This window comes from Acinetobacter bohemicus ANC 3994 (genome assembly GCF_000367925.1).
GTDB lineage: Bacteria > Pseudomonadota > Gammaproteobacteria > Pseudomonadales > Moraxellaceae > Acinetobacter > Acinetobacter bohemicus.
On record NZ_KB849170.1, the window covers coordinates 1 to 115343 of the forward strand.

108 protein-coding genes, 1 tRNA gene and 1 pseudogene (1 of these 110 running past the window's edge) are annotated in these 115343 nt (G+C 40.7%); 39 read left to right on the forward strand and 71 right to left on the reverse strand.

The genetic code is table 11. The annotated features are described in order from the left end of the window. The 5 genes and pseudogenes from F994_RS09630 to baeS all read right to left on the reverse strand — a co-directional run. A pseudogene (locus F994_RS09630) lies at positions 1-515 on the reverse strand (hypothetical protein); the annotation flags it as partial. Positions 516-569: 54 nt separating this feature from the next. Continuing rightward, positions 570-1964: a hypothetical protein gene (locus tag F994_RS09635; protein WP_004649524.1), complete on the reverse strand. Its 1395-nt coding sequence runs from the start codon at positions 1962-1964 to the stop codon at positions 570-572. A gap of 538 nt (positions 1965-2502) precedes the next feature. Next, positions 2503-3849, reverse strand: coding sequence for an amino acid permease (locus F994_RS09640; protein ID WP_004649525.1), 1347 nt, complete (start codon positions 3847-3849; stop codon positions 2503-2505). A gap of 249 nt (positions 3850-4098) precedes the next feature. After that, positions 4099-4785: a response regulator gene (locus F994_RS09645; RefSeq protein ID WP_004649526.1), complete on the reverse strand. Its 687-nt coding sequence runs from the start codon at positions 4783-4785 to the stop codon at positions 4099-4101. A gap of 12 nt (positions 4786-4797) precedes the next feature. After that, the gene (gene baeS / locus F994_RS09650; protein ID WP_004650170.1) at positions 4798-6459 is read right to left on the reverse strand and encodes a sensor histidine kinase efflux regulator BaeS; all 1662 of its coding nucleotides are present in this window, start codon (positions 6457-6459) and stop codon (positions 4798-4800) included. 137 nt (positions 6460-6596) lie between these two features. On the opposite strand from baeS, the gene F994_RS09655 reads away from it, so the two are divergent. The 3 genes from F994_RS09655 to F994_RS09665 all read left to right on the forward strand — a co-directional run bounded on the left by F994_RS09655 (position 6597) and on the right by F994_RS09665 (position 11302). Continuing rightward, the gene (locus tag F994_RS09655) at positions 6597-7241 is read left to right on the forward strand and encodes a hypothetical protein (protein ID WP_004650171.1); all 645 of its coding nucleotides are present in this window, start codon (positions 6597-6599) and stop codon (positions 7239-7241) included. A 295-nt stretch (positions 7242-7536) separates the two neighbouring features. Continuing rightward, positions 7537-9339: an acyl-CoA dehydrogenase C-terminal domain-containing protein gene (locus F994_RS09660; protein ID WP_004650172.1), complete on the forward strand. Its 1803-nt coding sequence runs from the start codon at positions 7537-7539 to the stop codon at positions 9337-9339. A 181-nt stretch (positions 9340-9520) separates the two neighbouring features. Further along, complete coding sequence (locus F994_RS09665; protein WP_004650174.1) at positions 9521-11302, forward strand: acyl-CoA dehydrogenase C-terminal domain-containing protein; 1782 nt, start codon at positions 9521-9523, stop codon at positions 11300-11302. 64 nt (positions 11303-11366) lie between these two features. On the opposite strand, the gene F994_RS09670 is transcribed toward F994_RS09665, so the two are convergent. After that, the gene (locus tag F994_RS09670) at positions 11367-11993 is read right to left on the reverse strand and encodes an FMN-binding negative transcriptional regulator (protein WP_004650175.1); all 627 of its coding nucleotides are present in this window, start codon (positions 11991-11993) and stop codon (positions 11367-11369) included. 246 nt (positions 11994-12239) lie between these two features. Between F994_RS09670 and F994_RS09675 the strand changes: the two genes are divergently transcribed. Next, positions 12240-12737, forward strand: coding sequence for a phosphate-starvation-inducible protein PsiE (locus F994_RS09675; protein WP_004650176.1), 498 nt, complete (start codon positions 12240-12242; stop codon positions 12735-12737). A gap of 139 nt (positions 12738-12876) precedes the next feature. On the opposite strand, the gene F994_RS09680 is transcribed toward F994_RS09675, so the two are convergent. After that, positions 12877-13422 carry an RcnB family protein gene (locus F994_RS09680; protein ID WP_004650177.1) on the reverse strand — a complete coding sequence of 182 codons (546 nt, stop codon included), beginning with the start codon at positions 13420-13422 and terminating at the stop codon, positions 12877-12879. A gap of 184 nt (positions 13423-13606) precedes the next feature. Here F994_RS09680 and F994_RS09685 point away from each other — a divergent pair, with 184 nt between their 5' ends. Continuing rightward, positions 13607-14056 (forward strand): hypothetical protein, encoded by a 450-nt coding sequence (locus F994_RS09685; RefSeq protein ID WP_034697027.1) that lies wholly within the window; start codon positions 13607-13609, stop codon positions 14054-14056. Positions 14057-14245: 189 nt separating this feature from the next. On the opposite strand, the gene F994_RS09690 is transcribed toward F994_RS09685, so the two are convergent. Both F994_RS09690 and znuD read right to left on the reverse strand, forming a co-directional pair. Then, positions 14246-15709, reverse strand: a complete 1464-nt coding sequence (locus F994_RS09690; RefSeq protein WP_004650179.1) for a phospholipase D family protein — start codon at positions 15707-15709, stop codon at positions 14246-14248. A gap of 106 nt (positions 15710-15815) precedes the next feature. After that, positions 15816-17861, reverse strand: coding sequence for a zinc piracy TonB-dependent receptor ZnuD (gene znuD, locus F994_RS09695; RefSeq protein WP_004650181.1), 2046 nt, complete (start codon positions 17859-17861; stop codon positions 15816-15818). 143 nt (positions 17862-18004) lie between these two features. On the opposite strand from znuD, the gene F994_RS09700 reads away from it, so the two are divergent. The 4 genes from F994_RS09700 (at position 18005) to F994_RS09715 (ending at position 22124) form a co-directional block, all read left to right on the forward strand. Beyond that, complete coding sequence (locus F994_RS09700) at positions 18005-18769, forward strand: DUF4184 family protein (RefSeq protein WP_004650182.1); 765 nt, start codon at positions 18005-18007, stop codon at positions 18767-18769. Between the two features lie 162 nt (positions 18770-18931). Further along, positions 18932-20722 (forward strand): aspartate--tRNA ligase, encoded by a 1791-nt coding sequence (gene aspS, locus F994_RS09705; protein WP_004650183.1) that lies wholly within the window; start codon positions 18932-18934, stop codon positions 20720-20722. A gap of 119 nt (positions 20723-20841) precedes the next feature. After that, a complete protein-coding gene (locus tag F994_RS09710; RefSeq protein ID WP_004650184.1) occupies positions 20842-21063 on the forward strand; it encodes a hypothetical protein in 222 nt (73 codons plus the stop codon). A gap of 194 nt (positions 21064-21257) precedes the next feature. After that, positions 21258-22124, forward strand: coding sequence for a lysophospholipid acyltransferase family protein (locus tag F994_RS09715; protein WP_004650186.1), 867 nt, complete (start codon positions 21258-21260; stop codon positions 22122-22124). A 65-nt stretch (positions 22125-22189) separates the two neighbouring features. Here F994_RS09715 and F994_RS09720 read toward each other — a convergent pair whose 3' ends face one another. The 6 genes from F994_RS09720 to rfbB are packed head-to-tail and all read right to left on the reverse strand — an operon-like array spanning position 22190 to position 27992. Continuing rightward, positions 22190-23029: a glycosyltransferase family 2 protein gene (locus tag F994_RS09720; protein WP_004650187.1), complete on the reverse strand. Its 840-nt coding sequence runs from the start codon at positions 23027-23029 to the stop codon at positions 22190-22192. Next, positions 23029-24156: a DegT/DnrJ/EryC1/StrS family aminotransferase gene (locus F994_RS09725; RefSeq protein ID WP_004650188.1), complete on the reverse strand. Its 1128-nt coding sequence runs from the start codon at positions 24154-24156 to the stop codon at positions 23029-23031. The genes F994_RS09720 and F994_RS09725 overlap by 1 nt, the downstream gene beginning before the upstream one ends. After that, positions 24153-25202, reverse strand: coding sequence for an acyltransferase family protein (locus tag F994_RS09730; protein ID WP_004650189.1), 1050 nt, complete (start codon positions 25200-25202; stop codon positions 24153-24155). Before F994_RS09730 ends, F994_RS09725 begins: the two co-directional genes overlap by 4 nt. Continuing rightward, positions 25202-26059 (reverse strand): WxcM-like domain-containing protein, encoded by an 858-nt coding sequence (locus F994_RS17200; protein ID WP_004650190.1) that lies wholly within the window; start codon positions 26057-26059, stop codon positions 25202-25204. Before F994_RS17200 ends, F994_RS09730 begins: the two co-directional genes overlap by 1 nt. A 2-nt stretch (positions 26060-26061) precedes the next feature. After that, positions 26062-26934: a glucose-1-phosphate thymidylyltransferase RfbA gene (gene rfbA / locus F994_RS09745; protein WP_004650191.1), complete on the reverse strand. Its 873-nt coding sequence runs from the start codon at positions 26932-26934 to the stop codon at positions 26062-26064. Further along, positions 26931-27992, reverse strand: a complete 1062-nt coding sequence (gene rfbB, locus F994_RS09750) for a dTDP-glucose 4,6-dehydratase (RefSeq protein ID WP_004650192.1) — start codon at positions 27990-27992, stop codon at positions 26931-26933. The genes rfbA and rfbB overlap by 4 nt, the downstream gene beginning before the upstream one ends. Before the next feature lie 273 nt (positions 27993-28265). Here rfbB and F994_RS09755 point away from each other — a divergent pair, with 273 nt between their 5' ends. From F994_RS09755 to F994_RS09765, 3 genes are read left to right on the forward strand one after another with little or no spacing between them, the layout of a single operon-like run. Further along, positions 28266-29111, forward strand: a complete 846-nt coding sequence (locus tag F994_RS09755) for a glycosyltransferase family 25 protein (RefSeq protein ID WP_004650194.1) — start codon at positions 28266-28268, stop codon at positions 29109-29111. Between the two features lie 2 nt (positions 29112-29113). Next, entirely contained in the window at positions 29114-30220 is a 1107-nt protein-coding gene (locus F994_RS09760; RefSeq protein WP_004650195.1) for a glycosyltransferase, read from the forward strand. A gap of 36 nt (positions 30221-30256) precedes the next feature. Beyond that, on the forward strand, positions 30257-31147 hold the full coding sequence (locus F994_RS09765; protein ID WP_004650196.1) for a glucosamine inositolphosphorylceramide transferase family protein: 891 nt from the start codon (positions 30257-30259) through the stop codon (positions 31145-31147). Here F994_RS09765 and F994_RS09770 read toward each other — a convergent pair whose 3' ends face one another. From F994_RS09770 to F994_RS09810, 9 genes are all read right to left on the reverse strand, one after another. Next, a complete protein-coding gene (locus F994_RS09770; protein ID WP_004650197.1) occupies positions 31148-32182 on the reverse strand; it encodes a glycosyltransferase in 1035 nt (344 codons plus the stop codon). Then, on the reverse strand, positions 32179-32958 hold the full coding sequence (locus tag F994_RS09775; protein WP_099049322.1) for a glycosyltransferase family 2 protein: 780 nt from the start codon (positions 32956-32958) through the stop codon (positions 32179-32181). The genes F994_RS09770 and F994_RS09775 overlap by 4 nt, the downstream gene beginning before the upstream one ends. Further along, a complete protein-coding gene (locus tag F994_RS09780) occupies positions 32952-33707 on the reverse strand; it encodes a polysaccharide deacetylase family protein (RefSeq protein ID WP_004650200.1) in 756 nt (251 codons plus the stop codon). The genes F994_RS09775 and F994_RS09780 overlap by 7 nt, the downstream gene beginning before the upstream one ends. Then, a complete protein-coding gene (locus F994_RS09785; protein ID WP_004650201.1) occupies positions 33704-34732 on the reverse strand; it encodes a glycosyltransferase family protein in 1029 nt (342 codons plus the stop codon). Before F994_RS09785 ends, F994_RS09780 begins: the two co-directional genes overlap by 4 nt. 5 nt (positions 34733-34737) lie before the next feature. After that, complete coding sequence (locus F994_RS09790; protein WP_004650202.1) at positions 34738-35628, reverse strand: ELM1/GtrOC1 family putative glycosyltransferase; 891 nt, start codon at positions 35626-35628, stop codon at positions 34738-34740. 100 nt (positions 35629-35728) lie between these two features. Then, complete coding sequence (locus F994_RS09795; protein WP_004650203.1) at positions 35729-36655, reverse strand: branched-chain amino acid transaminase; 927 nt, start codon at positions 36653-36655, stop codon at positions 35729-35731. 25 nt (positions 36656-36680) lie between these two features. Continuing rightward, positions 36681-39431: a bifunctional [glutamate--ammonia ligase]-adenylyl-L-tyrosine phosphorylase/[glutamate--ammonia-ligase] adenylyltransferase gene (gene glnE / locus F994_RS09800; RefSeq protein ID WP_004650204.1), complete on the reverse strand. Its 2751-nt coding sequence runs from the start codon at positions 39429-39431 to the stop codon at positions 36681-36683. An 83-nt stretch (positions 39432-39514) separates the two neighbouring features. Next, positions 39515-40786, reverse strand: coding sequence for a sensor histidine kinase (locus F994_RS09805; RefSeq protein WP_004650205.1), 1272 nt, complete (start codon positions 40784-40786; stop codon positions 39515-39517). A gap of 241 nt (positions 40787-41027) precedes the next feature. Beyond that, positions 41028-41114: transfer RNA gene (locus F994_RS09810), tRNA-Leu, on the reverse strand. 195 nt (positions 41115-41309) lie between these two features. On the opposite strand from F994_RS09810, the gene queA reads away from it, so the two are divergent. The 7 genes from queA to secF all read left to right on the forward strand — a co-directional run bounded on the left by queA (position 41310) and on the right by secF (position 49162). Beyond that, positions 41310-42347, forward strand: a complete 1038-nt coding sequence (gene queA, locus F994_RS09815) for a tRNA preQ1(34) S-adenosylmethionine ribosyltransferase-isomerase QueA (protein ID WP_004650206.1) — start codon at positions 41310-41312, stop codon at positions 42345-42347. A 25-nt stretch (positions 42348-42372) separates the two neighbouring features. After that, positions 42373-43401 carry a hypothetical protein gene (locus F994_RS09820; protein ID WP_004650207.1) on the forward strand — a complete coding sequence of 343 codons (1029 nt, stop codon included), beginning with the start codon at positions 42373-42375 and terminating at the stop codon, positions 43399-43401. 28 nt (positions 43402-43429) lie between these two features. Next, on the forward strand, positions 43430-43996 hold the full coding sequence (locus F994_RS09825; RefSeq protein WP_004650208.1) for a LemA family protein: 567 nt from the start codon (positions 43430-43432) through the stop codon (positions 43994-43996). Between the two features lie 670 nt (positions 43997-44666). Further along, positions 44667-45797, forward strand: a complete 1131-nt coding sequence (gene tgt, locus F994_RS09830) for a tRNA guanosine(34) transglycosylase Tgt (protein ID WP_004650210.1) — start codon at positions 44667-44669, stop codon at positions 45795-45797. A 102-nt stretch (positions 45798-45899) separates the two neighbouring features. Beyond that, positions 45900-46229: a preprotein translocase subunit YajC gene (gene yajC, locus F994_RS09835; RefSeq protein ID WP_004650211.1), complete on the forward strand. Its 330-nt coding sequence runs from the start codon at positions 45900-45902 to the stop codon at positions 46227-46229. A gap of 51 nt (positions 46230-46280) precedes the next feature. Then, positions 46281-48182, forward strand: coding sequence for a protein translocase subunit SecD (secD, locus tag F994_RS09840; RefSeq protein WP_004650212.1), 1902 nt, complete (start codon positions 46281-46283; stop codon positions 48180-48182). 8 nt (positions 48183-48190) lie between these two features. Next, positions 48191-49162 carry a protein translocase subunit SecF gene (gene secF, locus F994_RS09845; RefSeq protein WP_099049323.1) on the forward strand — a complete coding sequence of 324 codons (972 nt, stop codon included), beginning with the start codon at positions 48191-48193 and terminating at the stop codon, positions 49160-49162. A gap of 416 nt (positions 49163-49578) precedes the next feature. On the opposite strand, the gene F994_RS09850 is transcribed toward secF, so the two are convergent. The 23 genes from F994_RS09850 to cysM all read right to left on the reverse strand — a co-directional run bounded on the left by F994_RS09850 (position 49579) and on the right by cysM (position 72034). Then, entirely contained in the window at positions 49579-50013 is a 435-nt protein-coding gene (locus tag F994_RS09850) for a hypothetical protein (RefSeq protein ID WP_004650215.1), read from the reverse strand. A 21-nt stretch (positions 50014-50034) separates the two neighbouring features. After that, positions 50035-51255 (reverse strand): beta-ketoacyl-ACP synthase, encoded by a 1221-nt coding sequence (locus F994_RS09855; protein WP_004650216.1) that lies wholly within the window; start codon positions 51253-51255, stop codon positions 50035-50037. Further along, positions 51255-51980, reverse strand: coding sequence for a 3-ketoacyl-ACP reductase FabG2 (locus tag F994_RS09860; RefSeq protein ID WP_004650217.1), 726 nt, complete (start codon positions 51978-51980; stop codon positions 51255-51257). Before F994_RS09860 ends, F994_RS09855 begins: the two co-directional genes overlap by 1 nt. Next, positions 51977-52414, reverse strand: a complete 438-nt coding sequence (locus F994_RS09865) for a hotdog family protein (RefSeq protein ID WP_004650218.1) — start codon at positions 52412-52414, stop codon at positions 51977-51979. Before F994_RS09865 ends, F994_RS09860 begins: the two co-directional genes overlap by 4 nt. Beyond that, positions 52411-53610, reverse strand: a complete 1200-nt coding sequence (locus tag F994_RS09870; protein ID WP_004650219.1) for a beta-ketoacyl-[acyl-carrier-protein] synthase family protein — start codon at positions 53608-53610, stop codon at positions 52411-52413. The genes F994_RS09865 and F994_RS09870 overlap by 4 nt, the downstream gene beginning before the upstream one ends. 12 nt (positions 53611-53622) lie before the next feature. Further along, complete coding sequence (locus tag F994_RS09875) at positions 53623-54180, reverse strand: DUF3261 domain-containing protein (RefSeq protein ID WP_154649954.1); 558 nt, start codon at positions 54178-54180, stop codon at positions 53623-53625. Position 54181: 1 nt separating this feature from the next. Continuing rightward, positions 54182-55480 carry an NAD(P)/FAD-dependent oxidoreductase gene (locus F994_RS09880; protein ID WP_004650222.1) on the reverse strand — a complete coding sequence of 433 codons (1299 nt, stop codon included), beginning with the start codon at positions 55478-55480 and terminating at the stop codon, positions 54182-54184. An 11-nt stretch (positions 55481-55491) separates the two neighbouring features. Next, positions 55492-57825, reverse strand: a complete 2334-nt coding sequence (locus tag F994_RS09885; protein ID WP_004650223.1) for an MMPL family transporter — start codon at positions 57823-57825, stop codon at positions 55492-55494. Then, positions 57800-58447 (reverse strand): outer membrane lipoprotein carrier protein LolA, encoded by a 648-nt coding sequence (locus F994_RS09890; RefSeq protein ID WP_004650224.1) that lies wholly within the window; start codon positions 58445-58447, stop codon positions 57800-57802. Before F994_RS09890 ends, F994_RS09885 begins: the two co-directional genes overlap by 26 nt. Positions 58448-58452: 5 nt before the next feature. Beyond that, positions 58453-58872: an acyl-CoA thioesterase gene (locus F994_RS09895; protein ID WP_004650225.1), complete on the reverse strand. Its 420-nt coding sequence runs from the start codon at positions 58870-58872 to the stop codon at positions 58453-58455. Between the two features lie 10 nt (positions 58873-58882). Beyond that, on the reverse strand, positions 58883-60424 hold the full coding sequence (locus F994_RS09900) for an HAL/PAL/TAL family ammonia-lyase (RefSeq protein ID WP_004650227.1): 1542 nt from the start codon (positions 60422-60424) through the stop codon (positions 58883-58885). Continuing rightward, positions 60424-61320 (reverse strand): LpxL/LpxP family acyltransferase, encoded by an 897-nt coding sequence (locus F994_RS09905; protein ID WP_034697045.1) that lies wholly within the window; start codon positions 61318-61320, stop codon positions 60424-60426. Before F994_RS09905 ends, F994_RS09900 begins: the two co-directional genes overlap by 1 nt. A 40-nt stretch (positions 61321-61360) precedes the next feature. After that, the gene (locus F994_RS09910; protein ID WP_004650229.1) at positions 61361-62095 is read right to left on the reverse strand and encodes a glycosyltransferase family 2 protein; all 735 of its coding nucleotides are present in this window, start codon (positions 62093-62095) and stop codon (positions 61361-61363) included. A 12-nt stretch (positions 62096-62107) separates the two neighbouring features. Then, a complete protein-coding gene (locus F994_RS09915; protein ID WP_004650230.1) occupies positions 62108-63778 on the reverse strand; it encodes an ApeI family dehydratase in 1671 nt (556 codons plus the stop codon). An 11-nt stretch (positions 63779-63789) separates the two neighbouring features. After that, positions 63790-64344, reverse strand: a complete 555-nt coding sequence (locus tag F994_RS09920; RefSeq protein WP_004650231.1) for a COG4648 family protein — start codon at positions 64342-64344, stop codon at positions 63790-63792. Next, on the reverse strand, positions 64341-64589 hold the full coding sequence (locus tag F994_RS09925; protein WP_004650232.1) for an acyl carrier protein: 249 nt from the start codon (positions 64587-64589) through the stop codon (positions 64341-64343). The genes F994_RS09920 and F994_RS09925 overlap by 4 nt, the downstream gene beginning before the upstream one ends. A gap of 9 nt (positions 64590-64598) precedes the next feature. Next, complete coding sequence (locus tag F994_RS09930; protein ID WP_004650233.1) at positions 64599-64859, reverse strand: phosphopantetheine-binding protein; 261 nt, start codon at positions 64857-64859, stop codon at positions 64599-64601. Beyond that, positions 64843-65655 carry a lysophospholipid acyltransferase family protein gene (locus F994_RS09935; protein WP_004650235.1) on the reverse strand — a complete coding sequence of 271 codons (813 nt, stop codon included), beginning with the start codon at positions 65653-65655 and terminating at the stop codon, positions 64843-64845. The genes F994_RS09930 and F994_RS09935 overlap by 17 nt, the downstream gene beginning before the upstream one ends. Further along, complete coding sequence (locus F994_RS09940; protein ID WP_004650236.1) at positions 65649-66287, reverse strand: beta-ketoacyl synthase chain length factor; 639 nt, start codon at positions 66285-66287, stop codon at positions 65649-65651. Before F994_RS09940 ends, F994_RS09935 begins: the two co-directional genes overlap by 7 nt. A 238-nt stretch (positions 66288-66525) precedes the next feature. Continuing rightward, the gene (locus F994_RS09945) at positions 66526-68832 is read right to left on the reverse strand and encodes a RelA/SpoT family protein (RefSeq protein ID WP_004650237.1); all 2307 of its coding nucleotides are present in this window, start codon (positions 68830-68832) and stop codon (positions 66526-66528) included. Positions 68833-68849: 17 nt separating this feature from the next. After that, positions 68850-70253 (reverse strand): 23S rRNA (uracil(1939)-C(5))-methyltransferase RlmD, encoded by a 1404-nt coding sequence (gene rlmD / locus F994_RS09950; RefSeq protein ID WP_004650238.1) that lies wholly within the window; start codon positions 70251-70253, stop codon positions 68850-68852. A 6-nt stretch (positions 70254-70259) separates the two neighbouring features. Then, entirely contained in the window at positions 70260-71081 is an 822-nt protein-coding gene (locus F994_RS09955; RefSeq protein ID WP_004650239.1) for a 3'-5' exonuclease, read from the reverse strand. A gap of 23 nt (positions 71082-71104) precedes the next feature. After that, positions 71105-72034, reverse strand: a complete 930-nt coding sequence (cysM, locus tag F994_RS09960) for a cysteine synthase CysM (protein WP_004650240.1) — start codon at positions 72032-72034, stop codon at positions 71105-71107. A gap of 153 nt (positions 72035-72187) precedes the next feature. Here cysM and F994_RS09965 point away from each other — a divergent pair, with 153 nt between their 5' ends. From F994_RS09965 to rsfS, 5 genes are all read left to right on the forward strand, one after another. Further along, a complete protein-coding gene (locus tag F994_RS09965) occupies positions 72188-74998 on the forward strand; it encodes a GacS-like sensor histidine kinase (RefSeq protein ID WP_004650242.1) in 2811 nt (936 codons plus the stop codon). Positions 74999-75123: 125 nt separating this feature from the next. Then, entirely contained in the window at positions 75124-75912 is a 789-nt protein-coding gene (locus tag F994_RS09970) for a crotonase/enoyl-CoA hydratase family protein (protein ID WP_004650243.1), read from the forward strand. Between the two features lie 35 nt (positions 75913-75947). Then, complete coding sequence (locus F994_RS09975) at positions 75948-76814, forward strand: NAD(P)-dependent oxidoreductase (RefSeq protein ID WP_004650244.1); 867 nt, start codon at positions 75948-75950, stop codon at positions 76812-76814. Between the two features lie 33 nt (positions 76815-76847). Next, positions 76848-77642: a hydroxypyruvate isomerase family protein gene (locus F994_RS09980; protein WP_004650245.1), complete on the forward strand. Its 795-nt coding sequence runs from the start codon at positions 76848-76850 to the stop codon at positions 77640-77642. A 77-nt stretch (positions 77643-77719) separates the two neighbouring features. Next, positions 77720-78121: a ribosome silencing factor gene (rsfS, locus tag F994_RS09985; protein ID WP_034697033.1), complete on the forward strand. Its 402-nt coding sequence runs from the start codon at positions 77720-77722 to the stop codon at positions 78119-78121. Positions 78122-78223: 102 nt separating this feature from the next. Here rsfS and F994_RS09990 read toward each other — a convergent pair whose 3' ends face one another. The 5 genes from F994_RS09990 to F994_RS10010 all read right to left on the reverse strand — a co-directional run bounded on the left by F994_RS09990 (position 78224) and on the right by F994_RS10010 (position 83409). Continuing rightward, positions 78224-78832, reverse strand: coding sequence for a hypothetical protein (locus F994_RS09990; RefSeq protein ID WP_004650247.1), 609 nt, complete (start codon positions 78830-78832; stop codon positions 78224-78226). A gap of 11 nt (positions 78833-78843) precedes the next feature. Next, positions 78844-80178, reverse strand: coding sequence for an ammonium transporter (locus tag F994_RS09995; RefSeq protein ID WP_004650248.1), 1335 nt, complete (start codon positions 80176-80178; stop codon positions 78844-78846). Between the two features lie 310 nt (positions 80179-80488). After that, positions 80489-81943 (reverse strand): NAD(P)(+) transhydrogenase (Re/Si-specific) subunit beta, encoded by a 1455-nt coding sequence (locus F994_RS10000; protein ID WP_004650249.1) that lies wholly within the window; start codon positions 81941-81943, stop codon positions 80489-80491. Then, on the reverse strand, positions 81944-82270 hold the full coding sequence (locus F994_RS10005; protein ID WP_004650250.1) for a proton-translocating transhydrogenase family protein: 327 nt from the start codon (positions 82268-82270) through the stop codon (positions 81944-81946). An 11-nt stretch (positions 82271-82281) separates the two neighbouring features. Next, positions 82282-83409: a Re/Si-specific NAD(P)(+) transhydrogenase subunit alpha gene (locus F994_RS10010; protein ID WP_004650251.1), complete on the reverse strand. Its 1128-nt coding sequence runs from the start codon at positions 83407-83409 to the stop codon at positions 82282-82284. A gap of 975 nt (positions 83410-84384) precedes the next feature. On the opposite strand from F994_RS10010, the gene F994_RS10015 reads away from it, so the two are divergent. Beyond that, positions 84385-85311, forward strand: coding sequence for a DMT family transporter (locus F994_RS10015; RefSeq protein ID WP_004650252.1), 927 nt, complete (start codon positions 84385-84387; stop codon positions 85309-85311). Here F994_RS10015 and soxR read toward each other — a convergent pair. Further along, positions 85308-85820, reverse strand: a complete 513-nt coding sequence (gene soxR, locus F994_RS10020) for a redox-sensitive transcriptional activator SoxR (protein WP_004650253.1) — start codon at positions 85818-85820, stop codon at positions 85308-85310. The genes F994_RS10015 and soxR overlap by 4 nt on opposite strands. A gap of 71 nt (positions 85821-85891) precedes the next feature. Here soxR and F994_RS10025 point away from each other — a divergent pair, with 71 nt between their 5' ends. Both F994_RS10025 and F994_RS10030 read left to right on the forward strand, forming a co-directional pair. Beyond that, on the forward strand, positions 85892-86320 hold the full coding sequence (locus tag F994_RS10025) for a RidA family protein (RefSeq protein WP_004650254.1): 429 nt from the start codon (positions 85892-85894) through the stop codon (positions 86318-86320). A gap of 20 nt (positions 86321-86340) precedes the next feature. Continuing rightward, positions 86341-87531, forward strand: coding sequence for an MFS transporter (locus F994_RS10030; RefSeq protein ID WP_004650256.1), 1191 nt, complete (start codon positions 86341-86343; stop codon positions 87529-87531). 75 nt (positions 87532-87606) lie between these two features. On the opposite strand, the gene F994_RS10035 is transcribed toward F994_RS10030, so the two are convergent. The 14 genes from F994_RS10035 to F994_RS10100 form a co-directional block, all read right to left on the reverse strand. After that, positions 87607-88251, reverse strand: a complete 645-nt coding sequence (locus F994_RS10035; protein WP_004650257.1) for a hypothetical protein — start codon at positions 88249-88251, stop codon at positions 87607-87609. 714 nt (positions 88252-88965) lie between these two features. Next, positions 88966-89712: a M48 family metallopeptidase gene (locus tag F994_RS10040; RefSeq protein ID WP_004650258.1), complete on the reverse strand. Its 747-nt coding sequence runs from the start codon at positions 89710-89712 to the stop codon at positions 88966-88968. Beyond that, the gene (locus F994_RS10045) at positions 89712-92960 is read right to left on the reverse strand and encodes a type I restriction endonuclease subunit R (RefSeq protein WP_004650259.1); all 3249 of its coding nucleotides are present in this window, start codon (positions 92958-92960) and stop codon (positions 89712-89714) included. The genes F994_RS10040 and F994_RS10045 overlap by 1 nt, the downstream gene beginning before the upstream one ends. Beyond that, entirely contained in the window at positions 92957-94183 is a 1227-nt protein-coding gene (locus F994_RS10050; protein WP_004650260.1) for a restriction endonuclease subunit S, read from the reverse strand. The genes F994_RS10045 and F994_RS10050 overlap by 4 nt, the downstream gene beginning before the upstream one ends. Then, a complete protein-coding gene (dinD, locus tag F994_RS10055; protein ID WP_004650261.1) occupies positions 94176-95024 on the reverse strand; it encodes a DNA damage-inducible protein D in 849 nt (282 codons plus the stop codon). Before dinD ends, F994_RS10050 begins: the two co-directional genes overlap by 8 nt. Then, the gene (locus tag F994_RS10060; protein WP_004650262.1) at positions 95021-96631 is read right to left on the reverse strand and encodes a type I restriction-modification system subunit M; all 1611 of its coding nucleotides are present in this window, start codon (positions 96629-96631) and stop codon (positions 95021-95023) included. The genes dinD and F994_RS10060 overlap by 4 nt, the downstream gene beginning before the upstream one ends. A gap of 71 nt (positions 96632-96702) precedes the next feature. Continuing rightward, the gene (locus tag F994_RS10065) at positions 96703-96933 is read right to left on the reverse strand and encodes a hypothetical protein (protein ID WP_004650263.1); all 231 of its coding nucleotides are present in this window, start codon (positions 96931-96933) and stop codon (positions 96703-96705) included. Positions 96934-96942: 9 nt separating this feature from the next. Then, complete coding sequence (locus F994_RS10070) at positions 96943-97188, reverse strand: DUF2188 domain-containing protein (protein ID WP_004650264.1); 246 nt, start codon at positions 97186-97188, stop codon at positions 96943-96945. Positions 97189-97268: 80 nt separating this feature from the next. Further along, the gene (locus F994_RS10075; protein ID WP_228128048.1) at positions 97269-97850 is read right to left on the reverse strand and encodes a restriction endonuclease subunit S; all 582 of its coding nucleotides are present in this window, start codon (positions 97848-97850) and stop codon (positions 97269-97271) included. 387 nt (positions 97851-98237) lie between these two features. Further along, on the reverse strand, positions 98238-99284 hold the full coding sequence (locus tag F994_RS10080) for a DUF932 domain-containing protein (RefSeq protein WP_004650266.1): 1047 nt from the start codon (positions 99282-99284) through the stop codon (positions 98238-98240). A gap of 111 nt (positions 99285-99395) precedes the next feature. Then, positions 99396-99695, reverse strand: coding sequence for a hypothetical protein (locus F994_RS10085; protein WP_004650267.1), 300 nt, complete (start codon positions 99693-99695; stop codon positions 99396-99398). Positions 99696-99814: 119 nt separating this feature from the next. Then, positions 99815-100195, reverse strand: a complete 381-nt coding sequence (locus F994_RS10090) for a hypothetical protein (protein ID WP_004650268.1) — start codon at positions 100193-100195, stop codon at positions 99815-99817. Between the two features lie 11 nt (positions 100196-100206). Beyond that, the gene (locus tag F994_RS10095) at positions 100207-100788 is read right to left on the reverse strand and encodes a hypothetical protein (protein WP_004650269.1); all 582 of its coding nucleotides are present in this window, start codon (positions 100786-100788) and stop codon (positions 100207-100209) included. An 18-nt stretch (positions 100789-100806) separates the two neighbouring features. After that, on the reverse strand, positions 100807-101067 hold the full coding sequence (locus F994_RS10100) for a hypothetical protein (protein ID WP_004650270.1): 261 nt from the start codon (positions 101065-101067) through the stop codon (positions 100807-100809). Positions 101068-101755: 688 nt separating this feature from the next. On the opposite strand from F994_RS10100, the gene F994_RS17620 reads away from it, so the two are divergent. From F994_RS17620 to F994_RS10120, 5 genes are all read left to right on the forward strand, one after another. Continuing rightward, positions 101756-101902 carry a hypothetical protein gene (locus F994_RS17620; RefSeq protein WP_004650272.1) on the forward strand — a complete coding sequence of 49 codons (147 nt, stop codon included), beginning with the start codon at positions 101756-101758 and terminating at the stop codon, positions 101900-101902. Positions 101903-102057: 155 nt separating this feature from the next. Beyond that, positions 102058-103203, forward strand: coding sequence for a hypothetical protein (locus F994_RS10105; protein WP_004650273.1), 1146 nt, complete (start codon positions 102058-102060; stop codon positions 103201-103203). A 665-nt stretch (positions 103204-103868) separates the two neighbouring features. Beyond that, positions 103869-104786 carry a YagK/YfjJ domain-containing protein gene (locus F994_RS10110; protein WP_004650276.1) on the forward strand — a complete coding sequence of 306 codons (918 nt, stop codon included), beginning with the start codon at positions 103869-103871 and terminating at the stop codon, positions 104784-104786. Continuing rightward, positions 104786-105736 carry a hypothetical protein gene (locus F994_RS10115; RefSeq protein ID WP_004650277.1) on the forward strand — a complete coding sequence of 317 codons (951 nt, stop codon included), beginning with the start codon at positions 104786-104788 and terminating at the stop codon, positions 105734-105736. The genes F994_RS10110 and F994_RS10115 overlap by 1 nt, the downstream gene beginning before the upstream one ends. 19 nt (positions 105737-105755) lie before the next feature. Further along, positions 105756-106028 (forward strand): pyocin activator PrtN family protein, encoded by a 273-nt coding sequence (locus F994_RS10120; protein ID WP_004650278.1) that lies wholly within the window; start codon positions 105756-105758, stop codon positions 106026-106028. On the opposite strand, the gene F994_RS10125 is transcribed toward F994_RS10120, so the two are convergent. After that, on the reverse strand, positions 106012-107160 hold the full coding sequence (locus F994_RS10125) for a site-specific integrase (RefSeq protein WP_004650279.1): 1149 nt from the start codon (positions 107158-107160) through the stop codon (positions 106012-106014). The genes F994_RS10120 and F994_RS10125 overlap by 17 nt on opposite strands. Before the next feature lie 133 nt (positions 107161-107293). Between F994_RS10125 and dusA the strand changes: the two genes are divergently transcribed. Continuing rightward, on the forward strand, positions 107294-108322 hold the full coding sequence (gene dusA, locus F994_RS10130) for a tRNA dihydrouridine(20/20a) synthase DusA (RefSeq protein ID WP_004650280.1): 1029 nt from the start codon (positions 107294-107296) through the stop codon (positions 108320-108322). A gap of 203 nt (positions 108323-108525) precedes the next feature. Here the strand turns inward: dusA and F994_RS10135 are convergent, their stop codons facing one another. Then, positions 108526-108903 (reverse strand): cytochrome b562, encoded by a 378-nt coding sequence (locus F994_RS10135; RefSeq protein ID WP_004650282.1) that lies wholly within the window; start codon positions 108901-108903, stop codon positions 108526-108528. 151 nt (positions 108904-109054) lie between these two features. Beyond that, the gene (gene coaBC, locus F994_RS10140) at positions 109055-110320 is read right to left on the reverse strand and encodes a bifunctional phosphopantothenoylcysteine decarboxylase/phosphopantothenate--cysteine ligase CoaBC (RefSeq protein ID WP_034697047.1); all 1266 of its coding nucleotides are present in this window, start codon (positions 110318-110320) and stop codon (positions 109055-109057) included. 113 nt (positions 110321-110433) lie between these two features. On the opposite strand from coaBC, the gene radC reads away from it, so the two are divergent. Further along, positions 110434-111126, forward strand: a complete 693-nt coding sequence (gene radC, locus F994_RS10145; RefSeq protein ID WP_004650284.1) for a RadC family protein — start codon at positions 110434-110436, stop codon at positions 111124-111126. A 70-nt stretch (positions 111127-111196) separates the two neighbouring features. Further along, positions 111197-112108 carry a bestrophin family protein gene (locus tag F994_RS10150; RefSeq protein ID WP_004650285.1) on the forward strand — a complete coding sequence of 304 codons (912 nt, stop codon included), beginning with the start codon at positions 111197-111199 and terminating at the stop codon, positions 112106-112108. A gap of 346 nt (positions 112109-112454) precedes the next feature. Here the strand turns inward: F994_RS10150 and F994_RS10155 are convergent, their stop codons facing one another. Then, a complete protein-coding gene (locus F994_RS10155; RefSeq protein WP_004650286.1) occupies positions 112455-113306 on the reverse strand; it encodes a PHP domain-containing protein in 852 nt (283 codons plus the stop codon). A gap of 45 nt (positions 113307-113351) precedes the next feature. Here F994_RS10155 and F994_RS10160 point away from each other — a divergent pair, with 45 nt between their 5' ends. The 4 genes in view from F994_RS10160 to mnmC are tightly spaced (at most 41 nt apart) and all read left to right on the forward strand, a layout consistent with a single transcriptional unit that may run on beyond the window. Then, positions 113352-113966, forward strand: a complete 615-nt coding sequence (locus tag F994_RS10160; protein WP_004650287.1) for an inner membrane-spanning protein YciB — start codon at positions 113352-113354, stop codon at positions 113964-113966. Positions 113967-113993: 27 nt separating this feature from the next. Beyond that, positions 113994-114296, forward strand: coding sequence for a YciI family protein (locus F994_RS10165; RefSeq protein WP_004650288.1), 303 nt, complete (start codon positions 113994-113996; stop codon positions 114294-114296). Between the two features lie 4 nt (positions 114297-114300). Continuing rightward, complete coding sequence (locus tag F994_RS10170; protein WP_004650289.1) at positions 114301-114810, forward strand: SH3 domain-containing protein; 510 nt, start codon at positions 114301-114303, stop codon at positions 114808-114810. Positions 114811-114851: 41 nt separating this feature from the next. Then, on the forward strand, positions 114852-115343 hold the 5' portion of the coding sequence (gene mnmC, locus F994_RS10175; RefSeq protein ID WP_004650290.1) for an FAD-dependent 5-carboxymethylaminomethyl-2-thiouridine(34) oxidoreductase MnmC1. Its footprint extends 1422 nt past the window's final position; only the first 492 of its 1914 coding nucleotides appear in the window; its start codon is at positions 114852-114854; the stop codon falls past the right edge of the window.

Genomic DNA, 115343 nt, shown 5'->3' on the forward strand with positions numbered 1-115343 from the left:
TTTAACCAAGCAACCCGATCCATCAATTCAGTCATATTGGTTGTTTGACCTGTGGCTTGGAATTTACCATCCACATAATGACGTCCGATAAGCGCGGTTGCCCCTGTCACAATGGTCCAATCAGGATGAACCTTCCAATCATAGGCAAAACGAGTTCCCACTGTGTCGACATGTTGAGCTTCTAATTCTAATTGATTGTATTTGTTTGCATCAATTAACTGATCATTTTCAATTTGATAATAGAGCTTTGCCATATCATCACTAAAATGAATCTGATAGTCATAAGTCCAAATCCAACCAACAGTCCAATTATCCTGTTTGGTTTCTAATTTCATTTTCCCATGTGCAAAGGCATTATTCCCTTTTTTTAAATTGGGTGTTTCCCAACCATTTAAAAAGGCATGTACGCCAACAGGTTCACTATAAATATCTGCATTTACACTGTATTGAATCGTTTTTTCCGCATAAGCAGAGCATGGCAAACTTAGGGCCAATATGAATAAATTTTTTTTCATTAGATATAAAAGAAGACAGCAAATGCTGCCTTCTTCTCAAAGTTAAGTTTTAGATTAAGGAGCAATATAAGTTATTGTGTCATCAGTAAATTTCACGACATATTGCCCAGATGAATTTTTAGTGAGTGTGCCGTAACTTTTTCCTGAAACCATAATATTCGCTGAAGTAAAGTTATCTACATCTGCAATACTGATTGATGCTCCATTTTTATGCTTAATCACACCCGCAATAATTTGATGGTCTTGATCTAAGTCTTTTGCAGTTAAATCAATATCCAATGCATTTTTATCAACAACTACGGCAACAGTCGCTGTACCTTTGGTAAATTCAGCACGTTTTGCAGCAATATCAATGCTAAATGGTGTAGGTGCTGCATTGGCACCTTTTAAATTGCCACTTAATTTGACATTTAAATTCGCATTGATGAAATTAGTCGATGTTTCCTGTCCCGCACTCACATCAATGACTTTAGATAAATCATTATTCAAATTGAATTTGGCTTCTAAATTCAACGATTCCTGCTGATAACCGACAAGACCTTTCAGTACCAACTCGGATGGAATCAATTGTTCAAGGGGATCAACACCATTATTAAATTGAACTTTTTTTGCTGAGAAAGATAATTCGCTTAAGGTAACTTTCACATCCGCACTTTCAAAGACTAAACCTTGTAATTTCAAAGTCGCTTGATCTGGAATACCTTCACGGTTTTCCATTGTCTCTGCCGTGGCATAAACCATCGATGCAGTACTATCGGCGGTGAAACTAAAACTAGCAGTTTGATTTTTAAGATTCTTGGTCGAAATTTTTCCATTATTCTGAATCTTATAATTATAAGCTGTACGGGCTGTATCAATAAACGGTGCTTCTAAGACCAAATTCGATACCGTAACTTCAGTATCATCACCATAAATTGAGTATGCAGGATCGCTATACCAATGATTTACATTATTCCAAGCGTTGTCTGCTGCAACTTTATCCCAATTAAACGCTTGCCAATACTGGACACTAGCATTACCTGAAATGGTAATAGAAGTACCCGTAACTTGAACCGTTAAATTATTGCTCTTAAATTTAAAATTATGTGCATAATCCTGATTAATTAAATCCTGTATTTGTTGCGCCGTATAAGTCTTGGTCTGACCCTGTGCATCCTGAGTAACAACCTCTACAATCACTAATAATAAATTTGTTGCACGGCTCAAATCTGGAGATGTGTCATTTATGACTTGTGTAGGAACTTTATATTGATCAGCAATATTTTGAAAACCATCATAATAAGAAACAATAGCATTGGTTGTTTTGACAAGTTGTTTTGCTTTATCTAAATCTGAAGCCGGTGTCGTTACCTGTCCACCATCTGCACTACCAGATGACCCACCTCCACCGCCGCCACAAGCGACTAAAGACAAACTACACATCATCGCAATTAATGTTTTTTGCAACATTATAAATCCCTCGAATTAAATTTTATATTTAGAATGAATTAAGTCGACAAAAATATCGTTTTTTGAATAAAAATTCAACTTATTAATCTGTAATTTATTATTTTTTAAGAAAAATTATGCTTTAGTATTATAATTATTCAAATATGTTATTTCACTTATTTGCGTACATTTCAGCAAGCAGTTCCCTCATATTCTGTATGGATAAATTTAAATTTATCCACATCAAGGTCTTTATTCTAACTTTTAATAATGCTCTTACTCTTCAGGATATTCAAAACGATAACCCATGCCATACACTGCCTAAATCCATGCATGACGGTTGCCTGTTTCAGCCGCATCCAAAATTTTAAGACACAAGTTTATGGCTACCGATTACATATTCTTTGCACCGATTACTATTCTTTGCATTGGGTAAAACTTTCATACGCTTCTAGCCATCATGGAACATGGTGAATGACCAAAAATCAATTCACCACTCCAGCTTTTGCCATTCTCACAGATAAGGCTAACTTGAACCCCTTTCCATATATTCAGCAAATCATTCAGTCTTTTTCGCTTGTAACATCTTAAATACACCAAACAACACCACAATCCACACAGGTAGCATCAAGACTGAAAGCATAAAGCCCTGATTCCACATGATATACAAAATCATCAGCATAAAGGCTAAAACAAAATAATTGCTAAATGGTGCAAATAACGCTGGAAACTTGGTTTGAATGCCCTGCTTTTTCATACTCTGTCTAAATTTAAGATGGATCAAACTGATCAACATCCAATTCAACACCGCAGCACTGACCACAATATAAATCAGATAACTGAGTGCTTTTTCAGGCAAGAAATAATTTAACAACACGCAGCCAAAAATAAGCAATGCTGAAAATAAAACAGCAGCTATTGGCGTACCGTGCTGGTTCACTTGCTGAAAGACTTGTGGTGCATTGCCCTGTTCTGCCAAACCTAACAACATGCGGCTATTGGCATACATCCCACTATTACAAACAGAAACCGAGGCAGTCAGAATAATAAAATTCAGTAGATGTGCAGCCCAATCAATGCCCATTTGCTTAAAAATAAGCACAAATGGACTTTTATCTAGCCCACCCAAATCCAATTGATTCCAAGGCACCAAAGATAAAAGAATCGCCAACGAGCAAATATAGAACAGGAAAACCCGAATCACGGTTTGATTGACGGCTTTCGGAATATTCTTTTCTGGATCTTCTGTTTCCGCAGCCGCCATACTGATCAGCTCAATACCACCAAAAGCAAACATCATAAAGGCCAGCATATAAAATAAGCCTTCAAAGCCATGTGGGAAAAACCCGCCGTGTGCCCATAAGTTCGTGATGGATGCGGTTGAACCTACATCAGCCGTCAACAGCAAATAAATGCCGAAGATGATCATCGCGATAATCGCCACAACTTTAATCATCGACAGCCAAAACTCAGACTCTGCATACAGTTTGACATTAGCGAGATTAGCCAGTGTGATCACCACAAAAAATACCAGCACCGAGACCCACGCAGGAATATGCGGCCACCAGTAATTGACATATTTACCAATCGCGGTCAGCTCAGTCATCACCACCAAGATGTACAATACCCAGTAGTTCCAGCCCGTTAAAAAGCCTGAAAACCGCCCCCAATATTTGAAGGCAAAGTAGCTGAATGAACCTGTCACTGGCTCATGCACAATCATTTCACCGAGCTGACGCATAATTAAAAATGCAATCAAACCACCTATCATATAACCCAAAATAATAGATGGGCCAGCAGACTCAATAATATGTGCTGAACCTAAGAACAACCCTGTACCAATTGCACCGCCCATGGCGATCAATTGGATGTGGCGGTTCTTTAAACGGCGCTGAAGTTTAGGCATCTCGCTGCTCAAAACCCATACTCATCTGATAAAAAAATGAATTGTACCGCTTGCACAGGTGATCAACCAGTCTTGTGCTTTAAAATCGCCGATTGCTCAGCCGCATTTCACTGGTTGAATGTTTAACCTTGCGGCTTATATTTGAGCTAGACTGAAAAAATATATATTTTCTCCACAAAATAAACTCATAAAAAAAGCAGATAAACTTTTGCTCATCCGCTTTTTTAAAATCAGAAAACTAAAACCAAGTTAATCTTCAGGATATTCAAAACGATAACCCACACCATACACGGCCTGAATCCATTCATGACGGTTGCCTGTTTCAGCCGCATCCGAAATTTTACGGCGTAGGTTTTTAATATGACTATCAATCACCCGATCCGCCACATCAAAACTGTCAGGGTTAATATGATCTAATAATTGTGCACGTGAATAGACTTGCCCGACATGCTCTAAGAACAACTCCAGCAAACGAAATTCAGTCGGGGTTAAATTCAAGGTTCTTTGTTGATACCAAATACGTTGTTGCGCTTTATCCATACGGAATAAGCTATTTTGCTCAGGTTCAGCTTGACGGTCTAAGCGACGCAACACGGCTTGTACACGAGCCACCAGTTCTTTCGGGCTAAATGGTTTACAAATGTAATCATCTGCGCCCATATTAAGCCCCAATACACGGTCAATTTCTTCAGTGCGGGCAGTAACCATAATAATCGGTAAATCTGACTGTTCACGCACCTTACGGCAAATGGTTAAACCATCCATACGTGGCACCATTAAGTCCAAAATCATTAAGCTGGGTTTACGCTGCGTAAAGCTATCGTAGGCTTCCTGACCATCATGAAACATACTGACTTCAAAGCCTGCTGCTTCTAAATAGTCTCGCACCAATTGTGCAAGTTCAACTTCATCTTCAACCAGCATGACATGTTTCATGAATCTTATTCCTTATGAGTTTAACTGTTTTGGAAAAGTCAGTTTGCAACGCAAACCACCTAATGGAGAATGTTCAAAACTCAATTTCCCACCCAATGCCTGCGCAATTTTACCAGATAATGCCAACCCTAAACCTGTACCACCTGTACTGCGGGTACGTGAATCATCGACTCGATAGAAACGTTCACCTAAACGCGCCAATTGTTCATCCGTTAAGCCAAATGGACTATCATCGACAATCACGCTCCAATGCGTTGCCGACTGCTCAGTATGCACACGAACCTCGCCGCCTGCTTCGGTATAACGAATACTGTTGCCGAGTAAGTTGACCATAATTTGTTTAAAACGATCTATATCCAATTGTAAATTTGCACCTTCGCCTTGCACCGAAATCGATAAATTGGCTTGAGCAAATTTAGGCTTAAAGTTTTCAACTTCTTGTCGCACCACATTCCAAGGATTCACTTCCGCCAAATAACAGGTCAATTGCTGAGCTTCGGCTTGAGCTAAGTCAGCCAAATCTTGCGTCAGTTTTTTCAAACTGGTGACTTGACGTAACATCGCTTCAAAATGTTCCGGAGTGGGTTTACGAATACCATCCTGCATCGCTTCAATTTGAGCTTGCAATACTGCCAATGGTGTTTTTAACTCATGTGAAGTATCGGCCACCCACTGACGACGTGAGCGTTCATGCTGATCTAAAATGACCGCCAATTGGTTAATTTCAGTGGATAAATCACCCAATTCATCATTACGATTAATTTTTACCTGATGCTGATAATGCCCTTTGGTCAATTCACGTGTTGCATTTAACAGTCGTTGAATGGGCTTTTTAAAATAAGTCGCCAATAATAAAGCAGCAATCAGACTGGTTAAAAAGGTCAAACCATAAACCAGCAATAAATAGCGCTTCTGGTTACTAAAGAAATTAATACTTAAAGCATCATCTTGATCCAACACAGGCTTTAAACCTAAATAACCAACCACCTTATTGTTGACCATAATTGGACGATAAGACACCGGAATATCCGAAGGTTCACCCACCACAAACTGTCGATTTGCATCATATAAGGACAAACGAGAACTGAGACCCAAACGGTCAGGCATTGAAATAAATTGCTTTTTTTTGCTTTGGCTAGGTGTTGAATCTGTTTGCGTCCCTTCATTTTTTTTATCAGGACGAAACATATTTTGATTGGAACTTAATGGAAATTGCAGCCCTTCAAAAGGTTGATATTCCGAAGGCAAATTCAACTCAATCATCTTGAGTTCTGCTTCATCGAGTATCGGTTTATGTTGTCCCGCCTTATCTAAATTAGGCGAAACATTCATTAAAGAATTGTCCTGAAAATAACGTTGCTGCAAAGCAATATCGTACTGACGACGTAACCACCAACGCGATAAACGATCATAATCATCTGGCGCTGCCTTGCCTTCAATTTGCAGAATTTGTGCTTGAATGGCATTGCCCCAGTCATGATAGACCGTATACACCCCTGCCAAATTACTGATGACATGATCCAGCTTTTGCATTTCAACATCGGCCACATAGCGCGCAAAGTTTTTTTGCATGGTCCAATGCAAGACACCAAGACTCACCGTCGTAATCACTAAGGTTGTGAGTAATACGGTCAAAAATAGGCGTAGCGCAATTGGAACACGACGAATTTTCAAATGCAAAATCTCAAAATTTCTTCTCAATTTATTATTGTAACCAACACCATCCTAAAAAACTCTCCATTGTTTCTTCATCATTATTATCTATTCTTTAACTGATCAAAATTACATTATTTTTCATTGGAGCTAAAACAATGAATTCCATGATAAAAATTGCTTTAGTGGGTACAAGTATCCTCAGTCTAGGCACTTTAACTGCCTGCCAATCGAACCATAGCGTTAAAGATAATGACCATACTCGCATGATGCACGATCATCATCCTCAGCATGAACACAAAATGACAGCTGAGCAACGTGAACAGTTCAAACAAGCACGTCAGGAACGTAAACAAGTATTTGAACAAATTCAAAAATCCTGTGATGGCAAAGCCGCAGGGACAACAGTACAAATTCAAGCCGGTGACAAAACCCTTGACGGTACTTGCAGCATGACATTTAAACCGGAACATAAAGCGGGTCAAAAAATGCGTGGGGAACAGCGCTCTATGAAAGATGAGCATCGTGCAATGCGCGGTGAAATGGGGAATGCTATGCATATGCAGCATGATGAACCTTTAACAGATGCGCGACGTGCTGAATTAACGCAGCAATTTGCTCAACGCTTAGCAAAACGCCAAGCAATACAACAAGCGATTGCTAAAGCGTGTCAAGGTCAAACACACGGCAAAGCAATTCAGATCAAAGTCGGTGTGCAAACCATCGCTGGTCAATGTGAAATTCGCTTCCAACCTAAAGCCCCTGTTGTACCTTCCCCAGTGCCAGTGAAATCAGTTCTATAAACAGCTTGCCAAGTTTAAAAAGGTGCATTTATGCGCCTTTTTTATTGGACATAAAAATTTACGTATTTGACTATTTATAACATCGAATAAAGGATAAAAGCATTTACACTCAACATACTTAGCAATTTCAAGCTAAAAATCTTTGACTTTACAGTCACCAAGAAAAAGCATGGAAAAGCTTGTACCAAGCGGGAAGATGTTGCACGATTGAGCCATAGAAATACGTGTCATAGAAGGCACGTTCCAATGTTTATTAGGATTATAAGCTGGTTAAACCAGTATTGAGGAAACCGATATGCCACAATACAAAGCGCCCTTACGTGATATGCAATTCGTACTGCATGAGCTATTAAATGCAGAAGAACACTATTCTAAATTGCCTGCATTTCAGGAAACCGTAAGCCGTGAATTGGTTGACCAATATTTAGAAGCTGCTGCGGATTTCTGTGAAAACGAATTGTCTCCAATCAACCAAAGCGGCGACCGCGAAGGTTGTACTTGGAATGATGGCGTTGTTACAACTCCAACAGGCTTTAAAGAAGCGTATCAAAAATATATCGAACTAGGCTTCCCGTCTCTTTCTGCTGAAGAGCAATACGGCGGTCAAGCTTTACCTGTTTCTTTAGGCAACGTGATTTCAGAAATGGTCGGTACTGCGAACTGGGCATGGGGTATGTACCCGGGTCTTTCTCACGGTGCAGTTCGTACTTTAGAACACCACGGTTCAGCTGAACAAAAAGATGCTTACTTACCAAACCTTGTTTCAGGTGTTTGGACAGGCACCATGTGCTTAACAGAATCTCACGCAGGTTCTGACTTGGGTATTATCCGTACTAAAGCTGAGCCACAAGCTGACGGTAGCTATGCAATCACTGGTGAGAAAATCTTTATCTCAGCGGGTGAACATGACATGGCTGAGAACATTGTTCACATCGTACTGGCTCGTCTTCCTGGCGCACCTAAAGGCACCAAAGGTATTTCTTTATTCATCGTACCGAAGTTTAACTTAAATGCAGACGGTACTGTGGGTGAGCGTAACGCGGTACGTTGTGGTTCAATCGAACACAAAATGGGTATTCATGGTAACTCAACTTGCGTGATCAACTTTGACAACGCAAAAGGTTACTTGATTGGACCTGAAAACCGCGGCTTAAACTGCATGTTCACTTTCATGAACACGGCACGTATTGGTACGGCTATTCAAGGTTTATCTGCATCTGAAGGTTCATTCCAAGGTGCATTGACGTATGCGAAAGACCGTTTGGCAATGCGTTCACTTTCAGGTGTAAAAGCGCCAGAAAAAGAAGCCGATCCAATTATTGTTCACCCTGCTGTACGTAACATGCTTTTAACACAAAAAGCATTTGCTGAAGGTGGTCGTGCACTGGTTTACTTATTGTCTCTACATGCGGACGTGGTTGAGCAAGGTGCAACAGAAGAAGAACGTAAATCTTCTGACAACATTTTGTCACTCCTCACGCCAATTGCAAAAGCATTCTTGACTGAAACAGGTTCTGAATCTGCAAAACACGGCGTTCAAGTGTTTGGTGGTCACGGCTTTATTTCAGAGCATGGCATGGAACAAATCGTACGTGATACACGTATTGCTTGCTTGTACGAAGGGACAACTGAAATTCAAGCACTTGATTTGTTAGGTCGTAAAGTGTTGGGTACTCAAGGTGCAATGTTGAAAGACTTCACTAAGATCATCCACAAATTCTGCGACGCCAACAAAGACAATGCAGGAATGAAAGAGTTTGTTGAACCCCTTGCTGCTCTTAATAAAGAGTGGGGTGATTTGACTATGCAGATTGGTATGCGTGCAATGCAAAACCCAGATGAAGTGGGCGCTGCTGCGGTAGACTTCCTATACTTCTCTGGTTATGTAACGCTTGCTTACCTATGGGCGCGTATGGCGCTTGTAGCACAAGAAACGCTGGCTGCGGGTACAACTGACGTTGACTTCTATAACGCGAAAGTGACCACTGCACGTTTCTACTTCAAGAAAATCCTACCACGCGTTCGCTCACACGTTGACGTGATTGCGGGTGGTTTAGAGCCATTGATGTCTTTAGATGCTGAACATTTCGCTTTCTAATAAAACATTGTAAAAAACTGTACTCATGAGTACAGAAATAGAGAAAGGACGGTCATAGCTTTGGCGGTCCTTTTTCTTTATAAATACACATAAATGTTAACTCTTAGTCGTCTAACATGCTCGGAATCCCTTGCTTAGACTGACTAATACCCAAATTTAAACAAAAACAGGTGTCCGAATCATGCCAATCTATAATGCGCCACTTGCAGATATGAAATTCATCCTTAATGATGTATTCAATGCAGAGCAATTCTGGCAAGCCAATGAAAATCTTGCACACATCGATGCTGCGACGGCAGAAGCTATTCTTGAAGAAATGGCTAAATTTGCGCAAAACGTGACTTTACCGATCAACCGTACCGGTGATGAAGAAGGTGCAACATTTAGCAATGGCAATGTGACGACGCCTGCTGGTTTTAAAGAAGCATTCAAACAATATGCTGAAGGTGGTTGGATTGGTTTAGGCGCTGACGAAGAATGGGGCGGTCAGGCAATGCCAAAAATGCTGACGGTTCTCTCTGATGAAATGTTATTCGCGACCAACCCATCATTCATGCTCTACCCGCTTCTTTCTGTCGGTGCGGGTATGGCGTTAAACAGCTATGCATCACAAGAGCAAAAAGAAACTTATTTACCTAAAATGTATACAGGTGAATGGTCAGGTACAATGTGCTTAACAGAGCCACATGCAGGGACTGACTTGGGTATTATCAAAACCAAAGCTGAACCGAATGCAGATGGTAGCTATAACATTACAGGGACTAAAATCTTTATTACCGGTGGTGACCACGACCTTTCTGAAAACATCATTCACTTGGTTCTGGCGAAAACTCCTGATGCACCTGCGGGTTCACGCGGTATTTCATTATTCATCGTACCGAAATTCATGGTGAATGAAGATGGTTCTATCGGTGAACGTAATACGGCAGGTCCGGGTTCAATCGAACACAAAATGGGCATCAAAGCCTCTGCAACATGTGTGATGAACTTTGATGCTGCCAAAGGTTATTTGGTCGGTAAAGAAAACGAAGGCTTAGCGGCAATGTTCGTGATGATGAACTACGAACGTTTATCCATGGGTATTCAAGGCCTAGGCGCTTCTGAATATGCTTACCAAAATGCAGCACAATATGCGACAGACCGTTTACAAGGTCGTAGCGCATCTGGCGTTCAATCGCCAGCTAAACCGGCGGACAGCATTTTAGTTCACGGTGATGTTCGTCGTATGTTGCTTAATGCACGTGCCAATAATGAAGCATCTCGTGCATTTGCAGTTTACGTGGGTCAGCAACTAGATATCACTAAATTCTCAACCGATCCTGAAGCAATTAAAGCGGCCAATAACCGTGTTGCCCTCCTTACTCCAATTGCAAAAGCATATTTAACCGATACAGCATTTAATGCGGTGATTGATTCGCAAATGGTATTTGGCGGTCATGGTTATATCCGTGAATGGGGTATGGAACAATGCGTACGTGATTTACGTATTGCACAAATTTACGAAGGCACCAATGGTGTTCAATCGCAAGATTTAATTGGTCGTAAAACCATTAAATGTAATGGTTTATTCATTGCAGAATATATCTCTGAAATTCGTGACTTTGCCAACAGTTTAGACGCTGAGTTAAACTTCATTAAAGATGCCACACTCGATGCTGCAACTGAAATTGAAGCAGTGACGCAATATGTGATTGAAGCTGCAAGTGAAAATATAGAATTCCCGAACTCTGCGGCTGTTGATTACCTGCATGCAGTGGGTCTTTTAAGCTTCTCGTATATGTTTGCAAAAATTGCCAATGCAGCACAAGCGAAAGATGGTGAGTTTTATCAAAATAAATTGGCACTGGCTCAATACTTCGTACAACGCATTTTGCCAGAGCTTGAACTTCGTATTACCAAAGTAAAAGCAGGTTCAGAAGTGATTATGAACTTTAGCGAAGACTACTTTACTACTCAGGCTTAATTTTCCGAACTAAGCTTTAAAAACGCCTGCATTGTCAGGCGTTTTTTACTTTGGATGATCTTTTTTATTTTGGATAATATTTCCGAATTGTCCCAGACATTTCGGGATAATGCTTTTCTAAAGCATGTGCGACATTTTCAGCATCTACTTTTGAACGATTCTGACTGACTTTAAATTTTCCTATAATCGAAGAAATTTCAATTTCGATTGCTACAATTTTTTCCAGCTGTTCTTCAATAAAATCATTCGGCGCATCCCCCATTTTCCAAGGAATATCCTGTGATGCTTCATGAGTACGCGTTAAACGCGCCAATATTCCATGTAAATATTTTGGATCCTCTATTTTTTGGATACTTCCTGTGACATGCACCACACGGTAATTCCACGTCGGAACAACGCGATGATGCTCATGTTTACCCACATACCAATTCGGAGAAATATAAGCCTGCTCTGCCTGAAAAATCACATACGCGGATAAGGGGTGATCTAAAATTTCACACAATGGATTTTCTTTTGCAATATGTCCTTTAAGTACACCCAACTCGCCTTGAGTTGAATCTAACTCTAGTGGAATATGATTCGCTTCGATTTTTCCATCATGGGTGACAATCACACTGGCCAATGAATGTTGTTCAATTAAATCGAAAAGTTCCAGAAGGTTTTCCTGTTTAAAATGCGTGGGTAAATACATTTATTATTCTCAAAAAGTAAATATCGCTAAATTCTAAAATCAATACTGCACATGAGTCATTGTAAAATACTATTCTCTATTAGTCTTTATATGCGACTAGACGAAGCAAACAGCGATAAAGTATGAACTACAGCTCTCTCATTCAACCAGAAAATTGAATCAATAATTTTTTGATTTATCTTTCATGTGCATGAAATTTGCATAGTATTTAATAAATCTCAGTTTTTATAAAATAAGGAGGAAAAAATGTCTGAACGAAATCCCAAAGTTGAAAAAATTGAAGCCCTCCTCGACAAACTAGGCAATTTAGCCGTTGAAACCTTTCACTATGTCGCGCTGTTTATTATTGGCTGTATGGTGGCTTGGTCTGCGGTACATACCGTAATTGATATTTTAACCGTCAAACAATATGCAACCATTGATGACATTTTATTGTTATTTATCTATTTAGAATTAGGCGCAATGGTCGGAATTTATTTTAAAACCAACCATATGCCAGTGCGCTTTCTGATTTATGTTGCAATTACAGCACTGACCCGCCTACTCATTTCCGACATTCAACATGACCATAAAGCAGATATGGATCTGATTATTATCACTGGTTCTATTCTTATTTTAGCTTTTTCAATTTGGATTGTACGTTTTGCATCTTGGAATTATCCATCCGTAATTCGTGACAAGCACAGTGAAAAACCGCTACCTGAAGGTAAAACACCTCGTCCACAAGATGATGAATTAGCTTAAAAACATCATGCTTTTTCAATCCCCCTTTTACCCAAAGGGAGATTGAATAAAGTTTAAAATATTGCTTTAAACCAAGTACAAATTCGGATTGAGTAAGAATTTTTTTATTCAAACACCCTGCTAAAAAATATTTTTTAGATTATCGATTCGGCACCAACACATAGCGACCATGTTCATAAATCCAATACATTCCTGTAGGTGGTGCGGGTAAACCTAAACGACGCCAATCTGTAATTAAAATCGAGTTTGAACTTTCAATCCGTGCCGTATTCGGGTCACCATTCACCCAGCTATAACTTTGCGAGTTCTGCGTAATGGTCGTTGGTGCATGGTATTGAATACTCACCCCATTTTGGATTGGTGGATAGCCACCATGTGGCGGATGTGATGGATAAGACGGTGTTGGTCGACTTGGATAATAAGGTCGATGTTGTGGGTAACTATTTTGCGGATAGTTGTTTTGTGGGGAATTCGGTTGATGCAAGGAAAAATTAGGTCGACTTGAAGTATAGTCATTTGGTGGATAGCTATTTTGTGGGTAATTGTTTTGTGGGTAACTCGGTCGATGTTGATGCTTACTGGTATCGACACCTTGATAATTTGACCAACGGTTTTCCGCTTGAGTCATTGCTGAAGCCCCAAGAAGCACCATGCCACCCAGAGCACAAAGAATTGCTACTTTCATCAGAGACTCCCAATATTGTTGATACAACCCATTCTAATCTCTAGTTTAGGATAAAGAATGAATAAAAAACCATCTAATGCAACGTTTTGTAAACCAAATATTTGAATCATTTCATGCGTTCATGCAACTAAGCATGCCCGATGTTTATGCTAAGATATTCTTTTTTGTTACTGGATCAAGCAGAGTGTCTGATTTAAGTTTTGACCGCCTACATCAATTCTTTTGTAAAGTGCCGAGTATACAAGAAGCATTCATTGATGCTTATGGTTCAGATGGTCAACATGCATGGTGGTTTAAATTTCAAATTAATGTAGAGCACCCTCTAGCATGGCAAACCGTGCAAGAATTGGGGCATGTGCTGAATTACATTTCAAAGAATGAACGCCTGCCAACGCAGTTCCTCCCTGTTTCACCACCGCCCTACATGAATGGTGAAGCAAAAGACTTTTTGGCTTGGGTGATTCAGTGTAATCATCCAGACTTTCCACCCGATGTGGTGTGCGATTGGCTAGAAGCACGTTTACCACAACCTGTTGAAGATGAAAGTCAGTGGAAAATTAAAACTGATTTATCTGAACTGGATAAAATAAAAGATGCCGATTTGGATAAGTTAGTCCCCCCCAATCCACAATAATATTTTGAGTAAAAAAAGCGCTTAATGCGCTTTTTTATCTTTAACAAATTCAATTTCCCTCTTGTGCCATATACAGCTCATCTTTAAAAAAGAGGGACTTTCATCCTTCCTTATTAATACTTAAATAAGATAGCTCCACCCTTTCTCAAAGGGAGCTTGGGAGGGATTTAAAAAATTTGGAACAATTTCCTAAAACGTCGATACCCCACTCCATTCCATAAAGCGGTAAATCGCATATTTCAGTTTCGACTCATCCGCATAAGTGCTGTAGTCAACACTCATATTTTTGCCTTCTAAGTTCGACCAAGCGGTATTAAAATATTGATTGGCATCGATAAAGACCTGCGCTTGTGATGTCCCGACCACACGTAAATCGGTTTCCAAATTATAATTTTTGATGTTGCGTGCGGTGAAATTTGCTGAGCCTAAAATCAGCTCGACATGCTGTGCATTATGTTTCACAATCATCTTGCTATGACACTGCTCACCTTGGGTCTTACACCAACGTACAGGCACACCCGCATCATTGAGTTCAGATGCCACTTGGCGGTTTGGAATACCATTTTTCTGACGGCCAAAAGCATCTTTATTCGGATCAAGTAATATGCGCAGTTTTACCCCACGTTGATGTGCAGTAATTAACGCTTTGATAATATCCCGTTCCGATAAATAGAACATGGCTAAATCAATTTGCTCTTGTGGCTTAGCCGTTTCAATCAGTTTTAATGTTGCATCATAAATGGCTTTTTCAGTCAGTACCTGAACTTGTGGCAAAGACTGTGCTGCCTCAAACTCACCCATAATCACCATCGGAATGTCACCTTTTGACATTCTACCTACAGCCTGTTCAGTCTTTAACACATCAATTGCAGTATTGCCTGAAACCAACAGTGCAACATTCGAATGCCGTGAACTGCCATCATGCGGGTTAGCAGAGGTTACTAAAGTTTTCCAACCTTGAGCGGTATCGACCACCAAAGTTTTACGATGATTGGCTCTAAAATTAAATAAGTTAAAATAACTTCTTAATGTGATTTTTTCTTCACCAAATGGATTCGGCAACCAGCCCTTTTCAGGATTATTGCCTGCATCTTGACAACAGATATACCAAATACCTGACCAGAGTGGATTGGATGCACGTAGCGGCGTTAAATTCGTTTCAATCACATCAATACCGGCTGCGCGTAACTGACGATAATGCTCGGGTGCAACACCGCCATAAACTGAATTAATCGGGTCGGTAATCACCTTAATTTCAATATTCGGTTGCACACGACGTTTTAAAATTAAAGTATCGGTGAGTTGCTGAGCAAGTGTGCGGTGCACCACACCAGACTCGCCAACCTCTTTATTGAATAAGAACATATCCAGCACAATCGTGCTTTGTGCCTCATCAATCATTTTTAACATTTGATTAAAAATATGATGCTCTTGTTGTTGTTTGCCTTGCACATCAATATAGGTTTGATCAGCAATAAATTCTACTTCGGCATGACGTAACTTACCGGTAAAATCCAAACCCTCAGGTAAAGGCTTATAGGTATGATAAACCGCTGATGAGAGATAGCCCAAAGCCAATAAGCTGACCATTACGCTGACATAACGACGGCGTGACCAATTCAATTTTTGATGAATTCGTTGAAAAATACGCATAACAAAAAACCTAGTCCAATCGCATCAGACTAGGTTTTATGGTTTGATTTTTCAAGAGGTTTTCTGTGAATTAAGCTTCAGTTCTAGGCTATTTTATAGCTTGAACTTAGAAACCGAACTCTAAACCCACTGTAAAGTTACGTCCGACTTGCGGAATATTCGACAAGAATGAAGCATGTGAATAGACCTGATCATCTAACAAGTTATTGGCTTTAAAATACACGCGATAATCATTGTTTTTCGCGTATTGCCCTGCATAAGACACCCCTAGGTTGACCATATTATAGCCACCCGTTTCATGTTCATAACTGGCAATTTTGTCCTGATTAAACACATGATAATACTCAGCCAAACCCGACCAATGGTCATCAAAACCAGCATCGACTTTCGTTCCAACTCGACCTGCAGGAACACGTGGTGCATTGTCGCTTTCAATTTTGCCACGGACATAATCACCAAACACACTCAGTTTATACACATCGCTTAAAGCATAAGAGGCTTGCGCTTCTGCACCATAAAATTTGGCTTTGTCTTGGGTGTAATCAACCAAACGAAAGTCTTTGTAGGCTGCTGTGGTATTGGCATAAATGTAGTTATCAAACCAGTTGTGATAAACATGCACATGATAATCCAACTTATCTTGCTCATAATGCAAACCAAGCTCGATATTATTGGATTTTTCTGCGCTTAGATTTTCATTGCCACGTTCATAGGTATTGGTCGCAAAATGCTTGCCATTGGCATACAGTTCTTGTGCCAAAGGTAAACGCTCTTGATGAGAACCAACCAAAGACAATTTATAACTGGGTGCAAACTGCCAGTTCACAGCACCTGAATAAGAGAAGCCATAATCATCAAAATCTTTTTGATTGGAATCAATTTCAATTTTTTGCTGATCTAAACGTGCAGCCAATTCAACATGTACATCATTAAATTGTTTGTGTTCTAAAGCAAAAAGACTCCATTTTTGTGTTTTGCTTGGATTCAATAAAGATTCTTCACCGGTAATATCCAATTTTTGCTGATTATATTGCGTCCCAATGACCCCTTCCCAATTGGCAATAGGATTGTGAACCAATTCTAAACGTGCATCATAGCCCTGACTTTTAAAGCGGGTTGCCACCGTATTTTCTTCCAGTTCGTCATGTTTATAGTCGGTATAACTGGCATGGGCACGTAATTTTTCAAAGCCGGCAAATGGGTGATTCAATTCGGTACGGAAATCATAACGTTCCGATTTAAGGTCAACCCAAGGGCCAGCAGCATGCTCATCTTCATCATGAGTGTGCCCTGTATGACTGCCACAATACAACTCATTATCATGTGGATGACAGTCTTCATATTCATGACTATGCCCCGGCAAACCATACTGATCCTGACGGTTACTATATGAAATACCGCTAAAGCCACGATCATAAATCCAAGATAAACCAACATTGACGCTATCACTTTGAGCAAAAGTATTACCGACACGACGTTCTTTTTCTAATTCGCCATCATGGTCATGAAAATAATTCGGTGCAATATAACTGTTCGCATCTCGGGTCGAACCTTCTACCCGTAGTGCAACTTGATTGCCTAAAGCCACGGTTGCACCTGCACTGGCGAGTTTCTCATCACTGCCTGAGTTGTAACGCATCCCCACCTGTCCCTCGATGCCTTTTTCTGGCATTTGGGTGGGAATTTTATTGTCCGTCACATTGACCAAGCCACCCACTGTGCCTGCGCTATACAACAAGGTCGATGGACCACGAATAATTTCCACTTGCTTGGCTAAAATCGGATCTACCGTCACTGCATGGTCAGGAGACAATGTAGAGACATCGGCTGTTTCCGAAGCATGTTGTAGGACTTTAACCCGCGGTCCATCTTGCCCACGAATCACTGGACGGCTAGAACCTGAGCCATATTGGTTAGAATACACCCCCAGTTCATCTGCAAGTGCATCACCAATGGTCGCTCCACGTTCAGCCAAAGCCTGATGCTCTACCACATGATCTGCCACTGCAAAATCGGCAGCAGATTGTACCAAGGGATGTGCTTTTAATTGGATGGTTTCTAATTGTTGGCTTTGAAGATGATCATCCGCAAAAACGACCGGCGTAATGACGGCAAAGATAGACAGTGTAATTAAATTCTTATGAAAGGACATGTGCAGGCTCAAAGCGACAAAATCTGAATTATGTTATAATATAACATTCCATCTTTTTTGCAATAAAAAACATTTCTTTTAACCAGCTTCGGCTAGACTGTATTTTACCCATTAAATCATCATTGAATTTTAAAGATTTTTAGATGCCTTTTACCATATCGCATGCTGTACTCGCACCGCCTATTTCCAAGTTAACAGGTCATGCACTGCCCGTTGCTGCACTGGCTATTGGTTGTATGGTGCCTGATTTATACCGCTTATTTACCCAAGAAAATTCCAATACCACCCATTTATGGACATCAATTATTCATCCTGATTTATGGATTGGCTTGGGCTTTTGTCTACTTTGGTATCTGCTCTATCGCCCTGTAATTTACCGTTTGATCGGCATTCAACATCCATTACATATTGAGAGTTTCAAATCAGCCATTCAATTTTTCATTGGGGTCATTGCTGCGGTGCTTGTCGGCACAGCGACGCATATTATTTGGGATGGTTTAACCCATGTCGATTTTAGAACCTTTGCCTTTAAAGACTTTCTAAGTCAAAACCTGACCTTGTTTCATCAGCAATATCCTGTGCATCGCATCTTACAAATTGGCAGCTCGATTGTAGTTTTACCCATTTTAATTTACATGTGCCTGCAATATTACCGACAACACCAGCAGCATCATCCGATTAGCCCAAAGATTAAATGCTTTGCTGCCGTGCTATTACTGACATCTTTCGCTGTTGGCTGTTTTTCTGCTTGGGATTATGCGCGCTATTTTTCCACAGAAATTTGGCAGGCAGATCTGTACTTTTTTGTCGGTAAATCCATCAATGAATTTACCCAAGGGGCTTTATCCGTATTTACCTTAGGTAGCCTATTATTGTTATTTTTGGATCGTGATCATCGACTGGGTTAATACACTAAAGTGAAATGATTCAGCAATTTTCAGTGATTTGGCGTTGTTTTTAGATCTACTTCTTGTGACACCTTGTCCAAAGAGGCATAATTCAACATTCAAAGGCGGTACGCTGTTTACGTATACGCTTGCCTTAACCCATATAGTTGGATTTTTTACGCTATGATGCGAACTCATTACTGCGGTACTTTAACCGAATCTCAAATTGACCAAACCGTTACCTTATGCGGTTGGGTACATCGTCGTCGTGACCACGGTGGTGTGATCTTCCTTGACATGCGTGACCGTGATGGTCTTGTGCAAGTGGTGATTGACCCAGATACGCCTGAAGCGTTCTCAACGGCTGACAAAGCACGTTCTGAATTCGTACTTAAAATTACAGGTCGTGTACGTCGTCGTTATGAAGGCACAGAAAATGCCAACATGGTGAGTGGTCAAATCGAAGTTTTAGCCAAAGACATCGAAGTTCTTGCTGCTTCTGAAACACCGCCATTCCCATTGAATGATGAAAATACCAATATTTCTGAAGAAATTCGTTTGAAATATCGTTTCTTGGACATCCGTCGTCCTGAAATGCTTGATCGTTTACGTTTCCGTTCTAAATTGACCAACCTCATTCGTAACTATTTCGAAGAAAACGGTTTCTTAGACGTTGAAACGCCAATTTTGACCCGTGCAACCCCAGAAGGTGCACGTGACTATTTAGTGCCAAGTCGTGTATCGAATGGTAGCTTCTACGCCCTGCCACAATCACCACAATTATTTAAACAATTGTTGATGGTGGGTGGTATTGACCGTTATTACCAAATTGCCAAATGTTTCCGTGACGAAGACTTACGTGCGGATCGTCAGCCAGAATTCACCCAGATCGACGTTGAAACATCGTTCATGAGTGACGATGACATCATGGATTTGATGGAAGTTTTAACCATTAAGATGTTCAAAGAACTGCTAAATGTTGACTTCGGAAAATTCCAACGTATGACTTATGCAGATGCAATGCGTGATTATGCATCTGACAAACCAGATATGCGTATTCCTTTGAAATTGGTTGACGTTGCAGACATGATGCAAGACGTTGAGTTCAAAGTATTCGCAGGTCCAGCGAAAGATCCTAAAGGTCGTATTGTTGCACTTCGTGTACCGGGTGCAGGTTCATTGCCACGTAGCCAAATTGACGAATATACTAAATTCGTGGGTATCTACGGTGCCAAAGGTTTGGCTTATATTAAAGTCAACGAACTAGAAAAAGGCATCGAAGGTCTTCAATCTCCAATCGTTAAATTTATCGAGCCAATCGTGCTTGATTTGTTGAAACGCGTTGGCGCTGAAAATGGCGACATCGTATTCTTCGGTGCAGATAAAGCCAAAGTTGTGAATGATGCAATGGGTGCGTTACGTATCAAAGTCGGTCATGACATGAAACTCGCGACTTGCGAGTGGGCGCCACTTTGGGTTGTTGACTTCCCAATGTTTGAAGAAACTGATGATGGTAAATGGACGTCTGTACATCACCCATTCACCCTGCCAAAAAGCAGCGTAGAAGAAGTGAAGAACAATCCAGGTGCTGCACTGTCAGTTGCTTATGACATGGTCTTGAACGGTACTGAAGTCGGCGGTGGTTCACTGCGTATTTATACTTTAGAAATGCAACAAGCCATTTTTGAAGCTTTAGGCATTAATGCTGAAGAAGCTGAAGAGAAATTTAGCTTCCTACTTAATGCATTACGTTACGGTGCGCCTCCGCACGGTGGTTTGGCATTTGGTCTTGACCGTCTTGTGATGTTAATGACAGGTGCTTCGTCTATTCGTGAAGTAATTGCCTTCCCGAAAACCAAGACTGCGGAATGTCCTTTAACTCAAGCGCCTGCGCCAGTTGAAGCGAATCAATTACGTGACTTAGGTATTCGTTTACGCGAAAAACCAAAAGCTGAGGTTAAAGCAGACGCTTAATCCTTTAAATTCAGTGCTAAAAAACCCTGCTCATGCAGGGTTTTTTTATTGCATTGAGATCAGGTCTTGAGAATGGCATAATAGCGACCTATTTTCTCCTTTGGTGTGAGCTAAACCTTATGGCTATGCGTCCTGCTGTCCGTCGTCGTGCACTTGTATTAATGGTATTCGCTATCGCTCAGTGGTTATTTATGCGTTACATTCTAGCCAATGGTTTATTTAATATTGATACCAATCAACGTATTCTTTATTTCTGTGTCAGTAGCTTAGGTGGAGCCTTACTCATTTTTGTGAGTTTGATTTATATGGTCTTAAAAGGTAATGCCGACAAAGCTGAATGACGTTTTCTCTCTTGCCACTAGGTTGATATCTCATCTTAGTACCTAGTGGTTGTACCTCATTTTTTATTTTGTTCTCAAGACTTTTAACCTCATTTTCTATGCTTTAGAAATGGCGCAGCCGCATTCATGCGCTAAAACTCTTTCCAGAATTATTCTTTTTATAATGATATAAACTATAAATAAGTTGCGCTGTTATGTATTTTTTATTCAAAATAATTGCTTTACTCCCTCTTTCTCTCTTGCAGTTAATCGCCTCTTGGATTGCTATTTTACTCAATAGTTACAACTCATCCATGAAACGAATTACCCGTATTAATCTGCAATTGGCCTACCCAGACTTAAACACACAGCAACAAAAAATATTCATTAAAAATAGCTTAAAAAGCCAATGTATGACCTATGTTGAATCAATTAAATGTTGGGGAATGCCGCCCGAATATAACCTAGCTTTATTCAAAAATATTTATGATGAACAGTACTTTACTGAAGCCTTAGCCAATCAAAAAGGTGTGATTGTGGTGATTGCACATTTTGGCTGTTGGGAGCTTTTAAATGCATGGCTAAATTTATATAGCTCACCAATGATTATGTACAAGCCTAATAAAAACAAAGGCATTGATCGCTTTATGTTGGAAGCACGGCAACGACTGAATGCCACCCTCGTTCCAACCGATGAAAATGGTGTACGTTCAATCTTTAAGCATCTCAAACAAGGTGGCTTGACCGTCATATTACCCGACCATCTACCTAAAGAATCTGGCGGAATTTATTCCCCCTTTTTTGGACAAAAAACACTATCAACAACATTGGTATCAAAATTAGCCAGTAAAACACAATGTAATGTGATTGGACTCAGTTGTATTCGTGATGAGATTTCTGGTTTTAATGTTCATTGTTCACGACTTTCCGATGATATTTTATCCAAAGATTTACAAATTTCCGTGGATAGCCTTAATCAAAGTTTAGAAGCGATGATTAATATCGCTCCTGAACAGTATTTATGGTCTTATAAGCGTTTTCGCAAAGTTGAAGGACAAGAGAGTATTTATAAAAAAATTTAAAAGCATTATTATTTTAGATATTAATGTCATCGCAACTTAATTCCGTTGCGATGACATTACATCCTTTATACCAATATTTTATTTATCCAATACTTAAAAAAAGTATAGAATTTAACTGGATAATAAATAAAGACACCTTTTTCCTTATAATAATTTTTTAAAATTAAACGATTAATTTTATGCTCAGCATCAATATAAACTTTTTCATTTTTATATGGTGCTATCACTTTTTTCATCTCCAGTGCCATTTTTAAGCCATCTTGCGAAAAACTTTCATCATGGATACGGTATTGACACAATACCGTCGGAATATATACCAGTTTTTTCTGGTTCTTACTGAGTTTTAACAACATATACCAATCTTCGACTTTAATACTTTCATCATAACCACCCACTTCACGGATCACATCCAAATGAAACATCTGAGTTAAAGTCGGTAAATCATGCTGATTTAAAATAATATCATTAAAACTATATTCGGTTCTTTCAGAGACACGCTGCTCCGTAATTTGATTATTTTTATCAATTAACTCTATAGCAGCAAAAACACCCGCAACACTTGGATTTGATTCCAAATATTCAACTTGTATCTGTGTTTTTTGCGGCAACATTTTATCATCAGAGGCAATAATACTGACATATTTCCCCTTACATAATTGTAAGGCTTCATTTAATGTCGTACATAATCCTTTATTCGCCCGTGTATTAAAATAGACATGCTCAAAACGTGTTTTACACTGTTCTAACATCTCCTTAATTTTAGTGACTGACTGATCCTTAGAACCATCATCAATCACAATTAATTCGATATTTGCATAAGTTTGATCAAGGATACTTTGAATACTATCTTGAATATAAGCTTGATGGTTATAACAAGGAATGATGACTGAAACCAATGGCTGCATTAATGTACTCCTTGAGGTCTAAAACTATTACATAGCTCAATCACCTTTTCAGCTTCATCTAAAGTCAAAGTCGATCCCATCGGTAAACTTAACACTTGCTGATGAATACGTTCAGTCACAGGAAAACTCAAATCATTCCATTCTTTATAAGCCTGTTGCTTATGCGGAGGAATTGGATAGTGAATTAATGTTTGAACGCCATTTTCCAGTAAATATTGTTGCAACTGATCTCGATATTCAGTTTGAAGTACAAATAAATGCCATACATGTTGCTTATATTCAAGCGCATCAATCTGACTCAAAGGCAATGTAATATATGGATTTTTTATTTTAGATAAATATAGATTTGCAATTTGACGGCGATGAGTTGTTTCTTGATCCAAATATTTCAGTTTCACATCCAGCATTGCTGCCTGTATTTCATCTAAACGGCTGTTTACGCCTGGCACCAAATTTTTATATTTTTCATGCGAACCATAATTTCTCAAGGCTTTTAACATACTTGCCAATTCGGCATCATTGGTTGTTACAGCTCCAGCATCACCTAAAGCACCTAGGTTTTTCCCCGGATAGAAACTAAAACCTGACGCATCACCCCAATGACCAGCACGGATACCCTCCATTTCAGCGCCATGCGCTTGTGCAGAATCTTCCAACACCAATAAATGGTGTTGTTGAGCAAGCTGCATAATTTTTGGCATATCTGCCAGCTGTCCATATAAATGCACTGCTAGTATCGCTTTGGTATGCGGTGTAATGGCTTGCTCAAGTGCCTCTACCGAAATATTTAAGCTGTTAACATCGGGTTCAACCAATACCGCTTTTAAATGGTTTGCAGTAATGGCTAAAATACTTGCGATATAGGTATTTGCAGGAACAATAACCTCATCGCCATCTTGTAACTTACCTAGCTCTTTCCATGCACGCAGTACCAAAATAAGGGCATCAAGCCCATTCGCAACACCAATCGCAAATTTTGTACCGCAGTAAGTTGCAAAATTTTGCTCAAATTTTTCGAGTTCTTGACCGCCAATATACCAACCTGAATCAATAACACGATTACATGCCGCTTTTAATTCATCTTGATATTGTTGATTTACTTTTTTTAAATCTAAAAATGGGATCATAATAAATACTCTTTCACTTTCCTATTTAAAGGCTTTTCAATATGTTTATATGATATAGCGCTTGCTATAATGGTAATCCCCAAAATAATGATTAATAACAATAAGCTATCTATATTTAATGAAAATTTAATGACGAAATGCTCTATTATCTTAATCACCAACAAGTGAATTAAATAAAAACAAAAACTAATTTCACCCAACCAGACCATGTGTTTATTTGATAAAAACTGACCAATAGCTGTTTGTTTATCACCAATACTTGATAAAGAAAATGCCAGTATAATCAAAAACATTGGTATCCAATAATAAATAGAATATCGATAGCCAATATCTATATAATTATGAAAAATAAAAAATATTACAAAAACAAATAGGGAAAGAACTTCAATATTATATATGGGCTTATTCTTTTCAATAGAGTTCCTTTTTAATTTTAAATAAACTGAGAAAAGGATGATCCCCAAAAGAAAATCTGCAAACCGAATGAGTGGAGAAATATAAAGCCAATAATGTTTTTGACTATCTTCTAGAAAAACATTCATTAGTGTAATTAAAACAACAAATAGAACCGCAAAGAATATTTTTGTTTTTTCACTTAAAAATAAAACAAAAGGAAAAATGAGATAAAAAAACATTTCATTTGATATGCTCCATGAGGGAGCATTTAATGAAAAGAAAATTTTCTCATTCGGGAAAAAACTTTGTACTAACAATATATTTTGTGCAACATACTTCCCACTTCCACCTATTAAGCTACTTATAATTAAAGCTGCTAACATGGTGACAAAATGCATAGGATATATTCTTGCTATTCTAGAAATATAAAATTCTTTTTTGGTGATTTTTTTTTCTAAAATTTTATCTTCATAATTGTACGCAAGAATAAAGCCACTTAAAATAAAAAAGAAACTAACGCCAAGGAATCCTTCAGCAAAAATTGTTTCAAAGATATTTGCATAGTATTCACTACCTTTCAAAAAAGAAAGATGGCTGACAAAAACACAAAGTGCAAAAAAAAATCTTAATGATGTTAAAGGCTTAATCATTATTCAATAAAACCTTTAATGATAGCTGGATTACCAACAACAATCGCTTTTTCTGGTACATCTTTAGTCACAACAGCTCCTGCACCCACCATTGCATATTGACCGATTTTAATACCGGGTAAGATAGTGGCATTGGCACCAATACTTGCACCTTTCTCAATCACCGTTCTTAAAAATTCTTCTGGATATTGTTTAGAACGTGGGTGTTTATCATTGGTAAACGTAACGTTGGGGCCTATAAACACATTATCCTGAATGGTAATACCATCCCAAATAAATACCCCCGATTTCACTGTCACGTTATCGCCTAGCACAACATCATTTTCAATTAAGGTATGTGCGCAAATATTACAATTCTTGCCAATTTGAGCTTGCGCCAAGATCACACTATATTGCCAAATTCGGCTATCTTCACCAATTTGTGAACTGTGTACATCCGCTAAAGGATGGATATACGGTTTATGTGCTGCTTTAATAAAATCAGCATAATCACGGATGTAATCCGATTCATCATAGTGCTCACTAGCGAGAACCAGTAGTACACAATCCTCCGAAAAATCATGCATTTCATGCCAAATCATAGGAGGAATTTGCAATCCTTTATTAGGCTGATCAAGCCATACTTCTTCTTTTGCAAAACCATTATCCATCAACATCTTGCATTTCCCTTTAATGCAAAATGCGATTTGGTGTAGTTCTTTATGCGCATGAAACCCGCGAGGAACGTCAGGTTTTGCATCAAAAATATAATAAAGTCGTTTTAAATCAAAAGGAATATTTTTGCATGTTTCTGCAACGACTAATCCGCCCCGTTGGTCACCTAAATTAGGTAATTCAATCCACTGTATCAAACTCATTTTTATTCACTTACCAATGATATTAAATATTGACCGTAATCATTTTTACTCATGCTCTGACCAATTTCTAAAATTTGCTCCGCAGTTAACCAACCATTGTTAAAAGCAATTTCTTCTAAACAGGCCACTTTATAGCCTTGGCGTTTTTCAATGGTTTCAACAAACTGTGCCGCTTCGAGTAAACTTTCATGCGTACCCGTATCTAACCAAGCAAAGCCACGGCCCAATAATTCTACATTTAAGTCACCGCGCTCAAGATACATCTGATTCACCGTGGTAATTTCCAACTCACCACGATCTGAAGGTTTGACTTGTTTGGCAATTTGAATGACATCATTGTCATAAAAATAAAGACCCGTTACCGCAAAATTAGACTTCGGATGTTTTGGCTTTTCTTCAAGGGAAATCGCACACTTATTTTGATCAAACTCAACCACACCAAAACGTTCAGGGTCTTTGACTTGATAACCAAATACCGTTGCACCTTTTTCACGTGCAATCGCTTGTTTCAGCATAGGCGTAAAGCCTTGACCATAAAAAATATTATCGCCCAGCACTAAACAAACATTGCTCTGACCGATAAAATCTTCACCAATAATAAATGCCTGTGCTAAGCCATCTGGACTTGGCTGTACCGCATAAGTCAGCTCAATACCAAACAGTGAGCCATCCCCCAATAAGCGTTTAAAACTGTCAACATCTTCGGGTGTAGTAATAATGAGAACTTCACGAATACCCGCCAACATCAAAACTGACAAAGGATAATAAATCATGGGCTTATCATAAATTGGCAACAACTGCTTTGATACGCCTTTGGTAATTGGGTACAAGCGTGTTCCAGAACCACCTGCGAGAATAATCCCCTTTGTATTCATGATTGATCTACTCCTAGTCTCTCGCGTTGATAGCTGCCATCTTGAACTCTACGGCACCAGTCTAAATGACTCAAATACCATTCTACAGTTTGACGAATACCCGTTTCAAAAGATTCTTGCGGCACCCAGCCCAGTTCATTTTTTATTTTACTCGCATCAATCGCATAGCGATGATCATGACCGGGACGATCTTGAACAAAAGTAATTAAAGATGCATAAGACTGTTGATCACTTCGTGGTTGAAGTTCATCTAATAGTTGGCAAATGGTTCTGACGACTTCAATATTCTGTTTTTCATTATGACCGCCAATATTATAGGTTTCCCCAACCTGACCTTGGGTCACTACCGTATATAAGGCACGGGCATGGTCTTGGACAAATAACCAATCACGCACTTGCTGACCATTGCCATAAATGGGCAAAGCCTTACCTTCAAGTGCATTCAAAATGACCAGAGGAATCAGTTTTTCTGGAAAATGATATGGTCCATAATTATTGGAACAATTGGTCACCATCGTCGGTAAACCATAAGTTCTATGCCATGCCCGAACCAGATGATCCGAACTCGCTTTACTAGCAGAATAAGGTGAACTCGGTTCGTATGGCGTTTTTTCTGTAAATAAATCTGTGGTTCCCTCTAAATCGCCATAAACTTCATCTGTAGAGATATGGTGAAAACGGAAACTCTTTTGTTTATCTGCATCTAAGGCTAGCCAATATTTTCGGACTGCTTCCAAAAGGGTATAAGTTCCGACAATATTGGTCTGAATAAATGCTGCTGGACCATCAATCGAACGGTCAACATGCGATTCAGCTGCTAAGTGCATCACAACATCAGGTTGAAAATCTTGTATCGCTCGATCTAAAGCCACAGCGTCACAAATATCAATCTGATTAAAATAATAGCGTGAACTTTGCTCAATTTCAGCCAAAGATTCTAAATTACCCGCATAGGTCAATTTATCAATATTCAGTACTTCATTTTGAGTATTTTGAATAATATATCGAATAACCGCAGAACCAATGAAGCCTGCGCCGCCAGTGATTAAATACTTCATATGTTCTTTACTGACCCTAATATTTATAACAATTATATTTAATTAACGCTAAGGACTGCATTCTATTACGTTTCATTCTTTGTTCCTACCCAATTGTAGGAGATATATCAGCCATAAAGATCAATCAAAAGTTATCAATGTACAAAAATATTATTCCCAATAACCACTCATTGAATAAATAAAATCAAAAGCTTCGTTGCTGGCTATTTTGTTTAATTTTAAGTGCAAAGCTTATAGAATAGCAGTTGCTATCATTATGTTTTGAATATTTACATGAAAAAAATCTTAATCTTATGCGTGTCTTTAAAAGATAGTGAAACACGAAGAGAAACGATTAAAAGTCAAATTAGACACTTACAGAAAAATATACTAGATATTCAAATTGATTTCGATTTTTTTGATGCTGTGTATGGGAAAAATCTTCCAGCAGAATACCTTTCATTTATTGATCTGCGTCGTGAATTTTCAGGCTTGTGTGATCATGCTTTAGGTCCGAGTGAAATTGGTTGCTTCCTGAGCCACATGATTCTATGGCAACGTCATGCACAAGGAGACTATGCGCAATATGATCGCATCATTATTCTTGAAGATGATGTGATTTTTAATTTTAATCAAATTCATGAAAAACTGATTTCACTCATTGAAACCCATCCCTCTTTTGCATTCTTAGGCGGTCATTCACAACCCTCTAGACGCCGAATTCGAGGTTATACCAGTCAAGACCAATTGTATTTTAATATGAGTGGTCCTAAAGACCTGTATACCGCTACTTTTGCGTACTCACTCACCAGAGAACAAGCCCGTATATTTGTTGAGAAACAAATCAAGCGTTTAACCTATATCGATGACTGGAAATATTTATTACAAAAACACAATACTGTGCCATTTTATTTTTGTTTTGAACATGATGATGAAATTCCGAGTTCAATTGCATCCGATCGCCAGAATTTTATGAAAAAGCCCAATCGGTTTAAAAAAAATTATCGAAAGATTCGTAATGACCTCGTTTCTCGTATTATTTCTTTATTTTTATTTAAAAAAATTATTCGTCTTTCTGCTTTTATCGCAGCAAATAAAAATAGCTTAAATACCCCGATCCACGATCAGAATAAGGATTAAAAATGAAAAAGTATCTTTTTATTCAAGATCATTTATATGGTGGCGGTGCAGAACAAATATGTATTGATACTGCTGTTGCGCTTAAAGAAAAAGGCCATGATGTGACTGTATTGTTATTAGATTCAAACAATATACGCACAGCCTATCCTGAAGACTTGAATCTAATCAAATTCGATATAGCACCGGCTTTCATGCAAGGCAGTATCAAGAAAAATAAGTTAAAAAGTGTTCCTTTAGAGCAACAAGCTGAACTGACGCAAATCATTAATGACTTAGCACCAGATACTGTTATTGCGGGTCATTCACATGCTTTTTGGTTAGCACCGATTCTGACGGGGAATGTTTGGTTTTGGGTACATGGTGATTCATTAGGTTTAGTACGCAAACAAAATTTAGGTTTCTTTAAATATTTAGAAGCGCTGAAGAAGTTTATGCAATGTAAAAAAGCCTGTAATTATCTATTTAAAGGCAAGCAGCTTATTGTTGTTAATCAAGATATTAAAAATCTTATTCAACAGCATATTCAAGAGGCTACAGTCAAAGTCATTCATAATGGTATTGATGTCAAACGACTCAAAAGCAATTTACCAGATGATGAAAGCATCATGATAAAAAAATGGGATGCAATTTTTGTCGGGCGTTTATCTGAAGAAAAACAACCCGATGTGGCAATAAAAGCTTTTGCTGAAAGTGGTCTAACTGGACGTATGGCGATTGTCGGTGATGGCCCATTGTTAGATGAATTAATTCACCTTGCGGAAACCTTAGGATTGACTAAACGTGTTGATTTTTTAGGCTGGCAAGATCAACCCAATCGTTTTATTCAACAGAGCCATTGCTTAGTTTTACCTTCTCGTACCGAAGGTTCACCGCTCATTGTTGCAGAGTCCCTTATTTTAAATGTTCCTGTTGTTGCTTTTAATTGCTGTGAAGGCGTAGAACACCAACTTTCATCAGGCGAACTTGCTCAAGGTCTAGTGGCTTTAAATGATATGCAAGCTTTATCTCAACGACTTTATCAAGTGGTTACCCATCCCTATGTAATTCGAGAACAAGACATACAACGCTTAAATATCTCAGAAATGGTGAAAGCCATTGAAGAATTATAAGCCCCACTATTTAAACTTTGATTTGAGCAAATCATCATGTCCATCTCTCGTATAATTCTCAAAAAATGGTACAAACACCAGCAAAACCAACAGAGCAAAAAGTTTGATTCACATTGGTATATTCGTTTTGGTTGGCTAGATGAACCGCTGCATAACCAAGATCAATTAAAAGACCTATTTGAAATCCATTCGCCTAAAAAGTTCACTTTTGCGGACTGTTTTTATGTAGAAAATCAGGGGCGTCATTTTATTTTTTTTGAAGAAGTCGATGACCAGCATCCTGTTGGTTTTTTATCGGTTTTAGAAATCTTTAAAGATGGTCGCTCTACCGAACCACAAACCATCTTAAAACTGGATTATCACTTATCTTATCCATGTGTTTTTAAAGTTGAAAATGACTGGTATATGATTCCTGAAAGCAGTGCCAATAAAACGGTTGAACTCTGGAAATGTACAGATTTTCCGACTCAATGGGAAAAACATTCCAACCTTTTAGAAGGCATTGAAGCGGTTGATACCACACCTTTTTATCATGATGGCATGTGGTATTTATTTACCTCTACACGTCGCAACTGCAAGAAGTTTGGTGATCGCTTAGATTTATTCTTTACTGAAGATATTCTAAATCCCAACTGGCAAGAACACCCGCAAAATCCTGTATGTAAAGGACAACAACAGTTCCGTATGGCGGGTAAACCATTTATGTACCAAAATAAATTGGTTCGTCCTAGCCAAGACTCATTAAAACGTTATGGTGGTAACATTGAGCTTAAAGAAATTACCCGATTAGGCCCAAGCGAATATCATGAACAATTATTGGAAGTGGTTGTCCCGCATTGGAATAATGCCGATGATGGTTGCCATACCATCAATGCAGAACCTGACTTTGTGGTGCTTGATGCGATTCGCTTGTCCCCTAAAGCATAATTATGAAGACAGCAAATGCTGATAAATCTGTAGTGTTTGCTGTGTCATTGCTTCAACCGTCAACTCCGCTTTAGCACGGGAAAATAAAGGCTGAAAATCCAATTGAGATGTTTGATTCAGTGCATTTTCAATAGCAGCTTTTAAACCTTGCGCATCCCCAATATCGGCTAAATACACATCAGGCAACCATTCAATAACACCATTGACTTTGGTCGACGCCATGACTTTATCGCTTTGCAGCGCTTCCACCATGACCAAAGGGAAACCTTCCCGATCTGAAGACAACACCACAACATGGGCAAGTTGCAGTAAATCACGTGCATCGGTTCTAAAACCCAAAAATGCGACCCGATCTTGCATCTGTTGTTGCTTCACTTGTGCTTCAAGCGCTTGGCGCAATGAACCATCACCCACAATCCATAGATTTGCATCAATTTTCTGCATCGCTTGAAGCAGTAAAGCAATATTCTTCACTGGTTCTAAGCGACCTATACACATCACTATTTTTTTTGTTGAATCTAGACTTGGAAATTGTTGATCAATGCTGTGTTTTAGCTTTTGCTTTGCATCTATAGACAATGTGCTTTGCGGATACACACCATTATAAACAATATGCGCTTTGGCTTCTGGAATCCCCTGTGTCAGTGCTTTACTCACAGCAATCACGGCATCGCCAACCAAATACGCAGATTTATTCTTTTTGGTGCCATGCACCGTGGTCACAATTTTCACATCAGCTAAAAACGGACGAATTCTTGCAACCAGTTCCGACGCTTTACCTGCTTGGCTATGGAGAATCTGGGGCTGAATAGTTTTAATCAACTTTACAAGTTGCCACAACAACATGATATTCCAACGACTGCGCGCAAAATCAACAGCATGAAAAATCACCTGCGGATTAAATTTGTCTGCATAACATGGGTGCGCAATCATATGCACCTCATTGGATAAAGAGAGTTCATTCACAAGGTTAAATGTATGTTGTTCTAAGCCTCCAACACCTCCACTGGTTGCTAAAACTTGAACGATCTTCATACATCATCTCGTTTATGCTTATTCGCTTGTAAATGCTGTTCAAATAACTTGGCTTCTTTTAAAAAAGCATAAAAAGCATTGATCATACTATTTACAAAACCACGCCAACCATTCAAACAACTACGTCGAATAAAATACGACTTTAAGAAGGTGACAGGCATCACCAAAGTTAATTTTAATACACTTGGTTTTTTACCTTTCTGAAATTTTTCAGCGGCTTTTAAGTTGGAGTATTGGTTATTTTTTTCAACTTTGACAAAAATACTCGACTCACCATAGTGATAAATATCACCGTTGGCGCGAACACTTATCCCGTCAATAATCACATTTTCATGCACTTTATTTGCAAGATCATACTGTCCTTTACTTTTACGAAAAAAACGGACTTTGGCATGTTTTTTCGTATGCTTACTATTCGGTACAGCTAAAAACACATCATTAATCGGGGTAATTAAGGCATCAATATGATTGGCTTGAATGGTGGCTGCAATCTCTTGTTTTAACTCATCAGATAAAACTTCATCACCATCTAAATTCAGCACCCACGCTTGCTGACATTGTGCCAAAGCGAGACTTTTTTGTGCTGCATAACCTTGCCAATCTTGATGGCTAATGCGTACATTTGCAAAGCTTTGGGCAATTTTATAGGTATCATCGGTACTGCCTGAATCTAAAATAATCACTTCTGCAAAATCGGCAACGCTGTTTAAAGTGTCTTCAAGCCAAGCCGCACAGTTCAAAGTGACGATATAAACACTACATGGAATACTCATAATTTATAACGTCCTTTGGCTAAAGCAATACGCATTTGCAGCGCATTCATTGCCCCGTGGGTACTCACTCGGGGAATATTAAATTGATTTAATTCAGTATAGGCTTCAACTTTTTTGCGGGTTGATACTGCATTTTTAAAGCCAATCTGTTTTGCCATCTGTTGATGTTTTTCATTAAAACGCCCAAAAGGATAGGCAAAACCTGAGCAATGCCCAACAAGTGCTTCAACATCTCGTTTTGAATTTTGCATCTCTTGATAAGCTTCATCATCACTTAATTTCAGTAAGTTCACATGATGCTGGGTATGTGCACCAAACTCAATTAAGCCTGATTCTGACATTTCACGAATGTGTTCAGGCGCTAATTTTTCAATGCCTTCAATTTGCGTGGCTAAATAAATGGTCGCTTTCGCATGATATTTTTTCAGTAGCGGATAAGCATATTGATAGTTATCCAAGAAACCATCATCAAAGGACAAAGCAACGACATGCTTTTGCCCCTGATATTGATCAAGCTCAGAAACAAGACAAAAGATACTGCCCTTTTTAACTAAATACTGTAATAGCTGTTCAAACTTCTGTGGCGGCATATTCATGCCCGAAGCATCTTCATGTGGTGTAACCTGATGCAACATCACAATTCTAGGTAACTTTGCGCTGCGAAAAGGCAACCAAAAAGTATAGTTACCGAATAAATATAGCAACGCGGCTAAAGCAATGAAGCCTATTACAATATAAAGCAACCAAATCATGCATAGACCTCATGTGCCCATTCATAGGCTTCTGATAATGGCTGATCAAAGGTGACTTCGACCATAAATTGCGTAATCCGTTTACCATTGAAACTGGCGCGTGTTTTATTCCAACCTGCTTCGGCAATACGTTTCGCATCTTCAGGATGTGCAGCATAGAATTGAATTTTTTCAGCTAAATCGAACTGATCATCAAAATAAACCACTTCTTGTTCCGTATAGAGTTTATCGAAGCCTGGAATACGCGGACTAAACGTCAATAAACCATTGCCTGTGAGTTGCACAATTCGGTCGGAACTATATAAAGTCACATCATTTTTACGTGAATAATTTAAGCCCATACGCGATTGAGAAAGAACTTTGTAATAGCCTTTTCCATACACTCCGGGTTGCTCAAAACAACCATAGTATTGATATTGAATATGATTGTTTTTTAAAGTGTCGGCTAAGTCTTTTAAGAATTTTTCCCGCTCAGGTTCTTTATACACCACACCACAGAAAATAAACTCTTTATCAATATTGGTCGATTCAAATTGCTTTAATTGTTCAACATTACGATGTCCAACATTCGGCATATACGCCACTTTCAAATGCGGTTGCTTGAGTTTTTCAAGATACTCACCACCTGTGGTACAAAAAATTGCATCAAGATAAGGTGAAAAATCACGAACGAAACCCAGTTTATGCTCTAGATACAATGGATCGACATACCAAAAGGCTATTTTAGTTTTTGGATAGTGTTGCTTAATTTCTTTTAGAACATTCGGACTCATTAAATCACTATGACCAATGAGCACTAAATCTGGCTCAATATTATCAACAATTTTTAAAATTTCTTTATTGGCCCAAGTTGCACCTAATTTTTTAGTTTTAAATATTGTTCCCATTCGAGCCATATCACGAAAGCTAAAATCATAAACAAAATGCCCATTTTCAATGAGACCTGCTGAAATTTTACGATCTGTACAGTAAAAATGAGCCCCGTGTTTATTAAAACCAAAATTCGCGATATGTAATATTTTCATTTAATTTAAACATCTCTATTTTTCAATAAAATATGAGCAACTCTATCTGCTTCATTCAATTGAAGATTAATCAAACCTTGCTGATTCTCCTCAACGCAAGGTAAAGATAATAACTTATCTATCATTTGCGTAATTCTATCAGATTTCAAACGGTCAATTTCAATCACCCCAACTTTACAACCCGCTGTGAATGCCTCAAAAATCATCGAAACACTGTCTTCAGTAACCCAAACGGCTTCTGCTTTTTGCATTTCTTCAAAAATCCAGCCTTGCGGGGTTTGTTCAACAGGAAATATGTGTAGATGAGATGCCAATGGACTCTCATTCAAATGAGCTAAAAACGCGTTCGGTGTACGTCGTGAAGTGGTCAAAATAATATCGGCTTGAGGATGCGTCTTCACGATTTCATCAATTGAAGCCAAAACCTTTTCTTCATTCCATTGATGGCGTTTCGATGATCCGCCTAATGCAATTAAAATTCTATTTTTCTGGTGTCTTTGCTCATTCACAATCGGATTGAGCGCACCTTTTGTGATGATAACATGAGCAGATGCTTCAACCCCATCATGTTCCGGAATCACAGCATAATGAAACCAAGTAAATGGAAAATTCGGCTTCATCATAATCACGGTTTTGGCTTGTGGATATACTTTTCCCAACAATAAAACACGTAGCTGAGTATGGCTGCCTACACCAAAAATATAATCCGGTGACTGAGCAACAGCCGATGTGCTTTGTTTGAATGTCGCCAATAACAAGCTAAAAATGGGCAATTGATCAATGAGAATCTCTTCAAAAGTCACCGCTTCTCTACTTTGTCTTTGCATTGCCTGATACAAACCGATTGCTTGTGAGCGATGCCCCGCCTTTCCATCACTAACATAGACAATATGCATAAAAATGTCCTTCGAAGAGAATCAACCTAAATCAAGAAAATATTAATCCATAAAAAAAGGCGAAAACCAAGTTTTCGCCTTTTCATCTTAACTGATCAGCTTATTTTACGTAAGTTAACCAGTGTGCATATTTAGGGTCTTTACCCTGAACTGCATCAAAGAATGCTTTCTGAATTTTCTCAGTAATTGGACCACGCGAACCACAACCAATTTCACGGTCATCATATTCACGAATTGGTGTAACTTCCGCAGCAGTACCGGTAAAGAATGCTTCATCACCAATATAAAACTCATCACGGGTAATACGGCGTTCAATCACTTCATAACCCAAGTCTTTGGCAATGGTGATAATCGTTTGACGGGTAATACCGTCTAATGCACCACCCGAAATATCTGGGGTATGCAATACGCCATCTTTCACTAAGAATACGTTTTCGCCTGAACCTTGGCATACATAGCCTTGTGGGTCCATCAACATTGCTTCGTCGTAACCCGAGTGTGCCACTTCCTGATGTGCAAGAATAGACAAGGTATAGTTACCCGATGCTTTTGCTTTACACATAGTCACGTTTGGATGGTGATGGGTAAATGATGATGTTTTAACGCGAATACCTTTCGCCATTGCTTCATCACCAAGGTAAGCACCCCAGCTCCATGCAGCAACAGTGGCATGAATGGTATTGTCTGTTGCAGCGATCCCCAATTTTTCAGAACCGATAAAAATAATTGGACGCAAATAGCAAGAAGCCAATTTATTTTCACGTACAACATCAATCTGAGCTTGCTCTAATGTTGCTTGATTATATGGAACTTTCATTTGATAAATTTTTGCAGAATTCAGCAAACGTTTAGTGTGATCTTGCAAACGGAAAATCGCGGTTCCATTCGGAGTTTCATAGGCACGGACACCTTCAAAAACACCCATACTGTAATGTAATGTATGAGTTAAAACGTGAATTTTCGCTTCACGCCAATCAACCATCTGTCCATCTTGCCAAATAAAACCATCACGATCAGCCAAATTCATGACACAAACTCCAATTTTTATACAATTATTCACGTTCCAAAGCGAAGGTCGCTGTTGGATCAATTAATCTCTGCCATAGCTTGCAAACCACCTCTCGGGTATCGAACCAATCCGCAGCATTCACTTGCATCGATTGATTGGCAAGGGCTAAACGGTGGCTCTCAGCGCGTTCACTTAAATAGGCTTGAATCAATGCTGTCGCGTCGTCACTGGATAAGCAACCGGCGTTTGCGGCATCCTCAAGGATTCTTACATTGTCGGAATAATGGGCGAGATCAGAATTCGCCCCACTCCATGCGAGTACCGCATACTGTGCCATAAATTCAATATCAACGATACCACCTGCATCCTGTTTTAAATGAAAAATTCCATCTTTTTGCTGTTCTTTTGACGAGCCCAAATGGTCTTTCATTTTCTGACGCATTTTCAGTACTTCTTCACGAACTTTGGCTTCATCACGAGGCTGAATTAAAATACGACAACGCAATGCTTCAAATTTATCGCGCAAACTTTGCTCGCCGGCAATTGAACGTGCGCGAACCAAAGCCTGATGTTCCCATAACCATGCATTCTTTAATTGATATTGTTCAAAGGCTTTTAAACTGGTAACCAAAAGCCCTGCTTCACCTGATGGACGTAGACGGGTGTCAATTTCATAAACACGTCCATCCAAAGTCTGCGTGGTCATCAGTGACATAAATTTCTGCGCCACACGTATCGCAAACTCAAAACCACTGATTTTTTTCTGACCATCCGTATCGCTCTGTTCATCCATATAATGAATAAACACCAAATCCAAATCTGAGCCATACCCCATCTCGATGCCTCCGAGCTTGCCATAACCAGCGACCGTAAATGCTGTATGATCGGTTGAACAACGTTGCCCTTCTGCATCAAGTGGAAAGCCATGTTTTTTCGCGGTAATTTGATAGGCCAGATTTAAGGTTGCATTGACTGAAACTTCAGCAATATCGGTTAAAGCATCCGAGACTTTCATCAAAGGACTTTCTGCCAAGACGTCACTGGCTGCCACGGCCAAGACATTGGATTTTTTAAACAGTCGTAATACACGGAGTTGATCTTCAACCTGATCAATTTCAATGCGTAGTAATTGCTGACGTAATGAGTCTTCTAAATCTTGGCGTTTTGGCAACTCAAAATCCATCGACAAAAACTCATCCAACAACACCGGATAATGGGTTAATTCTTCGCAAATCCACGGACTGACCGTTGCCATTTTTACCAGTCGTTGCAATGCCCCTTTACTTTCAATCAGCATCACTAAATACACGGTACGACGCATCACCGACTCCACCAAAGGCATGAGGCGTAAAAGTGCAGTTTGGGGTTTATTCGACTGTAAAATTGCTTCAATCAAATGCGGCCAAAAGGTTTTTAAGCGTTGTACCGCTTTCGCTGGTAATTTCTTTAAAGCATGACCATACCAAAACTCATGTACCAAGTTTTTTGCACCATCATCCAGTACCGCTTCCAGTTGTTTTTCCAACTGGCTAAAACTTTCAATTAAAGGATCGGGTTCTTTTTCTTTAATCAGATGTTCAAACTGATGAATGACTTTGGCTCGTTTAGCATTTAGCGTTTCAAGGAATGCTTCCCAATCGCTAAATGCCAAAGTATCCACAATACGTTGACGTAAATCAGGCTCAGTCGGTAAGGATTGGGTTTGTTGATCATTCAATGCTTGAATGGCATGTTCTACACGGCGCAGAAACAGGTAAGCATCTTCCAGTTCAATGACCGCTTGCGTATCCAAAAGCCCAACTTCACCCAAATGATGCAGACTGACTAAACACTGGCGATCTTGTAACTCCAATTTAGAGCCACCATAAATCAGCTGAAAAACCTGCACAATAAATTCAACTTCACGAATCCCACCTGCACCCAGCTTGATGTCATCTTCAATATTACGACGTAACACTTCACGTTCAATCATGGCTTTCATTTCGCGCATGGCTTCAAAGGCGGTGTAATCGACATATTTTCTAAACACGAAGGGTCGGGTCATATCCAGCAGTTCTTCACCCTTTTGACCGCCCGTTACAATACGTGCCTTAATCCATGCATAACGCTCCCACTCACGTCCATGCTGGCTTAAATATTTTTCTAATGCGACATGGCTGATTGCTAAAGCAGAACCATCGCCCCACGGGCGTAAGCGCATATCAACACGGAAGACAAAACCATCTGCGCTAATATGATCCAGCAGATAAATCAGTTTTTGTCCCCAAAGAATACAAAATTGCTGTACATCAATGCATTTTCGGCCATTGGTTTCGCCCTGTTCATCAAAGGCAAAAATAAGATCAATATCACTGGAAAGATTCAGTTCTTGTGCGCCAAGTTTCCCCATCGCCACAACAATCAAATCTTGTACTTTGCCATTATAACCAACAGGCTCACCATGCTTAGCCACCAACGGAATTCGGGCAAAGTCTTTTGCTGCACAAATTGTCGCATCAGCAAAATCTGACAGCTCACGTGTTAAGGTCACCACATCAGTAAGTTGATTGGCATCCTGCCAAATCCAACGAAACATTAAACGTGCACGAAGAATACGAATTTCTCGCATCCATGTCGCTTCATCAGTAAGGTGATCTAAAGACGTTTGCACAATGTGCTGAATTTGTTGGGTCGTTAAAGGATTTATAAATTGGTCAATTGCATAATCTTGTTCTAAAAATATACTGTGATTTCCCAATACCAGTTCTGCATATTGGCTCGCACGTAATGTCTTCTGCAATTGTTCCGCATTCATTTCTAAACCTTCAGCCTCGTTTTTTTCTAGTTATATCAGCTGAAAAGAAATAGGGGAAAAGAAATTTAAGCTTCTGTTGTTTTTTATTCAGTGATCGCCTGTTTAATACTATCCAACGGTAAAGCCTGATGCGTATTCACGGCGACGGGTAAAGAAACTTTAAAGATCGTTCCCTCGCCTTCTTTTGACTGTACCGAGATTTCACCTTGATTCAAATCCACAAAGCGTTGACATAATACCAAACCTAAACCCATGCCTTTCTCACCCGCAGTTCCCTTAAAACTGACCGTTAAGCGCGGTTGAAACAATTCATCAATCTGGCTTTGCGTCATGCCAAGTCCAGTATCTTCAATATAAATATCAACACCATGTTTGGATTTTTCGGCAGACATGATGACTTTCCCGGTCCCATCCACATAGGTAAATTTCAGTGCATTAGAAACCAGATTTTGTAAAACAGAAGTCACCATATTAATATCGGCATAGACTTTTAAATCATCGGGTACTCGATCAATCAGTTGAATATTTTTCTTAATCGCCAAGGTATTCAAGACATCAAACACAATTTTTGAAGATTGTTTTAAATTGAAATTGATGGGATGGTAAATAAAACGTCCACCTTCAGCCATGGCCCAATTTAATAAACTTTCTAACAGGTTATAGGTTGATTGCGAGGTATCTAATAAATAATCGGCAATACTTTGAATGTTTGAATCATCAAGCGTAGCGCGCTCTTGCGCCAAAACTTCAGAGAAGCCAATTAAGCCATGAAATGGTGCACGCAAATCATGGGCAATAATTTGAAAAAACTTGGTTTTACTCGAGTTTAAAGCACACTGTTGTTCATATAATTCTTTTAGCTCTGCATAATCTGAATGCAATTCAACAATTTTAATCAAACTCATGGCCAGTTCATGCACAAGTTCTAAATTTTTCTCATTAAATTCTTCACACTGTTCATCAAATAAAATAACGTGCCCAATAGACTCTGTTTTATTTATTTTTAAATCAAAAGCCACAATTCGGTTATGTGCAACACCTAAATCATGCACATATTGAGAAAAAGCAGCATAATTTTTATGCTTGACGCTCAGAATCGTATCGCCTTCAAAAAATGCAGATAAATTGGCTTCTTTTTTTGAGTGAAAGGCTTTAAACCATTTCGGTGAGGCATACCAAATGTAGGGTTCATTATGAAAACCAAGAATGCCGCAATCTGTTTGTAAAATGCCACGGGCAAATTTCAAAAAACCTTCGACACGATTATCTGGAGTAAAAACACCAAGCAATAATGATATTTTACAAGCACTGAGCTGCTCTGTTGCGGAGCCTATTTCAAGTAACTGCATTTTCATCTCTGCCTCGTAAATTTTTTTACCCTCTATAGTTAAAAAACAACTACGCCCTATCCATTCTATTAACAAACTTTCACATAGAACACAATGAAAAAAAGGCACAAACAGACCAAAAGTGACAATTTCCGACAGACTCTTTTTTATGGTCGCTAATTTGACCTTAAACGCTAGAATTTAATCAATTTTTTAAGCATAAAAAAAACCCCAAGCTTTTCGTACCGGCTTGGGGTTTTTTTGAATCTGGTCCCGAGGGTCGGACTCGAACCGACACATCATCTCTGATAGTGGATTTTGAATCCACCGCGTCTACCAATTTCACCACCTCGGGAAAGGGGCTTACAAGCACATTAGCTTGTGGTCGCTATATTACTATTAAACTTAGAATTGTCAATTATCTAATTCAGTCAATTGCTCAATTTTAAAGCAAAAGCAAAAACTTTGGCTTAAAAAACATCAGATATTATCTCGTGCACCCTTTTCGGGACTATAATGCAGACGTTTTTCTTATTGTTATACCTTAAAGATGCAACTTTCCGACTTTAACTTTGATCTCCCTGACGAGCTAATTGCTCGCTACCCTTTAGATACCCGCAGTGCTTCACGCCTTTTGCATTTAGATCAGCAAGGGCAATATCACGACTGCCATTTTACTGACATTTTTGATTTACTCAATGCCGGTGACTTACTCATTTTAAATGACACCAAAGTGATGAAAGCACGGCTAAAAGGAAAACGTGCCACGGGCGGTGCTGTTGAAGTTTTAGTGGAACGCATGCAGGATAAATTTATTGCACATTGCCACATTAAAGCCAGTAATTCGCCTAAAGCCGGTGCTGAACTTTTTATTGGTGATGATGAAATCAAAGTGACGGTGCAAGGTCGCCATGAAAACCTATTTATTGTCGAGTTTTCACAACCAATTTTAAATGTACTCGATCAATATGGTGCTTTACCCATTCCACCGTATTTTAACCGTGAAGCCGAAGCGATTGATACCGAGCGTTATCAAACGGTCTTTAATGACCCGACTAAACTGGCCAGTGTTGCCGCTCCTACGGCGAGTTTGCACTTTGACCAAGGCTTATTAGAAAAACTTGAAGCTAAAGGTATTCAAAAAGCCTTTGTGACGCTGCATGTTGGCGCAGGTACATTCTTACCGGTACGCACCACAGACATCCAAAACCATATTATGCATAGCGAATGGTGTGATGTTCCTGAACAGACCGTTGAACTGATTCGTCAAACCAAAGCCCGTGGCAATAAAGTCATTTCGGTTGGAACAACAGCAACGCGTGCCGTTGAAAGTGCAGCGCAAGCGCATGGCGGAACATTGGCTGCATGGACCGGTGATACACAAATTTTCATCTATCCCGGTTATGATTTTAAAGTGGTCGATCGCTTAATCACCAACTTCCATCTACCTGAATCTACGCTATTAATGCTCGTTTCAGCATTATCGAATCGTGATAATATTTTAGATGCCTATCATCATGCTGTCGAAGCAAAATACCGCTTTTTTAGTTATGGTGATGCCATGCTGGTGGATAAAATCACAGCTTAACCTTTGCTGATAAAAGAAGAACCCCATGCCGCTCGATAGCGTTCAACATTCGATTCATATTCGACGTAAAAAAAATGAACGTGTGTTTCAAAATATCGCGCGGCTACAGGATCTTGGACGTAAAGCACAAAGCCATCAGGACATTTTAGACGGTCTACATCCGTGGAATGCGCCAATTGTGCTTAAGTTCGAAAATGTCTTGCCTCTGCTTTTAGCAGCGCTAGGTTTGTTTTTTATGCTGCTGATTTTTATTGCCCCCAGCAATATTTGGATGCAACTGGGTCTGATCAGTGGCCTGCTGATGATTTTTTGGGCCTATATCAGTTATGAAGACCAACAACCGATTGATGACGTGATCGAATTTCTAGAACAACAAAGCATTAATAAAAAATACCAATTGGCTTTGCATCAGCAACCGCAACATATCTCGGTTCCATTACAACCTGTTTTATTTATTGCGCATTTAAAACGCCTGTTTCCCGTGTTTAATCAAGGCACGATTTCCAATGACCTGCCCTACTATGCCAGCACCGTCTGGGAAGATGAAGAGGGTCAACAACACCAAGTCATGGTCTTTCAATATCACTATGTCAATGAAATTCGTGTCAGCAATAAAGATGGTGATGAGGTCAAAGTCAAAGAAATTCATAAAGACTTATGGGGCGTATTTGTTTTTGATGTAGAAACGCAAGGGCTGGCCATCACCACGGCAAACAAAGATTTTTATTATCCTTATCGTTTTCCTTGGCATACCAGCGACATCCAAACCAATCAAAAGTTAAATATTTTTGGCAGCGATGAAATGCAAACCGCTAAACTCCTCTCGCCTGCATTTGTACTGAGATTGGCCGATTTTTTTGCCCAGCGTCAGGGCGATTTACTGTTCCATCCAAGCAGTCATACTTTATGCTTTTTAGGGCCAGCGAATTTATTTAAAATCTCGACACAAGCAAAAAACATTCAAGATATTTCTGCATTACGTGGACACTTACGTACTTTTAAATTACCTTATCTAGAAAGCTTACAGCGTGATTTAACACATTTTTTAAAATAGAAATTATTCATATTTTGGGGACTTATCAATGGGGTTATTGATTTTCTTACTCTTCATCATCGCTGCAATTGTCGCATGTGTGATGATTCGAAATAATATTGTTCGCCATCACAATGCCTCTATTCGAGCTTGGTCAGATGTTGCCAGTTATGAACGTCAGAAAATTAAAATTTTAGATGGTCTACAACCACTTGTTGAGCAATATTCAAATTTTGAGCAAGGCACTTTAGAAAAAGTCACCGAACTGCGTCAAAATATTTTAAATCTCAATGTGAACACTACCGACGTTTCGCAATTACAACGCATTGAAAGTTTAAATAAAGAACTGATGCATAGTTTAAATGTGGTGGTGGAAAACTATCCTGAACTCAAAGCCAATGAAATTTATCTTAAAATGATGAATGAAATTGAAGAACAAAATGAAAATGTCGGTGCAGCCATTACCATCTTTAACCGTAATGTAGAGTTGTTTAACAACCACATTCAAATTTTCCCGAATAACATTGTCAACACCATGACCCTCGGTAAAAAAGCGGTTCGTCCCTTTCGAGATCAAGCGGCAACGCAAAATTTTGACTACCGACCGAATTTTTAACTGATGTTATGCAGCGGCTTAAACCAGCCAAACTAAATTATAGAAAAAATTAATTTCACGTAAGGGTGGCATGGATGCCATCCGTTGGGCTGGCGTACAGGGATGTTCGCTCAGGCTAACAAAAGGTTTTTGTCTACTTTTGACCTTTCAAAAGTAGAAATAATGCCTACGCAAAGGTCATTTAAACTTTGCAACACATATTAAGGCAGTGCAAAAAAAATCTTCATTGCAGCACATAAATTAAGGTCATTTATATATCAATTTATCAAGCTCTAGTCATGATCTAAATGCTTAAGTTTTTTTAAATAAGTGTGTCATATCTGTTTTCAACCTAAGACGTTTTGCATCCTTTACTATGAAAGATGCAAGACGCTCTATTTAAAAATATTTTTATTGCTCTTTAATATTCACCCGCCTTAAGAAATCAAAACCAGCGCCACATTAGAAAAATAATCCCCCAGTTAAATACCTCATTCACACCAAGCACTTAGCAACTTTGATGCTTTGGTCTTTATTTTGCCAGTGACCTTTAATCGAGAAAGTATTGAGTTAAAACTCGACAACACTGGTGTTTATCTGCGTAATCTAGGAAAATAGCCAACTTTTAGCGGCGAACTGTTTTTTCGCTCTTGCACTGCACGCAGTGCTTTGCTCTTGTTCAGGATATTTTATGAAGTTTGAGAAATTAGGTCAGTCGGGTCGTGCCCGTCGTGGTCGTTTAACGCTTGAACATGGCGTGATTGAAACACCTGTGTTTATGCCTGTCGGTACTTACGGTACGGTTAAAGGCATGTTGCCACGTGATATTGAGGACATTAAAGCTCAAATTATTTTAGGCAATACCTTCCATCTTTACTTACGTCCAGGTTTAGATGTGATTCGTGAACATGGTGGTTTACATGAATTCATGAAATGGAATAAACCGATTTTGACCGATTCAGGCGGTTTCCAAGTCTTCAGCTTGGGTGCAATGCGTAAAATTAAAGAAGATGGTGTAACTTTCCGCTCACCCATTGATGGTTCAAAAGTCTTTTTATCCCCTGAAATTTCAATGGATATTCAACATACCTTGAATTCAGATATCGTGATGATCTTTGATGAATGCACGCCTTATCCAGCCACACATGAAGAAGCACAAAAATCATTACAGCTTTCACTGCGTTGGGCAAAACGCTGTAAAACCCAACATCATGATGTGCTAAAAAATCGCAATGCGCTGTTTGGTATTATTCAAGGTGGCATGTACGAAGACCTACGCAATGAATCGCTGAATGGCTTAAAAGAAATTGACTTTGATGGCTTTGCGATTGGCGGACTTTCAGTAGGCGAACCGAAAGAAGAAATGATCAAAGTTTTGGATTATCTTCCTGCACAAATGCCTGAAGACAAACCACGCTACTTGATGGGAGTCGGCAAGCCAGAAGACATCGTTGAAGCCATTCGTCGTGGTGTCGATATGTTTGACTGTGTGATGCCAACACGTAATGCACGTAACGGTCATTATTTTGTGACCGACGGTTTGGTGCGTATTCGTAATGCCAAATATCGTCATGACCAAAGCCCGCTCGATTCAGAATGCGATTGCTATACTTGCCAAAATTTCACTCGTGCGTATTTATTCCACTTGGAAAAATGCGGTGAAATGCTCGGTTCAATGCTCGGCACCATTCATAACCTACGTTATTACCAAAGATTTACACAAGACATTCGTGATGCGTTAGATAATGGTACTTTTGATGCCTATGTCCACGATTTTTATGCACGTCGTGGTCTAGACGTTCCCCCTTGTCCTGAAGATTAATCTTTCAGTGTTTGCGCTGAAGAAAAAGACAGGGTAAATTGCTGAGCAAGTTAATTTATTATCATATTGTTGATATACAGTTTTTTATTTTAGGAAAATGAAATGAGCCTTTTTATTTCTACTGCTCACGCAGCGGGTGAAGCTGCAAGCCAACCAAGTTTGGTGACTAACCTTTTGATGATTGCGGTATTTGTCGCAATTTTCTATTTCCTCATTTGGCGTCCTCAAGCAAAACGCGCTAAAGAACACCGCACTTTAGTTGAAAGCCTTGGTGTGGGTAGTGAAATTGTTTTTGCTGGCGGCCTTATGGGCAAAATCCTGAAAATTGAAGGTGATTTTGTCGTGGTTGAATTAAGCCGTGGCGTAGAAATAAAAGTTCAACGTGCAAGTGTGATTTCAGTTCTTCCTGAAGGCACATTAAATAATCTCTAATCAAAAATAGTCGTGCCCTAGCACGACTTTTTCATTTTAAGAAGAAAATAAATGCGTTACCCAGCATGGAAATATCTGCTGATCATCATTGTTCTGGTGATTAGTACATTATATGCCCTGCCTAGTTTGTATCCAGATGAACCTGCTGTTCAAATTTCGGGTGCCAAAGCTGGTACCCAAATTGACCAAAGCATCGTACAAAAAGCAGAGCAATTATTAGAAAGTGAAAAAATTCCAAGCCATGACAACAGCTTTAGTAATAATGCTGCCCTTTTACGTCTTGATTCTTCTGAAGCGCAATTAAAAGCCAAAGAAGTATTACGTCGTGGTCTTGGTGAAAATTACGTTGTTGCTTTAAACCTTGCGCCAACCACGCCTGAATGGCTCCAAAAAATTGGTGCAAAACCAATGAAATTGGGTCTAGATTTACGTGGTGGTGTTCACTTCTTACTTGAAGTGGATATGGATAAAGCCATCAGTCAGCGTCTGGAAACCTCTGCAACTGATTTACGCCGTCAGCTTCGTGATAACAAACTGAAATTCAATAGTCTTGCGTTGAATAACAATACGATTACTATGCAGTTTGCCAATAATGCTGACCGTGATGCAGTGATGGATTTCTTACGTCGTAATGGCAATGAGTTCACTCAACAAGCCATTGCATCAGAGTCGGGTTCAACTTTACGTTTGAGCTATACCGATGTACGTAAGCAAGAAATCCAATCTTATGCGGTGAATCAAAACTTAACCACGTTACGTAATCGTATTAATGAGTTAGGTGTAGCAGAAGCATTGGTGCAAACTCAAGGTAGCAACCGTATTGTGGTTGAATTACCGGGTGTTCAAGATACTGCTGAAGCAAAACGTGTTTTAGGCCGTACTGCAAATCTTGAATTCCGTTTAGTGTCTGATTTGAATGACCAATACATTGACCCTTATACAGGCAAGTCAAATGGTCAGGCAGTACCACCAGGCACGGAACTGTTTGCTTATGAATCGCTGGATAGCGGTCGCCAATTACTGTTAAACCGTAACCGTATTTTAACTGGTGAACGTGTACAAAACGCATCTAGTGGCTTTAGCCAAGATACTGGTGGTGCTGAAGTAAATATTACTTTAGACAGTGCTGGTGGTAAGTTGATGGCCGATGCAACACGTAGTGCGGTTGGTAAACGCATGGCGGTATTGTTCATCGAGAACAAACAAAAAATCAGCTATGTACCCGATCCGGTTACAGGTGCACAAACTGAAGTTCGTACCCCTTATACAGAATCTGTGGTGATTAATGCCGCAACCATTCAAGCGGTATTGGGCTCACAATTCCGTATTACTGGTCTAGATTCACCCCAAGAAGCGGCTGAACTTGCGCTCATGCTTCGTGCTGGTGCGCTGGCTGCACCGATGTACTTCGTTGAAGAACGTGTGGTTGGTCCAAGTCTGGGTCAGGAAAATATTGATAAAGGCGTATTGTCTACTCAAATCGGCTTCTTGCTGGTTGCCCTTTGGATGGTCGCATTCTTCCGCTTATTCGGTTTAATTGCCAACTTTGCCCTTGTGGTTAACCTTGCAATGCTCTTGACGGTTATGTCATGGATTGGGGCTTCACTGACCCTTCCGGGTATTGCCGGCATCGTGATCACCATTGGTATGGCAGTCGATGCCAACGTCCTGATCTGTGAACGAATACGAGAAGAAATAAAATGGGGGGCTTCGCCCAAACAGGCCATTGTTGCCGGTTATGATCGAGCCTATAACACTATTTTCGACTCGAACTTAACCACGTTCCTCGTTGCGTTTATTCTCTTTGCCATTGGTACGGGACCGATCAAAGGTTTTGCCGTAACACTGATGATTGGTATTGTTTGCTCAATGTTTACTGCAATTACAGTAACCCGTGCAATTGTACAACTCATTTATGGCAAAAAACGTAACTTGAAGAAGTTGAGCATATAAGGAGATCGATGATGACTGACATGACTCAACCTGATTCAAAAAAATACGGTCGCCCGGATGATGAACGCGTCATTCCGTTTATGAAAATTGCGTTTCCAGCCGCAATTATTTCCATCATTCTGACCATTGGCAGTCTTTTCTTTATTGTGACCAAAGGTTTGAACTTGGGGCTGGATTTTACCGGTGGTGTTTCTGCCGAGTTAAATTATGCGCAACCTGCCAACCAAACTGACGTGGTTAAAGCTTTAGACCAAGCAGGCTTTCATGATGCTGTGGTACAAACGCTCGGTAGTAATAAAGACCTGATTGTACGTATGCCCGTTCAAGACATTGAAGTTGAGGATCTGACGAACGCCATTACCAAAGCGGCCCAATTACCGAACAATCCTGCTGAAGTACATAAAGTGGATTCTGTCGGTGGTCAAGTCGGTAATGAGTTATATATCCGCTCAGCGGGTGCTGTTGCACTTGCGCTTCTTCTCATGCTGGTTTACGTCACCATCCGTTTTGAGTTCAAACTCGCGATGGGTGCGGTGATTTCCCTGTTCCACGATATCATTGTTACCGTTGGTATTTTTGCCATGATGCAATGGCCGTTTGACTTAACCGTACTTGCTGCTGTTCTGGCATTAATCGGCTTTTCGTTAAACGATAATATTGTGGTATCGGATCGTATTCGTGAAAATTTCCGTAAAATTCGCGGTGCGACCCCTTTGGAAATCGTCAACATTGCATTGACTGAAACCTTACGCCGTACCGTCCACACCTCAATGACCCTGTTGCTTGTGGTACTTGCCATGTTGTTTATGGGGGGTGATGGTCTGAAATGGTTCTCTGTGACTATGTGTATTGGTATTTTTGTCGGAACATATTCTTCAATTTATATCGGTACTGCATTCGCTTTATGGCGTGGTCTGAACCGTCAAGATTTCATTGTTCAGGTGAAACCTGAGTTTGAAGAAGAAGAAATTCCGCAATAATCTGCTCTACCTTGAATTAAAAAAGCCCATCACTTGATGTAATGCTGATCAGTTAAGGAGTTTTATAATAAACTCCTTAACTTTTTAGTTCTTCACAACGGAGTCTTATATCTTTAAATCAAATACTTGGAGCTCATCTATTACTTTGGATAAGCCCAAATGAGAAACTCAAAATATATTTTGAGTTCGCAAGAAAGGCATCTTGCGGCGCAGTGCGCCTCACCGCAAAACTCGTCAAATCTCTTTTATTGATTAATTAATCGCAGAAACTTTACTTTTTCAAAGTAGTCTTGCCTCGAACAGTTGCGGATGACGTTTCCGCGTATCGAATAACATTATGAATTTAAAATAAAAAGCCAGTCAACTTCTTAACTGACTGGCATTAATCACTTGATGGGCTTTTTTATTGCTTAGGCTTAGAACTTAACCAAATCGCCTTTTAAAGCCACACTTGCCACAGCCGTGCCTTTAAAGCACTGATAGGTGGTGCTACTTTTACTTTCATTCGATTTAAAGTAACTGACAATATTGGTGACTGCATTTGCGCCTTTCGCTTTTGCCGTGTTTTGCAACTGAATCAGTGCTGAACGTAAAACGTGATCACACGCAGTTTCTGCCGACTTAGCAAAACCATTGGTTTTTTTATTGGTCACTGCATCTTTTTGTAAAACTTTACCGCCAGACTTGGTGCCTGCTAAATAAAATTTGACCGAACCATCTAAAGTCCCATCGGCAACGGCACGTTCAACGGCACTTTTAAAATCCAAATTATGTGCAGTATCAGCAGCCTGTGCAGAAACCACCGCACCCAAAGACAATACAGTTGTTAGTACTATTTTTTTCATGAACATGAGTTTACCCTCTCGTTGTTGTTAAACCCGTTTAAAAATCAGGGAGGTATTAATTCCTCCAAAAGCAAAATTGTTACTCATAATCATATTGGCATTCATCTTTCTAGATTGCTGGACGATGTAATCTAGATCGCCACATAAAGCATCTATTTCTTCTAAATTTAAGGTGGCAATAAACTGGCTACGCAGCATCATTTCAATGCTCAGCCAAGCTTCAATCGCACCACAAGCCCCTAAAGTATGTCCAAAATAACTTTTCAGTGAGCTAATCGGTTTCTTGCCCAAAACTCGTGCAGTTGCCTGACTTTCGGCAATATCCCCTTGATCGGTGGATGTACCATGTGCATTGACATAATCCACTTGATCGGCCGGAACTTGAGCATCAGACAATGCCAATTCCATACAGCGCCCCATCATTTCCGAATCTGGGCGGGTGACATGCTGACCATCACTATTGCTGCCATAACCAATGACTTCTGCATAAATTTTAGCACCGCGTGCTTTGGCATGTTCATATTCTTCTAGAATCAAACAGCCTGCCCCTTCGCCAATCACTAAGCCATCACGCTTGGCATCGAATGGACGTGGTGTTTTTTCTGGATGTTCATTTTGACTACTGGTTGCCAACAAAACATCAAATACAGCCGAACCTGCCGCACTCAGCTCTTCTGCACCACCTGCCAACATCACAGTTTGCTTGCCATATTTAATGGCTTCATAGGCCTGACCAATCGCCATTGAACCTGACGTACAGGCACTAGACGTTGGCAAAGTTAAACCTTTTAAGCCAAAATACACCGTCATATTCACGGCGCTGGTATGTGACATCATACGAATATAGGTGGTGGCATTGAGTTTGTTCATATTGTTATCGTGCAACATGCTGCCAAACTCGCGAATGGCATCGACACTTCCAGCGGATGAACCAAATGCCACACCGGTTTGTCCATTGCTTAATATCGGATCATTCAATAGTGCCGCATCTTCTAACGCTTTTTCAGCACAGACCGTCGACATTAAAGCCACCCGCCCCATACCACGCGTCACTTTACGATTAAAATGTTTAGGAACGGTATAAGACGCTACAGGCCCTGCCAATTTACTACGTAAATCGGTGAACTGCTCCCATTCTGGCATGTAGCGGATACCGCTGTTACCCTGTTCAAACTGAGCAAAAATTTGATCCGCAGTTTCACCTAGTGAGGTAATCCCTGCCATGCCTGTGACAACAACACGTTTCATCACATCAAACCTCCATTGACCGAGATCACCTGACGGGTGATATAACTGGCATCATCACTGCATAAAAACTTCACCACTTTGGCAACTTCATCGACATGCCCCATCCGTTGTAAGGGAATCATTTTCAAGGCATGTTCTTTGACTTCTTCTGTGACCATTTCGGTTTCGATTAAACCGGGTGCGACACAATTTACCGTGATTTTTCGCTTCGCTAACTCGAGTGCTAAAGCTTTAGTCGCGCCAATTAAGCCAGCTTTGGCAGCACTGTAATTGACCTGACCACGATTTCCCATCAAACCCGATACCGAAGATAAAGTGACTATGCGTCCGCCTTTTTTCAAACGAATCATCGGCATCACCAATGGTTTTAACACATTGTAAAAACCATCCAGTGAAGTCGAAATCACATCATCCCAATCGTCATCCGTTAGGGCTGGAAAGGCGCCATCACGGGTCAGTCCTGCATTGAGTACCACCCCATAAAATGCACCATGTTCTGCAACATCTTGCTCCAGCAATTGCATGACGTTTTCACGATCGTTCACATCAAACATTAGGACATGACTTTCCTGCCCTAAAGCCTGAATCTGTTGCACCACTTGCTCTGCTTCTTGTTGTCTTGAACGCGCATGTACGGTGACATCAAAACCTGACTGTGCCAATTGCAAGGCAATCGCTTGACCAATGCCACGGCTTGAGCCTGTGACTAAAATTCTTCTACTCACGCTAAATTCCTAATATTTTCTTTAATTTCTGCGGGTTCAAATACACTCAACATGGCACAAATACGATGTTCTCGGTACTCAATTTCACAGTTAAACTGCCCCAAACCCTCATGCAAATAGCTTTGTTCTGCTTTAATACGCACGGTTTCACCCAAGGCAAAATAAGGCAATGGCAACTGCATTTTACGCGTGCCCAATAAAAAACCAATTTTTGGTGGCAAGCCTAACATTTGCCCTTTATGCCCTGCATAAGCGCTGATGGTCTGCGCCATCAGTTCAATGCTGCTCCACGTTGGCAAACCCTGTGCATCACAAAACATTAAGTCAGGTTGAATCAATAATTCCGCAATCGCAAAATTTTCATTCGCTTCAATTAAATGATCAACAAAAACCATCGGTTTTTCATGTGGAATAAACTGTACGGCATCCATCATTTCAGCTGCGTTCCAAAAATCAAACTGATATTACTTCCGCCAAAAGCGAAAGAATTACTCATCACATAGTTTATTGGCTGTGACAGCTGTGCATTCAACACATAGTTCTGCTCATCCAATTCTGCATCAATGTGACCCGATTGATGCAGCGGCAACCATGACTGATCGGCTAAAACTTGCTGACAAATCACCGCTTCAATTGCTCCAGCAGCGCCTAAACAATGCCCTGTTTTATGTTTGGTACTGCTCAGCGGCACAGCATGATGCTGAAATACCGTCTGAACGGCTTTAATTTCCATAGCATCATTTTGCGGTGTCGCGGTGCCATGCATATTTAAGTAGCCGATATCCTGTGCGGTCAGACCCGCCATATCCAAGGCTTTTTGCATCGCCTCGGCCGCGCCTTTTCCTTCGGGATGCGGTGCTGAAATATGCCATGCATCCATCGACTCGCCTGCTGCCATTAACATCACGGGTGCCGTTTGTTTAGACAATAAAAATAAACCCGCAGCCTCACCAATATTAATGCCATCGCGCTGTGCCCCACAGGGCTGACAAAGAGCATGAGACAAACTTTCTAGGCTACTAAAACCATTCAGAGTTAGCTGACATAACGTATCCACCCCACCCACCAAAACGGCATCGGCTAAATCGGCATTAATTAAACGCTGCCCTGCTGCCATTGCTTTAGCACTGGAAGAACAGGCGGTAGAAATGGTATAGGCAGGCCCTTCCCAACCCAAATACTGCTGTAGCGCTTTGGCTAAGCTGCCCATTTCCTGTTTACCGTGCACGACTTCAACAGCATGCTGATTAACAAAGTATGACTTGAGGACTTTTTCATTATCAGCAATCCCCGAGGTCGAGGTGCCCAAAATAATCGCTAAGCGTTTAGGCGCAAATTGCGCCGTATAGTCGCGTATTTCAGCTTCTATTGCACTTAAAGCGGTTAAAGCAAAACGTAAATTGCGTGAATCGACAGCGTGTAAAAAGTCAGGAACGCTTTCAATTAAAGGCTGTTGATAGGCACCGACCCAAACCTGTTTTTCGGAAATAAGGCCGGATCTTAAACTCAAGCTATTTTGCGCTGTCGTCAACGCCTGTTTGATTTGTTCAGGCGTATGGCCTAAGGCAGATAACCCCACGCTAAACTGAATGCCTACCGCAGGATGTTGTGTACTGATTTGCTCACTCATCATCATCCTCCTTTATTCAGTTGTTTCTAAACGATCATGCAAAGCACTGATGACCATTTGATAAGGCACTTGCAGATTATCTAATTCAATCACGGCATCCTGATGCAGGATATTTAACACATGCTGTTGATTGATAAAAATAGACTGCGTCTGAGCCACATTTTTAACCTGAACAGTTTTAACTTGAACATTTTGTGACTGTAATTGGGCAAAATTTGGATAAGTGGCATATAAAATATCGCGCACCACAAACTCAAACGGCAATAATTTCATTTGCTCAATACGTTGTTCAACCTGTACTTTCCGACCATCAAAACTGAGTTTAAATAACTGCTGTCCGGTGAGAGATAAAGCCAGCATGTCCAGTTTTTGCCCTTGTTGCTGCTGATACAACAAAAAGCTAAAACTATGCTTATTCCATTGCACTTCAAGCTGATCCTGACGCTGATACTCTTGTGCAAGCCATGTTGTGGTGGTCAAACCCTGCGCTTTGGGCAGCAGAGATTGGCAACCGCTACAGCACAGTAGTGCAGCAAGTAACAATCCCGTCCATTGCCATTTCACTTGCATATTAAGCACCATGGACTATAGCTTCACTGTGCTGTGGCTCACGGCAATATTCAGCCAAGGTACTTAAGCGTTTTTTGGCATTTTTATGGATGGGGTTTGTGGTGTCCCATGCATAACCCGCCAACAAGGATGACACCATACGGCGAATTTTTTCATCTTGCTGAGTCGAAAACACCACATCTTGGAATTCACCTGAATACCAGGATTCAACATAAGCACGAAACACTTGAATCCCTTCACGCAGCGGTTTTTCATATTGCGCCATCCAGTCCACCGTTTGCCCGTTCAGCACTTGATCAACCAGAGGAATGGCTAAGCTTGAAGATTTTAACGCGATGGTCACCCCTGAGGAAAATACAGGATCTAAGAATTCACCGGCATTGCCCAAGAGTGCATAATTACGACCTGCCAAATGTTTAACATTGGCAGAATAGCCGACCAAAGTTCGTACAGGGGTATCAAATTTAGCGTTGCGCAGCACATGCGATAAACTTTCATCATCGGCTAAAATACGTTTCAACAATGCAGCTAAATCTATCTCTTGCTGGGCAGAAAAACCGTATTGTTCAAAAAAATCTTGTTCTGCTACCACACCAAAAGAGCAACGGCCATCGGCAAAAGGAATCAGCCAATACCAAGCTCGCTGATCTTTGGCGTGTACCGTAATCAGGATTTTTTCCCGATCAAATTCAGCATCATCCAAAATGCCATCTTCAATATGGGTGAACACAGCACGACGGACTGGAAAGTCGGATGGGCTTTCCAAATCTAAAAACTTCGGCAAAATCCGACCAAAGCCGCTGGCATCGAGTAAAAACTTGGCTTGAATCTGGTAAACCTGTTCTTGCTCATTTTTCACGGTCAAAATTGGCTGCTTCGACTCCACATCGACATCAATCACTTCATGACCAAAGCGGATTTCTGCGCCATATTGTTCAGTTTTCTGCGCCAATAAATGGTCAAAATGGGCACGGCGAACTTGCCAAGTGGTGCCCGGACCATCGCTAAATTTTTCGGTGAAGTCATAAAAACTGCGCTGCTTGCCCCTTAAAAAAGCTGCGCCATTTTTAAATTGAAATCCACATTCATCTACATGTTGACGTACGGTATCAAGCAGCCCCGCTTCTTCTAAAAAAACCATGGATTGTGGTAACAAAGACTCGCCAATCGAAAAGCGTGGAAAATATTGTTTTTCAATGATCGTGACCTGATGGCCTTTTTGGCGCAGCAATGCTGCTGCAGAACTCCCCGATGGTCCTGCGCCGATAATCAATACATCTGTCTGTTGCATGGTGCTCATTGCACTGTACCTTAATCTCTCAGCTTCTTTGGCTGATATTGTTGAAGTACAACATGTTTGGCATCGGAAGATGTCAACAATGTTGCATAAATAAATGAAAAAATAACCCCAAGCAGTACCGTCAAACCAAAGCAATGAATGGCATAGGTTTGGCTAAACGATAATAACCCGAAACCCAATAAGGTCGACATCATACATAGGAATAACGCCATGCCCACCACTTGTGGATGGTCATGTCCATGTCGATAAAAAATCGCATAGTCCACGCCAATCCCAATAATCAGGAAGGTTCCCATAATGCTGAATAAGTTAATTTCAACCCCAAACCATGCCTGAACAGCAAAGGTGGAGATTAAAGCTAAAGTGACGGGTAAGACCAAGGGCAAAATGGACTTCATGCCATAGATGATGCCCAAACCCAGCGTTAAAGTCAGTAAAGCAAAAACCAATAACCATTGTGCCTGAATACGATGTTGCTGAAAGAGTTCAGACAGTTGATTTACTGGACGTAACAGCTGTACCTGTGCACTATTCAGCTGTTCTAAAGCGACAACATGATGCACATTTTGTAACAGCACCAAACGTTCGGTTGCACTGATTTGTAAAAATGCCAACGGATGCCCTGCCATTTCACTTGGACGCAATAACGGCTGCTGTGGCAATTGCTTTTGCCACGCTAAAACATCTACTGGATTGAGCTGCAATGCCGCGGCATAATCCCGTAAAGCCTGCGCAGGAATGCTTTGTAAGAGTTGAATATTCTGCTGTTGCTGTTGAATCGGCGGCAACCATTGTCCTAAAGCCTGAAAAGCATCCAAAGCCCCTTCACTTTGTAGGCGTTGTAGTTTTTGAATCAGTTGCTGCTCATTATGTTCAAGCTCTGCGGCCGTCTTACCATGTACCACAAAGTATTCACTGCTTTGTTGCTGCATAAAGCGTTCACGGACGTACTTGTCTTCTTGCTTTAAACTCTGATCCATACTTTGCAAATTGCGAATATCATCATTGCTCTGCAACAACATCAAACTGCTGCCTGCCACCACGACAATCGCAGCAATTAAGCCATAACGCAGTCCTTTTCTTGCCTGTACAAAAGTACGTGCTTGACCAATAAAACGTAATCTGCGAATCGCCGGTTCAGCATTTAAGGCAGGTAAACGAGGGAGCAATAAAACACTGGTGATCCATGCCGCAGCCAGCCCCACCATAGAAAAGACCGCGATCTGTTTAAAGCCGGGAAATGGGGTAAAACTTAAGAAAATATAGGCAACTAAAGTGGTCATCAAGCCCATAAACAAGCTGGGCAATAAGGGTTTGAGCACCGCAAAACCATTGATATGCCGATGCTGCGATTGCATGGCCATAAAGTAAAAAGAGAAGTCGACACACACCCCGACCAGACTTGCACCAAACACCAAGGTCATGAGGTGAATTTCCCCAAAAACCCAATGCGTGATAGCAAAGGCCACCAAACAGCCTGTACCCACAGCCACCATTTCAGTCAACATTGGACGGATTGAGCGGAAACCAAACCAGACCAAAAGTAAAATGCCAAAACTTGAACCCAAACCAATGGTGGAAATTTCTTTTTCAGCCGAAGTGGTGCCAAATTGAGCAAATAATAAAGTACCCGTCCAATGCGGTTTCACCTGCATCTGGCGTAGTTGCGTATCGAGTTGTTGAATCCACGCTGAAGTTTGTTGTTGATATTCAATATTATAAGGACTGTTTTTTAGCTCTAAAACCAATAACCGCGAAATCCCCTGCTCATCTCGAATTGTGGCAAAGCCATCTTCTAAAGCAAGATCAGGATGACTTTGTAAACCGGCTAAGCCCATGGCATAACGTGGAAATAACAACAATGGATCGTGTTGTAATAACGCTGCGGTGACCGGCATGCCCGGACTCATAATTTGCAATAAACTTTGTTCGCTCAGTGCAGCATAATCTTGTTGTTGCAGTATTTTTTGATCGTCTAATGTCAATAAACCGGCACGGTGTTGATAGAGCACCTGTGCAAACTTGTCACTGTCTAACTGAGCATGCAAAGGTTGCCACAAATCACTTTTGGCCACCTGCTGTTGCAATGCGTTGGTTGATTTAGTTAAGGCAGCATCATCTTGAGCATCCAACACCACAAACACTTTGTCATTCAATTGTTGACTGACGTATTGCTGTGCCCTTTCAAGCCGTGGGTCTTGGCTGGCTTCAGGCAATAAGGCAAAAATATTGGTTTGAATATGGATCTCTTTTTTAAGCCATGCTGTGCCTAGCGCAATCGCAATCACGCTTAAAATAATCAGCCACAGCGCCGTAAATTTATTTTGCCAATTGGAAAAGTGCATTTTCCTCAGCCGTTAACGTTTGTGGTTGAGTCGTTTGTTGACTAAAACGAATGGTCGTGGTGTTATTGGCCTGTTCACTCAAGACAATACGATCGACATAACGCTGCCCTTGTGCATCCACGCGAACAAAGAGTTTTTTAAATAAACTGCTTTTCGGGGTTAATGCCACATTCCATTGCGCAGGACTATAATTGGCTGAAACAATATTGAAATTTTTAGCCAATGCAGTTTCATTGCCTGACATCAGCTGTAAAAACATGGTCGCCACAGAACCATAAGGTGATTTATCAATTTCAATTTGACTGTAGGTGCGCTGAGTTTTTTGTACCAATTTATATGGCGTCACAATCAAATCGGCTTTCACTGGACTTTGAATGTTCCAGATTACGCCTTGTGATTTGGAAAATAATACCGTGCCTTTCGAGACAAAAGTTTTGTTCAGTGACGCTAATTTTTTTTGCTGTTCAAACTGAGCACGTACAATCGGGGTCGCAGCAAGCTGAGTAAAAATTTGTTTGAGCTGTGGATTTTGCGCATGTACAGGTCGTGACAACAGCGACATCAAACACAACACAAGCGCTAAAAACAGCCAGACTGGACGGGATAAATTGATTGCTTTCATTGACTTTACTCCGCTTTAAATGCTGGCCAAGCGTGCAATTGTTCTAACAGCACTTGCGGCGATTGAAAACACATTTCACGGCTTTCAATACCAACCGCCACTTGGCTGGTGTAGCCTTTGGTGAGCTTCCGACCACTGTCTGCATCAAAAATTTGATATTCAATTTTCAAGCGGTTTTCCCATTCTTTTAAAATGGCACGCACACGAATTTTTTGTTCAAACTCAATTCCCTGCACATAGCGAACATGGCTTTCAATCACCGGCCATGCATAACCAGATGCAAGCATTTGCTTATAGTTATAGTGAAATTGATCGAGCAATTTACAACGCGCAATTTCAAAATATTTTAAATAATGTCCATGCCACACCACATTCATGGTATCGACATCATGAAATGGCACTTCAATAATTACATCGGCATGCATCGTCAGTTTCCTATCCTATTGAGTGAACACGTTCAGGATTCAATAATTCTAAATTTTCGAAACGATCGACCAGTTGTTGCAATTCATGTTGCAATGGTCGATCTTCCACCACGTAATCAAAGGTCTGCAATACCCACGTCTGAAATGCGGCCAATACTTCAGCCAACGAACCGTCTAAAGCTTTTAAGTGAATGGCTTGTACACTGGCACAGCACAGCGCTGCAATCACTTGTTCAGTCAGCACAATCACACGACTGGCATCCCGTGCAGCAATGGTGCCCATACTGACTTTGTCTTGGTTATGACATTCGGTTGAGCGTGAGAAAATAGAGGCCGAAAGCGTTTGTTTTAAAGCTTCTGCCGTCCATGCTGATACTGCAATTTGCACAGCTTTAAAACCATGATTCAACGGCAAGCGTTCTGCGGTTGCACCAGTTAAATTGCGTGGCAAACCGTTATTCATTTTATAGTCCACCAACTGCGCCAATTGACGATCCATGAGATCAGCAATATTGGCAATTATGATTTTCAAGCTATCCATGGCTTGGGCAATGTGTCCGCCATAAAAATGACCACCATGTAATACACGCAAATTCACAGGATCAATCAGTGGATTGTCATTACTTGAGTTCAGTTCATTTTCAATAAACTGACGTAACCACGTTTTAGAATCTTCAAATACACCAATAATATGCGGCGCACAGCGTAAAGAATAACGATCTTGCAGACGTGGACTCTGATGCTCGGTTTGTACCTCACTGTTCAGCCAAGTTCTGAGTTGTGCGGCAATATTTTGCTGACCCGGATGGGGCTTTTGCGCAAACAGCACTTCATCAAAATGGCTTGGATTACCTTCCAAAGCCAAAACATTTAGTGCCGTAATACAGGTGCTGGCCAAAGCAATTTGTTCCGCCTTTTTATAGTTTAAACAGGCAATGGCTGTCATCACCGCCGTGCCATTCATCAGTGCCAAGCCTTCTTTCGGACGTAACACTAAAGCCTGCATGCCTTTTTCAGCATACACCGCACTGACTGGCACAATTTGACCTTGATCATAAACATCACGTTCACCGACCAAAGCCCCTGCAATATAGGACAATGGGGTTAAATCACCACTGGCCCCCACTGAACCTTCCGATGGAATGACAGGAATGATATTTTCATTCAGCATCCATGTGAGGCGTTCTAGCAATGCATGCGATACACCTGAATAACCCCGCGCCAGAGAACATAAACGCGTCACCAACACCGCACGCGCCGTGATTAAATCCAAATTTTGACCTAAACCACAACCATGAAAACGTGATAAATGTAACGGCAATTCATTGACTTGATGCGCGGGGATTTCCACCAAACAGGAGTCACCATAGCCTGTAGTCACGCCATAAATGACGCCTTCATCTTGTAACAGTTGATCTAGAAAATCTGCACCGCGTTGAATCAGATCACGCCATTCAGTGGATACCGGCAAAGCCACAGATTTTTCCTGACGCGCCACAGCCACCACATCTTCAATTGAGAGCGGTGTTTCCCCAACAACTAACACTTGCATTATTTTTTGTTCCAAAAATTATAAAAATTAAACCATTGATACGGCGCACGCATACAGTGCTGTTCAAGCAAAATAACATATTGACGCATGGTGCTTTGCAGTGCTTGCATGCGAGTTTTTCGAGGGAAATGAAGCTGCTCAGCAATCGCGTGAATATGCACTTCAAAGCAACTGCCGACGCGATAACAAAAGACCGCCAGTACAGGTACTTTCAATAAACTGGCTAAAATCCATGCGCCTTGCGGCCAATTCGCCTCTGCGCCTAAAAAGGTAATCGGCTGTACCCGATCAGACTCAACAGGTACACGATCTGCTGCCACAATCACCCACTCGCCTTGGTCGAGTTTTTCTTGCAAAATCAAAGCGGTTTCAATACCCAACTCATCCACCGAAACTAAATTAACATCGGCATGTTTATTGAGTTTCTTTAAAAATTGATTAAATTTAGTGGCATGTTTTTGATAAACCAAAACATTAATTTTTTGTGTATGTTCTGATTTAATCGCCCTTAACAATTCGATATTGCCAAAATGCGACACCACAATCACCGCACCTTTTTGATAATGTGCACGAAAATGTTCATGTCCATGTAAAGCCAATTGCTGCTCAGGTATTTTGCCCAGCCAACCTTCAATTTTATCTAAAATACATTCGCCAAATTGCATTAAATGCTGATAGCTATGACCCAGACTCGGCTCTGTGGTAAAGGGTGATTGTTGCCCTGCAAAATGATGTAACTTGCTTAAATACAACAATGATGCCTGACGTGCCGTGACTGAAAAGATCCAGTACCACAAAATAATAAAATACAGCACCACGCGGCAGAGCCAACGACCACCTAAACGATAAAATGCCAACATTAACGTCAGTGACCACATGCCACCGCGTTCTTTCATATCATTCCACTGGGTTTGCTTGAGCTGCTCAGTCACGCCATTAACCTTTCACTTTCTGTGACACTAATTTAGGCAACCGCAGCAACATCCCACCCAATAAACGCACATGTGCCTGACTCATGCCAAGGTTATCGCGCCATACATTGAAATGAGAAATCCCATCTTCAGGATAAATCACTTGGGTCGGTACATTAATAAAAGCAACATTCGCCCACTTGAGTCGCACTAAAATTTCACTATCAAAACCCATGCGCGGCTGAAATTTTGCCGAATTTAGAATTTGAATGGTCTGGGCCAGTGGATAGACTCGAAATCCACACATACTGTCTTTAATATCGAAGGATAGACTGTTAATCCAGACCCAAATATGCGTAGCATAACGACCATATAAACGTTTTTTCGGCACGCTCTCATCAAAAATTGGCTGACCAATCACCATTGCTTCTGGATGCTGCTGAGAAATGTCTAAAAATTTGGCTACATCTTGCCAGTCATGCTGACCATCAGAATCGAGCTGCAAAGCATGACTAAAGCCTAAAGCATGGGCATGACGTAAACCGCTTATGACCGCTTGCCCTTTGCCTTGATTATGCGAATGTTCAACCAACTCGACACATTTATTTTCGGCTTTCAGCTTATGTAAAAGTGTGCCACATACCGCATCACTGCCATCATTGACTAAAATAATCGGCAACTGAAACGGCTTCAAATGTGCAACCAAAGCCTCAATATAATGCGGATGGTTATAAACAGGAATCACAAAACAATGCTGCATATACATCCTCTTTTAAACCTGTTCAGTTTGCGTTTTAAACAACAAACGCCCCGATGCCAAGGTCTGATCTGCATGGGTCAATTCAAAACTCACTTTGTGCAATTTTCGTGACAGTTTGAGTTGCAGTACCATATACGGTCGAATCAGATCTTGAAATTTCAATTGTTCAAAACCATTACACCATTCCAGATCGGCCCAAGTTTGGCGGGAAAAATGCTGAACAAAACCAATCTGCCCCACACCGGGAAAAATCGGATAATCGGGGAAATGCCCTTTAAAACATTCCAATTCAGCAGAAAATTCAAGCTGATAAACGGCCTGATCTGGCTCGTTCTGTTGTGCCAATACAATAGGCAACAACATGGGTTGAAATAAGGATTTCATGTACTGTTTATTCAGTTTAGATTGTGCATTTTGTGGTAATTGAGTCAAAAACCGCCACTGCCTTGGAATGGCAATGCCTTCCAGTTTTAATTGTAATTGCGCTTTGATTGCCGCCACAGATTGTGCTTTGTTGCCACTTTGCAGCTGTTTTCTGGCAGCTTCAGATAACACCGCAACACAGGCTAAAATCTGCCGATGTTCACGTTGTAAAATTAAAACATGACACTGGGCAATCTCATCGAGTTCTATTATTTTTTGTTCAATCGCATCTAAACTTAAGCGTTTTTCTTCTAGTTTCACAATCCGATCCAACCGTCCCAATAAACGAAACGGACTCTTGGCATTGGTTGCGTCAAGCATTTCAATTTTATCGCCGGTTAAAATCCAGTTCTCACTAAAAGCATGATTGGCTTGCACTGCCAATTCTTGTTGATCGCTCACTTGAATGTCTACATTGGCAAAAGGAATCCATAACGCATCATCGTGTTGTCGATGTGCAATTCCCCCCGTTTCTGAGCTGCCAAACACTTCGTGAATCGGTCGATTTAAATAAGGACGCACACCCGAATCCAATTTACCACCCGATGAATATACGCTTAAACAGTGCTGTAGTAGCACATCTGGGGTCCAGCGTTTTAATAATGCAGGACTAGAAATAACATAATTTTCAATGTTGAGAGGTACTAATTTTTTTTGAATATCAGCGACATCTTCAGGGAAAGCCAATTGGGTTTGATAAAAACAACGACCACTGGCTAAAGGCCACAACAGCTTGAACAATAAACCATAAATATGTTGATGGCTGACTGTTGCGATGGCAATGGCCTGTTCAGGTAACTGAAAACTGGCATCCAAACCTTGCACTTCATTCAAGAGCTGACGCAAAGTACGCGGGATTTTTTTCGGTTGCCCTGTTGAACCTGAAGTATAAAAATAGAGCTGGGCCTGATTTAAAAAGGCATCATCCAGATTTAGTTCAATCTGCGGCTCTGCTGTAGCAGATACAGGCTGACGCTGTAAAAACAGAATATTCTGCTCAGCCAATTCTTTTTCTAAATCACTGACTCGATTGGGCGGCAAGAGCAGCTGTTTTTGCGCTAAAAGTGCCGCAAACAACAGCACTAAAAACTCATAGCTATCGGGTTCCCACAACGCCCAACTGTCCTGCGATAACAACTGGATTGCATGACTTTGTTGTATCACCTCTTGCCAAAAATCCTGAAAATGGATTGGGCTTAAATCAGCCTGAAGACACAGCGGTTTCAGTGAATGAATATGATTCTGAAAATGACACAACATAACAATCCGTTTTATTCCTGAAGTTGGTTTAAGCGTTGCTGACGCTTACGCAATATAAATTCGCCCAGCAATAACAGCCCCATCAACACATAGGAAATAAAACCGTTATAGAGCACCCACACCTGCATTGAAGCAAACAACACCGTTGCTAAAGCAATCAGGGCATTGCACACAAAGAAAATACACCAGACGATAGTGACCTTACGTGTCCAAATCACCCCTGCTTCGGGTAAATTCGGTTCAGCCAAACGGGCAAAACGCTCAATCATCGAGGGTGGTTTGATTAAAGTCGCTGCAAAAATAGCGAGTGAACCCAGACTCATCAATACCGGATAGAGTTTCAGCCAGGCTTGATCTTTTAAAATCAAACTTAAGCTGCCGCATAAAATAGCAAATCCAGTCAAGGGCCAGAGTAAAGCATTACCCTTACTAAATAGCCGCAACACGCCTAGGACAATCAATAAACTACTGACCCAAATATATTGACCCTGCGCTAAGCTATAGCCCACTAAAAAGGGATAGAGAATCAAACTGATGACCACTATCCCTTGGAAGACCCATTTCATGCAGCAGACATATTCTGAATCACAGTCACAACATCTTGCACTGTACGTACATTTTTAAAATCTTCAGGATTCACTTGCTTACCCGTCAATTCTTTAATTTTGACCACAAGATCAATGGCATCAATGCTATCGACATCCAAATCTGTGGCTAAATTTGCATCGAGCTGCACATCTTCTGGATTAATCTCAAACAGATCTTCCATCCATGCTCTTAATTTTTCGAGTACTTGTTCCTGAGTTAACATCACAACCTCTTATGCCGTTTTCTGTGCTTCAACCAAAGCCACTAGACTTTGAATTGATTTAAAATATTGTTTGGTTTCTGCCGATTCAGCATTCAAATGAATGTTGTAACGCTTTTTCAAGGCCAAACCAAGTTCCAAAGCATCAATTGAATCTAGACCTAAGCCATCACCAAATAAGGGTGCTTCCGTTTCAATATCATCTCTGCTGATGTCTTCTAGGGCCAAAACATCAATAATCATTTGCTTTAATTCATCAGCAAGATTGCTCATTTTTAGATAACTCTTGGTTAAAAAATTGGTGTAATTGATGATTTAAATGACGCACGTTTTTCGGACTGACCGTGGCATCGTCTAAAAGTTCATCGACTTGAATGGCATCCAGTACTTTCACATGAATATGAAATGGCTGTGAAGGAATGTGATACCACTTTTCATTTTTGGTTAAAGTTGAAGGCGTACAGGTCAGCAACACTGGACGAATCGGCACATGGGCACGAATGGCAATATTCGCCGCGCCACGTTGAAACTCATTCAACAACTCACCTTTTGCAGTTCGGGTGCCTTCAGGAAAAATCAGCAAAGATGCTGCTTGATCTAACTTTAGTTTTTCCACACAGTCCTGAATAAATTGTTCAGAACCTGCATTTAAAATATAACCTGCATTTTGCACTGGCCCTTTGGTAAATGGATTGGCCCATAATGCTTGCTTGACCACACAATTTGCTTGTTCCATTAAACCAATCAAGATCACCACATCCACCAATGTGGGATGATTGGCAATAATCAGTTCCTGTCTACTTTGCTGTAATTTGTCTAGACCTTCAATGTCATAGGTCATAATTCCAAGCTTTACCATCATTTCAGTAAAACCTTTGAAACTATAGCGAATCACATTTTGTGTACGCTGCTGACGTAAGCTTTGATTTTGTGTCGACAAATTAACCAAAGGTGCAACCAAACCACCAATAGCAACGCCACCGATGCCAAAACTGGCAAAACTAAATCCTGTCGCACCGACACGCCATAGATAATTGGCTTTTTGTTTCATTTGATTCAGCTTTAACATTTTTGCCACGCTTGCATATGAGAGTCATCTGGGTTGTGCTGCGCTTGCTGCCAGAAATCATAAAAATTTTGTGCATCCACATATTGATGTCGATGCTGTGGCAAAGCATGCGGATCAAATTGTAAATTGGGAGCCTCAAGGCTGATCAGCGCAGACATGGCAAAACCATTGAACGGCTGGAACTCCTGATAAAGCGCAGGCAGTGCTTCATCGTAATACACCACCAACACCCGCGAATGGGGTTGTTTTGTGCTTTTTAACCAAGCATAGGCTTCAATCAGTGCTTCACTCCACGACGCGGCCAAACTGGTCGAAGGTGTGGAATCTTGACATAAAATTGAATACAACCCAGCAATAGCATTGTGCACAGAGGTCGAAAATTGGGTGGGTGATGGCGTTTGATCTTGCAGTACATCGGCTAAAATTTTCAGCGTTTTATGCTCATCGCCATATTGCGAAGCCCAGACAATATAATCCACTGCTTCAGCATTCAGCGAGCCAATGGCACTATTAATCGCCAATTTAGCAATACCAGATAATCGTCTACGCTGCATTGCAGGGATTTTTTCTAAGGCAGGAACGGTTTCATCGGCACGACTGATATACAGTTGAGATATATTTATTTGAATCATTACCGAAATTTTCCGTACCCTAAGAATATTTTTAGCTCAAGGCTATTTTATTCGCGGGATTATAGCACCTGTCATAAAATTTACACAAAAAGTATCTTGTACTCATTGAATTACATATATTTATCATTTTGATTTAATTCTATATTTATTATTTTTAGCCCATAAAATAATCATTCATAAAAAAACCAGCAACCTGTGTTGCTGGTTTTTCAACTATCACTACTTAAAATTTGGCTGATTAATTACCTTGTACCAAACGGCGTGCACTAATAATCCCCGGTTGTTGCTCCAAACGTGCCAACAAACGTGATAATTGTGCTAGACCTTTGACCTCAATCAATAATTTCATATTGGCAATACCATCTGATTCTGAAATGGTATTGACCTGACGAATATTAATTTGATCAGAAAAAATGACTTGGGTTAAATCTTTCAACAAACCACGGCGGTCATAGGCTTCCACCACAATTTGCACGCTTTGACCACGCGTCGGCTGCATTTCCCAATCGGCTTCTACCGCACGTTCAGGTTCTTGAGTAATCATCCGGCTATAGTCTGAACATGCAATTTTATGAATGCTCACCCCACGATTAAGTGTGATATATCCACCGATCGATTCACCATGCACAGGTTGACAGCATTGAGCAATATGCAGTTCCACATTATCCAAACCATCAATCAGAATGCCATGCGCAGAAAGTGTATGGCTGGCACGTGGATTCAAGGTCGGTTTTAGCACCAGTTCAGGTTCATCCTGCCCCAAATGCATATGGCGATTCACTTGATTGATCAACGAGTGCAAACTAATATCGCCATTGACCAAACCAATCAGAATATCTTCACCCAATTTGACATTGAAGTGATTGCAATAATCACTTAAATCAATACTTTTGGGATGAATAGCCAAACGTAAAAGTTCTTTATTCAGAATTTCACGGCCAACTTCCAAGTTTTTACTACGATCTTGCTGTCTAAACCAATGACGTAATTTATCCCGCGCACGCGAAGTCTTAATATAACCCAGTGAATTTACTAACCAATCACGATTCGGATCACGATCTTTTTTGGTTAAAATTTCAACTTGTTCACCAGTTTTTAACGTGTAGGTTAATGGCACATAGCGCTGATTAACACGCGCGGCATAACATTTATTACCCACTTCGGTATGCACATGATAGGCAAAGTCTAAAACCGTTGAACCACGTGGTAATTCTTTAATATCACCATCACGGCTAAATACATAAATTTTTTCAAAGCCTTCAAAATCTTGAATTTGTTCAAAATTTTCAGCATCTTCACCCGATTTATGCGCACTGGCATCATTACGTTCTTGATAATGTTCTAAGACTGCGCGTAACGAATGTAAGCGGTGATTAAAGGAATGATCGGTGTTCTTGCCACCTTCCTTATAATTAAAATGCGAACAGACCCCAAGTTCAGCTTCTTCATGCATGGCCTTGGTACGAATTTGCACTTCCAGCGATTTATTTTCTGCAATAACCGCGGTATGTAAAGAACGATAACCGTTGGCTTTCGGATTGGTAATGTAATCATCAAACTGATGCGGAATATGTCGCCAAATTTGATGCACAATACCGAGTGAGTGATAACATTCAGGCACGCTTTTGACCAAGACACGTACCGCACGAATGTCATACAACTGGTCAAAACTCAGGTCTTTACTTTTCATTTTTCGATAAATCGAATAAATGTGCTTAACCCGTCCCGTAATCTCCGCTTCTATATCATAGACAGCCAGTTCTTTTTTCAATTTATCAATGACAAATTGAATATATTGCTCGCGCTCTAAACGTTTTTCATTTAGTAACGAGGCAATTTCTTTATAGCGTTCTGGTGCTAAATAACGAAATGCTAAATCTTCAAGTTCCCACTTCAGCTGTGCAATGCCTAGGCGATGTGCCAGTGGTGAATAAATGGTCAGAATTTCACGAGCTACACGCTCTTGACGTTCTTTAGAAGAGTTGGCCAGTTCCCGTAAAGCATAGGTACGCTCTGCCAGCTTAATGAGTACGACACGCACATCTTCGGTCACAGAAATCAGCATTTTATAAATGCCGCTTAAATGTTCGCGCTGGTTGTTATTAAAATGATCTTCTAAACGTTTGTTCTTTTCAATCAGTTCTGAAAGTTTCCCCATAGCCAATGTCCCTTGGACTAGACTATGGACTTGCTCGCCAAAATGTTCACGAATTTCTTCAAGCGTCATCACGCCTTCACGAACACTTCGATACAACATCGCCGCAGATAAGGTGTCTTCATCAACATGTAAATGTGCCAAAATATCAGCCATTTCAATACCGGTATAAAAGGTATTGGAACGATGATTAACCGTGGTTTGCAGCTCTTTATGTAAAGTTAAATGAGCAACTTCTTCGAGTTGTTCAAGCGTTGCGCCATCTAAGATGCCACGAACACGATTCAGCCATTCGGTTAAATCATGTCGAGCTTGTTCGGCATGTTCTACAGTCGCTTCCTCTGACAGCTCATTGAGTCGCCCAGGAAGTTGCTCACGTACTGTGACCATACCCTTCTCCTACCTCTTTACTTATCATATTCTAAATCGTTTATTTCATTGTATTTTTCGAATAAGGCAATAGACTCAACATGTCCCGTATGGGTAAACATATCCATTACCCCAGCCTTTTTTAATCGATAGCCATGTTGTACCAACACACCAGCATCACGTGCCAATGTTGCAGGATTACATGACACATAAACGATTTTCTTTGCACCAAATTTAGGTACATAATGCATTATTTCCTCAGCACCCGCACGCGGAGGGTCAATCAATAATGCATCAAATCCTTGATTTGCCCAAGAATGATGCGAAAAATCTTTTGTTAAATCTTGTGAATAAAAATGAGCGTGAATTATACCGTTAATTTCAGCATTTTCCGCAGCACGGCGGACCATTTCTTCACTTCCTTCAACACCCACCACTTGTCCAGTTTCACCCACACAACGCGCCAGCGGTAAAGTGAAGTTGCCTAGACCACAAAATAAATCTAGAACGCGCTCTCCTTGCTGCAATTGAAGCAAATCACATGCCAGCTTCACCATCTGTGGATTAATTGTCGAATTGACTTGGGTAAAATCAAGCGGACTAAAGCCAAACTTGAGATCAAAATCATCTAAATGATAATGCAAACGCATTGCAGCCGTTGGATCATCCACACGATGCAAACTCTCTGCACCTTCAGGTTGCAAATACAACTGCCACTGTTTGTTTAACGCAAATTGTTTTAATTGGTTGACATCCTGTTGTGATAATTTTTCAGTATGACGAACCAGCAATGCAATCTCATCATCGCCCATCGCCAATTCTATATGACCAATGGCTGCTTTGGCTTTTAGACTTTGGAGTAACTGTTTCAATGCAGTGATGGAACCAAATTCACGATCCAGTACCATACAACGGTCAATCGAAATCAATTTATTGCTTTGGTTCTCACGAAATCCCACCACCAATTTGTCTTTATGTGGAAGATAGCGCACCCCAATACGGGCTTTACGGCGGTAATCTTCACGGCTTGAACGTAAAGCAGGGAGCCATTGCTCAGGCTGAATGCCAGCAAAATGTTCTAAATGCGATTTTAAAACCTCTTGCTTGAGACGAATTTGTTCATCTAACTGAATGTGCTGCATATTACAGCCACCACACACGGTAAAATGCGGACATTTCGGCTCAATACGTGTTGCAGCAGGTTCACTTAATAACGCTGTACTATCCGCTTCTTCTAAACGTTTAACCACATTGGTAATTTGCGCAGTAACGGTTTCACCCGGCAAAGCATAACGAATAAATACTTTTTTGCCTTGCTTCTCACTCGGATGATCAGGGTGTGATCCATAGTGTGCTATCCCCCGTCCTTCATGTGAAAGTGACTCAACCTGAAAAGTATAAATCGGCTGTTGAGCTGGACGGGGCTTGGTTCTATGTTTCATGAATACCTAGAGTGTGGGAGAGAGAAAGTCTATCGATGTAAATTCAGTACGCTGTGAAGTTTCACGCCATACTGCTAAAAAATCGCGATGTTGAGGTTGGGTGGATAAAAATTGAATGGTGCGCTGAATAACATCACGATAATCATTCATTAACAGCTGACCTTTCAATAACGACCAACGCAAATAAATTAACCAGGTATTCAGTACATCACCTTCGCAATATGCAGTCAGTTTTTGCCATTCTTGCTGACGTACATATTCGGGTACATGGTAAGCGCCATCACCGCGTTTACCGGGATACCCTAGTAAATGTGCGATATCATCCAGTTTTTGAAAATGTCGGCCATTAAACATGGCCATCACATCCATTAAATCCACATGACGATGGTGATAACGGTTCTGATAGTTATTATAGCGCTTTTGCTGATCAATTTCGCCTTGATCAAATAAACTTGGCGCAGACAAACCATGATACATGGCGCGAAAAAGAATCACGGGCAAATCAAATTGTGAACCATTCCAACTGACTAGCGTCGGATGTCGCTTATCAAAAATAGAGAGGAATTTGGTTAAAATTTCAGATTCACTGTGCTGTTCTCGACTAAACGAGAACATTTTCATGCCGCCCTGCTCATCTAACCATAAGCCAGAAATACACACGATCTCATGCAAAGCTAAGCGTTGAAAATCCATGCCCGATTCTTGACGACGCAATTTAATTAAGGCCTGTTCTAAATCTGCTTCGGGCAAATCTAAACCATACAAATGCGCCCCCGATTTTAAATCGGTTAAGGTTTCTATATCGAAAATTAAAACAGGTAAGCGCATGTGAAACTCACAAAATTGCAGATTTATTCAGGGTCTTGAACTGAAAATAAACCTGTAGAAAGGTAACGATCGCCACGATCGCAAATGATACAGACAATAACCGCTTCAGGATTTTCTTGCGCCAATTGAATAGATGCCCAAACTGCACCACCGGATGAAGTCCCCGCGCTAATGCCTTCTTTTTGCGCCAGTTTACGCATGGTTTTTTCCGCTTCAATTTGTGGAATATCCATAATGCGGTCAACACGACGACGATCAAAAATCGTAGGCAAATATTCTTCTGGCCAACGACGAATGCCAGCAATGCTTGAACCATCCGAAGGTTGCAAACCCACAATTTGAATCTCGGGGTTCATTTCTTTTAAGTATTTAGAAACGCCCATAATGGTGCCCGTTGTGCCCATTGAACTGACAAAATGCGTGATTTTCCCACCCGTTTGCTGCCAAATTTCAGGACCAGTGGTGAGATAGTGCGCTGCAACATTATCTGGATTACCAAATTGGTTCAGCACTAAACCTTTGCCTTCTTTTTCCATCTGCAAGGCAAGATCACGTGCGCCTTCCATGCCTTGTTCTTTGGTCACTTCAATCAGTTCAGCACCATAAGCCCGCATTGCATCTTTACGTTCTTGGCTCATGTTATCAGGCATAATTAAGGTCATTTTGTAGCCACGCATTGCGGCAACCATGGCTAAGGCAATCCCTGTATTTCCGCTTGTCGCCTCAATTAACGTATCACCTGGCTTGATTTGACCACGCTTTTCAGCTTGCATAATCATGTTATACGCAGGACGGTCTTTAACCGAACCGGCCGGATTATTGCCTTCAAGTTTTGCCAGTACTGTTGCTTGAGTGTGACTTGCTAGACGTTGTAAACGCACTAAAGGAGTTTTTCCTACATAGTGATCTAACAAAAATTCGTCTGCTTGAAAATCAGGGGAGATATTACTCATTATTTGCACCTAGATCGAGGTGCGCCTATTGTATGAAAAAATGCTAGGCGCTGCACCCATTTAACAGGCTTTTTATTGAAAGTGATTAAAGCGCAGTCAGTTTCAAATAAAGCATGCTAAACTGCCATGCATAGGAAATAAACTGCTTTAACCATGTCAAATATCAATAAAAAGTTATTTAAGCGTCTACACTTAAATCATGCTTATGGACAATTAATTGCACTAATTTTTGTGCCAATTACGATTTTGGCATGTGTTGGTGCATTGTTGGTTTTATCCGAAACGTCAAATGCATCACGTGCGCAGCAAAAACAAATGGCGATTGCCATTATGACGCGCTACCAGCCCACCGCTGAAGCTGCACTCGACTTACTCAATCGTTATCCTTGGCAATATGATCAAGCGCGTAATGCCATGCAAAGCATGTTAAATGAAAAACATGTCATTCGTGCCGCGATTATTGACCCCAAAGGTCGAAACCGTTTAAGCATTGGTTTTCAAGACCAAGACCCTTGGCCTGCAATTCACTCCAAAGCCTCTTTTGCTGGCCCTATTTCCTATAATAAAAATCATATTTACGCACTCAATATTAATGAAAATACACCATCACCTGCACAACTGGTGATTGAACTCGACAACCAGCCGCTCGAAATTGCACGTTATCGTGTCATGATTGTACTGGTGGCGACCGGTCTCCTAACTTTATTGCTGCTGTTATTATGTTTGAATTTTTATTCACGCCGCTGGATTGCACCAATGTACGAAATTCGGATGCAATTACAACGCTTAAATGCCGACACACTCGATCAGCACATGGTCATTAACAGTACCGGTGAATTACGTTTACTCCAGCGTGATATTGCCAATGTGGTCAAGCGCCTGCATTTTAGTTTTTTAGAATTGAAAGAACATACCGAACAAACTGAAGATGATTTACGTCGTACTTTAGACACCTTAGAAGTGCAAAATATTACCTATCGTCAAGCACGTGACCAAGCCATTTCAGCGAACCAATCGAAATCGGTGTTCTTGGCCAATATCAGTCATGAATTACGCACCCCATTAAATAGTATTGATGGCTTTATTCATTTGTTGCTGCGCCAAGGCAATTTAAGCAATGAACAAAATTTATATTTGCAGACCATTCGTAAATCATCTGCCCATCTTTTGGCCCTCATTAATGATGTGCTTGATTTCTCCAAAATTGATGCTGGTAAATTAGAATTAGAAACTGCACCCTTTGACTTAGAAGAAGCCATTTTTGATGTGATGGATATGCTCTCGCCCTTGGCTGCACAAAAGCATATCGATATGGCCTTTTATTATGCCGACAATATACCGACCCAAATGGTCGGTGATGCACTACGTTTCAAACAAATTCTGACCAATCTCATTTCCAATGCCATTAAGTTCACCCCAGATGGTGAAATTATTGTCCGTGCACGGATGGAACATGATGATATTGGTCACTGTTTATTACACTTTAGCGTACAAGACAGCGGGATTGGTTTAAGTGGTACAGACCGGAAAAAACTGTTTGAATCCTTCTCGCAAGGCGATGCGTCAGTCACCCGCCAGTTTGGGGGTACAGGTCTAGGTTTAGCCATTTCTAAGCAGCTGGTGCATTTAATGCAAGGCCAAATTGGCTTTGAAGATAACCAAGAACGCGCACCGACTGAAAAAGGCTCGACCTTCTGGTTTACCGCTCGATTTGCGGTGGATGAGGAGATTGAAATTGAACATCCAAACTTTAATAAAATGCAGGTGGTGTCGTATTTAGCGCATCCTGCAACGGCAAATATTTTACGCCATTATCTGGAAAATTATGATGTCTATCATGTCGAAACCAGCTCAATTCTAGATTTATTTAGTCAACTGAAACGGTTCTCGGAAAGTGATGAAAATACTTGGCTGATTGTCGATCATAGTGGTGATGGCGAAGCATTATTAAAAGAAATTCGGAATCGTTATACTGGCAACATTGCCGTCTACGGTTATCAAATGGCGCTCGACCCCAACATGTTAAGCGAGTATCGGGCGCGACCACTATATCAACCGCTCAGTCGCAGCGCATTAATTCAACTGCTCAGCAATCAACCTATTTTTGAGCACGATATCCATGAAGAATTTAATGGACAAGGCCTACATGTGCTTGCGGTAGATGATCATTTACCGAATTTAATTGTTTTAGAAGCGCTATTGGGTGAACTGAATGTCAAAACCACCAAAGCCTTAAGTGGTCAAGAAGCGCTTGAAATTATTCAAAAGAGAATTGAAAAAGGTTTGGCTGCTTTTGATGTGGTGTTCATGGATATTCAAATGCCGGTGATGTCCGGTATTGATACCACACGTGCGATCCGCTCGCTAGAATCGACCTTAGACAACCATAAACGCCTGCCGATTATTGCATTAACGGCGCATGCACTAGCAGACGAAAAACAAAAACTGTTACAGGTCGGTATGGATGATTACGTCACCAAACCGATCCAAATGGAACAAATTATTCAAATTTTGACCCATTGGACGTCAGAAAGCTTTAAAAAAGCCAAAGTTGCCGATAAAGCCATCCTGATTGAAGCACTCGATCCCGATATTTTAGATTGGCAACAATGTTTGCAACTGGCTGCCAACAAAGAAGATTTGGCGATTGATTTACTAAAAATGTTGGTCGATAGTTTCCCAACAGAAATCAATGAAATCCAACAGTTGATTGAATTGGAAGATTTCCCGCAACTCGAACACGTGCTGCATCGTTTATATGGCGCAACACGCTACGTGGGTGTGCAGAGCCTACAAGAGGTTACAGGTGGATTTGAACAATTTGTTTCTTCTTTACGCAAAGAACGGCGTAAAGCAGATGAAAGTTTTATTCAAGAGACGCTCAAACGCTTGGATGAATTACAGTCCGTGATTCAACTGGTCGAACAAGCAGCGCAGCAAATTTTAAACAAGACAAATCTCTAGGGTCTGATGCAAATCGCGGCAGTAGCGTCTAGATTTAGATGTGACTCTACTGTCATGTATCATGGCATGTATCCGAGAAATGACCGTGTTATGCTCAAAACAATCTAAAAATAGAGATCTATCTCATGGCGTTACTTCGCATAGAAAAAAACAATGGCATCGCAACCGTGTCTTTAAACCGTCCAGAAAAACGCAATGCCATGAGCTTTGCATTGCTACGTGAATTGGTCAATGCAGCCAATCAAATTAAAAAAGACCGTTCGATTCGCTGCGTGATTTTAACCGGCGAAGCCCATGTCTTTAGTGCTGGGATTGACCTTGCCGATTTAAATGCACCGAAAAATACTGCCTATGCGGCATGGGAACTGATTAAACCGGGACAAAGCCTATTTCAAAAAGCCTTTCTCATTTGGCAAGAACTGCCTGTGCCTGTGATTGCGGCTCTTGAAGGATATTGCCTCGGTGCAGGCATGCAATTGGCACTGGCTGCGGATATTCGTATTGCCCATCCTAATACCAAAATGTCCATTATGGAAAGTCGCTGGGGCTTGGTTCCAGACATGGGGCTGACGCGTTCCATTAAAGGCATTATCAGTGTCGATCTTGCAAAAGAACTCACCTTAACCGGTCGTATTTTCGATGCCACTTATGCCAAAGAAATTGGTTTGGTGACGCATTTAGATGAATCGCCAATCAGCAAGGCCCAAGCCATTGCAGAAGAAATGTTACAACGCTCTCCTGACGCACTGACCGCAGCCAAACGCGTCCTTGATGCGATGGAACATGAGCCAAAAAAATCTTTACGCCTAGAAAAAATCTGGCAACTGAAATTACTTTTAGGTAAAAATAGTAAATTAGCGCGTAAAAAAGACAAGAACCCCGACGTTCAATTTTTACCGCGCCAATATAAGTAAAATATTGAAATCACAGCATTGTGCAGAGAAAACACATGAGTTTTGATCGTAATACAAAAATTGCATTTTTAGGGATGGGGCTGATGGGTAGCCGAATGGCAACTCGACTCATTCAAGCAGGTTTTACAGTAGCCGTGTGGAATCGAACCGCATCAGCATGTGACGTTCTGATTGATATGGGTGCAATTGCATTAGAGTTGCAAGATATTGGGCAATATCCGGTTATTTTGACCTGTTTGGCTGATGATGCCGCGGTGCAATCTGTTTATGATCAAATTCAAGCGCAGTTATGTGCTCAGCAAGTGATTGTGGATTTCTCTAGTTTATCGGTCGATCAAACCAAAGCCTTGGCAGGGCAAGCGCAACTGCATCAAGTACAGTGGATTGACTCCCCTGTCTCGGGTGGAACGGCGGGTGCTGAACAAGGCACACTGGTGATTTTTGCTGGCGGTGATCTACAAACCATTCAGGATTTGTCGCTGATTTATAACGTGCTTTCACAACGCATCACCCGAATGGGTGAAACTGGTACAGGGCAAGCCACTAAAATTTGCAATCAACTGATTGTGGCTGCAAACAGCACCTTAATTGCTGAAGCGGTTGCCTTAGCCGCTCAAGCAGGCGTAGATACCACTTTGCTGGCTCCGGCATTGGCAGGTGGATTTGCCGACTCAAAACCGTTTCAAATTTTAACCCCACGTATGGCGACCCATACTTTTGAACCTGTGCAATGGAAAGTGCAAACCCTATCCAAAGACTTAAATAATGCGGTTCAGCTGGCCGAACAATTCAATTTAAATATTCCCGTTGCAAAACAAGCACTATCACAATTGCAAAGCCATCAAAATAAAGGCTATGCTGAAGCTGATCTTGCAACAGTGATTCAACTGGTTGAATCTTAAGCAGGTCACGTTTAACCGACAAGGAGTAAAGGCATGATTAAGTTGGCTATCAATCTATCGATGATTTTTACTGAAGTGCCCTTAATTGAGCGCTTTGCTCTGGCTCAGGCTCAGGGTTTTAAGCATGTTGAAATTCAATTTCCGTATGAACTCAGCATTGAGCAAATTCAAAGCCAACTCACCATGCATGACCTTACTCTTTGCCTGATTAATCTGCCTGCTGGTGACTTAATGCAAGGCGGCGATGGTTTGGCCGGTGTGCCGGGAATGGAACTGGAGTTTCACCGTGGTTTAGAACACGCCATTCAATATGCAACTGCGCTCAATGTGCCTAGCGTCAATATTTTAGCGGGTAAACAGCCGCTCGATTCAGACCTACTGCCTTGTTTAAATACTTTATCAAGCAATCTTAAACTGGCCTGCCATCGGTTATCCGCTCATCATATTCAACCTGTTTTTGAAATGATTAATAGCACCGATATGCCGCGCTTTTTAGTGCAAAATATTGCTCAAGCGCAAGAAATGCTAGAAGCCGTGCAACACCCTGCGCTTAAAATGCAATATGACTGTTACCATATGGCGATGATGGGTGAAGATGTACTAGAAGCCTTAAAAGAAAATATTCACGATATTGGGCATATTCAATTTGCTGACTGCCCCGGACGTCATGAACCCGATACTGCACAAATACATTTTGCAGAAATTTTTCAATGGCTCAATCAAAGTGCATACAGCGGCTATATTGCAGCAGAATATAGACCACAAGCCCATTCCAGCCATTCCTTTGCATGGAAAGATAAATATTTTGCAAAACATCCGCAAAGTTAAATTATGAACAGAATTGAAATGCGGCACTAAAACCGCTATATTACACGATGAGTTATTGTCCGGAAATAAAACCCTTTATGAATTTAGAACCATCGCCCAGCGCTTCTAATTCTCTCGATCTCGCAATGAATTCTCAAGCTCAAGATGTACAAGCTTGCTTAAAAGTTGTACATGAAGCCCTATTAGATGTAAAAGCAAAAGATATTCTTGAAATTGATGTTAGCGCTATTAGTAATGTAGCCGATGCCATGGTCATTGCTAGTGGCACATCAACGCGTCACATCAAAGCCCTTGCAAATAATGTTGCTGAAGAAGCACGTAAAGCAGGTTTTCGCCCTCTCGGTGTTGAAGGTGAACGTGATGCAGAATGGATCTTAATCGACCTTGGTTTTGTGGTTGTTCACGTTATGCTTCCAGCGGCACGTAAATTTTACGACCTTGAAAGCTTATGGCGTGCCACTCCTGAATCGATAGCGTAAAGTAAAAAAGCGACCTTAAGGTCGCTTTTTTCATCTTAGAGCTTCTGTTTTATTGATTACTGACCAACAGCTTAACCACAACAGCCATATGATCCATTACAGCTATAATAATTGGTGTAAATCAACATCGGGATATTTGCTTTTAATTTCCATTTTCGCCCTTGCATAGACTTGATCTGCCTTGGTTGGCCCATAAAACTCACAATAACATTCATAGATGAGGGTAATCACTTGGGCATAAAGCGTGAGTGGTAAAACATCGATAAAAGCAGCATCATTTATTTTTACCGATGTCTCAATCGCTAAGCCCATCGTCTGCAGCTGTTTTTTAACCTCATCATTAAAGTCATCTAAATCGGTTGCTGTAACAGTCAACATCACCGCATCAACCAAGGCAAGACAAGCATCGGCAATCGCTATTGAAATAAGCTCTTCTGGCTCTAGCTGCGGTTTGATTTCTAATAAAACCTGCTTCTCAATAGCCGACATTTCAGACAGCACTTTTTTCAACATCTCTTTGCGATAAAAACGCAATTCATCGGTATTACAAATTTCACTTAAAAAGCGATTGAGCACAAAAGAAGGCTGATCTCCATATTCTTGCTCCCAATAATTCAGTACACGCTCCAATACCGTGCCATTCATATAGTGACTAAGACCACGTTCAATCGCTTGTTTCTTTTGTATCACACTGAGTAATTCATTCGGCATCGTTCAACTCCTTAGTGACGTTTGGTCAGATCATCCGTTTCAAAGGTCACATCACGCTGAAATTCTGGATAAGATAGCTCAGCATGTTCGGTATAATCTAACCCATGTTGTTCATGCTGTTTACTCACACGCAAGCCGCCTAAAAGTTTGTCGAGCACTTTAAAGACCACGAAAGCAATGCCGAACCCCCATATAAATGCAGCGGCTACACCTAAAACCTGAATCGAAATAATATGTGAATTAAACAGATCTGCTTCAAAAAATAAGCCGGCTGCCACCGTTCCCCATGCCCCACAAAAACCATGCACCGTGACCGCATCCACCACATCATCCAGCTTTAATTTTTCCATGAAGCTTGGCATGACACTGACAATCAAACCTGCGGTTAAACCTGTGATGACAGCAAATAATGGCGACATGGTTGCACAGCCTGCGGTAATTCCGACCAAGCCGCCCAATGAAGCATTGATGGTGGTCTTCATGAGAATCGCTTTACCACGAATTAAGGCATACAACATATAAGCCACTGCGCCAGAGCATGCAGCCAAATGGGTATTGAGGGCAATTCGACCAATACTGACACTGGCATTTACTGTTGATGCTGCATTAAAACCAAACCATGCAAACCAAAGGATAAAACCACCTAAAGCAACTAACGGTAGGTTATGCCCAGCCAAATGATGACTTTGTCCATTTCGTCCAAAACGTCCTAAACGAGGACCCAAGACAATAATACCGGCCAATGCCACCCAACCACCAATTGAATGCACCACCGTTGAACCAGCAAAGTCGATAAAACCCAAAGCCTTTAACCAACCTTGACCATCAAAGAGACTGCCCCATGCCCAACTGCCAAAGATGGGATAAATTAAACCACTCACCACCGCCGCACTGACCACATAAGCCACAAAGTGAATACGTTCAGCCATAGCACCACTGGCAATGGTGGTTGCCGTTGCCGCGAACATCATTTGGAAGAACAATAAGTTCCAATGCCAATCATCCATCACGTTGGGTGCAAAATGACTTGTCCCAATCCAACCTGAAGCGTTAACGCCAAACATTAGACCAAAACCGAGTAACCAAAAAACCAGCCCCCCCAAACAGGCATCCATATAATTTTTCATCAAGACGTTAACGGTATTCTTACTGCGTACAGAACCGCTTTCGACCAATGCAAAACCAGCCTGCATAAAGAAGACCAGAATCCCGCCCATGACCACCCAGACACTATCGAGAGACAAACGTATTTCTTGAATATTTTCAGCGGTTGCCGTGACATTATTTGCAAAGGTTGGAAAAGATATTGCCATCAGCAGCAGAGATAAATACTTTATTCTTTTCATAAACTTTCCCCTAAAATACTCTTAAAAGCAAAATTGATGCCACAAACCAAAGCCATGATTTATGTGCAATTTCATCTTTTGAAGCAGCCTTCTTTTAGGGAACTTTGTTCAAGATAGGTAGAGTAAAAAATAAGATAGCGCTACTGTATGTCGCACTTTATTCAGCACATAGTAATATTGCGCCAAATAGAAGAGTCAAAATTAACAATGATGATTGTTTTTAGAAAATAGCAACCATAAAAAACCACCCGAAGGTGGTTTTTTATCTCCCTAAATCCCTCTTTATCAAAGAGGGACTTGAGACTTTGATTTAGTGGCCAGAACCATTAATTGCTTTGGTCATATCTTCCACAACTTTCTTGGCATCACCAAAAATCATCATGGTTTTATCATTATAGAACAAGTCATTGTCTAGACCTGCATAACCTGTCGCCATTGAGCGTTTGATCACCATAATGGTTCGAGCGCGATGAGCTTCAAGAATTGGCATGCCATAAATCGGTGATGTTGGATCGTCTTTTGCCGCAGGATTGACTACGTCATTCGCACCAATCACCAGTACCACATCTGTTGCTGGGAAGTCAGAGTTGATCTCATCCATCTCTAAGATGTCTTCATACGCAACATCAGCTTCAGCCAGTAATACGTTCATATGGCCCGGCATACGACCTGCCACAGGGTGAATGGCAAAACGTACCGTTACACCTTGTTCTTTCAAAATATGCGCAAGTTCTTTTACTGCATTTTGTGCACGACCTTGTGCCATACCATAACCCGGTACAATCACAACGCTATCTGCATTCGACATTAAGAAACCGGCATCATCCGCAGAACCTGAACGGTGATTACGTTGAACTTTATCGCCTGCCGCTGCTGTTGGTGCAGCTGTGCCACCCATTGCACCACCAAACAATACATTGATGATTGAACGGTTCATCGCTTTACACATGATGTAAGACAGAATCGCACCCGATGAACCCACCAGTGAACCCGCCACAATTAACATGTTATTTTCAAGCGTGAAACCAATCCCCGCTGCCGCCCATCCAGAGAATGAGTTTAATAGCGATACCACAACTGGCATATCACCACCGCCAACAGGTGCAATCCACACCCAACCCAAGATCAATGCCAGAGCAGTCATTGCCCAGAATGCTTGCATGTTACCTGTTGAGAAGAACATGAAACCACAGACCAGCATTGCAAGGAAAATGCTGGCTTGTAAAGGTTTAACCCATGCACCTGAAATGGTTTTCGCCCATTTTTTTGCAGCCAATTTACCATAAGCAAATACAGATGCTGTAAAGGTAATCGCACCGACAAAACAACCGACAAACAATTCAAATAAATGAATTTTGCTCATGTGTGCATGTTCAACGCCTGCTGCGGTTAAAGCCGCTTCGTTTTCAACAAACAATGCTGTGAGTTGGTTATTATGCAGAATTGCAGCAATCGCAATCAATACCGCAGCCAAACCCACCAATGAGTGCATCAATGCCACTGTTTCAGGCATTTGTGTCATTGGAACAGTACGCGCACGTGCAATACCAACAACCCCACCTAAGACCATTGCACCGACAATCATCCAAACTACAGGATGATTTGCCACAAAGAACGTGGTGATGACAGCAATCGCCATCGCGATCATACCGTAGCGGTTACCTGCAATTGCGGTTTTAGGACCTGACAAACCACGTAGCGTTAAGATAAAAAGAACGGCGCCTACTAAGTAGAACCAATCCGCATAGTCTCGAATAAATTCCATTTACGAACCCTCTTTTTTCTTTTGCTTAGGCTTAAACATTTCCAGCATACGTGCAGTTACTGCGAAGCCACCGAAAATATTGATACTTGCCAAGAACACAGCAACCGCACCCAAAATGCTCACCACGTTAATGCTTTGGAAAGCCACGTTTGCATCAAGCCCAATACTTGGCATACCCACAGTTTGAATCATTGCACCAACGACAATAATTGAAGACAAGGCATTGGTTACAGCCATTAATGGTGTATGTAAAGCAGGTGTTACCCCCCAAACCACGTAGTAACCTACGAAGATGGCAAGGACGAAAATTGTAATCGTTTCAACCATGATCTATCTCCTTAACCACGCTTTAACAGCACTTGGCCGCCGTGAGTGACAAGTAGGGCTTTTTGAATTTCTTCTTCCTGATTTAAAACAAAGTTCTTATCAGCATCAAAAAGTGTTTCTAGGAAATTAAAGACATTACGTGCATACAGTGCCGAAGCTTCTGTCGCAACTGTTGCCGGAATATTTGGAATACCTAAAATCGTTACGCCATTATCGGTAACCACATTTTCACCGCATTTTGAGCCTTCAACGTTACCGCCTGACTCAACTGCCATATCAAGGATGATTGAACCCGGTTTCATTTTGGCCACCGTTTCAGCACGAATTAAACGTGGTGCATCACGACCTGGTAAAAGTGCTGTGGTAATCACGATGTCTGCATTAGAAACAGCTTTATCGACAATTGCGGCTTGGTCTTTGATGTATTGCTCACCTGGCATCCATCCATAACCATTTTTAGCAGCATCGGCAGCTTTTTGCTTTTCATCGTCAGACATCGGGACGTCTAACCATTTACCGCCTAAAGACTCCACTTGATCGCGAGCTGTTGGGCGTAAATCTGTGGCTTCAACCACTGCACCTAAACGCTTTGCCGTTGCAATGGCTTGTAAGCCTGCAACACCAACACCCATAATCACTACACGAGCCGGTTTTACCGTTCCCGCAGCGGTCATAAGCATTGGGAACATGCGTTGATATTCTGCCGCAGCCAAAAGCACAGATTTATAACCAGCTAAGTTGGCTTGAGAAGAGAGCACGTCCATGTTTTGTGCGCGAGAAAGCGTACGAGGTAAGAGCTCTAAAGCAAATGCAGACACCTGCGCGGATGCAAATTGGTCAAGTTCAGTATTACGATACGGATCAAACATTGCGATCACAGCGGTATTCGCTGCAAGCTTTTGAATTTCATCACCTTTAGGGGCACGAACTTTCAAAATAATTTGACTGCCTGTATAGGCATCATCTGTAATTTTAGCACCGACCTGTTCATATGCACTGTCAATATAAGCGGCTTTCACGCCTGCTCTACGTTCAATGACGACTGTATGACCAGCACTGATCAACTTCTTTACTGTTTCTGGCGTTGCTGCCACACGATTTTCACCGAGAACAGTTTCGGTTGGGATTCCGATCTGCATGAGCCTTCCTCAAGCTAGTTTTTCTTAAGTAAACATCGCTATTCGCAATGTTTCCCCCTAGATGCATTTTTGTTGAATTTTTGGATTCTAATTGAACTGTTTTAAATTACCACCCAATATTTATTTAATAAATACCCATATATTGAACTGGTGATTCACAAAAATTATCATACGATAGAGCATTTATTTTTTTGGCTTTCATTAAAATTACTTTTATCTGCTTAATTGCCATTGCGGTACTTTGTCAATTTTTATATTTAAGCACTCGTCATTATTGCTTGAGATTGATTTAAAAATAAACATTGATCATTCTGACAATCAGCACTTTTATTACCCAGCGAGTTATTAGATAAAGATGTTCTTGTTGAGCACTAAAATGGCACATTTAGCTTCTACTTTTTATGAGATTGACTAAAGTGACAGAATAGAGAAAATCCGCCAGCTAAAAACTTAACTATTTTTTTCCAGTTCATTTAAAAAAAATCAGCGACCAAGCAAACATTGCGCTCTTTCTATTTTCCTCCATTTCAATTGTTCGTTTTAATAACAGCATCTATTTACCATCCGTCGAATTGGGTCAAAAAATAATTACATTTTTTTTGATTGCCATTTCGGTAGGTGATGATTTAGCCTTTATTTAATCTATTTGAGTATTTTTCGCACCATCTTAGCGCAAATTTTAACTATTTTTAGCAATATCCTGATTAGGCCTCAGCAAAATCGTCATTTTTTTGCATTTCCGCGTTGCTTAGAGGCTAAATTTTTTTAATATTTTTAATAAAATCGTGACTCAACTCATTTCAACTGAGCTTTAGTTCGACTTAAGTCAAATAAAATCCAGAATTTTAAGGACTCATTCCAAACTGGAATCGCAGTCATCATCTTTTTGCATTTCAATTCTTCTGATAAAAACTTTATCATTCACATTTCTACACTGCATTACAGAGCGCAATAACACTTCGCCAAGTAGGTAAAATGAAAGGTTTTTTGACAGCGACACAATTAGGGTCTTTATGCGCAATTGGTGCTGCTTTTTTATTTAGTACCAAGGCCATTATTATTAAACAGGCCTATGCGCTATCGCCACTGGTCGACGGCACGGTTCTTATGGCGCTCAGAATGCTCAGTGCACTGCCCTTCTTTTTACTGCTCTGTTGGTTCAATCGCCAGCACAACAAAAATATCACGCCTAAAGACTGGATGATGCTGATTTTTGCAGGATTGATTGGCTATTACTTGTCTAGCTGGTTAGATTTTGCGGGCTTAATGTATATCAGCGCATCATTAGAGCGGATTATTTTATTTTTATATCCTACCCTCACTGTGCTTGCCTCTAGCATCATTTATAAACAGAAACTCAGCCTAAAAAGTGGCATTGCAATTGCACTGAGTTATGGGGGTACAGTCATTGTGATGTTACAGGAACAAAGTACAGTCCCGCATGAAGGCAATTTTTGGTTGGGCGTCAGTTTAGTCTTTGCCAGTGCAATCAGCTTTGCAAGCTATCTATTATTAACCCCACGTCTGATTGCTAAATTTGGCTCATGGAATTACACCGGTTTGGCCTTAAGCATTGCTTGTTTGGGCACACTCACCCACTACTTTATTGCCATCCCCAGTCCAATCGCATTACTCACGCAATTGCCCATCGGGGTGATTGGTTATGGTATCGCATTAGGTTTACTGGTCACGGTCCTTCCCACAATTTTGATTGCCCAAAGTATTTCACGCTTAGGCGCAGCACAGTCGGCAATGATTGGTTCAATTGGCCCCGTGTTAACCATTATTCTGGCAGTGGCTTTGTTGGGTGAACACATGAATGCCATCCAATGGTTTGGTTGCTTGCTCAATATTGTTGGGGTCATGATGATTACGCTATCGAAAAAGAAACTGGCGCACTAATCCTCTTCTACACACGGCTGCTGAATGGTTAAATGCTGTTGCCTTTCTTCCAGTTGCCATAATATCTGCTGAAAATGAGCGCCCGCAGATTGATCTGCCATTTGATCGTTTGGATTACGCAATGGACATTGTTGTAAAGACAAACAGCCGCAGCCTATACACCAATCGAGTTGTTGCCGGAGTTGCAACAAACTGACAATTTGCACATCTAAACTGGCTTGCCATTTTTGCGACATTTTTTGCCAATCGGCCTTGCTGGCCACCTTATTTTTTGGCAATACCGAAAAGGCTTCTTTAACTTGTTGCAAGCGCATACCGACTTGCTGTGCAACTTTAATAATAGCCACACGGCGTAGCATGGCACGTTGATAACGACGTTGCTTGCCTTCGGTACGAATGCTCCAAATCAATTCTTTTTCTTCATAAAAACGAATCGCGGGGACACTTACACCACTGCGCTGTGCCAGTTCACCTATCGTTATCCATTGATGTGCATCTTTTTCAGTCACAAGGCTTGACCTCAAGTTAACTTCAGCTTTGATACTAGCAAAATTAACCGCTCATTTCTGGACGATCGTGCATGAATTTAAGTATTGAACAGCCATCCAAAGCTTTTGCACTCCTTAACCCAAAGACACTTTATAACCCACAAGCTTTTGCGTATAGTCACATTGCCGAAGTGACACAGTTTCAACGTATCCTTCACATTTCAGGACAAGGTGGTGAAAACCAACGAGGACTTTTATCTACAGATTTTGCGGTACAAGTCAGGCAAGCCTTTCAAAATATTGAACTGGCTTTAAGACATGTAGACGCAACACTGCAAGATACTGCTGTTTTAAGAATTTTAGTGGTTGATCACAATCCCCAGAAACATCAGTTTTTAATTCAGGAAATGCAAAAACTTTGGAAAGATCAGCCTTTCCCTGCGTGTACGCTAATTCCTGTCCCGTGTCTTGCACTAGCCGGTATGCTGATTGAAATTGAAGCAACCGCTTATTGTCAGTAATACAAAAGCAAGGGACTTTTATGAACACCTCTCTCGACATCAGCCAAGATAAATCTTTGCTCTGGTTGATGGCTGTTGCCTGCGGTTTATGTGCAGGGGCAAATTATTATTGCCAGCCTTTAATCCATTCTATACAACAATATTTTAATGTCCCTGAATCTCAAGTGGCGTTAACCGTCACCTTTGCACAAGTGTCTTATGCCTTAGGTCTACTCTTTATTGTTCCTGTAGGCGACATTGTCAATAAAACCAAATTTATTCCCCTATTAATGTTTTTGGCTGCAATTGGACTATTTCTGTGTGCTTTTGCTGTCAATTTGCCTATGCTTTGGCTGGGAACAGTGATTGTAGGGTTATTTTCAGTCGCAGCACAGGTCTTAATTCCTTTGGCGGCCATGGCGGTCAAACCCGAAAAAACAGGGGAAGTACTGGGCTTTTTAATGAGTGGACTTTTAGTCGGCTTACTGCTGTCCACCAGTCTTGCAGGCTTACTGTCCAATCTATTCAACTGGAAACTCATTTATGTGGTCAGCGCGGTATTGATGCTGATTTTGGCTTTTTTACTCAAAGCCAAACTCCCTTCTATTCCAGTATTCAAAATGAGCTATGCCAACATTTTTAAATCAATGGCGCTGCTTTTAAAAGAAGAACCACGTTTAGGCTTACGTGCTTTAGTCGGTGGTTTTGCTTTTGCAGCAATGAGCATTCTATTTTCAACCATCGCAGTTTTACTCACCTCCTCCCCCTTTAACCTATCGGATGTCTTGGTCGGTGTTGTGACGCTGATTGGTGTCTTTGGTGCATTGGCCACAGCGAAAATTGGCAAAATTGCCGATCAAGGTCATACTCAATCACTGACTTGGATTGGTCTTTTTGTTCTTGCCATCAGTTGGTTATTTTTCTACTGGGGTGGGCAATATTTATTCAGTTATATTATTGGCTATGGGGTGATCAGTTTAGGCTTGACCATTGTGCATACCAGTAATCAAAATATTATTTTTCGTTTACGGCCTGACTCAAAATCACGAATTAACGCCATCTATATGACGGCCTATTTTATTGGCGGGGCTTGTGGTTCTGCACTTGGGGTTTATTCATGGCATCATGGCGGGTGGAGCATGACTTGTCTTGCAGGACTATGTTTGGTGACTTGTTCAGCACTGTTTGCTTTACTGGATCAACGCCATCATGCTAAAGCACATCCCATTTAAGCATGATAAAGCCTCTTTTTTAGAGGCTTTTTTTAATTCTTAGATTTTTAGTTTTAGTTATGATTTTAGTTTTCGTTATGAGACTTGTACCATCGGATAAAAAGGTTGCACCAAATCAAGACTCTGTGAATTTTCCAAAAATATATAGATAAACGTCGGTAACAATGCAGCCAAAAGAGTACAGGCATCTTGCAGTTGTTTACGATTGACCGCGCTATTGTAGGTCGTACCACCAAGGATCATTTGATTATGCAAGGTATACAGTCGATTAAAAACCATCCATAAAATATGGGCTGAATCTTTCGCCTGTAAAGCACGATGGGCCTGTTTTTTTTCCTGATCAAAACCGGCTTTCCAAGAGATTTGACTTATTTTCTGATTTTGATAATCCCAAAACCCTTGGTAGACATAGGGATTTTCCAATAATAAAACAATCAGATGATTAAGTTTTTGCCAAAGAATGTGATCAATTTTCTGCTCCTGATCCTTTTGGCAGATTAAAGACAAAAACTGTTTTAACGATTGTTTGTCCTGCATGATTGCAACATCTTGTGCATAAAGTGCATTAAAAGACACCCAAAGACTGATAAATTTTAGATCCAGATCCTGATCTAATTCGGCTGATTTTTTTAACCAACTTAAGCCGCGATGGATTCTTAAATTAAATGCATCCGAATGTTCGGCTTTTTTACTTTTAAAAATCTCTTCCAAAAGCATCATTTTTGTTCCCTCATAGTTTTTTTTATTGCTTACTAACATACTGAATGTCTGATGATTTCACAACATATCCATAAAAAACTATGGGTATATTCGTCATATCAGCTTATTCTTCATGTTTGCTGCTTTTTAGTACAATGCTATTGCTTTTTAAATAAAGCACGTATAATCCGCGCTTCGGTTTTTCATCGTTTTAGGTTTCTGCTCATGTCCGCTCTCCAGTCCTTACAGCCTCGCATTTCTGTCGCGCCGATGATGGATTGGATCGCATAACAAAAAAATAGCAATAAAATCAAACCATTATATAATTTAAAATAAGTTGTGGTGTAAGTTTGGTGTAAAATTCAACCAACTAGCCAATTGAACAAAAAAATCAACTAGAATTATCAATGTAAGCGGTGATAGTAAAATTTCTAACAACTATTCCATTATTAGTTAAACATTATAAAAATCTATAATATGCGCATATTTCTAAACATTAACTGAAAAGAGAAAACGTAAAATTGACTTAATTGTAGCAAATTTCAGACAATAACTATCCCTCCTGCTGCTCCCCCTTTATAAAACACTAGCAATCCTGTAAAGACAATATTTAGATGAACAACTTTAGTGCAGTATAGTAACCGCCCAATAAACTGCTAATACAATTTACAATCTAAAGCAGACGATACCACTGGAGCTCAAAATATATACTTTGGCACACAAGTATAACTTTTGCTAAATCAGCGCCATTTCTAGTTTTTGTTTGCGTCTTACCCAATCAGGTAACGAACGTTCGAGCAATTGATAGAATTCAGGACCATGGTGGTGATGCTCCAAATGACACAACTCGTGAATGATCACATACTCAATACATTCTTTTGGGGCTTTAATCAAATCCCGATTTAAAGTCAGTGTTCTATTTTTAGATAGGCTCCCCCAGCGTTTTTTGAGCTGCATGATTTTAACATTGGGCTTCTCAGAATCGGGATATTTAAATTTTTCCCAGCATTCTAAAAATATCTTATTTAAATAGAAATTCGCCTTCTCAAAATACCAATCCCTTAACAGTGACTTAACATGATCTGGTTTACCATTAGTTGAAGTGACTTCAAAGAAACCGGCTTTCAACGCAACACTATTATTAGGTTCAACCTCTACTTTTAGGCGATACTTCTTGCCCAAATATAAATGGCTTTCACCACTGACGTATTTTCTCGAAGGTGTTCTTGGGTCGAACTGGTCAAAGTAGCGGATTTGACGTTTGATCCACCGAGCATGCTTTTTAACCTTGGCTTCAATTGCGTCAGGGTCGGTGCCTTCAGGCGCTTTAACAAAAACTGATTTATCAGGATTAACCGATATTTCTAGCGACTTACGTTTAGAAAACTCTAGCTGGAAAGGGATTTCTCCCCCTCCATACACAACAGCTAGATTTTCAGCGCTTGCCAGTGGCATATCAGTTTGCTTGATGGTTGATGACATTAAGAACACCTCCGATGCTTCGCAACCTGCATGGTTTTCTCAATAATTTCATCCATTTGCTCTAAGCTCAGTGTCACACCATATTGCTCTTTGACTTCATCATAAAGAAAATCGTCAATATCATTCATCGCCGTTTTTTGAACATCGGAATCATCCCAAAAATCGACCTTCCAATGATTATCAATGATTTTTTGTATCGCTAAGGATGTTTGAGCGGCAATGGCATCTAGTTGGTCATCATCTAACTCGTTGAGTGTTTCAACTTGCTGAAACTGTGGCTTAATCAGGCCAAAGTAAGCACAGGCTTCGTCATTCTCACGAATACAATCGGGCATATCGTCATGCTGCTTAGTTGCCACTTTGTTACGAATATCAATCACCCGATTGAGATACTCCAAGTCTGATAAGCGTTTGGCCTTAAAGTCATCAATAGCCGCTTGGATCAGCTTTGAAAACTTTTCATAAAACGCAGGGTCTTCATCCATATTCTCCGAAATACTACGCTTAGTGGCATGGGCAATGGTGTCCGCTTTCGATGCTGTTGTTTTGGCTTGATAAACCCCTTGCTCTTCTTTCACTGCGGTAAACATTTTTTCATCAAAAATATTCACCGGCTCATTAAGCTGAGTCACCTCATTAGCTTGAATATGCGTATCCAATAGCTTTTTAATTTTTGGCTCGTAGTCACGATAATCAATCGCCTCAGCATAACGCAACTTTACCGCTGCCTTTAAGTTCTGAAAACGCTTTAAATCGTTTTTATAGGTTTGTAGCTTTTTCTCATCGGAGTTCATAATGAACTGCTCAGACGATAAAGCGATAGCCAAAGATTTACTGTATGCCGATAAGCATTCATAAAACTCTTCGCGCAATTCATCATCGGCCAATAACACCTCATAGGCTTCTTCGTCTTTTGAGTTTTTTACCTCTTTAAACAAATCCCATAAGTCTGAGTAACGCTGCGGCAGCTTGAACACTTCCTCGTTGATTGATGTCAGCGTACCCGCCAAGTCATCTTCGTCGAACCCTTCAAAGGCTTCATACATAGTCAGCGCTTTGTCTAACTCGCCCAATACGCTGGCATAGTCGATGATGTAGCCAAATTCTTTGCCTTCGTACAATCGGTTAACCCGAGCGATTGCCTGTAACAGCGTGTGCTCTCTCAGCTTTCTACAAAGGTACAACACTGTATTTCGAGGCGCATCAAAACCGGTTAATAATTTATCAACTACAATCAATATTTCTGGGTCATCACCATATTTAAATTGGTTGATGATTTGCTTGGTATACTCTTCTTCAGAGCCAAAGCGCTTCATCATTTTGCCCCAGAATTTACCCACCTCATCGGTTGGCCCTTCGTCCACTTCATCGTAGCCTTCACGGGTATCAGGGCCAGAAATCACGACTTCAGTGGTCACGGTGCCAATCTCTTGTAGAAATTGCTGATACTTTAACGCGGCTGATTTACTAGGGGCGACAAGCTGAGCCTTAAAGCCGGTGCCTTGCCAGTTAGCACGAAAATGCTCGCTGATATCAAAGGCGCGCATATAAATCACCTGATCGGCTTTATTCAACATTTCCGCACGGGCATATTTCTTTTTAAGGTCGGCTTTTTGTTCTTTGCTTAAGTCTGCCGTGTGGCGCTCAAACCATAAGTCGATAGCCGATTGATTCTGCTCCATTTCAACATGCCGGCCTTCATACAGTAGGGGTAATACTGCTTCATCAGCGACCGCTTGTTTAATGGTATAGTGCGGCTCAATCAGACCTCCAAATTTGGCAAAGTTATTCTTCTCTTTTTTCAGTAGCGGTGTACCGGTAAAACCAAGAAAACACGCATTTGGCAGCATTTGGCGCATTCTGGCCGCCAATGAACCAAAGTTGGTACGGTGACTTTCATCGACCAGCACAAAAATATCGTGCGACTCATCAACAAACTTTTCCGCCACCCAGCCTTTATCAAATTTATGAATCAACGTGGTGATTAGGCCCACTTTGTTTTTCAGGTGTTTCACCAAATTACGACCCGAGGTTGCACGTTCACGGCTTAAACCGCAGGCCGCAAAGGTATTGCCAAGCTGTTTATCAAGGTCGTCTCGGTCAGTAACCAAAATAATTCTTGGGTTGATCAACTGTGAATCCAGCGCCATTGCACGAGTTAACATCACCATGGTGAGCGACTTACCCGACCCTTGGGTATGCCAAATAATACCGCCTTGGCGATTTTCTTTAGCGTTGTTTTTCTTAATTCGGGCGATGGTCGCTTTAATCACAAAATATTGCTGATAGCGGGCCACTTTCTTAATGCCACCATCAAACAAAGTAAAACGGTATACCAAGTCTAATAAACGATCTGGGCGGCACAGGCTGTGAATGGTGTTATCTTGCTCAGTAATTAAGCGACTTCCTTCAGCCTCTAACGCATCAAAAAATGGACGGGCAGCGGCAAACTCACCACTAAATAACAGTGTTTTATTATCGTCGTTTAGAGCAGTATTTATACCTTTGTCGACATCGGTGGATTTATCTTCTTGTTCCTTCCACACGCCCCAGAACTTCTTAGGCGTGCCTGCTGTGGCATATTGCGCAGCATTTTTATTCACCGCCAGCACTTGCTGCACATAGGTAAAGAGGCGTGGAATATAGTCATCACCTTGGTTACGAATGTTTTGTGATATCGCTTGCTCAACATCCACTTTAGGCGATTTACATTCAATCACGCTAAAGGGAATACCATTCACAAACAGCACAATATCTGGGCGCACAGTGTCTGTACTACGCGCACGTTCAACAGAGAATTCGGCCACTACATGAAAGGTGTTGTTGCTAGGGGTTTTCCAATCAATGTAATTGAGGGTAAAACTCTTTGAGTCCCCCTCAATGGTTTGCTCCAGGGCTGAGCCTAAGGTGATTAAATCGTAAATAGACTCATTGGTTATTTGCAGGCCATCAAACTTAATATTTTTTAACTTTTGGATCGCAGTTTGAATGTTCTCTTCGCTAAACAGATACTCGCCACCTTTATAGTTAATGCGATTAATCTTTTTTAGCTGCTGGCGAAGCACCCCTTCCAAAATCACATTGGCGCTGCGCCCACCACGTTCAGCTAATGCCTGCTCTGGAGTAAGGTATTGATAACCCAGATTGATTAGCTGTTGTAGAGCAGGAATTTGCGACAAGTACTTTTCATTAAATTCAAAGCCCGAAGGCTCCGAGTTTACGTCGTAATTTACTGGCGGTGTGCTCATGTGATGCCCTCCTTACGGATTTCTTCAGCTTCTGGATGAGAATTACCTACTTGCCATTCACCAGTGAGCAGATTTTGCATCAACCCGCGTTTTTGGATGCGGTATTGCTTTAAAGTCTTATTCAGTAAACTGATCTCCCTTTGAGCAAGGTTGAGCTTGTACGTTACGCCTTTTTGTATTTCCATTGCTGGCAATGGAATGTCAATTGCTCCAAGATCTTTAAAGCTGACAGTTTCACGCACGCTACCCTGAGCACTGTTTTTTATACGTTGGCGCGCTTCGCTTGAATTAAGCCAGTGCAAAAAGTAGTCGCTACATACCTTTGTAGTGTCTAGTTTAAACACCACATACATTGGACTTAAAATGCCGTTTTCCCAATTATCAAGTCGGGCAATAGATCCCACATTGATTCGTGAAGGGTTATAAGCATATTGGCCTTTTCCAACGACTTTGTAATTTGAAACATTTTCGCTAGCAACGCGTCGCTCAAATTGCTCCTCAGGTAATACAAAACCACTGTGGTTTGTCACACTTAAAACGCGTTCAATCCCGCTGTTCTTATTGCGTTTAGAAACCTCTGACATCAAACTAGAAGTCGGTTTGCGTTTATGACCAGCACGGTTAATCAAGTTGGATGTTAACCACTCAAATTGCTTTTCCTTGGCGGCAATTAACGCCTCCGTTTTTTCGATAGCGTTGTCCCAGCATTCAAGGAAAGAAGCTATCCTTTTTTGTTCTAAAAAAGGCGGGATTGGCACAGGTAAAGTTAATAGTTCACTTTTAGTGATATTTTTCATACTATTACTTGTACCCGTAGCTAGACTCGATAACCTAAACCTCGCCCATGGTGAAGCTAAAAAGTATGCGAGCCACTTATGTTCAACTTTTTTTTCTGGGTGAGGGATGGTTTGCCAAAGCTTATCTGGAAGAAAACGATTAGGGTAATCTTCCGAAATGTAACAGCTCGCACCTACAAGCTCAGGGGTATTGCTTCGACTAATAATAATCTGTCCCTTTTTAGGAATGCACTTGGCTCTTTGAAGCTCGCTTCCTGTTATTTTTTTACTGGCTTGTGGGTTAAACTTACCATATGTCACAGCACTGACTTTTAAAACAGCGTAGTCGTCGTTAGAGGGTGTTCCATCTACACCATTTACACTTATGCCTGACTCTAAAGAAGCTATCAGCTCACCAACACGACCACTTTTCCATCCTTTATTCATTTTTATCTACCTCCAACTTCTTCTGCACTCGCGCCAACTGGGGGATGCCTATTTTCGGTGTTGGCAAATTCTCTGGCATGGTGCCGCCCAGTTCCTCAATGGTGGCGCGCACTTTTGCGCCTACTTCAAAGTGAGTTTGGTTGGCTTGCCTTTTAGTAGAAACCTGATCGCGTTTAAGCTTTTCTTCAGTTTGCGTGGCGCGGAATAGATTAGCGGCCAGCTCGGTACTGCCCATATGGTCGAGTATTTTTTGGCTCTTTTTTAAACCTTTGTGCTGGTGAATCGCTTTGTTGTCTAAACCGCCATACAACCCTTTGTAGCCGTGGTTTTGAAAAATGGCATAATCCAAGCCTGATTCAACACCCGCGTCACGGGCCGCGGCGGCCAGTTGCTTGTTATGATCGGCCAGCTCATTACGCAGCATTAAGCGCTTTTGGTCTTCATTTAATTGCTGAAATCCAGTGTCATCTTGCAACTCTTGGCGACGGGTTTGAATAGCAAAATAAGTCTGACCATTGGCGATCACCGGCTTACTGGCATCGCCGTTTTGCACAATGAGATAACAGGCGTAACGGGAAAGCTGATAATCACGCGTGGCTCGTTTAGCACCAGAGCCAATATCGACCATTTTTCCCACCTGGGAAAAATGGTCCTCACTCGATTGGCCAGAGCCCTCACAAGCAGTGATAGCTTTTTTAATAACGCGCTCAAACTTGTCCCAACTACTATAGTCAAGAACAGTTTGCAACTCTCTGGCATACCAAAACTCTAAGTCTTCAGTTTCATGCTTTAAGTTTTCGAAGGTGAGATGTTCTGCACTCATACCGGTATTGTCACTCATTCTGCCACCTCCGACTTATTTGCAGGCACAACATCCTTTAATAACTCAGCCATTTGGTTGCGAACGTCGGCTAGTTCGGTTTCAAGGGTGGTTATCTCAGCTTGTACCGCGACAATGTCGATCTCGACTTCTTCTTCAAAGGTATCGACGTAACGTGGAATATTCAGGTTGAAATCGTTCTCTTTAAGTTCTGCAAAAGTAGCTAAATGGGCGTACTTTTCCACCTCTTTACGTGCAGTAACCGCTGCAACAATTTTATCTAAATGCTCATCCAGCAGGATGTTTTGGTTTTTTCCTGCCTGATAATGGTCTTTACCGCTGGCATCGATAAACAACACGTCTTTGCAGTTTTCATTTACACCACCTTTTTCACGAGAGCGATCAAAAAGCAGGATGGCTACTGGAATGCTGGTACTTGGGAACAAGTTACCAGGTAAGCCGATCACTGCATCTAGTAGATTTTCTTCAATCAATTGTTGACGAATGCGGCCCTCCGCAGCACCTCTAAAAAGTACGCCATGAGGAACCACCACAGCAATCCGACCTTCTTTTTCAACCGCAGCTTCTACCATGTGGCTAATAAAGGCAAAATCTGCTTTTGATGCAGGTGGTAGCCCACGCCAGAAACGGTTGTATCTATCTTCCTCAACATCTTCTGAACCCCATTTATCGAGTGAAAATGGTGGGTTCGCGACCACGTTATCAAACTTCATCAGTCTGTCGTTTTCAACTAAAGCTGGTGAGGTTAAAGTGTTACACCATTCGATACGAGCAGAGTCTGAGCCGTGCAAAAACATATTCATTCGTGCAAGCGCCCAAGTGCTACCGTTTACCTCCATGCCATAAAGTGAGTAATTACGGTCTCCTACTTGACGCGCGGCTTCAATCAATAGCCCTGCGGAGCCACAGGTGGGGTCACAAATACGTGCACCTGATTTAGGCGCAGACAAGCGCGCAACCAGCTCAGATACTTTATGAGGCGTGTAGAATTCACCGGCTTTTTTACCTGCATCCGAGCCAAAGCGTTCAATAAGATAGATGTAGGTGTTGCCAATTACATCTTCCGACACGCGCGACGGACTCATGTCTAGTGTTGGTTTATTGAAGTCATCCAGCAAGGTTCTTAAGCGACGGTTGCGGTCTTTGGTTTTACCTAAATTGGCTTCGCTATTAAAATCAATATTACGGAACACACCCTCTAACTTTGTTTTGTTAGCTGTTTCAATGTGCTCTAAAACAATATTGATAAGCTCGCCAATGTTTGGCTCGTTTTTGCGCTCTAACAATGAATAGTAGTTGGCTAGAAAAGTGTCGGTAACGACGCTTTTTTTCTCTTTGGTAGCAGGGTCTTCCACTTCTTCAGTGAGTTCTACCATTGGCAGCACAAAGCGCTCGCGTTCAAGCTTACGTCTAATACGAACATCGTCATCACCGTACTGTTTTTTGTAATCTGCGTAGTGGTCATTCCACACATCAGAGATATATTTTACGAAGAGCATCACTAAGATATAATCTTTATATTGGGCAGGGTCTACTGCGCCACGGAAGGTGTCGCATGCGGCCCAAGCTGCATTGTTAATGTCTTTTTGTTGAATTTTATCGCTCATAAATGGCCTTCAATTTGGTCAGTATTCATAAAGCGGGGCAGGCTTTGCCCCGCTTGCTGTAAGTTAAAATATTAAGTATTAAGTACGGTTGATTGAGTCCATGTAATCGACCGCCCAAATGGAGGGTAAATTGATGTACTATCCTTTACGGTATACCTTGCAATTACTTCACCTTGTTCATTCAACTCTTCACATTCATAGGTATCAGTGTCTTGGCCTTTTCTTTGCGACCACTGACTACTCACGATTTTGAGAGTATGCGATTCAGGTAAACCAATTTTCTTCTTGTATTCATCAATCATAAGAGCTCCTTATCCTTTAATATTTCTGGGGTCGTTACCATGGCTATCTTTACGTTGTATCTGGCCATTTTGACCATGCACAACAAGCTCAGAACCTTCGCGTTTACTTTGTTCTCGCGCTGCGGCTTCGGCCTCTCGTTTAGTGCTGTACACACTTGAGGCACGTTCAGCACCACCTTTTTTGTTAGCCCATCCATCAGAATGCGGTACGACGTGTCGGGTATTGCCCTTGCTTGATGATGTTTTCTTTGCCATAATTATGGCTCCTGTATTTGGATTGAAGTTTTACTAAAAGTGCTGTCACACTTTTGGTTGGTCTAACCCGGTAACTGTCATTACTGGGTATTCATTGCTAAATGCATTAAAATTGCGCCTGTTAATACCTCCTTTTTCTTTGCTAAAGCATTCATTAGCTTTTGTTCGTCGATAGATAATTGGTAAATTTTAATTATCTTCTGCTGTACATCTAAGCTTGGTACTACAACCTCCAGGTCCTCAATTGCCGGTATTCCTATCATTCTTACTGCTGTCCCCGTTGCCTTACTTTGCAACGCTGCTTGCGAAGACGGTTGATTAATAAACCAACATAAATATGCCGGCAAAATCAAATTACTCTCAACCCTAATTCGTAGTAAAGGAGCTGCAATAACTGCGTCTTTTAGTTGCTGATCGATGATTGCTGCTGTATTTGTTTGACCTCTGGAACGAAACGCCAAATCATTAATTTTGACCCTGTGATGCTCCTTTAAATCCTGCATATCAATCTGCACTAACTCTTTAGCATTAAGTCGGTTATCTTCAGTTAGATCTTTCATCTGAATAACTGAAATATTTCCATCAGAATCAGGTTCGATTTTTGAACGAAAAGAATGTCCCGTTTGTATAGAGGCAAGCTTTTTAAGTTTTATCCCCATCATTCCCTCATTTTGCTGTAATGGCGTTTCTGCAAACTATGACTTAGTGTAAGATGAGACTTTCGCACTGTCAATAGTTTATTTTACAAAAATGGCGTTACTACAAGTTTCAATTTAAGTTTTTCCAATACATTACTTGGAAAAGCATTAATTCATAAGCATTGAAAAAATTAAAGCCCACCTTAAATTTTCAAAGTCAAGACACTGCTTAAGTATCAGGTCTTCTTAATTCGGTGAATTTATTCAGTACTGCTATTCGAATGACTATTCATTGTTTATTTCCGTATTTTATTAAATTTCGGGCATAAAAAAGCCACATCCGAAAATGTGGCTCTGTAGTCTCTTTTTACTGTTTGCTCGTTAATCGGATGGGTTGTTCGTTGATTTAAGTTAGTCAATCATCTTTAAAGCTACTTCTAATCCTCGTTGTTTTAAGCCCGCCCCTGCACCGAACCATGCTGAATCTAAACGATGATCCTGACTCATGGCTCGGCGCTCGTGGTCTGCAAATTCCGTAATGGAACACAGTAAGCCATAAGCGGTGTCTTTAGCTGAGCTGAGTTCTGCACCGCGACCATGCCCGTTAAACATGGTCATAACTTTAGACATGGCACGGCCATTCGGTTCAGTCTTATTTGCAGCTTTGGTTATGTGGTTAGCTTGTCTGGCTACATTACGATAGAACTGAATAATGCCTTCGTCTTGCTCCGCCATGCTTAGGCTAGTGTTATTAAACACCGCATCGAAATAAGCAGCAGCTTCAGTCTGTGTAACTTTACGCTGACTGAGTTGTTTCATTTCATACATGTGCTCGTTCCATGCCCGCACTGAAATCCCCAGTTGCTGTTTGATCTTCTCTGCATCAAATTTGGTACTGTGTGGCACTTTGACTACGCCTGTAGATGTGCTCTGACCTTTCAGCGCAATCGCTAGAGTGTTATTACATACCACGCGAATACTGGTGAATTGCGCCGTGGTCGCTAAGGTTCCATCACAAGCAGTCGCCAAGAGAATATAACCATTACTGACATCTTTACCTTTTAAAGCTGAGGTCTGTTCAGTCTTGGCTAAAGCCCAGAATTTCTTGCCGCCTTTCAATACTCCTGCGGTTTCCAGTTCAAAGCCTGATTGTTCAGTCAGATCACGATAAAACTCTAAAATTTCAAGTGGTTGGACTTCCTGATAACGTTGACTGACTACCGATAAAGGGGCATACGTATCAGAACGGTATAAAACCCGTTGTTCTTCATAGGGCATGATGATGCTTTGCCCACGCTCGTTTTGCGCCATATAGCTGACATTCGAGCTTTCAATCTGCCAGTCCATGCCTGCCTGTTTGGCCCAGACTTCAATCGGTTGATTGGGCGTGAGTTGGTTGCCTAGACCATGCCAAGGGGTTTGACCGACATAAGCCATGTTTTCAATTTGATGTGCCATTGTGAATATTCCTAAAATAAAAGTGAAAGATGTAAAGATGCAGAAATGTGCTGTAAGGGTTTAAACAATCCATCTATTTAAAGATGTAACTGTGTAAAGTCTGAGATGCGATTACGGCATCCATGCAAACTGTTGTTGGCAATCTAAGCAGACATACTGCTCGGCATTGCTGTAGTACTTTTCAAAGTAGTATTGGCTGACGACGACTAGGACGCCACCGATGACCACCCCGACCGTGGCGCCAATAAAAGGTGAAACGCCTGCTTTTTTCGCGATCTGCATGCCGAACATCGCCATTTGTGTTGGTGAGATACAGCGTTGTAACTGTTCGAAATAGTTGGCGTGGGCATTGCCTGAATCGGTCTGTCTGACATGGGTAGACTGACAGTAGGGACATTGAATAAAGGACATTGATATTCCTTGTGAAATGAATTCAGTGCGAAGAGCTGAATTGAGGGCATAAAAAAACCGTGCCCATTGAGGACACGGTTTGATTTAGTTTTTGCTTTGTCGTTGAGAGTCGAGGGCCGTTATTGGAAGCTATAGCTTGCAGTGCCTTTTTCCGTTTCAACGTCAACACGCACTACATTGTCATAGCCACAGCCTGTTAATTTCAGTCTTAAACGCAGACCCATTTTAAAATGCTGTGGATATTCCAACGATCGACGATAGCCTTCGTAACTGCATTCACCGTTGTTGATCAGCACATTGGTGACATCAATCGGATCTGCACTATTAGAGCGGATCGTCAATACTGTAGCGGACTGATTTTGGGCATACCAGTTACTAGTATCTTTGACATCTAGTTCTACCGTAAATGTATTTGGATCAAGGCCAGAACTGCATCCACTCAACAACATTCCTGTCGTTGCAGTTACTGCGAGTAGGATGGGTTTAAAAAATTGCTTCATACATTTCATCCTTAGCAGTAGTTATAGCTCACGCTATAATCGCCCGTATTTAAATCAATACTGACCAGATGAATTTCACAGTCTGTGCCATTATCAAATTTATAAACGTAGTAACGATTGCCCGCCTGCTCCGATTCCAGCGCTCCATGTTCCTGCAAGCTGAAGTCTTTCACTGATTTGCCTGTATCTTTTGCGGCTTTGGCGAAGACATAGCGTTGATACTTGTCTATGTTGTCCTGCTCAAACTGAGGCAGTTCGTCATAAGGCAGCATCGACAGTAAGGTATCGACAGACTTTAAGTTTTTATCAAACTCAAAACTCAGCAATTCAGGTTCATGGTCTGCTGGACTCAGACTCTTGCTTCCCGTGGTCAATTCTTTGACATCGATGCCATCCACTTCCGCTGCGGGAATCTCGGTTGAGGCTGGTTCTGAACTGGCAGATTCCAAAGGCTGTGCAGAGCTAGCCTCAGAAGTGCTGGCTTGAACAGTTTTTTCAGTTACATGCTTGGGGCTAAAGAAATAGAAACCTGCAATGCTGATCAAGGTCAGGGCTAAGATTGTCGCCAAGCCTAATATGGTTTTTTGGTTCATCTCAAATGCTCCCCGTCTTTAGTTGGGTACAGTGACTTGACCATTCTGAGCATTAAAGTGAACAAAGCGCGGACAACCACCCTGAAAGTTCACCGTGAAATTACGCCAACCACGGTTGCCCGGATTGGTTTTATACATGCACTGATACACCCCGCCACCCAAATTGCGGGCTTTAACAAAGTAGGCTTCACTGGCTTGCGCAAACCAGCCTGCCTGCGCCAATGATGCACCTGCAAGTAGTGATGAAATAAGGGCAGTTTTTAGGAAGGTTTTAAACATAATCATTTTCTCTTTTTATAGGCATCACTCGTCTTGGTCTCAATCAGACGCAGTGCTCCCCATGCATGAATGTTGGAATGAATATCAATGTTTTTTTGAAGTGTTATAGACGATAAAGCACACGGATCTATGACCCTCAAAACAGCATGAGAGATTCATCTTCATATCGGTAATATGTACTTAAAAAAGTTTTATTCTTAGAAAGGCATCGACACAGCTATGCATTGACTGCACAGCATCAGGTCTAATCACCCAACGGTACAAACATGAAAAAAGAGAAATATAAAAGACGGTCTTGATGTAAGCGCATGGCGTACTCCTAGATGGTTTAGAAGTTCTACCAAGTCACTGTCAAATGATGGTGGCAGAACGAGAAAGGGTTGACAGACCAGTCATCTAGGAACTGGCACGCACAAGGCGTCCCTCCCTCGCCCTACCGCAACGAAGGGGGACGAACGAGTTCGCCACCAAAAAATTACTTTTTTGATGTGCTAGATGATAACGGTCTGTCAAAACCGACTGACGATGTAGGTCAGCAGGCTAAGGATAATCTGCGGATTGTAGAGCGTCAAGCAATCAGCTAATACGTAAAAAATTAATGTTATATTGCATCATTTGTAGTATTGAAACCTTAGCTCTTTTTCTGCATATTAATCCAACTAAAATTTTTAATTAAGGGGGATTAAACATGAAACAAGATCTAAATCTTGAACAGCAAGAAGAAGATTACAAAGAAGCTCGCGAAAATGAGATTCAAAAAATTGCTGAATCCGACAATGTTTCATATGAAGTTGCTGCTCAAACTTGGGAAGACCTTCATAGCTCAGGTGAATAAAAATCAAAAATAGCCCTATCATCTAGGGCTTTTTTAGGCCTTCAACTTTAGAAAAGACACGGCGTTAACGCTTTTTTAGTTATAAGTGTCTTACACTCAATTTAATGACTTTTAAGCTAAAATAGTTAAGTATGTACAACTATTGAAGCCAGATTATGCGTATTAAAAATAAACAAAAGAAGCCAGACAACATAACAGATCAATTTGAAAAATTAGAAAGACCAGATCCAACTGAAGCCGATCTAAAATTAGCTGAAAAAAATTTTAGAGCTTTTCTAAAAGAGATGTCATTACAACAAAGTCCCTGTATCTCTGAACTGCACCAGATCAAGACCACTTATAAAGATATAAAAGAAACAAAAATACTTACCCAAATTGAAATTGTGTATTCAGGTAAAAGCTACCCCTACAATTTTCTAAATATTAGAGGTACATTAATCCCAGACTACTTGCATAAAGAAATTTTCCAATGCAACTTTCTCGATGTAGAGATAATGCGTGCAGGTACATACAATTCCAAAAATAGCATTATCCAATTATTTACAGGCATAGTTATAATTTTTTCGACTTGTATCAAATCAATTTTAGTAGAAGTGGTTGATCCGACAATTACCATAGAAGCGAGCTTACAACGCTGCCAAGAAATTATTGATACATATGAGGAAGACCGTCATAAGTCAATACTTTCTATTTTCGAGTATCTAGCAAAAGCCATAGACATATACGAAAAACTTGATTTGCTTGATTCCTTTATCAAAGATCCAGAGGGTGCTAAAAAGCAATACAAAAATGAGCCTTGTTTTATAGATAAATTAAAGTCTTATCGCGAATCAATGTATATAGATTCAGGCATTCACTTAGAACAAGCTATAAATGAATGTATTGCGCTTGGTCTTTTTAAACAATACCAAAGATCTTCGACATCAAATAAAAAAATAGAGAATATACCAGTTATATGTGAAGGACATACTTTGTTAAACAATACAAAGTTACTTAAAAAACTAAATGGCTCATCATTAAATATTGAGGGTAATTTAAAAAAGAAACACAATTTTGAAGCTATTGATCACAAAATTTTAGAACTTCTCAAGCAAGACAAATTCAAGAATAAATATAAAAGCAAGAATGCAGCTGCTGAGAAAATAGCAGATGAGATTGCAAAGGAAATTGAGGTTTTCATGAATAATGACCGAAACCACAATAACCACAATCAGTACATTAAGCTAGAGAACTTACCAACCAGAATACTTAAACTCATCAACAAAAATCCTGACCTTTACGAGCAAATAATCCATAAGTAACTGATTTTAATGTTGAATAAGTTTTTTTAAATTACTTGGACGGCTCATTATTAATTTTTCAATCAAGTGTAAATTTACTGTCATTGGATAGTGTCCTTTCTGCTTCAAGGTAGCTATTCAATTTAATGGGCTTTTCCCATAACTAATCCAAAATTTAGGACAGTAAGTATGTACACCGCAATATTTAAAAAACCTTCGGGTTCATCGCTTAATCAAAGTATAAAACCTCGATCAGGCCGAGCTTCTGGATTAAGGATAATATTACTATTAAGTATATATTATCCCAATAAGCATACTAATTATCATCTGGGTAGTTTGTATATACCAATTCCAGTAGTGTTATACAAAACACTACTGATTATTAATCAGTATAGATTTAACTGCTATAAAGCTAAGGGGTACACTCATGCCTCTTAAATCTTACAAACCTCAGACACCTGTGATTGTTTATCCTCTCATTAGCGATGGTGCATTTGAACTTCTGCCATCATCAGAGATTGAACAGACCATTTTATATCGTGACCACCGATTGAAATGTATGCTCAATATAGTGTCATTCGTCAGGGAATGTTTAAACGCAAAGCGAATTTGCAGCCAAAGTTGAACCCGATGATTTCAACGTATTTAAGGGCTTCTTTTACTACGCTCAGTGGATAAGACCATTTGTGCCTGTCTTTGATGATATTACAGGCATTGATCTTAATTACCTGAAAGACTTTATAGTCTGTGAAGAAATATTATGTTTCTTCAAAGCAAAAGAACTTTTAAATACCGAATTAGATCTGATTGGGTTATTTGAACAACCAAATTCCCAACCTCTTGTACATATACAGCCAAGAGCAGATTTATTAAATCAATTCGTTCAACTGATTCGTGAGCAAATGGGTAGCACTATAGTAAAAAATGTTATCCGAAAACGTGAGGAAAAGGCTAAACAAAACTTAAAGTCTTGTCGTAAAGCGATAAACCAATGCTTTGCCAAATTCAGCAAACTTTTGGTTATACGTGTTGATTTTGCCTTTAAGCCACCTTTAGAGAACTTAACCCCTTATTGTCCAGATGAACTACAACACCCCTTTCATTCTGAAAATGCCTTGCAATCTTTAAAAGAGCTAATTGCACAGTTATTACGGAATAGAAGGCATAACAAAATATTGAACCAAATCAAGGGTTATATTTTGAAGTTTGAACATGGGTTAAAAAAGGGCTTTCACGTCCACGCTCTGTTTTTTATGGATGGTAATTTATATCAAAGTGATGGGTATTTTGCACATGAAATTACCAAGTACTGGAAAAAGCTTACGAACGATCAAGGCTGCACCTATAACTGCCACATGGCAAAAGACAAATACAAAACTCTATGTATAGGAATGATTGACCACACAGATACCGCAAAGCAAAAGGCGTTAGATGATTGTGTTCAATATTTCTGTAAAAAGGAACAGTACTTCATGTTTAACAAACTAAATAGCGTTAGAACAATTCAAATTAGTCAGCCACCTCAACGACGCTCTAATGCTGGTCGTCCAAGAAAAGCTGTTAACACAACTTTGTTGAATAGCAAAGATAAGGGGGATTTCTAATGTTGACTAAGAGAGATCTTTCAGTAGCTCATACTGCATATTTTTGTAGCACTGGTGCACGATTAGCACTATCACATCCAAGTCCATCTGATATTTATCAAGCAACATCACTTATTGGAAAAGCATCTGCTAAAAGCATTGAAAAAGCCCTTAAAGGCTCAAATGTCGCTATTATGCAAGCAATACAAACAATTCCTTGGCTGAATAATGCACCATGGTTTAATGGCAATATGTTAAATATTAGCCTGAATCCATATAATGCAAACTTAGGTAATCTAGCTTATGAGCATGGCTTAATTCAGCAAAATCAAACTGCTACCATTAATCCACTTGCTGTATCTTATTTATCTGAGCATTTCCAATATCGCATACAAACTATTGAATTTACTAAGAGCCTTATCGAATGGTCTAAGCCTTTTGAAGGCTCAAAGCAAGAATTGGATACAACATTTCGAAATATTGAAAGAAGCTCTTCTGGTTTTGAGCTTCAAGAGTTCTGCCTTAATTATGATACGGATCAAAATAATACTATACATCTTAATGGGTTAGAGAAATTTATCAGTAATGAACTAAAAATTCAGCTGAATCAGATCGAGCCTGATAAATGTTTAGCCATTTTGTTAAAGAAAGAACCTTGTTTAAACAAGCGCATGAATTTGCGCTATATCGTGATCTTGCAGAAAGATTACATTGATGAACCATCAGGGTTTACAGACCTAAGCTTCTTTCAAAGTATAAAAAATACTGTTGAATCAAATAGCTGCTATTACTTCAACTATGATTCTGGATGCCTAAATGGGTTTCTTGCTAACAACCGTTTTAGTAAGAAAAACCCAAATTATAGGGAGCGTATCAGATGCCTAAAAAGCTATCTTATAGGTACAGATGCATTATATAGAGTAGATGGACTACAGACTTCTCTTGAGATTTTGTACTCAAAATTTGTCTAATAGGATTGAAAATCTAATAATGGGAATGTTTCAGCTTACCACTGCTGACTACCTATTTATGAAATATCGCTCTATGACCATTGAACTGATGACAATAGTTTCCGACTATTACCCTCATCTTAGTAAAGCTGAAGCACTGAGAAAGGCGAATAATCAAGAATTCCCTTTCTCAGTGTTTAAAATAGATCAAAGTAAACGTGCACCTTTTTTGGTGCACATTAAAGATCTAGCAGATATTTTAGACAGTAAGTATTCAGAAGCTTCAAAAGATTATGCTACGTTTCATCGATGAGGCGTAGCACCTCTTCTAACTGCATAGTATTTCTTCTTGCCTTCACCGAAACATAACGCTGTAAACTGCTCCAAGAATCATGCAGACTTACTTTCTGAATCTCAGGAATAGTAAAGCTCTGTTCAGCTAGTCGAGTACATCCCTCATGTCTCAAATCATGAAAGCGTAGATCATCAATACCCAACATTCGACAAGCTTCTCTAAACTCTTTACCTAAGCTTTTGGGATTCAATGGCAACAATAAGTTTTCATCATGCCCAAGCTTCAACATCCGTTCACGAACTTCTGACTGCTTTAATCTTTTAATCATTTCCTTACAAGGATTAAGGACATCGAATGATTTATGATTACCTTTGGAGCCATTTGGATTTTTTAGATCATGCACTTTCCATGTTGAGTGATGTGAATCATAATCTCGAAGAAATAATCGTGTTAATTCAGCTTCACGTCTGCATGAGAAAATAGCAAACCACATAATCAAATGCATTGGATACTTAGAACCATAACGGTTTAGCCTCCATCTCTCTGAAAAATACTTCGTCAATGCAATCAGTTCATCCGTTGATGGAAGTCGGTCTCTTTTTTGACTGGAAGATATTTGGCGTGTTTTTCTTAACTGAGCCGTAGCCTTATCAAAACCATTTAAATCAATATCCATTTCCCACATAACAGCAGCATGAGAAAGCACACCACGGATATGTAAAAGCTCATGTTGTTGCGTACTAGTCGCGATGGGTTCTAGTTCGAGTTGAGGGACTCCCCCCTTCCTTAAAGCAACATGCTCGGCCAAATGTACTGATTTTATTTTTGTGATAATATTGCGCGCGATTGGTAGCTTCTTAATTAAGAGCAGAGAATAGCGTTTCGTCCTTCCGTACTCGCTCCCGACTTCAGCCAAATATTTATCTATGGCATCTGATAAGGTCAGATCAATCAGCTTTTCTTTGCCAAGTAAAATATCAGGATTTTCTTGAATTTCGACTTCTCGTTTCTTAACCCAGTTTTCAGCCAACTTCTTTGAGTGAAATGTTTTACTTTCAGAGAACGTAGGAAAGCCCTTTCGATTAATTCGAATCGCAGCACGATAGTTAACTTTACCATCTGCCCCTTTCCTTGCTGTAATTGACCCCATAATTTACACCACAACCTTTTTTTTTGATTATGGTGTAAAATTTGGTGTAAATGCAAACCGATTAACCCACCTAAATATAGGTTCAAACAGATTCGCGCAGGTTGCGAAACATAGATTAAAGGTATGATTTTTAATGACTATTAACAAAAACATTGAAAACACTCAATCTCCGCGAATCAGTGTTGCACCGATGATGGATTGGACCACGCGTGACTATCGTTTTTTTGCCCGTTTGTTTAATCCCAATATTATTATGTATACCGAAATGGTGACCACGGGTGCCATTTTATTTGGCGGTGCAGAACGCCATTTAGACTATAACAATGAAGAACACCCGATTGTGCTGCAACTGGGCGGTTCAAATCCCAAAGATTTAGCCACGTGTAGCAAAATGGCACAAGACTGGGGCTATGATGAAATCAACCTCAATGTGGGCTGCCCAAGTGACCGCGTACAAAACAATAAAATTGGTGCCTGCCTCATGGCAGAGCCTGATTTGGTTGCCGAATGTATTGCTGAAATGCGAAATGCAGTCGATATCCCTGTCACAGTCAAACATCGTATTGGTATTGATGACCTACAATCTTATGAAGAGATGCTGCATTTTGTCGACACTGTCGCCAAAACAGGGTGTGATAATTTTATCGTACATGCGCGTATTGCATTACTACAAGGTTTATCACCAAAAGAAAACCGCGATGTTCCCCCTTTACGTTATGAAGATGTCTATCGCTTAAAACAAGATCGTCCAAATTTAATCATTGAGATTAACGGTGGAATCAAAACTTTTGCCGAAACGCAGCAGCATTTACAACATGTCGATGGGGTGATGATTGGTCGAGAAGCCTATCACAACCCTTACCTATTGGCGGAACTTGGCCAATTATGGCAGCTAGAAGCACCCAATCGTTTTGATATTATGGCGCAAATGATGCCGTATATTGCCAAGCGTATGGAACAAGGTGCACCGCTTTCGATTATCACCCGTCATATTTTAGGTTTATTCCAAAACTTACCCGGCGCACGTAAATGGCGTCAGGCTTTAAGTGGCGGCAATGCCAAAAGCTTAAAAGATGTGGAAATCGCCTTGATTAATATCCAAGAAGCCATGCAACGCACTGAAGATTATTTAAAAGAAAACCAAGTGCAAGAAAATAGTTAAATCAGTTCAAAAATAAAAATATCCATCTAGATCATGCCAGTCAGTTCAGAAATTGACTGGCATTTTCTTGGCTCTTTAGATGTCAATGTGCATTTACGCTGGTAGTTCTTAGCTGTAAATTACAGCTGCTAAAGAGCGACTAAATTGCTAGCTGAATTTAAATTTTTACAGTTCAGCATGCTGAACTGTGAATGTGCATAAAATCATTGTTGGTTATAAATCGCATGCCCTTGGTCTTTGACGGCAGCAATATTTTTACTTTGTACTTTGGCTCGGTCTAACTGTCCTGCTTTAACAAAAGCGCTGGTTTTATCAATCTCAATCACCAATTGATCAAACAAAGCATCTGAACTTGGTGCTTTTGCATCATTGGTTTTTAATTTCACTTTTTTTGCATCCAAAGCAGCTAATTTCATCTGATCTAGCGCTTTCTGCGCATCTTGCTGATTATTGGCTTTATTGAATGCTTTAAAATTTTTGCCAAGGGCCTGCATATTATTTTTGAGTGTCTCGGCAAAACTCATACTGCTAAATGAAAGTAGTGCAGAAAATATAACGGTGGCTAAAGTTTTTTTGATCATGCTAGTGTCCTTGTAAAGATCCATTTAAAAACTGTGGCTATTGCTGATGTTTAATTGTTGTGAAAATTTAAATTTTAAGTATTAAACATAGTGTAAATCTGATAAAAAATGCAACGGATTCGCTGCATTTTCATCAATAAAACCTGTTTTTTTAAACAGGCTCTATTTCATGATGCAAAGCGTCGTGAATCGCTTCGACCAATTGCTGGGCAATTTCTTGTTTTGGAGCTTTCTCTAAATCACGCTTCTGAAGCTGGTACTGCTCTGCAAAGAACACAATCATGGCATTTTCATCAGAAGCAAAACCAATATCTGCACGCGACACATCATTGCAGGCAATCATATCCAGCTTTTTCGCGACCAGTTTACCAGCAGCATATTCTTCGACATTGCGAGTTTCAGCAGCAAAACCAACCATAAATGGACGTTTTTGTTGCCCAGCAATGGTCGCGACAATATCGGGATTTTTGATGAGCGAAACATTCAGTTCATCACCTGCTTTTTTAATTTTATGCTCGGCCACTTCTGCGACGCGATAATCTGCCACGGCTGCGGTTGCAATAAAAATGTCACAACCTTCATCCAGCATCTGCATGCTCAAATCCAGCATTTGTACCGCAGATGAAACATTAAGACGACGCACACCATTGGGGGTATCTAAACTGACAGGGCCTGCAATAAGCGTAACTTTCGCACCCGCAGCATAACAAGCAGCGGCCAAGGCAAAGCCCATTTTCCCAGTACTATGATTAGAAATATAACGCACTGGGTCAATCGCTTCACGCGTTGGTCCCGCGGTAACCACCACATGCTTTCCAGCCAACAAACCAAATTTTTCCGCAATCGCGCGCTGCGCACGGTGGAAATACTGTGTGACTTGCAGTGCTAAATCTTCCGGTTCCGGCATTCGGCCTAAACCGACATCACCACACGCTTGTGAACCTGCATCTGGCATAATCACATGCACACCATCTTCAACCAACGTGTTTAAATTACGCTGTGTCGCTTTGGCTGCCCACATTTGTTGATTCATGGCGGGTGCGACCCAAACCGGCGACTTCGTTGCAAGATACAATGTACTTAATAGGTCATCTGCTAAGCCTGCGGCAAATTTGGCTAACGTATCGCAACTTGCAGGGGCAACCAATAATAAATCCGCCCAACGTGCCAATTCAATATGCCCCATCCCTGCTTCGGCTTCAGGATTTAGCAATTCAGTATGCACTGGATTTCCCGACAAAGCTTGGAAGGTTAAGGGGGTAATAAAAGCTTGTGCACCCTCTGTCATCACCACGCGAACATTAAAACCGGCATCTTTTAAGCGACGGACTAAAATGGCACTTTTATATGCCGCAATACCACCCGTTACAGCCAATACAATATTTTTATTTGGAATTACACTCAAATCGAAGCTCACAAACAAGCTACCTTCCTGTTGCAGTGGCGCTCACAATATCATTAAATAAAGGCAGACCCAAGTCAGCACTGAAGTCTAATTACCATCACTAAGAATAAAAAAGTCTAAAAATAATGAATTTATCGATTAAAGATTGGCCTGAACAAGAACGGCCACGTGAACGTCTCATCCAACAAGGTGCGAACAGCCTCTCTGATGCAGAATTGCTTGCCATCTTTTTGCGCTCGGGTTCCAAGCAACATTCAGCGGTGGAACTTGCACGAATCATGTTGCAGCATTATGGCGGATTAAATCCTATTTTTGATGCTACGCTTGAGGATTTAAGCCAGTTCCATGGCATTGGGGCAACTAAATATGCACAACTGATGGCAGTCAAAGAACTTGGACGGCGTTATATCGCGCAGCATTTAAAACAAGAAAAAATTGAATTGAGTAATTCGAAAACTTTATTGGATTTTTTAAAATTTGAATTGCTCGGAGAAAACCAAGAGGTCTTTGCAGTCCTGTGCCTAGATACACATTTAAGAAAAATAAGCTTTAAAAAAATGTTCTATGGTTCGGTAAATTCGTGTGAAATTTCGATTAATCAACTGCTCCGCTACGCCATTAACCAGCATGCCAGTAGCATCGTCATTGCACATAATCATCCGTTTGGTCTGGCACAGCCCTCAAAAGCAGATCTTGAATTAACCCAACGCATTCTCCATGCCAGCCACTTATTAGAAATCAACTTAATTGATCATTGTATTGTTTCAGCTGAAGGAACTTTCTCATTTGCCGAACATCAACTGCTACAAGTTAAATAACAGAGAACAAATATTGACAAAAGGCTGACGAACATTGAAGATCATTAAAAAATTTGATGATACTCATAACATGATTGTGCGTGACCAACCTAGTATATTTAGGGTGTTATTTTCTTGGCGTGGAACCATTCTTCCCAAGGTTTTACCGCCTTTAGGTGTGGTCATGCTCATTTCCGCTGTGATTGGTGGATTATCCTATATTGGTTATTTTCATTTTCCAGAATTTCCCTTGGTTGGCTTCACCCTCATTGGTGTGGTTTTATCCATTTTTCTGGGCTTTAAAAATACTGCCTGTTATGACCGCTGGTGGGAAGCACGTAAACTTTGGGGCATGCTAATTGCCAATGCACGGCATTTTGACCGTGACTGCCGTATGTTGACTCAAGGACGGCGTGAACGTGTTGTTCAGCATGTGATTGTATTTGCAAACGTATTACGTGATCGCTTGCGACATCAAACCGCAAATCCACTGGCATTGGTTGAAACCAGTGGCATGAGTCAGCAAGCATTAACCCAGCTTTATCAACAAGCCAATGCACCGCAGTACACCTTAAGTTTGATTCAATGGGAATTGATGCAAGCGCTGAAAGAGGGTGAAATTTCCGATATTATTTATACTCAAATGAACCAGCATGTGGCTGAACTGAGTTTGGTACAAACGGGTTGTGACCGAATCGCCACTACCCCATTGCCATTTGCTTATTCGGTGTTACTCAATCGTACCGTATATTTTTTCTGTTTTATGTTGCCCTTTAGCTTAGGCTCAACTCTGGGTTTAGCTACCCCTTTACTGGTCGGTATACTGGCTTACACTTTTTTAGGTTTAGATGCTTTAAGTTCAGAAATTGAAGAACCTTTTGGTACGCAAAGTAATGACCTACCTTTAGATGCGATGGTACGCACCATTGAAATTGAATTACTTGGGACTTTGGGCAAACCCACGCCGCCACCGATTCAGGCACAGGATCATAATCTTTTATAAAAATCCCTCCTTGCGCAGCAGTGCTGCTCACTCCTTGTTAAAGGGAGGAGAAAATCCATTAGTGCCAATAGTTTAATTTAAGCAAGCTTTGGATACACGGGTGTGGCGGGATGCCACACGTTACCCACCACAACAGGGACGTTGTGTGTGGGTGACAAAGGCTTTTGCTTACTTTTGGCCTCTCAAAAGTAAGACTTCGCCTATACAAATGTCTTTCGACTTTATTGAAAAATTACGGCAGTGAAAGCTTCTAACGTAAAATGCGATGATTTCAAACCTTCTTATTAGAAAAAATCAATATTTATCAAAAATAAACTACATATGACACAAAAGGGTGGATTAAAAATTAACGAAAACTCTCCCAAATTCCCACTTGCCCTTCTTTAAGCCGTGGAATATTGCCCAAGCGAATCCACGGCATATGATCGCCATGAAAATCACTACCTACAGACACTTTTAATCCATATTCAGCCACCATCCGATCCACCATTTGACGGGTCGAAGCAGGCTCAATTGCAGGTGGCAATTCCACTGCATCACCACCAAACCCAGCAAAAATTTCAATTAAATAACGAATATTGGTGGCTGATAAATCATATTTAGTCGGATGCGCCAGCACAGCATAGCCAGCACTGGCATGAATCACCTGAATGGTTTCTGCTAAACCCAGCCCATCAAATTTCACATAGGCTTTTTTGCCTTCTTTAATATATTTATCAAAAGCCTGTTGCGGGCGGCTGACAATGCCTTTTTCCACTAAGGTTTTGGCAATATGCGTTCGGGTAATACGGTCTGCGACCCCATCCACTTTGGCAATTACATCGGCATAAATGTCCTGACCAATCAGCGGAATTAGGAGGTCACAAATTTGTTTGGCACGAATGGAGCGAATGTGTTTTTGTTGTTCCAGTAAAAGCAACAAAGGTTCTGGATTCTGCATATTTAAGGCAACGATATGCACACCGTAACTTTTTTGCGTTGCGGGACGTGACCATTGGCTGGAAATTTCCACCCCTGAAATAATTTTCAAGGGTAGGTCTTGTGCGACTTTTTCAGCGCGTTTTAAGCCGTCCATGGTATCGTGGTCAGTCAGCGCAAGGGTATGAATACCTTTTTCAATGGCTGCATGCACAAGTTGTTCTGGAGACAAAGTTCCATCAGAAATATTACTGTGTGTATGTAAATCTACGCCTTGCATCACTTATACTATGTCATTTATTTGATCAGATTTAGATACTCTAACATGAAAGCACTTTTAGACTTTGTGCCACTCATTATTTTCTTTTATTTATATAAAACCGTTGATCCCAAAGATACTGAGCATCCCCTGCTTCAATTGATTGGTTCCGCAGGCGGTATAGATAATAATAATATTTTGGTTGCAACCTCTGGCCTGATTATTTCTATGCTGGTGGTATATGGCGCCTTGTTTGTGATACAAAAATTCCGTTTAGATAAACAACAGTGGATTGTGTTGTTTATGACTGTGGTTTTTGGTGGCATCACCTTAATCCTCAGCGATGATTTTTATATTCGTTTGAAAGCCGCGCTGTTAAATATTGTCTTCGCCGCTGCATTCTTACTTTCACCTTATTTTATGAAAGATAAGAAACCGCTGATTCAACGTTTATTTGGCCCCATTTTCAATTTAACCGAAAAAGGCTGGAAAAATTTAAACTTTGCTTGGGCAGCCATGTTCGCATTGATGTCTTGCTTACATATATTCTTCGCTTTTTTATTTGCTGGCGGAAAATATTGGGGTGAATTCACTGCATTTGGTGACATGATTGTGATGTTTTCCTTTATCATTATTCAGTTTATTGTCTTGCGCAAACATTTTAAGTCGCCTGAAGAATAATTTAGGTCAACTGATCGAGAAAAGAATATGCCTTTATTCGTCGTAAGCTGTACTGATCACGAAGGTACAGTTGAAAAACGCCTTGCTACACGCCCACAACATATTGCACGTCTACAACAATTAAATGATGAAGGTCGTTTAATTGTAGCCGGTGCGATGCCGAAAGATCCAAGCAATCCACAAGCCGGATTTTATGGCAGTACCATTATTGTTGACTTTGAAACGCGTGAAGCACTGGATACATGGTTGCAAGAAGAGCCTTTCTTAAAAGAAGGCGTGTACAGTCATATTGATGTGAAACCTTTTAATAAAGCTTTCCCTCAAGGATAAAATCATGCGTGTTGTTGTCCCAAGCTTATTGGGTTTAGCTTTAATTTGTTCTACGGCATGGGCAATTGAACCTGCTCCTGCTCCGACACCTGTTGTTACTCCTGCTGTTCAAGCAACGACTGCAACACCATCATCACAGACTTTACCTGCCAATAAACCCGGTATTATGCCTGCGGTTGCCACAGTGAATCCCAATGGTCTACCGCAAGAAGCGAAGCCTTTAACCGCAGAACAACTGGCAAAAAATAAAGCCTTGCAAGATGCCAATGTGAAGGCTTTAGTTAAAGATCAAGCAACGCGTTTGCAACAATTGGAAAAAGCCAATTTAGATGCCTTAGCACAAAACCAAGAGCTACAACTGAAAAATGATAGCTTGGCGGTACAAGTCCAAGTTTTACAAAGTGAACGTAGCGCACAAATGTTTTTATACGGCGCTGCAACCATTGCAGCAGGCGTCTTATTGGGTTTCTTAGTTGCAAGCTATGTGTATACCAAACGTCGTCGTCAGTGGTAAATCATCTCTTTCCATTTTTGTTTTAAAAGGTTGCTTAGGTCTTGTCGAGTGCAATTCAAACCGCTGATCTAGATTGGCAATGCATTGATGGTATGGATGTTCCCGTTTGCAAACAGTTTGGGCAGACATATTTTTCGAGTAATCATGCCTTGCTTGAAGCACGACATGTTTTTCTCAATGGTAATGACTTAAGCACACGTTTAGCCAAACTAGCGGATTTTGAATATTTCTGCATCGCTGAAACAAGCTTTGGCACAGGGCTAAATGCTTTAGCTTTATGGCAAATGTGGCAGCAACTGCGCCCGAATAATCATAGCCATCTACACCTCATGAGTGTGGAAAAATACCCGCTGACCAAAGCGGATTTTATTCGTGCTGCAAAGCTCTGGCCAGAGCTGCAACCTTTAGCGCAACAACTGCTTCAACAATATCCTTTGCCTATTGCGGGCTGTCATCGACTTGATTTCCCAGCAGAACGCTTTTCAATTGACTTATGGCTGGGTGATGCAAGTGAAGTTTTCCCTTTCATTGCC

What these genes read in the sequence shown, in the direction of transcription:
- F994_RS10000 (WP_004650249.1), bottom strand. Translation starts at nt 81,943, where the DNA reads ATGGAATTTATTCGAGACTATGCGGATTGGTTCTACTTAGTAGGCGCC.
- F994_RS09790 (WP_004650202.1), bottom strand. Translation starts at nt 35,628, where the DNA reads ATGCATATTGTCTATGTTAGTGATGGAAAGGCGGGGCATCGCTCACAA.
- F994_RS09975 (WP_004650244.1), top strand. Translation starts at nt 75,948, where the DNA reads ATGAGTTTTGATCGTAATACAAAAATTGCATTTTTAGGGATGGGGCTG.
- F994_RS09890 (WP_004650224.1), bottom strand. Translation starts at nt 58,447, where the DNA reads ATGAAAGCAATCAATTTATCCCGTCCAGTCTGGCTGTTTTTAGCGCTT.
- F994_RS09785 (WP_004650201.1), bottom strand. Translation starts at nt 34,732, where the DNA reads ATGAAAATATTACATATCGCGAATTTTGGTTTTAATAAACACGGGGCT.
- F994_RS10150 (WP_004650285.1), top strand. Translation starts at nt 111,197, where the DNA reads ATGATTGTGCGTGACCAACCTAGTATATTTAGGGTGTTATTTTCTTGG.
- F994_RS10155 (WP_004650286.1), bottom strand. Translation starts at nt 113,306, where the DNA reads ATGCAAGGCGTAGATTTACATACACACAGTAATATTTCTGATGGAACT.
- F994_RS09875 (WP_154649954.1), bottom strand. Translation starts at nt 54,180, where the DNA reads ATGCAAGTGAAATGGCAATGGACGGGATTGTTACTTGCTGCACTACTG.
- F994_RS10010 (WP_004650251.1), bottom strand. Translation starts at nt 83,409, where the DNA reads ATGCAGATCGGAATCCCAACCGAAACTGTTCTCGGTGAAAATCGTGTG.
- F994_RS09955 (WP_004650239.1), bottom strand. Translation starts at nt 71,081, where the DNA reads ATGCGCTTACCTGTTTTAATTTTCGATATAGAAACCTTAACCGATTTA.
- F994_RS09850 (WP_004650215.1), bottom strand. Translation starts at nt 50,013, where the DNA reads ATGTTCATGAAAAAAATAGTACTAACAACTGTATTGTCTTTGGGTGCG.
- F994_RS17620 (WP_004650272.1), top strand. Translation starts at nt 101,756, where the DNA reads ATGAAACAAGATCTAAATCTTGAACAGCAAGAAGAAGATTACAAAGAA.
- rfbB (WP_004650192.1), bottom strand. Translation starts at nt 27,992, where the DNA reads ATGAAGTATTTAATCACTGGCGGCGCAGGCTTCATTGGTTCTGCGGTT.
- F994_RS09880 (WP_004650222.1), bottom strand. Translation starts at nt 55,480, where the DNA reads ATGAGCACCATGCAACAGACAGATGTATTGATTATCGGCGCAGGACCA.
- F994_RS09930 (WP_004650233.1), bottom strand. Translation starts at nt 64,859, where the DNA reads ATGAGCAATCTTGCTGATGAATTAAAGCAAATGATTATTGATGTTTTG.
- F994_RS10050 (WP_004650260.1), bottom strand. Translation starts at nt 94,183, where the DNA reads ATGAATAAAGGATGGAAAAGTGGTCGTGTTGGTGAGCTGATAGCTTCT.
- F994_RS09970 (WP_004650243.1), top strand. Translation starts at nt 75,124, where the DNA reads ATGGCGTTACTTCGCATAGAAAAAAACAATGGCATCGCAACCGTGTCT.
- F994_RS10160 (WP_004650287.1), top strand. Translation starts at nt 113,352, where the DNA reads ATGAAAGCACTTTTAGACTTTGTGCCACTCATTATTTTCTTTTATTTA.
- F994_RS09870 (WP_004650219.1), bottom strand. Translation starts at nt 53,610, where the DNA reads ATGAGTGAGCAAATCAGTACACAACATCCTGCGGTAGGCATTCAGTTT.
- F994_RS10085 (WP_004650267.1), bottom strand. Translation starts at nt 99,695, where the DNA reads ATGTCCTTTATTCAATGTCCCTACTGTCAGTCTACCCATGTCAGACAG.
- F994_RS10035 (WP_004650257.1), bottom strand. Translation starts at nt 88,251, where the DNA reads ATGATGCTTTTGGAAGAGATTTTTAAAAGTAAAAAAGCCGAACATTCG.
- F994_RS10080 (WP_004650266.1), bottom strand. Translation starts at nt 99,284, where the DNA reads ATGGCACATCAAATTGAAAACATGGCTTATGTCGGTCAAACCCCTTGG.
- queA (WP_004650206.1), top strand. Translation starts at nt 41,310, where the DNA reads ATGCAACTTTCCGACTTTAACTTTGATCTCCCTGACGAGCTAATTGCT.
- dusA (WP_004650280.1), top strand. Translation starts at nt 107,294, where the DNA reads ATGACTATTAACAAAAACATTGAAAACACTCAATCTCCGCGAATCAGT.
- F994_RS10030 (WP_004650256.1), top strand. Translation starts at nt 86,341, where the DNA reads ATGAACACCTCTCTCGACATCAGCCAAGATAAATCTTTGCTCTGGTTG.
- F994_RS10075 (WP_228128048.1), bottom strand. Translation starts at nt 97,850, where the DNA reads ATGATGGGGATAAAACTTAAAAAGCTTGCCTCTATACAAACGGGACAT.
- F994_RS09700 (WP_004650182.1), top strand. Translation starts at nt 18,005, where the DNA reads ATGCCTTTTACCATATCGCATGCTGTACTCGCACCGCCTATTTCCAAG.
- rlmD (WP_004650238.1), bottom strand. Translation starts at nt 70,253, where the DNA reads ATGAAACATAGAACCAAGCCCCGTCCAGCTCAACAGCCGATTTATACT.
- F994_RS09725 (WP_004650188.1), bottom strand. Translation starts at nt 24,156, where the DNA reads ATGATCCCATTTTTAGATTTAAAAAAAGTAAATCAACAATATCAAGAT.
- F994_RS09680 (WP_004650177.1), bottom strand. Translation starts at nt 13,422, where the DNA reads ATGAAAGTAGCAATTCTTTGTGCTCTGGGTGGCATGGTGCTTCTTGGG.
- F994_RS10105 (WP_004650273.1), top strand. Translation starts at nt 102,058, where the DNA reads ATGCGTATTAAAAATAAACAAAAGAAGCCAGACAACATAACAGATCAA.
- radC (WP_004650284.1), top strand. Translation starts at nt 110,434, where the DNA reads ATGAATTTATCGATTAAAGATTGGCCTGAACAAGAACGGCCACGTGAA.
- secF (WP_099049323.1), top strand. Translation starts at nt 48,191, where the DNA reads ATGATGACTGACATGACTCAACCTGATTCAAAAAAATACGGTCGCCCG.
- F994_RS10115 (WP_004650277.1), top strand. Translation starts at nt 104,786, where the DNA reads ATGTTGACTAAGAGAGATCTTTCAGTAGCTCATACTGCATATTTTTGT.
- F994_RS09690 (WP_004650179.1), bottom strand. Translation starts at nt 15,709, where the DNA reads ATGCGTATTTTTCAACGAATTCATCAAAAATTGAATTGGTCACGCCGT.
- F994_RS10165 (WP_004650288.1), top strand. Translation starts at nt 113,994, where the DNA reads ATGCCTTTATTCGTCGTAAGCTGTACTGATCACGAAGGTACAGTTGAA.
- F994_RS09945 (WP_004650237.1), bottom strand. Translation starts at nt 68,832, where the DNA reads ATGGTCACAGTACGTGAGCAACTTCCTGGGCGACTCAATGAGCTGTCA.
- F994_RS09715 (WP_004650186.1), top strand. Translation starts at nt 21,258, where the DNA reads ATGTATTTTTTATTCAAAATAATTGCTTTACTCCCTCTTTCTCTCTTG.
- F994_RS10120 (WP_004650278.1), top strand. Translation starts at nt 105,756, where the DNA reads ATGGGAATGTTTCAGCTTACCACTGCTGACTACCTATTTATGAAATAT.
- F994_RS09805 (WP_004650205.1), bottom strand. Translation starts at nt 40,786, where the DNA reads ATGAAAATGCAGTTACTTGAAATAGGCTCCGCAACAGAGCAGCTCAGT.
- yajC (WP_004650211.1), top strand. Translation starts at nt 45,900, where the DNA reads ATGAGCCTTTTTATTTCTACTGCTCACGCAGCGGGTGAAGCTGCAAGC.
- F994_RS09905 (WP_034697045.1), bottom strand. Translation starts at nt 61,320, where the DNA reads ATGAAAGAACGCGGTGGCATGTGGTCACTGACGTTAATGTTGGCATTT.
- F994_RS09645 (WP_004649526.1), bottom strand. Translation starts at nt 4,785, where the DNA reads ATGAAACATGTCATGCTGGTTGAAGATGAAGTTGAACTTGCACAATTG.
- F994_RS09895 (WP_004650225.1), bottom strand. Translation starts at nt 58,872, where the DNA reads ATGCATGCCGATGTAATTATTGAAGTGCCATTTCATGATGTCGATACC.
- tgt (WP_004650210.1), top strand. Translation starts at nt 44,667, where the DNA reads ATGAAGTTTGAGAAATTAGGTCAGTCGGGTCGTGCCCGTCGTGGTCGT.
- dinD (WP_004650261.1), bottom strand. Translation starts at nt 95,024, where the DNA reads ATGAGTGACAATACCGGTATGAGTGCAGAACATCTCACCTTCGAAAAC.
- F994_RS10100 (WP_004650270.1), bottom strand. Translation starts at nt 101,067, where the DNA reads ATGTTTAAAACCTTCCTAAAAACTGCCCTTATTTCATCACTACTTGCA.
- F994_RS10095 (WP_004650269.1), bottom strand. Translation starts at nt 100,788, where the DNA reads ATGAACCAAAAAACCATATTAGGCTTGGCGACAATCTTAGCCCTGACC.
- F994_RS10170 (WP_004650289.1), top strand. Translation starts at nt 114,301, where the DNA reads ATGCGTGTTGTTGTCCCAAGCTTATTGGGTTTAGCTTTAATTTGTTCT.
- rsfS (WP_034697033.1), top strand. Translation starts at nt 77,720, where the DNA reads ATGAATTTAGAACCATCGCCCAGCGCTTCTAATTCTCTCGATCTCGCA.
- F994_RS09730 (WP_004650189.1), bottom strand. Translation starts at nt 25,202, where the DNA reads ATGATTAAGCCTTTAACATCATTAAGATTTTTTTTTGCACTTTGTGTT.
- F994_RS10025 (WP_004650254.1), top strand. Translation starts at nt 85,892, where the DNA reads ATGAATTTAAGTATTGAACAGCCATCCAAAGCTTTTGCACTCCTTAAC.
- F994_RS10070 (WP_004650264.1), bottom strand. Translation starts at nt 97,188, where the DNA reads ATGGCAAAGAAAACATCATCAAGCAAGGGCAATACCCGACACGTCGTA.
- F994_RS09755 (WP_004650194.1), top strand. Translation starts at nt 28,266, where the DNA reads ATGAAAAAAATCTTAATCTTATGCGTGTCTTTAAAAGATAGTGAAACA.
- F994_RS09825 (WP_004650208.1), top strand. Translation starts at nt 43,430, where the DNA reads ATGGGGTTATTGATTTTCTTACTCTTCATCATCGCTGCAATTGTCGCA.
- F994_RS09855 (WP_004650216.1), bottom strand. Translation starts at nt 51,255, where the DNA reads ATGAAACGTGTTGTTGTCACAGGCATGGCAGGGATTACCTCACTAGGT.
- F994_RS09660 (WP_004650172.1), top strand. Translation starts at nt 7,537, where the DNA reads ATGCCACAATACAAAGCGCCCTTACGTGATATGCAATTCGTACTGCAT.
- aspS (WP_004650183.1), top strand. Translation starts at nt 18,932, where the DNA reads ATGATGCGAACTCATTACTGCGGTACTTTAACCGAATCTCAAATTGAC.
- F994_RS09965 (WP_004650242.1), top strand. Translation starts at nt 72,188, where the DNA reads ATGTCAAATATCAATAAAAAGTTATTTAAGCGTCTACACTTAAATCAT.
- F994_RS09795 (WP_004650203.1), bottom strand. Translation starts at nt 36,655, where the DNA reads ATGAATTTGGCTGATCGTGATGGTTTTATTTGGCAAGATGGACAGATG.
- F994_RS09935 (WP_004650235.1), bottom strand. Translation starts at nt 65,655, where the DNA reads ATGTTAAAGCTGAATCAAATGAAACAAAAAGCCAATTATCTATGGCGT.
- F994_RS09635 (WP_004649524.1), bottom strand. Translation starts at nt 1,964, where the DNA reads ATGTTGCAAAAAACATTAATTGCGATGATGTGTAGTTTGTCTTTAGTC.
- F994_RS09920 (WP_004650231.1), bottom strand. Translation starts at nt 64,344, where the DNA reads ATGAAATGGGTCTTCCAAGGGATAGTGGTCATCAGTTTGATTCTCTAT.
- F994_RS09925 (WP_004650232.1), bottom strand. Translation starts at nt 64,589, where the DNA reads ATGTTAACTCAGGAACAAGTACTCGAAAAATTAAGAGCATGGATGGAA.
- F994_RS09760 (WP_004650195.1), top strand. Translation starts at nt 29,114, where the DNA reads ATGAAAAAGTATCTTTTTATTCAAGATCATTTATATGGTGGCGGTGCA.
- glnE (WP_004650204.1), bottom strand. Translation starts at nt 39,431, where the DNA reads ATGAATGCGGAACAATTGCAGAAGACATTACGTGCGAGCCAATATGCA.
- F994_RS10065 (WP_004650263.1), bottom strand. Translation starts at nt 96,933, where the DNA reads ATGATTGATGAATACAAGAAGAAAATTGGTTTACCTGAATCGCATACT.
- F994_RS09910 (WP_004650229.1), bottom strand. Translation starts at nt 62,095, where the DNA reads ATGCAGCATTGTTTTGTGATTCCTGTTTATAACCATCCGCATTATATT.
- F994_RS09885 (WP_004650223.1), bottom strand. Translation starts at nt 57,825, where the DNA reads ATGCACTTTTCCAATTGGCAAAATAAATTTACGGCGCTGTGGCTGATT.
- F994_RS10060 (WP_004650262.1), bottom strand. Translation starts at nt 96,631, where the DNA reads ATGAGCGATAAAATTCAACAAAAAGACATTAACAATGCAGCTTGGGCC.
- F994_RS09765 (WP_004650196.1), top strand. Translation starts at nt 30,257, where the DNA reads ATGTCCATCTCTCGTATAATTCTCAAAAAATGGTACAAACACCAGCAA.
- F994_RS10045 (WP_004650259.1), bottom strand. Translation starts at nt 92,960, where the DNA reads ATGAGCACACCGCCAGTAAATTACGACGTAAACTCGGAGCCTTCGGGC.
- F994_RS10015 (WP_004650252.1), top strand. Translation starts at nt 84,385, where the DNA reads ATGAAAGGTTTTTTGACAGCGACACAATTAGGGTCTTTATGCGCAATT.
- F994_RS09710 (WP_004650184.1), top strand. Translation starts at nt 20,842, where the DNA reads ATGGCTATGCGTCCTGCTGTCCGTCGTCGTGCACTTGTATTAATGGTA.
- F994_RS09670 (WP_004650175.1), bottom strand. Translation starts at nt 11,993, where the DNA reads ATGTATTTACCCACGCATTTTAAACAGGAAAACCTTCTGGAACTTTTC.
- F994_RS09900 (WP_004650227.1), bottom strand. Translation starts at nt 60,424, where the DNA reads ATGCAAGTGTTAGTTGTTGGGGAAACACCGCTCTCAATTGAAGATGTG.
- F994_RS09980 (WP_004650245.1), top strand. Translation starts at nt 76,848, where the DNA reads ATGATTAAGTTGGCTATCAATCTATCGATGATTTTTACTGAAGTGCCC.
- F994_RS09640 (WP_004649525.1), bottom strand. Translation starts at nt 3,849, where the DNA reads ATGCCTAAACTTCAGCGCCGTTTAAAGAACCGCCACATCCAATTGATC.
- znuD (WP_004650181.1), bottom strand. Translation starts at nt 17,861, where the DNA reads ATGTCCTTTCATAAGAATTTAATTACACTGTCTATCTTTGCCGTCATT.
- F994_RS10125 (WP_004650279.1), bottom strand. Translation starts at nt 107,160, where the DNA reads ATGGGGTCAATTACAGCAAGGAAAGGGGCAGATGGTAAAGTTAACTAT.
- F994_RS10005 (WP_004650250.1), bottom strand. Translation starts at nt 82,270, where the DNA reads ATGGTTGAAACGATTACAATTTTCGTCCTTGCCATCTTCGTAGGTTAC.
- F994_RS09865 (WP_004650218.1), bottom strand. Translation starts at nt 52,414, where the DNA reads ATGATGGATGCCGTACAGTTTATTCCACATGAAAAACCGATGGTTTTT.
- F994_RS09720 (WP_004650187.1), bottom strand. Translation starts at nt 23,029, where the DNA reads ATGCAGCCATTGGTTTCAGTCATCATTCCTTGTTATAACCATCAAGCT.
- F994_RS09665 (WP_004650174.1), top strand. Translation starts at nt 9,521, where the DNA reads ATGCCAATCTATAATGCGCCACTTGCAGATATGAAATTCATCCTTAAT.
- F994_RS09675 (WP_004650176.1), top strand. Translation starts at nt 12,240, where the DNA reads ATGTCTGAACGAAATCCCAAAGTTGAAAAAATTGAAGCCCTCCTCGAC.
- F994_RS10090 (WP_004650268.1), bottom strand. Translation starts at nt 100,195, where the DNA reads ATGAAGCAATTTTTTAAACCCATCCTACTCGCAGTAACTGCAACGACA.
- F994_RS09770 (WP_004650197.1), bottom strand. Translation starts at nt 32,182, where the DNA reads ATGAAGATCGTTCAAGTTTTAGCAACCAGTGGAGGTGTTGGAGGCTTA.
- F994_RS17200 (WP_004650190.1), bottom strand. Translation starts at nt 26,059, where the DNA reads ATGAGTTTGATACAGTGGATTGAATTACCTAATTTAGGTGACCAACGG.
- secD (WP_004650212.1), top strand. Translation starts at nt 46,281, where the DNA reads ATGCGTTACCCAGCATGGAAATATCTGCTGATCATCATTGTTCTGGTG.
- F994_RS09940 (WP_004650236.1), bottom strand. Translation starts at nt 66,287, where the DNA reads ATGATTCAAATAAATATATCTCAACTGTATATCAGTCGTGCCGATGAA.
- rfbA (WP_004650191.1), bottom strand. Translation starts at nt 26,934, where the DNA reads ATGAATACAAAGGGGATTATTCTCGCAGGTGGTTCTGGAACACGCTTG.
- F994_RS09655 (WP_004650171.1), top strand. Translation starts at nt 6,597, where the DNA reads ATGAATTCCATGATAAAAATTGCTTTAGTGGGTACAAGTATCCTCAGT.
- F994_RS09915 (WP_004650230.1), bottom strand. Translation starts at nt 63,778, where the DNA reads ATGTTGTGTCATTTTCAGAATCATATTCATTCACTGAAACCGCTGTGT.
- F994_RS09780 (WP_004650200.1), bottom strand. Translation starts at nt 33,707, where the DNA reads ATGATTTGGTTGCTTTATATTGTAATAGGCTTCATTGCTTTAGCCGCG.
- F994_RS09995 (WP_004650248.1), bottom strand. Translation starts at nt 80,178, where the DNA reads ATGAAAAGAATAAAGTATTTATCTCTGCTGCTGATGGCAATATCTTTT.
- F994_RS10135 (WP_004650282.1), bottom strand. Translation starts at nt 108,903, where the DNA reads ATGATCAAAAAAACTTTAGCCACCGTTATATTTTCTGCACTACTTTCA.
- F994_RS09820 (WP_004650207.1), top strand. Translation starts at nt 42,373, where the DNA reads ATGCCGCTCGATAGCGTTCAACATTCGATTCATATTCGACGTAAAAAA.
- cysM (WP_004650240.1), bottom strand. Translation starts at nt 72,034, where the DNA reads ATGAGTAATATCTCCCCTGATTTTCAAGCAGACGAATTTTTGTTAGAT.
- F994_RS09990 (WP_004650247.1), bottom strand. Translation starts at nt 78,832, where the DNA reads ATGCCGAATGAATTACTCAGTGTGATACAAAAGAAACAAGCGATTGAA.
- F994_RS10040 (WP_004650258.1), bottom strand. Translation starts at nt 89,712, where the DNA reads ATGTCATCAACCATCAAGCAAACTGATATGCCACTGGCAAGCGCTGAA.